The sequence below is a fragment of the Coprobacter fastidiosus genome (assembly GCF_030296935.1).
In the GTDB taxonomy this organism is placed as follows: Bacteria; Bacteroidota; Bacteroidia; order Bacteroidales; family Coprobacteraceae; genus Coprobacter; species Coprobacter fastidiosus.
The window spans coordinates 692,058-807,400 of the sequence record NZ_AP028032.1 but is presented as its reverse complement, the minus strand read 5'-3'; the positions used below and the strand labels follow the sequence as shown (position 1 = coordinate 807,400).

Annotated in this window: 92 protein-coding genes and 7 pseudogenes (2 of these 99 cut by a window edge); 55 read left to right on the top strand and 44 right to left on the bottom strand. The window is 35.9% G+C overall.

The window, feature by feature from the left end; translation table 11 throughout:
• Window positions 1–1,084: the 3' portion of a DUF6562 domain-containing protein gene (locus tag QUE35_RS03255; protein WP_022601105.1), read on the top strand. The gene continues 938 nt to the left of window position 1, outside the view; 1,084 of the gene's 2,022 nt are visible here — the last part of the coding sequence; the start codon falls outside the window, past its left edge; it ends in the stop codon at window positions 1,082–1,084.
• 340 nt (window positions 1,085–1,424) lie between these two features.
• Here the strand turns inward: QUE35_RS03255 and QUE35_RS03250 are convergent, their stop codons facing one another.
• Together QUE35_RS03250 and QUE35_RS03245 are read right to left on the bottom strand one after the other, a co-directional pair.
• On the bottom strand, window positions 1,425–2,723 hold the full coding sequence (locus QUE35_RS03250) for a glycoside hydrolase family 99 protein (protein ID WP_022601106.1): 1,299 nt from the start codon (window positions 2,721–2,723) through the stop codon (window positions 1,425–1,427).
• Window positions 2,724–2,919: 196 nt separating this feature from the next.
• Window positions 2,920–6,276: a glycoside hydrolase family 2 protein gene (locus tag QUE35_RS03245; protein WP_022601107.1), complete on the bottom strand. Its 3,357-nt coding sequence runs from the start codon at window positions 6,274–6,276 to the stop codon at window positions 2,920–2,922.
• A gap of 569 nt (window positions 6,277–6,845) precedes the next feature.
• On the opposite strand from QUE35_RS03245, the gene QUE35_RS03240 reads away from it, so the two are divergent.
• Together QUE35_RS03240 and QUE35_RS03235 are read left to right on the top strand one after the other, a co-directional pair.
• Window positions 6,846–10,481, top strand: a complete 3,636-nt coding sequence (locus tag QUE35_RS03240) for a glycoside hydrolase family 2 (RefSeq protein WP_022601109.1) — start codon at window positions 6,846–6,848, stop codon at window positions 10,479–10,481.
• A gap of 112 nt (window positions 10,482–10,593) precedes the next feature.
• On the top strand, window positions 10,594–11,820 hold the full coding sequence (locus tag QUE35_RS03235; protein WP_022601110.1) for a glycoside hydrolase family 99 protein: 1,227 nt from the start codon (window positions 10,594–10,596) through the stop codon (window positions 11,818–11,820).
• A gap of 166 nt (window positions 11,821–11,986) precedes the next feature.
• Here the strand turns inward: QUE35_RS03235 and QUE35_RS03230 are convergent, their stop codons facing one another.
• The 13 genes and pseudogenes from QUE35_RS03230 to QUE35_RS03170 all read right to left on the bottom strand — a co-directional run bounded on the left by QUE35_RS03230 (window position 11,987) and on the right by QUE35_RS03170 (window position 25,310).
• Window positions 11,987–14,500 carry a Kelch repeat-containing protein gene (locus tag QUE35_RS03230; RefSeq protein WP_022601111.1) on the bottom strand — a complete coding sequence of 838 codons (2,514 nt, stop codon included), beginning with the start codon at window positions 14,498–14,500 and terminating at the stop codon, window positions 11,987–11,989.
• Between the two features lie 531 nt (window positions 14,501–15,031).
• Window positions 15,032–16,165 (bottom strand): AAA family ATPase, encoded by a 1,134-nt coding sequence (locus QUE35_RS03225; protein ID WP_022601112.1) that lies wholly within the window; start codon window positions 16,163–16,165, stop codon window positions 15,032–15,034.
• 334 nt (window positions 16,166–16,499) lie between these two features.
• Window positions 16,500–17,165, bottom strand: coding sequence for a hypothetical protein (locus QUE35_RS03220; RefSeq protein WP_154659340.1), 666 nt, complete (start codon window positions 17,163–17,165; stop codon window positions 16,500–16,502).
• A pseudogene (locus tag QUE35_RS03215) lies at window positions 17,165–17,720 on the bottom strand (GIY-YIG nuclease family protein); the annotation flags it as partial. The pseudogene QUE35_RS03215 and the gene QUE35_RS03220, both read right to left, overlap by 1 nt.
• A gap of 66 nt (window positions 17,721–17,786) precedes the next feature.
• On the bottom strand, window positions 17,787–19,478 hold the full coding sequence (locus QUE35_RS03210) for an N-6 DNA methylase (protein ID WP_286262325.1): 1,692 nt from the start codon (window positions 19,476–19,478) through the stop codon (window positions 17,787–17,789).
• Between the two features lie 111 nt (window positions 19,479–19,589).
• On the bottom strand, window positions 19,590–20,294 hold the full coding sequence (locus QUE35_RS03205) for a type I restriction enzyme HsdR N-terminal domain-containing protein (RefSeq protein ID WP_286262321.1): 705 nt from the start codon (window positions 20,292–20,294) through the stop codon (window positions 19,590–19,592).
• Between the two features lies 1 nt (window position 20,295).
• Window positions 20,296–20,493, bottom strand: a complete 198-nt coding sequence (locus QUE35_RS03200; RefSeq protein WP_022601116.1) for a helix-turn-helix domain-containing protein — start codon at window positions 20,491–20,493, stop codon at window positions 20,296–20,298.
• Between the two features lie 94 nt (window positions 20,494–20,587).
• Window positions 20,588–20,992, bottom strand: a complete 405-nt coding sequence (locus QUE35_RS03195; RefSeq protein WP_031258563.1) for a hypothetical protein — start codon at window positions 20,990–20,992, stop codon at window positions 20,588–20,590.
• 35 nt (window positions 20,993–21,027) lie between these two features.
• Window positions 21,028–21,966 (bottom strand): annotated as a pseudogene (locus QUE35_RS03190) (relaxase/mobilization nuclease domain-containing protein).
• Window positions 21,956–22,264 carry a MobC family plasmid mobilization relaxosome protein gene (locus QUE35_RS03185; RefSeq protein ID WP_022601119.1) on the bottom strand — a complete coding sequence of 103 codons (309 nt, stop codon included), beginning with the start codon at window positions 22,262–22,264 and terminating at the stop codon, window positions 21,956–21,958. Before QUE35_RS03185 ends, QUE35_RS03190 begins: the two are co-directional and overlap by 11 nt.
• 139 nt (window positions 22,265–22,403) lie before the next feature.
• Window positions 22,404–23,479, bottom strand: a pseudogene (locus QUE35_RS03180) (DUF6371 domain-containing protein).
• Between the two features lie 83 nt (window positions 23,480–23,562).
• Entirely contained in the window at window positions 23,563–24,930 is a 1,368-nt protein-coding gene (locus tag QUE35_RS03175; RefSeq protein ID WP_022601121.1) for a DUF3987 domain-containing protein, read from the bottom strand.
• A gap of 11 nt (window positions 24,931–24,941) precedes the next feature.
• Window positions 24,942–25,310: a helix-turn-helix domain-containing protein gene (locus QUE35_RS03170; RefSeq protein ID WP_022601122.1), complete on the bottom strand. Its 369-nt coding sequence runs from the start codon at window positions 25,308–25,310 to the stop codon at window positions 24,942–24,944.
• Between the two features lie 288 nt (window positions 25,311–25,598).
• On the opposite strand from QUE35_RS03170, the gene QUE35_RS03165 reads away from it, so the two are divergent.
• Together QUE35_RS03165 and QUE35_RS03160 are read left to right on the top strand one after the other, a co-directional pair.
• The gene (locus tag QUE35_RS03165) at window positions 25,599–27,332 is read left to right on the top strand and encodes an McrB family protein (RefSeq protein WP_022601123.1); all 1,734 of its coding nucleotides are present in this window, start codon (window positions 25,599–25,601) and stop codon (window positions 27,330–27,332) included.
• A gap of 28 nt (window positions 27,333–27,360) precedes the next feature.
• Entirely contained in the window at window positions 27,361–28,698 is a 1,338-nt protein-coding gene (locus tag QUE35_RS03160; protein ID WP_022601124.1) for an McrC family protein, read from the top strand.
• Here QUE35_RS03160 and QUE35_RS03155 read toward each other — a convergent pair.
• Window positions 28,695–29,463: pseudogene (locus tag QUE35_RS03155) on the bottom strand (mobilization protein). The gene QUE35_RS03160 and the pseudogene QUE35_RS03155 overlap by 4 nt on opposite strands.
• Window positions 29,464–29,746: 283 nt before the next feature.
• Here QUE35_RS03155 and QUE35_RS03150 point away from each other — a divergent pair.
• The gene (locus tag QUE35_RS03150; RefSeq protein ID WP_022601125.1) at window positions 29,747–31,045 is read left to right on the top strand and encodes a phosphoribosyltransferase-like protein; all 1,299 of its coding nucleotides are present in this window, start codon (window positions 29,747–29,749) and stop codon (window positions 31,043–31,045) included.
• A gap of 140 nt (window positions 31,046–31,185) precedes the next feature.
• Window positions 31,186–32,229 (top strand): reverse transcriptase domain-containing protein, encoded by a 1,044-nt coding sequence (locus QUE35_RS03145; RefSeq protein WP_169721126.1) that lies wholly within the window; start codon window positions 31,186–31,188, stop codon window positions 32,227–32,229.
• Window positions 32,230–32,335: 106 nt separating this feature from the next.
• Here the strand turns inward: QUE35_RS03145 and QUE35_RS03140 are convergent, their stop codons facing one another.
• Both QUE35_RS03140 and QUE35_RS03135 read right to left on the bottom strand, forming a co-directional pair.
• Window positions 32,336–33,442 (bottom strand): site-specific integrase, encoded by a 1,107-nt coding sequence (locus QUE35_RS03140; protein WP_031258566.1) that lies wholly within the window; start codon window positions 33,440–33,442, stop codon window positions 32,336–32,338.
• 93 nt (window positions 33,443–33,535) lie between these two features.
• Window positions 33,536–34,441: a helix-turn-helix domain-containing protein gene (locus QUE35_RS03135; protein WP_022601128.1), complete on the bottom strand. Its 906-nt coding sequence runs from the start codon at window positions 34,439–34,441 to the stop codon at window positions 33,536–33,538.
• Between the two features lie 750 nt (window positions 34,442–35,191).
• On the opposite strand from QUE35_RS03135, the gene QUE35_RS03130 reads away from it, so the two are divergent.
• From QUE35_RS03130 to QUE35_RS03065, 15 genes and pseudogenes are all read left to right on the top strand, one after another.
• A complete protein-coding gene (locus QUE35_RS03130) occupies window positions 35,192–36,490 on the top strand; it encodes an AAA family ATPase (RefSeq protein WP_022601129.1) in 1,299 nt (432 codons plus the stop codon).
• Window positions 36,491–36,537: 47 nt separating this feature from the next.
• Window positions 36,538–36,957, top strand: coding sequence for a hypothetical protein (locus QUE35_RS03125; protein ID WP_022011571.1), 420 nt, complete (start codon window positions 36,538–36,540; stop codon window positions 36,955–36,957).
• Entirely contained in the window at window positions 36,950–37,897 is a 948-nt protein-coding gene (locus QUE35_RS03120; RefSeq protein WP_022601130.1) for a hypothetical protein, read from the top strand. Before QUE35_RS03125 ends, QUE35_RS03120 begins: the two co-directional genes overlap by 8 nt.
• 14 nt (window positions 37,898–37,911) lie before the next feature.
• Window positions 37,912–38,868, top strand: coding sequence for a hypothetical protein (locus QUE35_RS03115; protein WP_031258570.1), 957 nt, complete (start codon window positions 37,912–37,914; stop codon window positions 38,866–38,868).
• Window positions 38,869–38,872: 4 nt separating this feature from the next.
• Window positions 38,873–42,400, top strand: a complete 3,528-nt coding sequence (locus QUE35_RS03110) for a hypothetical protein (RefSeq protein WP_022601132.1) — start codon at window positions 38,873–38,875, stop codon at window positions 42,398–42,400.
• Between the two features lie 4 nt (window positions 42,401–42,404).
• Window positions 42,405–43,931: a hypothetical protein gene (locus QUE35_RS03105; RefSeq protein WP_022601133.1), complete on the top strand. Its 1,527-nt coding sequence runs from the start codon at window positions 42,405–42,407 to the stop codon at window positions 43,929–43,931.
• Between the two features lie 2 nt (window positions 43,932–43,933).
• Complete coding sequence (locus QUE35_RS03100; protein WP_022601135.1) at window positions 43,934–45,679, top strand: AAA family ATPase; 1,746 nt, start codon at window positions 43,934–43,936, stop codon at window positions 45,677–45,679.
• Window positions 45,669–47,360, top strand: coding sequence for a vWA domain-containing protein (locus QUE35_RS03095; RefSeq protein WP_286262283.1), 1,692 nt, complete (start codon window positions 45,669–45,671; stop codon window positions 47,358–47,360). Before QUE35_RS03100 ends, QUE35_RS03095 begins: the two co-directional genes overlap by 11 nt.
• A gap of 11 nt (window positions 47,361–47,371) precedes the next feature.
• A pseudogene (locus tag QUE35_RS03090) lies at window positions 47,372–47,840 on the top strand (macro domain-containing protein).
• A 127-nt stretch (window positions 47,841–47,967) separates the two neighbouring features.
• A complete protein-coding gene (locus QUE35_RS13675; protein WP_349290056.1) occupies window positions 47,968–48,087 on the top strand; it encodes an AlbA family DNA-binding domain-containing protein in 120 nt (39 codons plus the stop codon).
• Window positions 48,088–48,696: 609 nt separating this feature from the next.
• Window positions 48,697–48,909, top strand: coding sequence for a helix-turn-helix transcriptional regulator (locus QUE35_RS03085; protein ID WP_007844365.1), 213 nt, complete (start codon window positions 48,697–48,699; stop codon window positions 48,907–48,909).
• A gap of 10 nt (window positions 48,910–48,919) precedes the next feature.
• Window positions 48,920–50,456 (top strand): annotated as a pseudogene (locus QUE35_RS03080) (RNA-binding domain-containing protein).
• A gap of 1 nt (window position 50,457) precedes the next feature.
• Complete coding sequence (locus QUE35_RS03075) at window positions 50,458–51,852, top strand: hypothetical protein (RefSeq protein WP_032539552.1); 1,395 nt, start codon at window positions 50,458–50,460, stop codon at window positions 51,850–51,852.
• A 125-nt stretch (window positions 51,853–51,977) separates the two neighbouring features.
• Window positions 51,978–53,630, top strand: a complete 1,653-nt coding sequence (locus tag QUE35_RS03070; RefSeq protein ID WP_244925471.1) for a nuclease-related domain-containing DEAD/DEAH box helicase — start codon at window positions 51,978–51,980, stop codon at window positions 53,628–53,630.
• Window position 53,631: 1 nt separating this feature from the next.
• Window positions 53,632–54,255: a hypothetical protein gene (locus QUE35_RS03065; protein ID WP_022601144.1), complete on the top strand. Its 624-nt coding sequence runs from the start codon at window positions 53,632–53,634 to the stop codon at window positions 54,253–54,255.
• A gap of 56 nt (window positions 54,256–54,311) precedes the next feature.
• On the opposite strand, the gene QUE35_RS03060 is transcribed toward QUE35_RS03065, so the two are convergent.
• The 16 genes from QUE35_RS03060 to QUE35_RS02985 all read right to left on the bottom strand — a co-directional run bounded on the left by QUE35_RS03060 (window position 54,312) and on the right by QUE35_RS02985 (window position 70,022).
• Complete coding sequence (locus QUE35_RS03060) at window positions 54,312–54,584, bottom strand: hypothetical protein (protein WP_022601145.1); 273 nt, start codon at window positions 54,582–54,584, stop codon at window positions 54,312–54,314.
• Window positions 54,581–54,829 (bottom strand): hypothetical protein, encoded by a 249-nt coding sequence (locus tag QUE35_RS03055; RefSeq protein WP_022601146.1) that lies wholly within the window; start codon window positions 54,827–54,829, stop codon window positions 54,581–54,583. Before QUE35_RS03055 ends, QUE35_RS03060 begins: the two co-directional genes overlap by 4 nt.
• A gap of 320 nt (window positions 54,830–55,149) precedes the next feature.
• Complete coding sequence (locus QUE35_RS03050) at window positions 55,150–55,665, bottom strand: hypothetical protein (RefSeq protein ID WP_147404915.1); 516 nt, start codon at window positions 55,663–55,665, stop codon at window positions 55,150–55,152.
• A gap of 156 nt (window positions 55,666–55,821) precedes the next feature.
• Window positions 55,822–56,340: a hypothetical protein gene (locus QUE35_RS03045; protein ID WP_022601149.1), complete on the bottom strand. Its 519-nt coding sequence runs from the start codon at window positions 56,338–56,340 to the stop codon at window positions 55,822–55,824.
• 2 nt (window positions 56,341–56,342) lie between these two features.
• On the bottom strand, window positions 56,343–56,573 hold the full coding sequence (locus QUE35_RS03040) for a hypothetical protein (RefSeq protein WP_022601150.1): 231 nt from the start codon (window positions 56,571–56,573) through the stop codon (window positions 56,343–56,345).
• Window positions 56,570–56,836 carry a hypothetical protein gene (locus QUE35_RS03035; protein WP_022601151.1) on the bottom strand — a complete coding sequence of 89 codons (267 nt, stop codon included), beginning with the start codon at window positions 56,834–56,836 and terminating at the stop codon, window positions 56,570–56,572. Before QUE35_RS03035 ends, QUE35_RS03040 begins: the two co-directional genes overlap by 4 nt.
• Window positions 56,837–56,849: 13 nt before the next feature.
• Window positions 56,850–59,654: a hypothetical protein gene (locus QUE35_RS03030; protein WP_286262258.1), complete on the bottom strand. Its 2,805-nt coding sequence runs from the start codon at window positions 59,652–59,654 to the stop codon at window positions 56,850–56,852.
• Window positions 59,655–59,663: 9 nt separating this feature from the next.
• Window positions 59,664–59,975 (bottom strand): thioredoxin, encoded by a 312-nt coding sequence (gene trxA, locus QUE35_RS03025; protein ID WP_022601375.1) that lies wholly within the window; start codon window positions 59,973–59,975, stop codon window positions 59,664–59,666.
• A gap of 4 nt (window positions 59,976–59,979) precedes the next feature.
• Complete coding sequence (locus tag QUE35_RS03020; protein WP_022601377.1) at window positions 59,980–62,457, bottom strand: SGNH/GDSL hydrolase family protein; 2,478 nt, start codon at window positions 62,455–62,457, stop codon at window positions 59,980–59,982.
• A 49-nt stretch (window positions 62,458–62,506) separates the two neighbouring features.
• The gene (locus QUE35_RS03015) at window positions 62,507–62,770 is read right to left on the bottom strand and encodes a hypothetical protein (protein WP_286262251.1); all 264 of its coding nucleotides are present in this window, start codon (window positions 62,768–62,770) and stop codon (window positions 62,507–62,509) included.
• A gap of 66 nt (window positions 62,771–62,836) precedes the next feature.
• Window positions 62,837–64,342: a hypothetical protein gene (locus tag QUE35_RS03010; protein WP_022601380.1), complete on the bottom strand. Its 1,506-nt coding sequence runs from the start codon at window positions 64,340–64,342 to the stop codon at window positions 62,837–62,839.
• Between the two features lie 2 nt (window positions 64,343–64,344).
• Entirely contained in the window at window positions 64,345–65,160 is an 816-nt protein-coding gene (locus tag QUE35_RS03005) for a hypothetical protein (RefSeq protein ID WP_022601382.1), read from the bottom strand.
• Window positions 65,161–65,183: 23 nt separating this feature from the next.
• Entirely contained in the window at window positions 65,184–66,557 is a 1,374-nt protein-coding gene (locus tag QUE35_RS03000; protein WP_022601384.1) for a hypothetical protein, read from the bottom strand.
• 382 nt (window positions 66,558–66,939) lie between these two features.
• Complete coding sequence (locus tag QUE35_RS02995) at window positions 66,940–67,428, bottom strand: hypothetical protein (RefSeq protein ID WP_022601386.1); 489 nt, start codon at window positions 67,426–67,428, stop codon at window positions 66,940–66,942.
• 574 nt (window positions 67,429–68,002) lie between these two features.
• On the bottom strand, window positions 68,003–68,560 hold the full coding sequence (locus QUE35_RS02990) for a hypothetical protein (RefSeq protein ID WP_022601388.1): 558 nt from the start codon (window positions 68,558–68,560) through the stop codon (window positions 68,003–68,005).
• Window positions 68,561–68,873: 313 nt separating this feature from the next.
• A complete protein-coding gene (locus tag QUE35_RS02985) occupies window positions 68,874–70,022 on the bottom strand; it encodes a hypothetical protein (protein WP_022601390.1) in 1,149 nt (382 codons plus the stop codon).
• 486 nt (window positions 70,023–70,508) lie between these two features.
• On the opposite strand from QUE35_RS02985, the gene QUE35_RS02980 reads away from it, so the two are divergent.
• Window positions 70,509–71,210, top strand: coding sequence for a FimB/Mfa2 family fimbrial subunit (locus QUE35_RS02980; protein ID WP_147404923.1), 702 nt, complete (start codon window positions 70,509–70,511; stop codon window positions 71,208–71,210).
• 32 nt (window positions 71,211–71,242) lie between these two features.
• Window positions 71,243–71,791, top strand: coding sequence for a DUF6680 family protein (locus QUE35_RS02975; protein WP_022601394.1), 549 nt, complete (start codon window positions 71,243–71,245; stop codon window positions 71,789–71,791).
• Window positions 71,792–71,946: 155 nt separating this feature from the next.
• Here QUE35_RS02975 and QUE35_RS02970 read toward each other — a convergent pair whose 3' ends face one another.
• The 3 genes and pseudogenes from QUE35_RS02970 to QUE35_RS02960 form a co-directional block, all read right to left on the bottom strand.
• Window positions 71,947–72,588 (bottom strand): DNA adenine methylase, encoded by a 642-nt coding sequence (locus QUE35_RS02970; protein ID WP_022601396.1) that lies wholly within the window; start codon window positions 72,586–72,588, stop codon window positions 71,947–71,949.
• Between the two features lies 1 nt (window position 72,589).
• A pseudogene (locus tag QUE35_RS02965) lies at window positions 72,590–72,649 on the bottom strand (hypothetical protein); the annotation flags it as partial.
• 58 nt (window positions 72,650–72,707) lie between these two features.
• Complete coding sequence (locus tag QUE35_RS02960) at window positions 72,708–72,926, bottom strand: DUF3846 domain-containing protein (protein WP_147404922.1); 219 nt, start codon at window positions 72,924–72,926, stop codon at window positions 72,708–72,710.
• A gap of 773 nt (window positions 72,927–73,699) precedes the next feature.
• Between QUE35_RS02960 and QUE35_RS02955 the strand changes: the two genes are divergently transcribed.
• On the top strand, window positions 73,700–73,831 hold the full coding sequence (locus tag QUE35_RS02955; RefSeq protein WP_256998643.1) for a hypothetical protein: 132 nt from the start codon (window positions 73,700–73,702) through the stop codon (window positions 73,829–73,831).
• A gap of 116 nt (window positions 73,832–73,947) precedes the next feature.
• Here QUE35_RS02955 and QUE35_RS02950 read toward each other — a convergent pair whose 3' ends face one another.
• The 5 genes from QUE35_RS02950 to QUE35_RS02930 all read right to left on the bottom strand — a co-directional run bounded on the left by QUE35_RS02950 (window position 73,948) and on the right by QUE35_RS02930 (window position 80,607).
• Window positions 73,948–75,528: a DNA methyltransferase gene (locus tag QUE35_RS02950; protein WP_286262233.1), complete on the bottom strand. Its 1,581-nt coding sequence runs from the start codon at window positions 75,526–75,528 to the stop codon at window positions 73,948–73,950.
• A gap of 390 nt (window positions 75,529–75,918) precedes the next feature.
• Window positions 75,919–77,034 (bottom strand): site-specific integrase, encoded by a 1,116-nt coding sequence (locus QUE35_RS02945; RefSeq protein WP_007844387.1) that lies wholly within the window; start codon window positions 77,032–77,034, stop codon window positions 75,919–75,921.
• A 117-nt stretch (window positions 77,035–77,151) separates the two neighbouring features.
• Complete coding sequence (locus QUE35_RS02940; RefSeq protein WP_031258530.1) at window positions 77,152–78,027, bottom strand: helix-turn-helix domain-containing protein; 876 nt, start codon at window positions 78,025–78,027, stop codon at window positions 77,152–77,154.
• A 284-nt stretch (window positions 78,028–78,311) separates the two neighbouring features.
• Window positions 78,312–79,718: a tRNA uridine-5-carboxymethylaminomethyl(34) synthesis GTPase MnmE gene (mnmE, locus tag QUE35_RS02935; RefSeq protein ID WP_022601062.1), complete on the bottom strand. Its 1,407-nt coding sequence runs from the start codon at window positions 79,716–79,718 to the stop codon at window positions 78,312–78,314.
• 13 nt (window positions 79,719–79,731) lie between these two features.
• Entirely contained in the window at window positions 79,732–80,607 is an 876-nt protein-coding gene (locus QUE35_RS02930) for a DNA/RNA non-specific endonuclease (RefSeq protein ID WP_022601061.1), read from the bottom strand.
• Between the two features lie 420 nt (window positions 80,608–81,027).
• Here QUE35_RS02930 and QUE35_RS02925 point away from each other — a divergent pair, with 420 nt between their 5' ends.
• The 25 genes from QUE35_RS02925 (at window position 81,028) to QUE35_RS02805 (ending at window position 107,298) form a co-directional block, all read left to right on the top strand.
• Window positions 81,028–82,470: a lipopolysaccharide biosynthesis protein gene (locus tag QUE35_RS02925; protein WP_022390170.1), complete on the top strand. Its 1,443-nt coding sequence runs from the start codon at window positions 81,028–81,030 to the stop codon at window positions 82,468–82,470.
• A complete protein-coding gene (locus tag QUE35_RS02920; protein WP_022601060.1) occupies window positions 82,467–83,294 on the top strand; it encodes an acyltransferase in 828 nt (275 codons plus the stop codon). The genes QUE35_RS02925 and QUE35_RS02920 overlap by 4 nt, the downstream gene beginning before the upstream one ends.
• Window positions 83,295–83,305: 11 nt before the next feature.
• Complete coding sequence (locus QUE35_RS02915) at window positions 83,306–84,190, top strand: SP_1767 family glycosyltransferase (protein WP_022601059.1); 885 nt, start codon at window positions 83,306–83,308, stop codon at window positions 84,188–84,190.
• 6 nt (window positions 84,191–84,196) lie between these two features.
• Window positions 84,197–85,156 carry a glycosyltransferase family 2 protein gene (locus tag QUE35_RS02910; RefSeq protein WP_022601058.1) on the top strand — a complete coding sequence of 320 codons (960 nt, stop codon included), beginning with the start codon at window positions 84,197–84,199 and terminating at the stop codon, window positions 85,154–85,156.
• Window positions 85,153–86,331, top strand: a complete 1,179-nt coding sequence (locus QUE35_RS02905; protein WP_022601057.1) for a glycosyltransferase — start codon at window positions 85,153–85,155, stop codon at window positions 86,329–86,331. The genes QUE35_RS02910 and QUE35_RS02905 overlap by 4 nt, the downstream gene beginning before the upstream one ends.
• A 12-nt stretch (window positions 86,332–86,343) precedes the next feature.
• Window positions 86,344–87,129 (top strand): glycosyltransferase family 32 protein, encoded by a 786-nt coding sequence (locus QUE35_RS02900; RefSeq protein WP_022390165.1) that lies wholly within the window; start codon window positions 86,344–86,346, stop codon window positions 87,127–87,129.
• A 19-nt stretch (window positions 87,130–87,148) separates the two neighbouring features.
• On the top strand, window positions 87,149–88,411 hold the full coding sequence (locus QUE35_RS02895; RefSeq protein ID WP_022601056.1) for a glycosyltransferase family 4 protein: 1,263 nt from the start codon (window positions 87,149–87,151) through the stop codon (window positions 88,409–88,411).
• Window positions 88,408–88,908: an acyltransferase gene (locus QUE35_RS02890; protein ID WP_022601055.1), complete on the top strand. Its 501-nt coding sequence runs from the start codon at window positions 88,408–88,410 to the stop codon at window positions 88,906–88,908. Before QUE35_RS02895 ends, QUE35_RS02890 begins: the two co-directional genes overlap by 4 nt.
• A gap of 81 nt (window positions 88,909–88,989) precedes the next feature.
• Window positions 88,990–90,228, top strand: a complete 1,239-nt coding sequence (locus tag QUE35_RS02885) for an O-antigen ligase family protein (protein WP_022601054.1) — start codon at window positions 88,990–88,992, stop codon at window positions 90,226–90,228.
• Window positions 90,229–90,253: 25 nt separating this feature from the next.
• Window positions 90,254–91,360, top strand: coding sequence for a glycosyltransferase (locus QUE35_RS02880; RefSeq protein ID WP_022601053.1), 1,107 nt, complete (start codon window positions 90,254–90,256; stop codon window positions 91,358–91,360).
• A 13-nt stretch (window positions 91,361–91,373) separates the two neighbouring features.
• A complete protein-coding gene (locus QUE35_RS02875; RefSeq protein ID WP_147404861.1) occupies window positions 91,374–92,393 on the top strand; it encodes an acyltransferase family protein in 1,020 nt (339 codons plus the stop codon).
• 1 nt (window position 92,394) lies between these two features.
• Window positions 92,395–93,534, top strand: coding sequence for a glycosyltransferase (locus tag QUE35_RS02870; protein ID WP_022601051.1), 1,140 nt, complete (start codon window positions 92,395–92,397; stop codon window positions 93,532–93,534).
• Window positions 93,527–94,324, top strand: a complete 798-nt coding sequence (locus QUE35_RS02865) for a hypothetical protein (protein WP_147404860.1) — start codon at window positions 93,527–93,529, stop codon at window positions 94,322–94,324. The genes QUE35_RS02870 and QUE35_RS02865 overlap by 8 nt, the downstream gene beginning before the upstream one ends.
• A 3-nt stretch (window positions 94,325–94,327) precedes the next feature.
• Window positions 94,328–94,879, top strand: coding sequence for an LbetaH domain-containing protein (locus QUE35_RS02860; RefSeq protein ID WP_022601050.1), 552 nt, complete (start codon window positions 94,328–94,330; stop codon window positions 94,877–94,879).
• A 7-nt stretch (window positions 94,880–94,886) separates the two neighbouring features.
• A complete protein-coding gene (locus tag QUE35_RS02855; RefSeq protein ID WP_022601049.1) occupies window positions 94,887–95,954 on the top strand; it encodes an acyltransferase family protein in 1,068 nt (355 codons plus the stop codon).
• A complete protein-coding gene (locus QUE35_RS02850) occupies window positions 95,936–96,835 on the top strand; it encodes a glycosyltransferase family 2 protein (protein ID WP_022601048.1) in 900 nt (299 codons plus the stop codon). The genes QUE35_RS02855 and QUE35_RS02850 overlap by 19 nt, the downstream gene beginning before the upstream one ends.
• Before the next feature lie 4 nt (window positions 96,836–96,839).
• Window positions 96,840–97,922, top strand: coding sequence for an acyltransferase family protein (locus QUE35_RS02845; protein ID WP_022601047.1), 1,083 nt, complete (start codon window positions 96,840–96,842; stop codon window positions 97,920–97,922).
• A gap of 79 nt (window positions 97,923–98,001) precedes the next feature.
• Window positions 98,002–99,057 (top strand): acyltransferase, encoded by a 1,056-nt coding sequence (locus QUE35_RS02840; protein ID WP_022601046.1) that lies wholly within the window; start codon window positions 98,002–98,004, stop codon window positions 99,055–99,057.
• A gap of 18 nt (window positions 99,058–99,075) precedes the next feature.
• A complete protein-coding gene (locus QUE35_RS02835) occupies window positions 99,076–100,077 on the top strand; it encodes an acyltransferase (protein WP_022601045.1) in 1,002 nt (333 codons plus the stop codon).
• Between the two features lie 10 nt (window positions 100,078–100,087).
• Window positions 100,088–100,867 carry a glycosyltransferase family 2 protein gene (locus QUE35_RS02830; RefSeq protein WP_031258524.1) on the top strand — a complete coding sequence of 260 codons (780 nt, stop codon included), beginning with the start codon at window positions 100,088–100,090 and terminating at the stop codon, window positions 100,865–100,867.
• 697 nt (window positions 100,868–101,564) lie between these two features.
• A complete protein-coding gene (locus tag QUE35_RS02825) occupies window positions 101,565–102,677 on the top strand; it encodes an MraY family glycosyltransferase (RefSeq protein WP_022601043.1) in 1,113 nt (370 codons plus the stop codon).
• Between the two features lie 171 nt (window positions 102,678–102,848).
• A complete protein-coding gene (locus QUE35_RS02820; protein WP_022601042.1) occupies window positions 102,849–103,892 on the top strand; it encodes a mannose-1-phosphate guanylyltransferase in 1,044 nt (347 codons plus the stop codon).
• A gap of 8 nt (window positions 103,893–103,900) precedes the next feature.
• Window positions 103,901–105,037: an adenylyltransferase/cytidyltransferase family protein gene (locus QUE35_RS02815; RefSeq protein WP_022601040.1), complete on the top strand. Its 1,137-nt coding sequence runs from the start codon at window positions 103,901–103,903 to the stop codon at window positions 105,035–105,037.
• A 96-nt stretch (window positions 105,038–105,133) separates the two neighbouring features.
• Window positions 105,134–106,210 carry a GDP-mannose 4,6-dehydratase gene (gene gmd, locus QUE35_RS02810; RefSeq protein ID WP_009319452.1) on the top strand — a complete coding sequence of 359 codons (1,077 nt, stop codon included), beginning with the start codon at window positions 105,134–105,136 and terminating at the stop codon, window positions 106,208–106,210.
• Window positions 106,210–107,298: a GDP-L-fucose synthase family protein gene (locus QUE35_RS02805; RefSeq protein ID WP_022601039.1), complete on the top strand. Its 1,089-nt coding sequence runs from the start codon at window positions 106,210–106,212 to the stop codon at window positions 107,296–107,298. The genes gmd and QUE35_RS02805 overlap by 1 nt, the downstream gene beginning before the upstream one ends.
• 257 nt (window positions 107,299–107,555) lie before the next feature.
• Here QUE35_RS02805 and QUE35_RS02800 read toward each other — a convergent pair whose 3' ends face one another.
• Together QUE35_RS02800 and QUE35_RS02795 are read right to left on the bottom strand one after the other, a co-directional pair.
• Window positions 107,556–108,560, bottom strand: coding sequence for a T9SS type A sorting domain-containing protein (locus tag QUE35_RS02800; protein ID WP_022601037.1), 1,005 nt, complete (start codon window positions 108,558–108,560; stop codon window positions 107,556–107,558).
• Window positions 108,560–110,116 (bottom strand): chitobiase/beta-hexosaminidase C-terminal domain-containing protein, encoded by a 1,557-nt coding sequence (locus QUE35_RS02795; protein ID WP_022601036.1) that lies wholly within the window; start codon window positions 110,114–110,116, stop codon window positions 108,560–108,562. Before QUE35_RS02795 ends, QUE35_RS02800 begins: the two co-directional genes overlap by 1 nt.
• 650 nt (window positions 110,117–110,766) lie before the next feature.
• Here QUE35_RS02795 and QUE35_RS02790 point away from each other — a divergent pair.
• The 5 genes from QUE35_RS02790 to kdpB all read left to right on the top strand — a co-directional run.
• Window positions 110,767–111,327 carry a 30S ribosomal protein S16 gene (locus QUE35_RS02790; RefSeq protein WP_009319448.1) on the top strand — a complete coding sequence of 187 codons (561 nt, stop codon included), beginning with the start codon at window positions 110,767–110,769 and terminating at the stop codon, window positions 111,325–111,327.
• 321 nt (window positions 111,328–111,648) lie between these two features.
• Window positions 111,649–112,995 (top strand): sigma-54-dependent transcriptional regulator, encoded by a 1,347-nt coding sequence (locus tag QUE35_RS02785; RefSeq protein WP_022601035.1) that lies wholly within the window; start codon window positions 111,649–111,651, stop codon window positions 112,993–112,995.
• 291 nt (window positions 112,996–113,286) lie between these two features.
• Window positions 113,287–113,367: a K(+)-transporting ATPase subunit F gene (kdpF, locus tag QUE35_RS13670; RefSeq protein WP_081705664.1), complete on the top strand. Its 81-nt coding sequence runs from the start codon at window positions 113,287–113,289 to the stop codon at window positions 113,365–113,367.
• Between the two features lie 21 nt (window positions 113,368–113,388).
• Window positions 113,389–115,101: a potassium-transporting ATPase subunit KdpA gene (gene kdpA, locus QUE35_RS02780; RefSeq protein WP_009319446.1), complete on the top strand. Its 1,713-nt coding sequence runs from the start codon at window positions 113,389–113,391 to the stop codon at window positions 115,099–115,101.
• Between the two features lie 13 nt (window positions 115,102–115,114).
• Window positions 115,115–115,343: the 5' end (the start) of a potassium-transporting ATPase subunit KdpB gene (gene kdpB / locus QUE35_RS02775; protein ID WP_022389980.1), read on the top strand. It continues 1,808 nt past the right edge of the window; 229 of the gene's 2,037 nt are visible here — the first part of the coding sequence; its start codon is at window positions 115,115–115,117; the stop codon falls past the right edge of the window.

The window sequence follows — 115,343 nt, the reverse complement described above, 5'->3', positions numbered from 1 at the left end:
TTGGTTAACAACAGTAATGGGTAATATTTTAACTACGGACGCGCAGTTAACTATCTCTATTGATGAAAATTTTGAGAATGATTGGATTGATGCTGAAGAATGGTGGAATCCGGCTGTAATTGAACCGAAAGAACCTGTCTATGACGAGAGTACCCGAACTTATCATATCTATACGAGAGAAGAATTTGCCTGGCTACCGGATAATATCCTTGATATGATTACTAAAAAAGACGAGAGCGGTAAGTCCGTGAACGTTTCTATCCTATTGGAAAACGATATCGATATGAGCGGTGTTGAATGGAAACCTATTTATACTTCAGGAGAACCGACATACACAGTAGATGGTCAAGGGCATACTTTAAGGAATTTTTCTTTAAACGGAAAATTCGGAGCAGTGTATGAATATCAGATTTGGGGTATTACTCTCGGTAAATATAATGCGTATACGGGAGTTTGGGGTAAGTTTGAAGGTGTAATGAAGAATTTGACATTCGAGAACATTACTATTAATGGACTTGCCGATGATGAAGTGCATACGGATGTTGACGGAAATCCGATAGATCATAGTAAAGAATATGCTTATTTTGCCGGTTGTGTGGGATATACCGGAGCAAATTATAGTACCGTTGCTCAATTTGAAAATGTACATGCAAAGCATATACATATTAAAGCCTCTACGGGTTTGACTACCCAAAATGTCGGAGGTCTGATCGGGTGGATCGGTGTAGGCGGAGGAGCTACTTGGTTAGATAACTGTTCTGCCAAAGATATTTATTTAACTGGTTATCAGGCTGGAGGATTAGTTGGCCAAATTGTCGGTGGAAGGGGTGTCGCTATTAAAAATTGTCAGACGGAAAATATCCATATCCGTTTGAGAAGCCGTTCGGGAATATCAGGATTTATTGGACAATATAACGATGGTGCAGGATCGAAAATAGAAAATTGTGTTTATCCAGTACATGTTGAATATATCGATGATAAAAATGGAGTATTGACAGATTATGAGCCTGCAAATAATTATTATGGTTCATGTAGTAAAAATAAAGACAAACTTGTCATAACTGCCCCGATTACTTTACCATGATACAATTGTGGGGGTGTGCTGAACTAAGGTAAAGTTATAGATTGTAACTGATAAACATAAAAAGTCGTATCACTACTTGAAATGAAGTGCACCCCAAAAGTTTTGTGTCTAACTTTTGGGGTGCACTTCAAAAATAGAGTTGATACGGCTTTTTTATAGTCAATGGAAGGAATCAAGTTTTAAATTGAAAGTTTCTCTTAAATTGGGTTTTGGTACATTTTCATATTTATTTTCAGTTGATAAAGTTATAATAAAAAAGGACTGTCTAAACAATAATAGTTAAGACAGTCCTTTGACGTGTGTAGTTGTGTATTTTTGTGTGTGAATTGTATATCTTTTTTTAGTTTCGTTCCGGCATTTTTTTTGTCAGAGGTATTTCTTTTCGTAACATTTGAGTCGCTTTACCGGTAAGCCATAAATAATGATCCGAAGGTTTTCCGTCCATTCCGATAAATTGAGATATTTTAGTTACAGGAGGTGTATCGGTACATTTAAATATTGCAGTACCTTCGTCTATTTCATCGAACATCGCCACATAGATCATTTCACCTCCGGCTTTCATGGCATTATACATTTGATCCCAGAAAAATTTTCCTCCTTGGCGCGGTATCGAACCTGAAGGCTTTATATCATCGGGAAATTGAATCGTACTTAAATTGTGCCAACTAAATCCCGGAGTAACACAAGGTACATAATCTATTTTGTTCTTTTTACACCATTGGATATCGGCTTTGGTCTCGTCATGATAACGGTCCATATCGTTATGTAATAGTGGTGTGTAGCGTTGTACGGTCCAAGGTAATAATAAATCTGCTTTTTTGATTATCGTATGCAGATAAGGATCGTTGGTACAGTCAAAATTCAAGTCGCGCCAAGCTGTAGGAACTCCTAACATTACAGCACAGCCTCCATATACCGGATCATTTTGTAAGAAATCGATTAATTTTTCTATACCTATTTCATTAACCTTATATGGACGGTCTGTAAAGCCTAATCCCCATATGGCAACTACCGGTTTTTTGTTGTGGTGCAGATATGTTTTATTCCCGTTTTGGTTTGTAACATTTAGTTTATCGACCAGATATTTCCAGTCTTCGATAATAACCGAGCAATCTTCTTTTTTGTGCCTTAATCCTGACAAGTCGTACATAATAGCTATGGCTCGATCATATTTCGAAGCAGCGTCAAATGCATTTTTGAGAATGATATCGGGTAGTGATTGTTCACCTCTTCCCCGTGCATAATCAAAAAAGCGCTGCATAAATACTCCGTCTATGCCATATTCTTTCATCCATTTGAAATGGAGATCTGTCGTGCTGGCATCATAGGAACTGAAAATACGGGCTGTAGATCCATCGGCATTTTTAAATTCTGTGGGATAAGTTTTTGAATATTCCCGTACATCAGGCCAAATATCTATGTGGCAACTTCCGTCTTTAAAACCGTTTTTACCCGCCATGTGGCGGAATCCTCCGCTTTTTCCGTCCTCCGGAGTTCCGAACCAACCTTGATATCCCGCCATAATCATCCCTTTATAACTTGGATATTTGGTCTCTTTGGCATGTTTTGTTGCACCTTGCATGGTCGGGATCATAAGGTAAGAACACATTGCAAGAGTTAAAATTTTCAGCACTTTCATTTTTTATTTTTTGTCGTGTCGTTATTAAATTTTGTGCTTCAAAGGTATTTGGGAACACTTAATAAAAGGACATTAACTCTATTAACAGAAGTATAAAAAAGCGATTAAATTGATTTTTTCACTTGATTAATAATAAAAACCGCTCTTTTTATAATGAAAAAAAGCGGTTTTTATTATTTCTAAGAGAAATCTCTCTTTAAGGTTTTTCTAATACCGAATCCATTTCTTCGGCAAGATAATCCGGTTGATTACAGATTAAACGTCCGTTGAAGAACCAACCGCCTCCGCCTTGAATAGCTTTGATAAGGAAGTGATTCCAGCCTTGGTGCAAAGGCAACCCTTTTGATACGGCTTTACCACCTTCGATAGGGCCTTCGCGAAGATTACTGATGATCATTTTTCCGTTCAACCATACTTGTACGGCATCATCAGCAGCTACTTCGAGATCGACGACAGGCATGTTCGGTTCTATAAGCAGGTCATCTAATGGTCTCGGGCTGAATACCCAGAAACTCATGTATGTTTCGGCATTTTGAGTAGGTCCGTCCAGTTTTGCTTGTTTAAAATCTATCAGACCGCTTTGTGAATGGTATTTTTTCCAAGCTTTCCCATCGAGCATCGTATTTTCCTTAATACCATCGGCTTTCGATAAATCTACACGATTAACCTTTCCTGCCTCTTTTACAGAAGCGACAGGATAACTGCCACTCATTAGAACACGTACGATTTCTCCTGATTTCAATAACGGTTTACCTGAGTCGCTACCTGATCCTAATTCAATGCCCATATTGGTAAGAAGTGCCCGAACGGCTTTTTCTGCTTTAGCGCCACGGGGTGCAGCAGGAATAGTCGTAACGACCAAGTTTCCTTGTCCCATTTTCTTTTTGAGCATTACGACGCCTTCGGGTTTGCTTTCTTTTTCGGTACGTAAAATCATACCTGTCTTGGCATATTCCGGTTGTTTATTCCATTTCGTCCAGTCGGTATCGCATGCCTTGAGCAATGTCGTGCTGTTTTTTACTAAAGAACCACCTAATCCGACGGTCGTAAATTCTGCCGGATGTAATTCAGAGAAATAGAGATCGGCTTCGGTAAGACCAGAAGTAATATCGTCCGGAGTACCGAATACCAAAGACGTTGCTTTACGATCGGTTATTACTACCGGAGACGGTAATATTTTATTCAGTTCATTTACTTTTTTCGGATCAGCTCCCCAAACAACTACCGTACCGCCTTTAGCATATACTTTTTGCATAACAGATGTAGCATTTGCCGGAATATTTGCACCATCGATGATCAGCAGTTCGGGTACGGTTTCGGTATCCATTTTCTTTACAGGAATGCCGGTACGGAACAATTCACTACTTAATTTACCGTTTTCGGGTAATATTTTTATCGATTTTACTTTTTTCACGTTAGCGGCTTTTGCCGGAGTTACGTTTTTGACAACCCATTTGCATGGTTGCATAGGTTCGGCATTTGCTGCTTTTATTGCATCGAACATCGGCCAAGTTTTATATAGAGGCAGAGACGGGTCGTAACCCGGATTAACAGTTGTGCTGTATGGTCCGATACGTTCCGGTTGAACTCCGGGTTTCCCTTCTACGAAAGAAGTAAATGCTATACCGTCTTTTAATGTGGGAGCTTTTGTCTGGTCTTTTAATCCGAGAGGCAGAGGTTGTAGCCCGTACCAAATTAAATTAAATACGCTTCTATAGCTGGCGTTGTATTTACGTTGGTTTGCTAATGAGTTATAAGCATCTACGGCAACACTTTCCATACGTCCTTCAAATGAACGGTAAGCTCGACCTCCGTCTTTTGCTGCGTTAGAAACTTGTTCAGGAGTTCCGTAATATGCATTACAAGCTTCTCCGACACCCCAAGGTTTTCCACTTTCATAAGCTCTTTTCATAGCTCCTTCTCCACCGTAGTGAACCATGTAGAACGGAAGTAGTCCGCGACCATCGTCTTCCCCGTCAGCGGAAGCCCATGCACGTGAAGGATCATATTTGAAACAGATGTCAGACCAAATTTTGAAATGTTTTACCAAATTGTCTTCTAATCCCGGAGCATTACGCATGACACCACGAATAATAGGCATGATTTCGTTCGAAACACTCCATCCGAATACCGAAGGATGATTGCGGTCACGCAATACGAGTTGTTTCATGTGTTCTTCACTGCATTTCCAGAATTCTTCACTGCCTAGTTTTTGACCTCCGTCACTGGCCCACATCGCGCTTTCGTCCAATACTAATATACCCATTTCATCGGCAACATCGAGATAGAATGATGGGAACGGTTGTGCGTGCAGACGAACAGCGTTGCAATTAGCATCACGCAATGCGGTGTACCAGGCCCAAGGATAACGACGTGTCATTTGGGGAATGCCCATATAATGCCATGAATCTCCTTTTAAAACAAAAGGTTTACCGTTCAACCAGAATTTTCCGTCTTTCAGCTCGGTTTGTCTCCATCCGAAACGGGTGTATTTGCTGTCGTTTGTCTTTCCGTTTACCGAAGTTCTTACAACCAGGCCATACAAATTGGGAGATGAAGGCGACCATAATTTTAATTTATTGTCAACGGTCGTTTTCAGTGTCGTTTTTATCTCTTTTCCTGCAGGTATGGTTACTTTTTGAGTCGGCATTTGCAATGCTGCTTGACTTCCTAACTGAGAACTTGGATTTGCGGCTGTAAGAACAGTTTTCCCTGCTTTCGAAATCCATGGGTAGGCCGCTGCGCTGATATTTACTTCAACCGATTTATTTTCATCATTGCGAAGTGTCACTTCAACTTCTAATGTGTTTTTATTTACGATAGGTTGAATATATACATCTGCTACACGGGTTTGAGGCAGGGCTACGAGATAGACATCTTGCCAGATTCCGGCGATGTGTTGTCCCCAGAATGAACCGCCTTGATATGTTCTCCGTCCCAACGGACTTTTTCTGTCATCGAAAAGAGACGATTTTTGAATACCTACGTTAAGAGTATTTTCCTGTCCGAATTTGACGGCATCGGTAATATCTATGTCGAAAGGCATGAAAATATCAAAATTGTCGCCTACAGCTTTTCCGTTAACATATATATCTGTTTTCCCGGCAACAGCTTCGAAGTGGATTTGAATTCTTTTACCTTTCCAAGAAGCCGGAACGGTGAACTTCTTCTGTAACCATCCCATTTTTATCGATTCCCATTCTTTAGGGTAACTCGGATATGTGCGGTGGTCTCCACCTAATCCGTTTTTATCGGCAAAACTGTTGACATTCCAAGGTGACGGAATGCGAATCGGGGTTTTGCTGAATCTTACTTCATTTACTCCGGGTAAAGCTGGTGCAGGGGTTTCACCTTCTTTGAACCCAACCGGTAATTGTACAGGGGCAAAGGCCCATGTGCCGTTTAGGCAGATTTCTTCTCGATAAGGTTTTTCTACCGGTTTGACCCAATGCTCCGAAGGAGCGAACTCCATACTGCTCTTTATTGTCTGTCCTGTTATAGGAACAGCAGCAAACAACAAGCATAATGCAGTTAAAAAACTGTGTTGTTTCATAATGATTTATTTTTGTTAGTGTGTATTAAAAAAAATAATATTTCGATTTAATGTCCACAAAATAAGAAGGAGTGTATTAAGTAATCTCATTTTTCACGATTAAATTTGAACTAAAAAAATATTTATGTGCTTTTTAATTTCTATTTTTATGAATAAATATTTTTTTGGATACTGTCATTGCCTGTTTTATAATGAAGTTTTAGAGGAAGTTCAAATTTCCCGATAAGGAAATATTATTCGGTCTTTTTCTCATTTTTACGCTCAAGAAAGCTTGTTGTTCTCCTCATAAAAACATCCTCAGAAAGAACCCTCACCCCAGACCTAGGCAAAATCTCGACAGGGACTTAGATTCTTTATTTTATTGATTAATTTTTATCCTAATGTGATATTAAGAACGATTTAAGGCATTATTAATCCAAAATTTAAGATAGTGCATTTTTCTTTGTATCTTAGTTAATAATGCATGGAAAACCTCATTTGTTTTGATCATTCTTTAGGTTCATAGAACATGTATCGAATTATATTAGAAAACACTAAATATAAACATCTTCAAATAAATAATAACTAATATGCAAACACACTTAAGAACTCTAAGTTTGGGATTGGCTCTGAGTCTGGGACTCGGACAACTAAGTGCCCAAAATGGCGTTTTCAAAGAAAATTTCGCGACCGATGGGATGACTCTTAAAACTATCGGTAGAGGTGATTGCCATGTAAAAAATGGCGTTTTTAGCAGTCGGGAATCTTATGCTCTTTTCGGAAATCCCGAGTGGAAAAATTATTCGGTGACTTTTAAGGCGCGAGCTCCTAAAGGCAGTGAGCAGGTGCAGATATGGGCAGGTTTTCGAGCTCATAATCGTAATGACCGTTATATTGTCGGGTTAAAAGGCGGACTGCAAGATGATATTGTTCTTGCCCGTCAGGGATATATGGGTACTGATGAGTTTTTTGCCGTAAAACCTCTCGGATTTCACCCGATTCCAGGAGAATGGTATAAATTTAAGATCGATGTAGTCGGGGATCGTATAAGGGTTTATATCAATGATGAAAATACTCCCCGTATAGATGTGACTGATAAAAACTCAAATTTAGCTCCCAGTGGTCAGGTTTCTCTTGGTGGCGGTTGGTTGACTACCGAGTTTGATGATCTTGAAATTAAAGAGCTTCCCGAGAATTATTTTCAGGGAATAAAACGCCAGGAATATAAATATGCTATGTCTCCGGCTGAAAAGGAGGCTAAACGGCAAAGAGAAAGAAGCCAATATAAGGCAATTGAAGTGGGAACTCTAAATCCAGGGCGTACAGAAATCAGTCTTGACGGTCAATGGTTATTTATGCCTGAATATCAGTTGAGTGATCAGGATAAGGCCGTAAATCCGGCTGTGGAAGATAAAGATTGGCATTCGATGAGCGTTCCTAATTTCTGGAATCCCATTCGAATTTGGCTTCACGGAGAAACATTCGGCTCTGAACATTACCCGAAAGGTGTTTCAGATACCTATTTTCAACAAGAGACCGAACGTTGTGAAAATTATACTTTCGAATATGGAAAAGTAAAAGCAGCTTGGTATCGTCAATGGATAGAATTGCCCGAATCGATAGAAGGTAAACAAATTGAATTGCATTTTGATGCTGTGTCTAAGGTTGCAGATGTATTTATTAACGGGAAAGAAGCCGGTTCGCATATTGGTATGTTCGGTGATTTTTCGGTCGATGCCACTCCATATTTAAAGCCGGGTAAAAATCTTATTGTTGTTAAAGTAGTTCGTGATTTTATAAAAAATATAGCGGATGCAGATAAAATTGTGGATGTTGCCGTGACAGTTCCGGTAACTAATAAAATGTTGAAAGATATTGCTCATGGTTTCTATTGTATCGATAATGGAGGAATATGGCAACCTGTGCAAATGGTAATTACAGACCCTGTAAAAATAGAGGATGTATTTATCAAGCCTTCTCTTACCGGAGCTGATTATGAAATCACTTTGAAGAATTACGGTAAGAAAAAACAGTCATTTGATATTAACGGTAAAATTATCGATAAGTCGAACAATGTGCAGTTGAGCGATGTCCTTTTACAGAAAGGGGTAACATTAAATCCGGGAGAGGAAAAAATTGTTATGGCGAGTGTGAAAGGTTTACAACCTAAATTGTGGACACCACAGCACCCTAATCTGTATAATTTTAAGTTTTCTTTGAGTAATAAAAAAGGTGCGATCGACAGTAAAACTATCACTTCAGGATTCCGTACTTTCGAAAAGCGTGATGATGGTTTTCTGTATTTGAATGGCAAACGTTATTGGCTGAGAGGTGGAAACCACACTGTTTTTGCTTTGACGCCGAATGATCGTCGTATGGCTGATACTTTCTATCAAATAATGAAGAGCGGTAATATAGAAACTACCCGTACTCATACTACTCCTTATAATGAGTTATGGATTACTGCTGCCGATGAAAACGGTATAGGTATAAGTCATGAAGGAACTTGGCCTTGGCTGATGATTCAGTCTTCTATGCCAGACCAGAATTTGATCGATATGTGGGCAGACGAATATATCGGTATGTTGAAAAAATATCGTAATCATCCGTCTATTTTCTTCTGGACTATCAATAATGAGATGAAATTCTATGATAATGATCCGGATAAAGACCGTGCGATCAAAAAAATGCAGATTATCGAAAAAGTAGTAAAAAGAATGCGTGAAGTAGATCCTACTCGTCCTATTTGTTTCGATTCTAATTATAAACGTCCGGAAAAACGCTTTGGAAAGGATTTTTTCAAAACGTTTGATGATGGAGATATAGATGACGATCACTCATATATCAATTGGTATGATCATACTGTGTTTAAACAGTTTAATGGTGAATTCCAGAAAAATAAACGTGAAGGCCGTCCTTTGATCAGTCAGGAGATGTCTACCGGATATCCGAACAATGAGACCGGGCATCCGACAACATTCTATACGTATGTACATCAGAATCCTCAGGTATTGGTGGGAGATGATGCTTATCCTTATGGAGATCCGAATGCATTCCTTGAAGCACATCGTTTCATTACCGCCGAGTTGGCAGAAGCTCTTCGTCGTAGCAATCCGGAGGCATCAGGTATTTTACATTTTGCATTACTTACTTGGTTTAGAAATGTGTATGATGTAAATACCATCGATCCTTATCCTGCATATTATTCTATGCAAAATTCATTGAACCCTCTTTTGGTTTCGGCCGAATTATGGGGACGCCATTTATATGCCGGATCTACATTGCCTGTTCGTTTTTGTGTCGTGAATGATTTGGAAGATGGTAGTAGCGTACCGGCTTCTACTATTACATGGAGTCTTATAAGTGCAGGACAGGTGTTGGCAAAAGGTAATGTTGATGTTCCGGTTGTTGAACATTACGGACGTCAATGGATGACTGCCAATATCGATGTGCCTTCTAATTTACCTGAATCCCGTGTGGATGCTAAGTTGAAGCTTGAGTTGAAAGATAAAGGTGGAGTATTGTTGAGTCAAAATGATTATAATATTACTTTGGCAACCCAAGAGTGGAGTAATAACGGAGAACTGAAAGATAAGAAAATCGTTTTGGTAGATAATAACAATACTGCTAAAGTATTTGACCAATTGCAAATACCTTATACTAAGGTCGCTACTGTTGCAGAGGCAGTGAAAGCAAAAGCCGATCTTTATGTTTATGCCGGATTGGATGATAAGAACTGTTCTGCAGAAGAATTGTCAAATATGAGAAAATCAATTCAAGATGGTAAGAATGCTCTTTTCTTGAATTGTGAAAAAGCGATGTTGAAAATGTACCCGGAACATTTTACCGGATTTCTTGTTCCGACAGAAGGGGATATTGCAACGATGGAAGTTCCCGAATCTCCCGTATTCGATAATATAGAAAAAATGGATCTTCGTTATTTTAACAATAACAAGCGTGAGATTCCGACAGTTTGTAGTGCTTCGATGCAAACTGTACGGAGTGAGAAAGTCGTTCCTTTAGCAGCTCAAATGAAAATCCACGGTTATATTAACGGCGATATGCATAAACGTTCTGAATACGTATCGACGATTAAAGGATTCCCCTTGTTGATGATTCAAGATCAAGGTAAAGTCTTGGTTTCTACTATGCGTACCGATAAAGCTGCAACAGATCCTATTGCAGGAAAATTACTTTCAAATATGGTTAGTACCATGCTCAAGTAAGATATGATAACATACAATTAGTTAGAACTGTGTCACGACAATTTTTTAGGAAAGAATCGTGACATAGTTTTTTAAATAGTACACACACTTTTATATTTAATTTTATTGATAGATGAAGAAAACTTTTTGTGTTTTATTGGGGATACTTATTTTTTGTACTGCCGGAATTGAGGCCAAAAAGAAGTATTCTTCTTATAAAGGGTTGATAATGGCCGGCTATCAAGGTTGGTTTAACACTTCGGATGACGGTGCGAATCGAAAATGGAGACACTATCCCGGAAAACAGGGATTTAAACCCGGTTCTTGCAGCATAGATATGTGGCCTGATGTCAGTGAATATGAGAAAGTATATTCTACACCGTTCCGTTTTGCAGACGGAGGTGTGGCCTCGGTATTCAGTTCTTATGACGAATCTACGGTCGATACACATTTTCGTTGGATGAAAGAGTACGGTTTAGATGGGGTATTTATGCAACGATTTGTAGGAGAAGTGAAAAATCCTTCGGGGAAAAATCATTTTAATAAGGTTTTGGCTTCGGCTACAAAAGCTGCCGATAAATATGATCGTGCAATTTGTGTTATGTATGATCTTAGCGGAATGAAGGGAACGGACGCATCGTTTGTTTTGGATGATATAGATGAACTTACACGTTTATTTAATATCGGAAATCGGAAAAAGAATCCTTCTTATTTATTCCATAACGGTAGACCGCTTGTCGTGATTTGGGGAGTGGGATTTAATGATCGTCGCAGATATACTACTGAAGATGTCGAGTTGATTGTCGATGGACTTAAAAAACGGGGTTTTAGTGTGATGTTGGGAGTTCCTACTTATTGGAGAGAATTGAGGTCTGATACGGAGAATAATCCGAAACTTCATGAATTGATTCGTAAAAGCGATATTATAATGCCTTGGTTTGTCGGACGTTATAATGACCGGAGTTTTGAGAAGTTCAAGCATTTAGTTCCTGAAGATATTGCTTGGTGTAAAAGCAATAAGATAGATTATGCACCTTTGGTTTTTCCCGGATTTTCATGGAAGAATATGAAAGGCATGAACAGCCATTCTACACCGAGAAATAAAGGTCAGTTTTTATGGGATCAAATGTATAATGCCGTAAGTTCCGGAGCTGAAATGATTTATGTAGCTATGTTCGATGAAATGGATGAGGGCACGGCCATATTTAAATGTGCAACAAAAGTACCGATTGGAGAATCTGTTTTTGTCCCGATTGAAGAAGGCTTGTCGAGTGATCATTATTTGTGGTTGGTAGGGCAGGGGAAAAAGATGTTGAAAAATCCGAAAGGCTTTTCTTCGGAACTTCCTGTCAGAAAATGATGATATTATTACTTGAATATTTAGTTTAATAAAAAGAGTCGATTCAAAACTTTGATGAATCGACTCTTTTTATTTTTGTTTATTTACGGGAATAATTGACTATTCAGTGAAAGAAAACTTAAGAAATACTATTCCGAGCACTTTATTATAAAATTGGGATAGCTATTTACTCTTCTTTTGTTACATCATTGAAAGACAATCCGTATTTTTCACCTAAAAGGGTTTGATATTCTTTGCAGAAGTTATCATATATGCTTTTAGCTATACCCATTTTATCATTTCGGCAGAAGATAGAACACTTGATGCGTAAAGCTTCTTCATTGAAACTGTCATGTTGAAAAATGGAGTCTGCTATTTTTAATCGGAACTTGTCATTATTCTGGAATTCCTCTTTATGTAATAATAGATGTAACAAATCTATCGTTATATCTGAATAATGGCTTTTGAAACTGTCGAGGTAATCGCTTTCTGTATTAGGCAATAATGGTCCGTATAGAAGTAATTCAAGAACTTTGTTAAAAAATTCTTCATCATGTACTGTTGTTTTGGTTGCCTCGTCTATATAGTTTAAAGCAGTATGATAGTCGCAGAAAACATCGTCCCCTAAAACTATTTTCCAAAAATTATTATCATTGACGATTTGTATATTACCGACTTTTTCAAGCAATAGACGTAAACGACTGATAGAGACGTTACGGTTATTCCGGGCAGACTTTTCGTTTTTGTCTCCCCATAAAAGATCATCCAGTTTTTTGCTTGTAATGCCTCTGTTATCTTTTTCGGTATTGAGCAATATTAATAATAGAAGAGATTTTAAAATAGGAGTAAATGAAGAGGTTATATTTTCTCCTGTTTTACTTTTTACGTTGAATGACCCCAATAGACATATACATGCACGATCACGATTAAAATACGGTTTATCCGGGACGGTAAAGATCAAAGAGTCTGTTTCAGATTTGCTGGTAGAGAATTTATTATCCTTTTTCCGGTTTTTACCACGTTTCCGTATGAAATTACTCGTTCCTACCAATAATATTAATGCAGGAATCAAATACCAAAGGAAAGAAAAATCTTGCTTTTTTTTGTCTTGTTGCAAAATCTGAGAATATACCATTGGAGGATAAGATAATGAGTATATTTGTATTTGAGACGGTTGCCCGTTTTTATAATTCTTCGCATAAAGACAATATAAATGTTGTGAACGAGGGGCATGATATAATTGGGAGAATGAAAAGTCTGCACCCGAATCGAAATGTTGTATTTCCGATACAGGAATAATTCCCGGTTCATTTATAGAAATTTTCAGTAATACTCCGCCCATATTTCCGGTAATAATATAAAAACAAGACTCCTCTTTATTGTAAACCATATTGCTCCCCGGAAGGAATTTCTTGTCGAAGTTTGGCACTTCCCACAGCTTTTTTGTTTCGAAAGAATTCAGATCTATTGCATATAAATCGGAAAAATCGCGTGGAGACAACTCCTGATGCCCGGAAGGGCATCCTTTGCCACCGAATATATAAAGTGTATTATCTACGATTGCCGATGCAGGAGAATATCTTGGATATATCTCAGGTATGATCTTTTCTGTAAATTCTCCTGTTTGAGGATTGATTTTGAATAAGGTGTTTTTATACAGGAAAGAGCCGTATCCTCCAAATGTAATAATGGTAGAATCGGGTGCTATGCCCGATGTGTGATGCCAAAATCCGGTTTCTTTTTCATTCTTTGAAGTTTGAGTCCATGCCTTATCGGTGAAAGAAAATATTGATATGGTTTGATCATCTAAGTTGTAAGATTCCAAACGATTCGTCTTTGTATTGAAAATCATTTGATTTGTGCTTGCAGCTGCGGGATGTCCGGTGATACCCCTGATTGTGTCTTGATGATTTGTAAGAGGATTATAGATGAACATTTCCTGACCACCGGTTGTAATATAAAACAGTTCTTTTTCCGGGTCGAATGCATACTGAGGGTTTCTTTTAAATTGGTAGTTGTATATATTTTTCCATACTGCATGATCATCTGTGAGCCAATGAGGGTTTATGGCTTTTGCCGGACTATGATTGACAAGATCGTAACATACTCCTTTACCATGCTGACTTAATTCCCAATGGCGAAATAACTCTTTTCCGTTGTAAATATGAATGTTTTTTACATTTATAGGAGCGGCATCCGGAGTGTTATAATCCGGATGGTCGCAAGCACCGAAATAGATACGGGTGTTTTTTATCTGGTTGAAATCATAATCATACACTCTTTTTATTGAGTTATAAGATAATTCTATTTTGTTTTGTTTAGTCAGAAATGTAATACTGACAGGAATCCATTTATTTCGTATTATCGTATCACTGATAAAAAAACGTTTATCTTTTATCACGATAGCCGGCCGTTTTCTTTGGAGAGTATCTATAGAAAAAATAAGATCAATGTTTTCGTTATTGTTTGTTATGATACGCATGGCAAAACCGAATATAAGTTCGTCACGAATATTCATTTCGAATGAAATTTGTTGTTTGTCTTGTATCTCTATCGGATTTCCGTTGTCTAAAATCAAAGAAGTCCGTTTATTTCCGTCATGCAGATGACTGTTAAAAAATAATCCTGAGGTCAACTCTTCAGCTGATACTGATAATATTTGGATAGATATAAGGAAGAAAAGTCCAATTATTTTTTTCATGATGTTCTAAGTAGTGAGAACGTGACGTTATAAATCTTAGTATGCAAAGAAATAAAAAAAATAAGAATCTTGAAAATTACGTAATGAAAATTCACTTGGGTACACTGTTCTTTTATAAATAGATGAATGTTTGGAAATGAACCTTATTTTATAGAGAAAACAGTAAATTTACATACAACGATGCCGAACCACCGCTTTTAGTGTTTCTTTTCATCGTTATTCCTTTTTTTAGAGGCGAAGGTGTTTTATAGTTTCTTCGCCTCGATTTTTGCCGATGCAGTATGTGTACATTATTGATTATCAATAGTATAGCACTCTAAAAGGTACAACCTATAGGTTGGCAAGTATCTGAGAATGTGTAAGTTAGTGATTTTTAGCACTATTTTCGGCTTGTACCTCCATTTTGGAAAGTAAAAATCAGTATAATTTCTTGAATATCAAAATGTTAAGTACAAAAAAACTTGTGAAAAATGGTGTTTTTTGATGAGAAAAGGTACAAAAATGGCCCTGAAACAAGGGTGGACATTATGATTATTTTGCGAAGTACTCAGTCTTCAACCAATAGGCATAAATCGGGTCTTGGAACGAGATTTCACCAGCCTTATTGTCCAATATGTCATTTTTGATAAGGGCAGCCTTTGAGCGGGAGATTGAGGTCGTTGAAGAGATTTGATAGCGATGCATCACTTCAGTTGAACTAATAGCCTTTTCTCCGGCTATAAGGGCCTTGAGATAGTTCAGTTGCTGTGTGGTCAGTGTTTCGGTGATTATTACAAACAACAGACTTAATTGTTCCACCAATGCCGTGTGTGCCTCACGCACGATCTCAACGGTGCATACATCCTTTGTTCTGAGCCATGAAAGCTGTGCCAGCTGCTGTGCGTAATATGGATGGTTATCTACGAGCTTTGCAATCAAATGGCTTGCTTCATCGCTGATGTTCTTGCCGGTATCAGCAAAACGACTCTTGAAAAATTCCACGAGGCAAGGTGTCTCAATCTTATTGAGAAACATCAGATTGCCGAACTTGTAGAATGGCTTGGAGGAGTCGGTAAACACTTCCATCATCATGTGGCGCTTGCTGCCATAAAGACAATAGGCTACACTCTGGTGCAGCTGCCAATGTGAACGCAACTTTTTCTGGAAGTAGTCTGGGTCGGTAAATTCCGCGATATTTTGGAACTCATCTACGCAAATCACGATTTTCAGCCCTTTCTTCCTGGCAATCTTTTCAGCAAGATCGAGCACTTCATCGGGGTTGCGGTTTACCTCTTCCCAATCAAAGTCGATTGAAACCTCATTGGTGGGGTCTGTACCGATTGAAATCTTGGGAACAAGGTGCGAAAAGAAACTCTTCGCATTTTCGATTGCCTCCTCCCATTTTGTGGAAGTAGCGGCAATAACCTTTTGGGCAAGCAGCGAATAGAAATGTTCCTCACTACGCACATTGAAAAGGTCTATATGACAGATTCGGAGATTGCTATCCTGCGCCATTGCCAACTTCGCCGCCTTATTTACAAGCGAACTTTTACCCCAGCCGCGAGGAGAGATAATAATTGTATTGATTAACGATGTGAAGTACTGGACCAAGTAAGTTGTTTCTTTCTCACGGTCTGTAAAATTCTTCTCGGTAGCAATCTTTCCAAATATAAACGGAGTTTCCATAACGCTCTATTTTTTGATTTCCAACACAAATATAATACATAAAATGTAACTACAGAAACTGTCGCAACAAAAAGTGTATATACATTTATTGTAGTATTTTACTGATTAGTGTTGTCTTTGTATAAATATCAGGGCAAAGGTTGTACAATCATAATGAGTTTCGCTTTCTAGTAATAAACAATATATTGTTTATTATAGGTGAAATACGAATTCTACGAATAATATAATAGTGTTTAGTATTTCAACGCTCTATAATGTACGTCAAAGCTGATTGTCTCCGAAGATCTATTTCTGTAACAATAATATAATAAAGCAAAACAGCTATATTTGTTTACTATATGATATGTTGAGTTATGACAAAAAGTACAATAAGCTGCTTTATTTTTATAAATACTATTCTAAACCTAAAGAATCCCCAATTTAATGTCATAATACATTCTGGTCCCTGCCAGGGTAGCTCATAACATTCATTTTTGATATAATTCTTCATAAAAATTTGGCATATAGGGAACATTGGGCAAACAAGTTGATTTACGTTTGACATTCTTTTGTATAAAGATTGATTAGCTATTAATGCCCAAATCTCCAGATCGGGTTTTCCCTGTTCAACAGTATTGGGAATACTAAGATCCCCAAAATCATTCCATATTACAGGAGTGCCACAAACCTCAACTACTAATTGAAGTAATTCTGCGTTTATGTCATGTTTTGTCAACAACTTTAACAAAGGGATCATACCATTTGAAATCTTGCCCCGATCTAGTATTTCAGCAGGATATTCAAGCTTTCTATCTGAATTATTGCCAAAGAGAAATTTCTGAACAACACTCTTGTATGTCTCAGCTATTTCATCGCCTAAATCCTCTATAGAAATACAGGTTCCATTATTCGTAAGAACTTTTGACTCCTTTATAAAATGTTCAAAAATATCGATTATATTCTTATCCGGATTATTATTTGCATAAACCATATGGTCTATCAATGTTATTCCAGGATTCAATATCCTTTTGCATCGCATCCGCGTCCTTTCGTGTAAAACAAATGCTCTTCCTTGGGCTGTGCTATATCGAAAATATTGCACCCTATAAAAGAGGCAAGGAACTTGACATCCTCGAAAAATTCATCCATAGCATCTCGCTGATGTTCGGGCAAGTTGGTGTCTTGGGTATTTGCTTGTTTTCACTGAGAACAAATGTTTTCGCTTTTTTAGCCTCAGCAATGGCCTTATACTCCAATATTGCACGTCTGTTTTCGTCATGTCTTCATCTTTTGAAACGAAGATGAGGGCCTTGTGCCAAAACTCCTTTTTGTTGTCGTGATCTTTCACACGTTCTTTGAAGTTTTCTGTTTCGCCGATATAAGCTTTTGGCTTAGTCGCTTCATCTTCACCTATTAGGATGTAAAACGCAGGCTTCTGTAACTTTTCCTGTTTGTTCAAGTATGACAAGTTGGAACGAGGCACTACAAACATCTGGCATATTTTGTTGCTGATGAAGGAGTATTGCGTATCTTTCGGATCACTGTCAATGAGATATGTAGTTACTGTTTTACCCATATTTTATACAGAATCTATCATGAACAAGATTTTAACTATAAAAAATCTTGTTCATGATGATGTTTATTATAGATTACCAATTTTCGCTTTATTTTTGATTCCCATCAAATTTTCTGTTTTATTTAATAATTTATATGATTGCGCTATTAATTTAGCTTCTTGCTTATTTAGAATTATCTTTTTAACCTTATCTGATAATTCTTTTTTTAATTGTTCGTCAATAGGTATAGGAATTTTAACTTCCATTAATCTATTTCCTAAAGTTGAAATAGTTCCTTGTCTAAAAGATTTAGATTCAATTTGTTTTTGCACTACTTCCAAACCAAGAAGAGCTAATAATAAGTAAGGAGATATAATATCTTTTTTTAGAACTTTAATTCGTCTAAAATGACTTTGGATAACGATCTTAATATCTGCTTCAGTTATCATTGCAGTTCTTCCCATTAAATAAGTCCCATCATTTACAACCAAAATATCATCAATCTCAATGTTTTGTTTTTTTCTATATAATTCATAAATATCCTTAGAAAGACAATGAGTACAGTCTGTAGTTATTTCCCAATTTGAAACTTCTGATGTTCTAACAAAGGGGATTTCACCTGTTCCATAATTTTCACTACCAACTTCATTTCCTCTACTTACTTTGATTATTTTTTCTTTCTGTAACTCTTCAATGCTTTTGATTATATATTTTCCACTTTCTCTATATTCATCTAAATCATTCTCTATATCTGGATTATAATATTTTGGCAAAAGAATATTATTCTTTACTTCACTAAGTTTCATATTCCATCCTAAATGAGAATGTTTTTCGTTCTTATCTATTTTCTTTATATATTCAGGAATTATTGAAATCTCATCTTCATTAATTTCTCTACCTCTTTTATCATGCCCGCATGTTTTAGTGTAACTCATAAAAAATGTATAATCCTTTCTAGGTTTATCTGTTCGTCTCAAAAAAATTAAATGAGTTTTCGTTGGAGTATATGGCAAAAATGTACTCATTGGTAAATCTATTAAACCTAAAAGTTCTGCACGTTCTAGCATATGTTGAACTATATACCCATCAGTTGGATTACTAAGCATTCCATCTGGTAAAATTATAGCCAAACGTCCTCCTTCTCTTACAAAATCTAAACATCTGTCTATAAAAAGAACTTGTGGAGCCTCTTTTTCTTTTATCTTACTTTTTTCCCATAACTTGATTTTACTATTATATTTCCATTTGTAACCAAGAGGATATTGTGATAATTTTTTTTCTCCCTTTACCGGTATCTTAGCCCCAAATGGAGGATTTGCCAATAATATATCAAATGTCCCTAATTGAATATTTGATTGTGTTTTTGTTTGCCAATTCTGTGGAAACTCTAAACTATCTTCACAAAATATTCCACTCTTACCATCGCCCATTATTACCATGTAAGCTTTTACAACTTTTGAAAGGAATGTATCTTTTTCTATTCCTCTAAAATTGATATTAGCTTTAGCTATTTTTTCATTATTTATTTCATCTTGAGGCCAATTAAATTCTTTACCTTTTTTTTCTATTTTATCATGTAAATATTTTAATCCCTCTATAAGAAATCCTCCTGAGCCACAGGCAGGATCTATTATCTTATCTTCTGTATCAATATCAAGAATCCGAATAGCTGTTCTTACTACATTTTTAGGAGTAAAGTATTGGCCTTGACCACCTTTTAAAGCTCTGTGTATAAATACTTCAAATGCATCTCCAACTACATCTCTTTGGGCTGTCATTAATGAATAATTCTGAAGTTCACCGACAACGTATTTAAGAAATCTATCATCTAAATCTATAGATTCTTTAGTATCTAGAATGTCCTTATAAATAATTTTAGCCTCATTAAATCAATCTTTAATTCTCTGAGCTACTTCTTTTGCACTCTCATTTATACCAGCTCTAAATGAAACAATATCATCAGGTTTAGTAAATTTCTCATCATATAGCTTACACAAAATAATATTAATTATTTGACGAGCGAGCTCTTCATCTCTTGTTGTTCCTACAGCATTTCCTGCTAAATAATTTCTAATTGAAATAAATTTAGCCTTAAGATTGTGTGTAGATTTTAAGTCTGCACGCTTAAATAGTCCAATATCTTCTAATCTTTGAAGATATTGGGGTATATTAATTATAGATTCATCAAATAATATATGTCCTTCTGTTATGTATTTTCTTATATAATGTGTTGATTCTCCATTATACCAAACCCCCAATTCTGCTTCTGAAAATTTTAGATAATCCTTTAATTGTGATATACCATCTTCTCTTGTTTTTTTCTTACATTCTACTATAATATATTCTTCACCTCTCTTTTTTTTAGGGGTTTTAAATACCACAATATCAACAGGATATTTATATGAAGTATCAGACGGAGATGCTTTTACTCTAAACTGAGGATGAGTTTGTATATTATCTTTGGGATAATGATAGTCTTCAACCAATATTTTCGAATATACTTGTACAGCTTCTACTTCTTCAGGTGAAGCTTTTACTTGTAAGCCTGATATATAATCATGTATATAACCATTTTTTAAAATATCCTTTTCCATATTAATTTTTAATTAAATCTTTGACGTTTACATCTAAAATTTCTGCAATCTCAAATAATACTTCTAAACTTGGTTGCCGACGGTTGCAAACATAAGAATTGACAATACAAAAGCTCTTTCCGAGCTTTTCTGCTAACCATGTCTGTTTAATGCCTTTTTCTTCAAGCACCTCTTTTATTCGGTTCATAGGTTTGTCCATTGTTTAATCCTTTGTTATTTTACAAAGATATAAAACATAATTATATAAAAAGAGAAAAAGGAGAGAAAGACCTCTCCTTTTTTAAAAATCTACATTATACCTCCAACTCCTTCAACGGCAACCCATAATTATATTGTCGGAAGAATCCTTTGTGAATAAGTTTCAAACCAAGGGTCTGATAATACTTGTAGTCGTCATCTTCGGTGCAAAGGTATTTGTAATCATAGCGCGGGGCGTACTCCTTGAAGAATCTGGCAAGGTCTTTCAGGCTTTCTTGCTGGTTTCGTTTGAAGTTACTGCGCACAATGATAATACCCCAGTCAGGGATACTGCCAACACCACAACTGTATTCCCAGAAACGGATATATAAATCCATTTCGCCAACATGGACAGAAACACAAATACCGTTGGCGTTGTGCATAACGGAACAGCGGTTTCTGTAACCGAATCTCTCACACAAATAGAGATTGAAATTGTAAATAAAATCGGAATAGTTCATAATAATTTGAATTTTGATGGTTAATAAAAAATTGATTATAGACTAAAACCTCGCTTGCGTTTTGGTTTCTTTTTCTTCTTTTTAAGCCAGTTGGCCTGTATCGCTTCCTCCGTATCATAATCCGTAGGAGAGGGAGTGAACAATCCCAGACTGATGCTGGCATGATTCTTTTGCTGATAATCATGCCGAGGTTACTCGCGTATGGTTTCTGCCTGTGCCTGACGCTGGTTCATGGTAGCAGAAAGAGCGTTATATCTTAGCTCCTGGTCGATGTTCAGTAAACTGAACTGGCGATCAATCTTGGAGACGCTAAAAGTCATCTGGTTGCATGTGAACTTGACACCTTGCATCTCGCTAGTCGTGCGGCTTAGCTTCCATTGCGTATCAATTCCATATCTCCGTAAGGTCAGTCGCAGCTCACTCCAGCTTCGGGTGTTCGGAACTTCTCGTTTCGAGGCATGATAGATAAAATATTTTATCTTGTCGTGACGGCGCAACTGCATGAAATTGACATGCTCTTTTCCTTCGGCAAAATGCAAGCGGTAACGGGTTGTTAGCATATTGCAAACCTTTTCGTTCCGGTAACGGTCATTCTTGTCGCTGATGGTGCGACCGTCATTATCCACCCGGTTGTAAACGATATGGCAATGCGGATGGTCACGGTCGATATGTCGGGCGATGATGAACTGCGTGTTCTCAATTCCCATCAGTTTCATATAGTCGTGGGCGATTTTCAGCATCAGCCCATCATCGTCACGGATGTGATCCCTGTCCTCTGCTGAAAAGCTCAATGATATATGACCGACCTTGTTCTTGACCTTGTTATTCAATAAAGTCTGCAACTCAAATTGCTCGGCTATTTCTTCGGGTGAACCGTAGACACCAACCGCTTTCAGCAGGCGTGATTTATCTTCTCTCAGCACATAGTTTGCGCACCCGGAAAACGACGTGCCCTTGACAATTTTACCTATCATCTTTGAGCTGTTTTATGAGTTGTGAAATCTGTTGGGCGACGGTCCGGCACTCATCGGCCACACGATAAAAACCGTAAGCATTGGCTCGTTTGGCAAGCTGGTTCAAGTTCGTGCTTTCGCCAATCAGTTTTCGGATGATGTCAAGATTTTCTTTCGTAATCCGTTCGCGCACCGTACCGTGTTCGATGAGTGAACGCACTACCTCGCTTTGACTGCGTTTACTGCGTCGGCTGAGTGATCTGAGCCGGTCAAACTGTTCGTCTGTAAGACGGATTGTAACTGTATTTTTCTTGTCCATAATATTTGCTTTGGGGATTAATAATTGTGACCATCGGGAGCTGTCTCACCGTCTTTTGAGGTGAGCAAGTGGCCGAGAAATGTAATACACCGGCATAAACTTGCTCCAGTGAAAAAGAAGTGAATCAGACATCTGAAAGTCATCGTTTGAAAAGTACTTTCCGAGTACGTTGAACCGTTGCTGAAAGAGGTGCTTTCTCCACATTGACAAGTTGTAAATCGAAAGTTTCGACCAGCATTTTCAAGGTCGGATTCAACGTGATAAGACGATTAAGAATAGCCTCCTTTGTCTCTTCTCTCAGCAGAAAATCTGCGATGTCATAACCGGCATCCCGTTCTTCTTTTGTTGCGTTTCTTTCCATAAAATCGAAGAGAGAAACCTTTATTCCCAGGCTCCGGATCATCTCCATTTTGCTGCTCCAATAGTCGGTTGCACCCCGGTTGGGGAAGAGAAGGAGACGGCGGTTTCTCAATACGCTCATGGCATCCCGATTAAACGCTCCGTTCTTTCCGCCCGAAGCAATCCATAGATATTGCGGCAGATAGAAGCTGGATATCAAAGCGCTTTTTTCATTCTCCACAAGGACAACCGGACGCTGCTGGTCGGAGGACAAAAGATGTTCACCAAATAGGCATTGCCGGAGGTTGAAATTCTCTTTCTTCAAAAGGGAATGTACCCATGTGATATAGTTGTGCGGCTCTTTAATCCGTCTTCCGTTTTCAGGATTGTAGAGCATCACTTTTCCGGTGCGTACCCGTCCGGAAATATCCACCTGCCAGAAGACTGTAGCTCCCGGCCAATGCTTCGAGATTCCAACATGGTAGCGCAACATCAGTTCTTCGGTAGCCTCCTGCCCGAAATGGAAACTCAAGAACTGAAACAGCTTGTTCGTGTGATACAGCTTCAGGGACTGCCTCATGATTTCCGGCTCAATGAATGAAGGCTCAGGAGGCAGACTGATGCGAGGCTTTGACCTCGGCACAAGCTCTTCTCTCAATCGTTCCTTGGCAATCGGGTTTTCGTCAAAGTACATTTTGGGCGTATAATTGTAGCCACATTTTTGTTCATGGTTGCATCGCCCTACATAATCGGGAAAGCTGATTTGTTTTTTCCGTATCGATGTATTTTGGCGAAATAACTTTTGCGGTGGCAGTTCGGGCATGTATGCCGGGTGCTGACACCTTTGTATGGTTCTAATATGAATCTGTAGTTCATTTTTCTTTCTGTTTGGATGTTACTATGCACATTTTCGCAACTTCACAAACCCCTTGGTTGCGAAAATGTGCATAGTAACAGGTTTATTTACTGTATTCTCCATGATTCTCTTTTCTGAATAATGTTCCGATGTGGCGTTTTAGAAACATCTTGAAAGCATGCTCTTTCATTCCGTAACTTTCAGTGATACCGATACCTTCTGCCGTCGTAAATCTCTGAGGCAGGTTCAGGTAGATGTTGCGGTGCAATTCGCTCAACTGTTCCTGACTGACGGCAATCTGCACTTTTACGGCTGTAGTCCGAAAATACTCAGTCAGCAGGATGGCACGGTTCACACTTTCAAGGTCAATTGTATGCTTGTCGCACTCTTCGTAAGTCCATCGAGCAAGCTGGATAATCAGACAAAACCGGATAATGTAGATTCCCAGTTTGCAGTAAATACCTACCAAGGCATCATTGGTTTCCATATCACATTGGCGGGCATTTTCATGCTGCCAACCGTAAAGCCGTTGCTTGGCATCTTCATCAAATAGCAGGCATTGAGGCTGCAACTCATTATTCTCGTCATGCGGACAATCCTGTGCGATCAGCTTGTCGATAATCTGTTGCCACTGGATTTCCAGTTCTTCAGGAGTTTCCCGGTCGTTCCATCTGCTTTTCAAGACAGATTCGGGCATCATAAAAAAAATACGGTCAATAAAACTGTTACTCGAACGCTCGCCCTTGACCAATTCACCAAGAATCTTCTTTTGGATGGTACCGATAACGGAGATATAGGGACGTCTGATAAAAATGGAATTTTGCGTACTCTTGCGGTCGGAAATCGTAGGCTTGGCATTGAATACCGAAAGCCAGAATTGTTCTTCCGAACCGTCATTGTAGTGGTTGAAATTCTTGAACCAGGCCGATAGCTCGTCCGACCAAAGGTAGAGTCCTCTGGGATTCTGGGCATGTATCAGGCTCAATCCTTCGGGAGTGATATCCGAAACAAAAAAGCGTCTGCGCACGGGAGCCTGCGGAAACTCATCCAAACCGGTTTCCAAGCGTTCCTCCTTACTCATGGACATAGTGCGTTCATACTCGGCATACAACTTCTGATACTCCTGATTCTGACAATAGTCATGTTCAATGAACGGCTGGAAAGCAAAACTCAGTGGATGACTTTTATTAGCTCCAGGGCGACCAATCAATGCCATGTACAGAATGGGACTTTCCAGCCAGTTGCGTTTCACCTGCACCAAATGGGAGTTGCCAATCCCCACGGCAATGGCCGCAAGGATAGCCGCAGCAACATAATCCACGGGATAGCCCTGACAATCGTGCAAACTGCTGATGATACGCTGAATCCTGATAGGAAAGACTTCTGTCGGGAACTCACCGCCAGACATCTTGGCTCCGATGCGCACAGCCTCGCCGATGATACCTTCTGCTGTTAATTTGGAAGGTCCCATAGCCGTGCAGATCAAAAGTTATAGCCTCCCTTTGGTTTGCGTTTCGCTCCATGTACTATTTCCGCAGCCTGTTCCTGAAGCGACATTGCCCGCATCTGCTTGCGTCCGGACTCAATCCATTGCAGCAACTCATCTTCATAGAAGTAGAGTTTCTTACCTCGTTTGTAAGCCGGAATCAGTCCTTTACGCGCAAGCGTGTAAATGGTAGGCTTTGCCTTTCGTGTGATTTTGCAGGCTTCGTCAATTTCAATAAGACGATGCTTGTCGGAAGAGGTCTGCGGTTGCAGTGCCGCTACCATTTGCCGGATTTGTTCCATCTGTTCTGTGAGATAACCTACCGCCTGCGGCAGCTTATCAAAAGTGATTTGTTCGTTTGCCATACGTACTCGTTTTTAATTGTTCGCTGGCAAAGGAAATTGGTGTTTTAATGGTGGAAAACATCACCGGAATATAACTGTGAGATAACTTTTGGAGGTAACAGATAATGATAACTAGCTAATTAATGAATCCATTTTATATTGTAACTGATTGCTACTTTCTATTGTACAAATTATTGAGCATATTTTTATAAAATAAAGATGGATAGAAAATAAAATTAAAACTGATAAGCTTTACTGAGAAAATATTTTTTGCTAAATTCGATTATTATTTTTATCTGTAAGAAATATATGGAAGACTATTACTATCGGTATAAATGTTTGTTAGAATACTTTGTTACTCATTTAGAGTATGTCCAAACAAAATCTGAAAATATTGTTGGATATAAAAAGTATATAGAACCTATACTTAATAGCTTTATTGTAACTGGATTAGGTTATAATGACCAAGCTATACAGAACCAAATATCAAACTGGGCTAATTATGGAAAACATAAATTGTGCATTAATGTTACATGTAGCTTTGGATCATATATGACAAATCAATGCTATTTGAATTGGAATGGTACATGGCTAAATACGAGGCCAATTTGGAATAAGGCAAAGCAAATTATAACAGGATTGTATTTATCCAAACAAGAAAAAGCATCAGCAAAGTCAGAGATGTCTTTTTCATTGTCGGAATTAGGACTTTTTGACGACATGGCTCCTAATGAAAATCTAAAAAATTTTTTTGATACATTTGAGACTTTAATAGTTAACAAGGAGAAACATGAAGCTATGATTGAATATGCTAATTTACTTAAGAGTAACAAGAATCTGATTTTAACAGGTGCTCCTGGTACTGGGAAAACTTACTTGGCGAAGTTGATAGCAAAAGAATTTGGAGCAACCGAAGAGAATCATCAATGTAAAATGGTGCAATTCCACCCTTCATATGATTATACAGATTTTGTTGAAGGATTGCGGCCTATTCAAAAAGAAGGAGAATCTAATATCGGATTTGAATTAAAGCGTGGAGTATTTAAGGATTTTTGTGCTCAAGCGCTTGAAAATCTAATTGATAGCAAAAAAAGTCGTCAAGACATAAATGAGGATGTGATGTTTAAGAATGCCTATGATGATATGATAGACAAAATCCGAAACGAAGAAATTAAAGAGATTCCTCTAAAATCAAGCTCTATGAGTATGGAAATAGTGGATGTTTCAGATAATAATAATCTTATTCTAAAGGCGAAAGGTAACGATTCAAAAAAAACATATATAGTATCTTTTAATAGGCTAAGAAAATTATCATTAGTCTATAAAAATATTGAAGCACTAGATTCTATACACAATATTTACAAAGCTGTTACAGATGCCATAAAAGGATGTCATACATCAGCATATTGGGCTACATTATATTTCTTATATAAGAATTTTATACATCATAATGCAATAGAGGAAAAGCGTGTAGAACGTAAGAATTTTGTATTTATTATAGATGAAATAAATAGAGGCGAAATTTCAAAAATTTTTGGAGAATTATTCTTTTCGATAGATTCAGGATATAGAGGCGAAACTGGAAAAATTCAAACTCAGTATCAAAACCTTATAGAAGATGGTGATATGTATGAAGATGGATTTTATGTGCCAGAAAATGTATATATTATTGGAACAATGAATGATATTGACCGAAGTGTGGATTCTATGGACTTCGCAATGCGTCGACGTTTTGCATGGAAAGAAATAAAAGCGACGGATAGAATAGAAATGTTAGATGAATTAAGTGATTTAAAGAATGAAGCTATTGATAAAATGGTTAATCTCAATATGACCATAGAGAAAACAGAAGGACTAAATTCATCTTATCATATAGGTCCAGCATATTTCAGAAAGGTTATGTTATATAAAGATAATCCAGATACAATGTGGTCATATTTATGGGATTATCATATTAAAGGCGTACTCTATGAATACGTAAGAGGAACCGAAGATGTTGATATAAAGATGGCGGCATTCGAGAAAGCATATAACAACAAATAAAAACAATTTCAACTGCAAAGCAAATATAATGTCTAATGTATATAAAACTTACGATTATAGTCAAATTCCAATAACTCAACTTAGAGATAAAGATAGAGAGAACTTATCAAAGATAGCAAATTTTACTATACGAAATCTATGCGAAAACAATAATTCTAATTTATTGATATTCTCTCAACAACTAGATATCCATCATGATGGTATTGCTGATAGCTACATTTTTACAATGGATAACCAAAAGTTGCAAACAGGAGATTTGTTGGGCTTTATTGGAATAAATGATAGTCAAATTACTATTAGTACTAGATTTTCGAAAAATGACATTGAGGATTATTTTTTACATTATATGTTACAAAAAGTATTTCATATAAATTTGTTAGACCTTCAACATTCAATATCAAACGATAGAATATTTGACTTTTTGACATACATGTTTCCGTTCTATTTGAAAAGGGCTTTGAAGCAGGGATTATATAAGAAATATACTACTAAAAATTGTAATAATATCAATGTTAAAGGAACCATAAATATTTCAAATCATATAAAAAACAACACCCCATTTACTGGGAAGATTGCATATAGAATAAAGGAGTATAATTGTGATAATGACCTTACACAACTTATAAGGCACACAATCGAATATATAAGAGATTCATATATGTCTGCGATATTACAAACAGATGCAGATACTGTAGCTTATGTTTCTCAAATATGTAATGCTACACCATCGTATGACAAACGTGCGTTAAATAATATTCTAATAAAAAACAGAAATCCAATTTTTCATCCATATTATACAGAGTACAGAATATTACAAAAATTGTGTATCCAGATTTTATGTCACAAAAGGCTGAAATATGGGGTTGATAATAATCGGATATATGGCTTATTATTTAGTGGATCATGGCTTTGGGAGGAGTTTATACATAAAACAATATTGAAAGAATGCGGATTTAGTCATCCACAAAATAGAGCTAGAAAAGGTGGAATCTATTTATTCAATAAAAATGAAGCAGATATAAATTTTGTAGTTAGTAGATGCAAACGTTATCCTGATTATTTTAAAGAAAATTTCATATTAGATGCTAAATACAAACATTTAGATAATAATCGTATAGACAGAAATGATATGCATCAAATTATATCATATATGCATGTTGAAAAAGCTAATATTGGCGGTTTCATATATCCTAAATCCACAATGGATATAATGGTAACTAAATTAGGCGACTTACGTGGATTTGGTGGTGTGATATACAATATAGGTGTACCAATACCTCAAGAAAAAGAAACATATGCTATGTTTAGTTTAGAAATGACTAATATTCAGGAAGAATTAAAAAGAAAAATATTGGATCTTAGCTAAGATAAATTCCCATTTAATTTAATATGACATACAGACTCAGTATGTGACATCTTATGCTCAATAGTTGAGATTTCCAAATCACGGAGAGTATGGGCAAAGACATTCTTGATGAATGTGGCAGTATGAACACGCTTTCTGCCAAAAGCCTTGCCTATATTCCATCCAAAATACATAATATCAATGCTTTTAAGTTGTGAGTCAACCTTTACAGGAGATATCTTTTGTAAGGTATCGCCTGAGCTATATTCTACGATGTATGCATATAAACGGTTGAGATCTTCTTCACTCATATAGGCAACCATTGTTTGCTTAGTATAATTGAGCGCCTTTTCTAATTTGGTTTGAATAACATGATTCTTTTTTGCTATAGCGTTGGTTCGCATGACTTCATATTCTGAGGGTTCAGAGATTGTTTCTTCAGCGGTAGGAGCAGGGTCAATGACATTGGGGGCAGCCTGATTTGAATCTTCGATTGTAAGGGCTTCCGGAGCAGAAACGGTATCATTGTGATTTTTCATCGTTTGAAAAGCTGTGAAACGGAATAGAAAGGTTTCGATGTTGTGGTAACAGTAGTTGGTTGAAAGTTATCTGTAAACTGGCATAGATCGCCATCAAGACAATTACTGTTGCAAAAAATGCAACACTACTACTGAAATCGTCAACACCTTTGGATAAAACAAACTGACGAGCTAAAACGCCAACAACAAGAGTACCTACCAATACAAGGGAATAGAGTGTAATATGTTCTATACTTTTCTGATTCATAGTGATATTTGCTAATTGTTTGTGCGCAAATATATGTCATTTCATAGATACCATGTTATAAATCCAAGAAAGTGGCAGCATTTGTCCTCGATATGGTACTTATTTCTATGCCATCTATGCCACAATAGGATGTAATTTAGGTAGATTAATATATGTGGAAATATTCAAATTCGAGAAAAAGTAGTACTTTTACAAATGAAACAAGACTTCGTGAATATTTAAGGATTAAGTTGAAATCATTAAGCTGTTTTGAGATAGGTGTAACCATAAAGTTATCAAGTGAATGAGAATACCATCAGAGAATTTGCAGAAAAGAATAGTAGATACTATTAGGTACAGATTTTACGATAGGTTAGAATTGTATGATGTGTACCGATGGCTCGACAACTTTCAAGATGACGAACAGGAAATGGCTGTATCTGTATTGGAAAAGTTGGAGTATTATCGTGAAGAAGATCTGTTGGGAATGCTATTATCAAAACTTAATACTATCTTTAAAGATCTGTGGGGCGAGATTCAAAAACCATTTCGTGTTTTGTTTATGCCACTGGGTAAACCTGGGAAAAGTGGACATGTCATTATGTATTTGGTAAAAAATCTGTTCAGAAATCAAACGCCTAAGAACATAAAAGGAATAATGTATTATAATCATCCCAAGGATATAGACGTTCAATCTTTGATAGATGAAGATGTCATAATATTCCTTGATGACATAATTGGCTCTGGAGATTCATTTGCAACAGACTGTAAACTAACGTTTGAGAAAGAAAAGAACGGAAAGATACTGCAAATAAATAATGAATGGACAATAGGTAATATTGTAAAAGAAAATGCACCATATAAGATCGTCCTTTTGAGCTGTATCCTGATGGACAAAGGAAAGACTAGGTTAGAACGTGATTTCCCATACGTAAAACTGTATGGAGATGTCAGAGTTCATGCGTTTAGTAAAAATAAATCGCCTTTTGGAGGATATCTTAAGATGAAAAAAATCAGGGAGTTCTGTTATAAATATGGTCAACAGATATGTAGAAGACGAGAATTAGGCTATTCCAATTCACAAGCTTTGGTTTTGTTCGCCCATGCTGTTCCTAACAATACACTACCAATAATATGGGTTGATAAGTATGAAGACAATGGTGTAAAATATTGGCAGCCTTTGATTGCACGGAATCAGCTGAAAAAACAAAACATGGCTTTTATTCAAAGGATGGACAATAATAGATGGGTTTTTAAATTGTCTCAGTTCTTTGGAGTTGATTTGGATAATCCGGACTGGAAGGGTATTATCCAAGATAAAAATGTAAAATTAACATATCTGTTGAGATGCTTAGAGAAAAAAATGCCAGAAGTGGTTATAGCCAATGAGATGGGATTGACTAATGATGATATGGCTTCTATATTTGAGGAAGGAGAGAAAATTGGCATGTGGGATAAAGACCATAAAGTTACATACGAGGCCCAGAAAGCACTAGCTGAAGCATCTAAGATATTTAGAATTGAGAATAAGGAAAAAGGATTTTTCTATGTGGATGATAGAGACTATATGTATATACCAGAGACTTTCAGGGGGAAGTCATAGGATTTTAGCTTTAAGTAAAGATGTAATACTCTTTGCCTGTATGTCCCGGGGGCGTACAGAAATTAAAACACAATTACACTGATAGTGCTGAACAAGGCTTGTCCAGCACTGTCACTAAAGTGACAATTACGTAAATGACTATGACAGATACTTGGGAGTCTCTTTTTAAAGAATGTGCCGTAGAAAACAACCATACGGAAAATTATTTGAAGGAATGTTTTGAATATGCAGGGAGTTTGCACCAGCGAAATCTCCCTGTGATATTTGATTTTGTTCATCTTGCCATGTATTTTGAATGTTGCGCAGAAACCCTCAAAGGAATGGTTGCAAATGTTGAGAAACATTATACAGAATACAAAATCAGGAAAAAGTCTGGTGGTGATAGATTAATAGAAGCACCTGATTTTTTGCTGAAAAATATGCAGCGATGGATTTATATAAATATACTTTGTAAAGATTTATCAATAAACGATTGCGTTCATGGATTTATACCAGCATTTAAAAATAGGGACAAAGTACGCGGTATCTTGACAAATGCTGCACCTCATGCGGGGCATGACTGGCTGATTAATGTTGATTTGAAGAATTTTTTTCATACAGTAGAACTAGATAATGTGAATAATTATTTTCATTCTCTAGGATATGAAGATGAAGTGGTTAAAACATTAACTGCCTTATGTACATATAAGTCTCGACTACCACAAGGTGCGCCAACAAGTCCAATGTTATCAAATATCATAGCATCGAGAATGGATGAGATGATGTTAGAATATTGTAAAAAACGAGGAATAGTTTATACACGTTATGCTGATGATCTAACATTTTCGGCTGATTATGATGTTAAGATTCCAGCTCTTGAAGACATCTATAAAATCGTATATCTTAATGGATTTAAAGTAAATCGGATGAAAACAAAAGTACGTTATAAAGGATGTAAGCAAGAGGTTACAGGTTTGACTGTAACAAATGGAGTACATGTATCGCAAAAGTATAAAAAGGAAATATTACGTGAATTGCATTTTTGTAAGAAGTTTGGAGTATATGAACATTATCAACATTTGAAAACGACAAAGGGATTGTACAAAGACTGGTTAAGGGGAAAGATAATGTTTGTAAGACAGATTGACCCTGCATGCGGAAATAAGATGTTAGAACAGTTTAATGAACTTAATTGGTTGGTATAATTTTGACTTGGCAATCAATAATCGCTTCCATTAATATTATGATATAACAGGCCATATCCGATAGATTTTCCAGATATGATCTGTTACAGATAAAGAAACGACTCTATTATTTCAGCGAAATCTTATTCGCCGTCTCTCTCTTCTTGGAATTGACCAAATCAGCATAAATTTGAGTAGTGGTGACATTCTTATGCGTCAGCATTTTCGATACTGTGTAAATGTCTGTACCTAAAGAGATTTGGATGACCGCATACGAGTGCCTAAAACAGTGGAAGGTTATGTGCTTTCTGATTCCGGCTTCGGCAATCCATTGTTTCAGGGGATGATGGGTCATGGAGCGGGTTAAGCCTTTGAAGACTTTTCCGGTGCCCCATTCGCCACACAACTTCAGTGCCTCCTGACTGATGGGGAGGGTGGCCTCGGTTTCTGTCTTTTCGGTGCAGATACGGATGTAATAGCCTTGATCCGGGCCGACTTCAAAATCACGCCAGTCCAGCTTCAGAATATCACTGATACGGAGGCCTGTCATGCAAGCAAACAGGGAGGCTTGTTTCAAGACTGGAATCTTGCAGGGTGTAGCTGCCAGTTTCTTGACTTCATCAAGTGTCAGATACTCTTTCTTGACCTCTTTCCATTCGATTTTTTCCAGAAAGTCGTTCAAATTCTCACGCAACATTTTTTCTTTATAGGCTATTTTCAACGGAGCTCGGAAAGTAGAATAATAGCCGGCTGCAGAATTGCGTGAGATATAAGCATTGGGATGATTGATCTGTTTGCATTTGAGCAGGTAATCCCTGAACTTCTCGCACAGTTCTACGGTGACATCGCCAAAGGTACATTTACCGCCGACAAATTTCTCAAAGTGATTGTAAACACAATCCCATTTCTCATACTTTTCCCGTGCCTTTGTCCGGAAGTAGGCAAGGAAATCTACCTTTTGCTTGTTCTTGTCTAGAAACCCGAATTCTTCATTGATAAGCGACTGGACACGAATACAGCGAATGGCCTCTGCCTTGTTCAGCATATCCTGATTGAACATTCTTTGCTGCTCGTTCTTGGGCTTGGCATAGATGTAGATGCCGAGGAATTCCCGGCGACTCATCTTCATCGTGTAAGGATTGCGGATGGCCGGGTAATAATCCAGATAAAGAGATATGCGGTCGTTACGCAATGACTTTTGTCTCAGAGTTACGTTGGTGCATGTAAGTGTCATAGCTATATTGTTTTTTTGATTAATACTTGTTTTTGTTGCAAATAAAATAGGTGTTATGATGGTGATATTTATCACCAGAAAATAACTTTCGCCTCATTCTATCTTTGGAGGCTCAAAGAACTTGTCTAGCTCTGCTCGCAGGATCTTGGTATATTTACCGACCTTGATACGGGGGATATTATGGTATTTCACATAATGGTAGAGTTGATCCCGTGTCAGATTGAATCGCTCCATCACTTCGGCAATGGTGTAGTATTTGGGCTCTTCGGGAGCTATGAGACCTTTGGCAATGTCCACATGCTTCTTGGAGTAATACACCATGATGCCGACTTTCTTTTTGGGAATGGCATTCTCTGATACAAAAGAATAGATGGCCGTCAGTGTCATGCCAAACTTCTCTTGCATGTCTTGCGTGCTGTACCATTCCTTGATTTCAGGATCGGGAGCTTTCTTTGCAAAGTAGTCATTAATATGCTTTTTGCTCCAATAGGTTTTCCCAAAGTGAAAGGTTCGTGGGATATTATGTTCCTTTGCGATATGGAATATCCAGGAATCCTTTACGTCATACTTCTCCTTGACTTCGGTGGTGGTGTAGAAATCATTAATGGAAGGTTTGTCTCTGACCGGAATTTTAAATTCTATAGGCTTATTGAATAAGTCATCAATATCTTCCTTTTTCAATAGAAATTTATATCCAAGTCGGGAGGCTTTTAATTCACCTCTTTTCAGATAGCCATAAAGAGTATGTCGGATTACTCCAATGTATGTGGCAGCTTCTGTGATAGTAAGAATAGGCTTGTCTCTGATCTTTTCAATCGGCTTTTCCTTGATGACTTTTTCGACAACCTGGTTGTTAGCTCTAATGGAAGCTTCACGTTTCTTCTGTTTATACAGAAGGTTTGCACATCTGTGCGAACAACAGGTTGTGGTTGTTTTATGTGCAATGAATTCTTGCTTGCACCACGCACAGATTCGTCTGATTTCAATGTTGCTACTCATGTTATTTCTCCTTATTTCTCCAATATTTTGTATAACTCCGTAAAATCCCGTAAAATGGCGTAAAAGTTCTCTACGACCTTGCCAACGATAATCCTCGGATTTTCGTGGTGAGGTACACAGGAAGTACAAAAAATGGCGTAAAAAGGCTTAGCAACGATTATCAACGATACTTTAGCAACAAAAAGACACCCCGTAAAGAGCGCCATATCAATCGATTATAATCAATTTAACTCATTGATAATCATATAGTTATTTTCTCGATGCACATGTAGATGAAATTGATAATCAAAAACTTATGTTTTAAACGGTAGAAAAGTATTTTTGAGGCCATAATGGGTTGTTTTTGAAGCTGAATCTATTAATTCTATACTTCCTTCCGCCTTTTAATTAGAACCACGGAAAATTTAGTTTTTCCCAACTGAAGTTCACCAGTTTTCTATCTACTTACAAAGGTACAAATAATACGTGAGTTTTTCGCCAAGTATGTCAACTAAATGCAAGGGAGTTTCACGCTTATTGTTTTACTGAACAAAGGGGAAAAAATAGAATTAATTCTTTTCCCTCTATTTGACTTTACTTTAATGGACGTATATATTAGTACGTGGGTAAAGTAAAGTTGTCAAGCGAATAATTTGATTTTATCTAATTATAAACAGGATAAATGTAGCTATTTTACAAAAACAGGTAGTATAATATTCTATTTCTTATTTTATTTGATATATTTGCAATCAAAGAAGAAATAGATTGACTATGATAGCAGAATTTACAGTAGAAAACTTCTACTCAATAAGGTCGACTCAAAAAATAAGCTTTGAACCTTCATCAGACAGTTTTATGTTGGATGAATACACTTATGAAGTTAAGGATGGTGTAAGATTACTGAAAGTAGGAATAATATATGGGGCTAATGCGTCTGGTAAAAGCAATGTGCTGGAAGCTATAGATTTTTTCAAGATGCTGGTGTTAAGGGTGCCAAAAGGTCGTAATGATACTACTAGAGTTGTTCCTTTTTTATTAGACGAAACATCAAAGACTAAAACGACAAAGATGTCTATGTCTTTTTATGTGAACCAATTGAAGTATATCCTTAGCTTTGAGCTTGATAAAAAGCGTATATATTCCGAAACATTAACTGTATATGAATCCATACGCCCTACAAAACTTTATAGCCGTAGCTATGATCCTTATACAGATTCTTCAGTTATAGAATTTGGAATAAACCTGAAAATGGCAAAGAAAAATCAGGATACCATAGCAGGAAACACAATAAATAACTGCAGTGTGCTTGCTGCTTTTGGAAACTGCAATGTAGGGAAGACCAAGCTAAATGATGTCTATGACTATTTTGCAAAGCAAGTAAAAGATGTTCTTGCTCCTGGAATGCTTTTGTCGGGATATGTGAAACGTCATTTGGATAAGGACAAGGATGGAAATCTGAAGAAATTTATTTTGAACTTTTTAAAGGATTCGGATTTTAATATTGAAGATGTTACTCTTCATGAAGAAGAAGAACTTATAACGCCTGAACTAGAACAACTGATTCAGAAAGCTCCAATTGCTGATGATGCAAAATCAGAAATGTTGAAAAAAGGTAAAATAACAAATACGGAATTGACATTCACTCATAGGACAGGGAATGGTTTATATGAATTATCTGAAGAGTATGAATCAAACGGTACTATGAGATTTTTAGGAATGGCCATAATACTGAATTTCCTTCTGAAAAATAACCAGTTTGTACCCATAGATGAAGTTGAAACAAGCATTCATTATGAATTGCTATCCTATTTTATAAAAGTATTCTTGGCTAATAGCAATCAGACTTCACAAATGCTATTGACTACTCACGACATTAACCTATTAAATGAGGAGTTTATACGACGTGATACAATATGGTTTACGGATAAAGATGAACAGGGAGAAACAAATGTGGTTCGTCTTTCAGCTTTAGGGCTACATAAGAATCTCTCGCCTTATAATGCATATAAACAAGGTAAATTAGTGAAACTGCCATTCTTGGGTAGCCAGTATTTTAATTTAAATGATTGATGCAAAGGAACAAACGGTAACAAAAAGTTTATAGATAGAACATTAAAATGATTAATTTACAATTATCCAATTGGAAGAGCATACTACAGGATATTTATTGTCCTGTAATAGGCTCTATATGGGTTGCTCCTAATGGTATTTGGGATAATCATTTTGCTCACAACAAGGACAAAGATGATTTTCATCCGTCTGTTGTTGGAAGAGTATTTGATGAAAACAAAAAATGCTGGATAATTCCAGGAACGTCCAAAGACTATAATAAGGGCACAAATGTCTTTAGGGTAAAGATCAATCCAAATGATCCCGATTGTCCTTACTCTTACTTCTTGATAAAACTTAGAATGACATATAATTCTAAGGATTTAACTAATTTGCAACGAGGTTGGAATGGAATAGACTCCTTAAGTGACAGCCAAATAGAAGAACTCAAATTACAAATCAAATTTAGCCTAGGAATCAATGTTTAAGGAAGAATATCTATTAGAGTTGCTCTCTGGAAAACTAACATCCAGAGGCTACGCAAACATACTTGGTACGATTACTTCGATGGTGAGGAAATACCAGTGGAAGAAAAGTATCATAGTATCGGATCATAATGACAATGATTGGCAAAGTGATGATATTAAGGAATTGAGTCACCAGTTCTTTGAGTGGATTATATCCAAAAATAAGATTAAGTATTTGTCAAAAGTGCCATTTGAATATTTGTCTTATTATTTTACACAAATGTTCATTTCTTTTGTTTCAAACAGAATTAAGGAAGAACAACAAAAGGTCGGTCTGAGTTTTCAAAAGTGTCAGGAACTTGTTCAAGAAATATGCCAAGAAGACTATGATGAAGAAACTCACGAACATAGTGCTTATGTTAAAAGTTCAATGTCCGATGGTAATAATTGGATAGATAAGTTAGATGATGTCGTTAAGTATCTTGCTCATTATCCAATAAATGAAGATACTAAACATTTTAAGCCAATTGTTAAACTGGCAATAGAAGATATTCTTTTGTCGGCTGATGGTTATGTATCGGTTTCTTCTTTGGCTAAAGCTGTCTTTGAATTATTAGATCAGTCAGTCTTCAAGACAAATATGTCAGAAAATCAAATTGTTTATAATCAACTTGACGATGAGCAAACCAAAGCAATAAAGACAATAATCGAAGACGTAGGTCAAGTAGATTCACGTATATTCTTAGAGTACATATTTCAGAATACAGGTGGTATATCATTATCATCCATCGCTGATAAGTATAACCTTCCGAAAAGCTCTGTCCATCGCAAGATAGAAGATTTTAAGAAAAAAATTTTCTCTACTTATGTGCCTAATAATGAAGAGGAAGGTATTTCTTTCTTGCAAAATATTGCTTTAGCTTTGGACAAAATATCAGAAACGGGAGTATTACCATTATGACAAACGTAGAATATATGAACATCATAAATGATTTCCTCAAGAACCCGATAATTCCTGAGGTGAAAGAAGACATTATAGTATCAGATAAAGAATTGGCCAGCATTAACGACTTATTCGCTTCGAATGATGTGCCTGTCAATTATTTGCATCTACGTCCTAAAATCAAAGAGAATCAGATATGGACAATTAAAAGAAGTTATATGGATTACGAAGGAATACTCCAGTCGGCTGCTGCTCCTATTATGGTTTTATTGGTTTCTCAAGAAGAAATGATAGGAGAAGATGGAATGTTTGTTAGAGTATGTCCTATATCTCCATTTGTTGAAATGGCTTCTGAGAATGATCAAATTTGTGAAGAGGAATCAATAACAGGTTTTCCTTTCTTTATAGAGAGATGGAATGAGCAGCCAATTCTTACTGAAATTCTGGATAAATACGTAGGTGATTATTATTTGGATAGCTCTTCCAAAGACTGTAAGTTGACAAATGATCAAGAAGAATTCAGAGAAATAGAAATATCAAATGCTCGATTCTTAAACCATTCTGTGATTGCGTTTATGAATAATCTTGAAAGGTCTGAGAATTTTTCATTCTCTGTAGATGTTAACTATGAGGATTATTCTAAGACAAAACACATGCCTCAAATGAATGTCCTTAAGCCAAGATTGATTCCTCTTAATGGACATGAAGAATATGCGATGGCTGCCAGAACCAATAATATTATTTCTGAGAATGATTGCATTGAGTTCAATTATGAGCATATGCCTTTCTCTATTGAGGTCAGGAAAAAGAAAGCAGAGTTCATTTTAACTATTATTCCAAAAGTAGAAGTAGTACTGCGGAATCTAGAAAACAAACAAATAGAAGGTACCTCAAATTCTGAGAGAATAGTATATGGAGGTTTGCGAAAAGGTTTATACCAAATAGAATCTCCACTTCTGAATAAAACGATAACAATTAGATTAAAGTAATAATATGGCAGGAACTTACATCCCACTCATAAAAAGAACTAAATGGGTTGATCTTAGTAACGAACATAAAAAACTAAGAGAAACTGTAGAGTCTGATCTAAAAGAAGGCTGTAACAAAGGCAATATCCAACCAATAATGTTACAGGGGGCTTTTGGTATTGGTAAATCAACAACATTATACTATCTATTCCATTACGGTTGGGAAGTGCTAAAAACGCCTACCTTCTACATGCCTTTGGCTAAGATTGTTGATGCTGTAAAGAAGGAAGCAGAGTCATTGGAATCTGGTAAGGTTCAAAATAACCAACTTAGCAGAATTATCAATAGTATCATTAAAGAGCAGATCGACAAATTGAGAAACTCTAATTGGAATGATATAAACGATATTGATTTCCCTGATTTTAAATCTGGTGATGATTCTGAGAATCCAAGCTTAAACCAGTATTTGGAAGATTTCATTCCTGTCACATTGGATTCAAATGATACCAAAGAATCAGAAATTAGCAAACTTGTTTTTTCCGAAGAAGTTATCCGCCAAGCATTAGAAAGCACTACACCTCCTATACTCCTTGTGGATGAATTTGAGTCAAAATTCTATGAACTCAAACGTTATGTTGAATCATCTGGGGGTGGTATCCTTCGTGAATTGTTTGATCAAGTTGTTCAGACAAAACCTTTCTTATTAGTTATTGGCAATGGACCAGCTTCTGGCTATGAAGTAGCAAAAGAAAAGGGAACAGATGGAAATAATGATAGCGAAACAGCTGCTAATAGAAGACTGAAGACAATTCAGATTCCATTTCCAACGGTAGCCTTACTTAAACGTAAGTTTATGAAGGAGTGCGCTAATGGATATGTGAATTTTATATGGTGGATGTCTCGTTGTCGTCCAGGTCATATACAGAAATTGTGGGATGCCATTGATTATAGTATTTATAAGGAATATGATGCAACAGAATTCCTTGTAAAGGACATTTTCAATGAGCCAATAGATGAAAGTGGTGAAGAAGTAAAATACCTAAAGGTTTCTTATTTCAATCAAATGAATAGTTACATTCGTCCGATTGTTGGTAGACTTTTACTAGATTTTGAACCACAATCCATTAAGATTGAGGATTCATACAGAGAGGCAATGAAGGATAGTGCAGAAGATTTCTTCTGTACAGATGAGTTAGTATCTGTAGTAAAAGAACTCAATCCTGCAATTAGTGATGATTTTTCTGCATATCTTGAAAAGTGTAAAGAACAAGGGAAATACACAAGCGTTGATTATATAAGAAACGTTGGTAAGTATTTTAGCTATATTCTCTCTGCTTGTTCTAATTCTGACGGTAAAATTGCTTTTTCAACTGCATGCAGAAATAACAAAGAGAAAGCACTTGCTACAACTTTCTTGATTCCATTACTAGAGTTAACATACGACTTTATTAGTCAGTATGAGGATAATGAGGACCAAGTAACACGAGAGACAAAAGATTTTATCTTAGATTCTATTAAATTTATTGAATCTTCTGTCGAAGAGGAAACAATTGATGATAACTTTGAGAATCTTAATAGTATTTTTGAAACTTGCAAAATTAAATCAGGAAATGAGATTTATATGCAGTATTCATTACGTGCCATTAGGGAAATCATTGAACAGCCTATTGGCTCTCCGAAGTTGAAATATAAGGATATGAGTTTGGATAAAAAACTTGAATCCTCAAATTTCAGACAGAGTGTCCTTTTGACTTCTCGTAGTAGTGACAATACAATTATCTTTGTACCTATTTTAGAGGATGAACCTTTAAAAAAGTATATCCTCAGGCTTAAAGACTATATCAAATCACAAAAGAATGACTTGCATACCAATGCAAGTAAAACTATTAGAATAGTATATCTCCAAGAACATGAATATATAAGCCAACTGAAAGAAGAAGTATGTAAGGATGGTTCAGGTAACCTTCTGCCAATCTGTAAAATGAAAAAGTTGGTTTTTGAGGATTACAATCACTATCAGTTCAATTTTGGGGGACAAATAGCAGATTTTATTGACTCTGTGGCAAAAATTGTCATAGTAGCTGGATCTTGCAATGATATTGTTTTGATTGACGACAATCGTACATACGACTTCCATACAGCCATTGACGTTATTAAAAATAGAGAATGGACAAAGCAAAAGGAGGCTATTAGAACAATTGAACACTATTCCAGACTTGTATTGGAAGGGGATAGTTGTGTTATTAACACAATTTCTCTTGCGCAGAAAAAAGACCATGAGTCAGCAATGGAAAACCTAATCTGCGAAAAGAGGGATTATGAAGACAATATTCTTTGGGATTTTACCAGTCTTGAATCTGCAGATATAACTGATACAAAAAGTAAGTATCTTGCAATGTACTATATATTGGAGAATGCAAAGAAGCCTACATCAAGTTATCAATCATTATTAAAGATCCTTCAAGAAGTAGGAAACTTTAGAAATGCTTTGTATCTGCCCCCAATTGAAGATAGGATTAACGAATCCTTATTCTTTGATCAAATATTAAATATTTTATCAAGAGAAACTGCCAGTAAATTGATGAGTTCTTATGATAATGAAGACTACATCATTAAACATCTGTGTTCTTTCACAGCTATGATGAATAATGAGAGATCTGTAAGTAAGTTGGACGAACTGCTGACTTTTATGAAGGATTCTCTAAATGACCATTGGATAGCTTCATATAATAATGATATGTCTTATGGATTTAGCAAGGGGCGTACATTGATAAAATTGCTATATCTTAAAGCGTATATCGAAAAGATTGATTTCTCTTTGTTGCGTAGTCAGTTGAATACAAGAATTGAAGAAAAGCAAACAGAGCTTGTTTCAACAATATCGAATTCAACTCAACACATAGCAGCTATAACAGATTTGTTGTATTCTAAGAATTATGCGAAAGCGAATCCAGAGAAAATGCCTTTCCAAGGATATGTATCTGAATTACAATTGGTATCTAGATTACTGTCAAACTGTAAGAGAATCGTATTAGAAGACAAGGATGGTGTATCAATATTTGCAATAATTTCATCAATCGTATGGAGAATCTCAAATATAGTTTCACAAGCCAAAGTTGTTGAACATCAAATTAATGGTATTTTGATATCCTTAAAGAATAAGAAGGAACTTATCGAAAAAGAATATCAGTTACCTATCAATACAATATATCAGGATTCATTGACATCAAAACTTATTAACCTTTCTGATCTTAAGCCTAATGGTCAGCCACAAAGATATGATGGTGATTGGTGTTGGACACAGTATGCTAGATATTTGACGCCAAGATCAGAAGTTCAAAATGTCATTGATGCAAAATTGCATCCTGCAAAAGAAACTTCAATTGACGAGTCTGATATTCATAAGTTCAAGGCCTTTCTTCAAACAAGTTTGACTAATTCTACATATAAAGTTCGAATGGACGAAACCTTAAAGTTCTGTAAAGATTGTCAGGCAGAAGCATTGAGTTATACCAAGGTTTATGAATATATCAAAGATTTATTAAAAGAGTAACCATATGAATATTGATAAAATTACAAAGCAATACAATAAGGCTCTTGAGATAAAAAAGGGTGATAAATATGCCGAAACTCTTAAATTAGAGCTTAGCAAGCAAGAGTGGCAAGATGAGCTTAACGCAATTGAGGAAAGGATTTCAAACATCCTTACCAAAAAAGATTTTGAAAAATGCACAAAGCAACTTGAACAGTTATTTGATTCTTTGTATGAAAAAATGACAGCTCCAGGGTTAGATGCATTTGTGTCATGGGTTGAGGAACATACAAAGAATAACGAAAATAATATTGCTAAATTGCGAGATTTCCTAAAAGGTAATTATGAAACATATTCTTCTAGAATTGATTCAATATTAAGTACACTTGAAAACATTTCTTTTGATGATGACAAGTGTATATTTGATAAAATCATCTCTGAATTTAATAAAAAGTTGAAATCAGATGTCTCAGCATTTGTTAATAAGCCAGATGAATTTGAGAATAATATTGATGGATTCTTGACAGATTTAGAGGATGAATTTGTTGGTTTAGCAGACATTTCTGAATTGGCTTATACAAAGGTAGAAGATCTATATACGGAAGAACAAAAGAATGATGAGACAATATCATTCTATTCCGAAATAATTAAGCAGTCTATAAAAAATGGACAGAATCTTACAGCACTTAATGAGTCCGAAAATAAGTCAAAACTATACTTGCGAGTAAGAAACAGAATCGCGTCTATTAAGAAAGTAATAACCATACTTTCTGATACTGGCATCTCAAGTAATTCGGATGATACACTTAAGCAACTTTTCAAGAAGTTCGATGACACCATGTTGGCAACAAAAGGAGATGTAGCTGAATGCTTGAATAATTTTATTGAGAATACTTGGAATGATATTGAAGCCAAGTACATTGACATAAAAGAATTCTATGCAGAAGATGAATTGTCGTTTAATAAAACTTGGGATGGATTCGAAAAAGAAGGTGAGATAGATCTGCTCATAAAGAATTACAAGACAGTAAGAAACGCTAATGTACTACCACAGATACTTACTGTGAAATTTGAGGAAATCGTTCCAAAACTAAACAAATGTCATAATGAAATTGCAAAGCTCCATAGTTCAGAAATAAAGATTTTTGACGAAGTAAAAGACTGCTTTGATGAATTCTTGGCAAACTATAACAAGACCAAAAAAGCTATGTTGGAAAAGATTGCAAAAACTCATCCAGAATTACAAAATGATATTGACTCAATATATGATTCTGAAAATGGAACTCTGGCAACAATTGTGAATGGTTTAGGACCACTCTCTGATTTTATGAATTCTATTTCTGATGAAACTTTAGATACAATGCTTGAGGATAAGAATAAAACTCAGCAGATATTTGAAGACATCATGAAAAAATCTGGATTGGAAACAGAGATAAACTGGCTTCAACAAAAAGAGTCTTTAGAGTTAACGCCATCTGATTTAGATCATGACTATCTCCGAAAACTATTGGAGAGTGGACTTATTAAATTATCATATACAAAAGAATACTAATAATGACAAATATTGATATAATTCAGGCATTGGATAACATACGAATAAACAATTTGTATGTGCACAATTCAGAACTTGAAGGTGCAAAGTTCTCGAACGAGAAGTTGAAAGATCGAAAAGTGTATTTGGTAGAAACGCTTGCTGTAATCAATGCACTTGTTGAGCGTGGTACAATGATGTTGTATGGAGGACATGGCGGAGGAAAAACCACCTTGTCTAAGTATTTAGGTCAGTTGTTTTGCCATCTTACCAAGGAAAAGATTGAAGATTGTATATTGAGAGGACATCCACAATTGACAGAAGAAAAAATCCTTGGTAGTTTAGATTTTACTCAAATGACAGGAAACAAACCACTTGATAATGGTAAGTTGTCAGTGGTCTGGAACGAATTTGTCACATCAAGATGGAAAATCATTGATGAGATAAATCGTTTATCTCCATACGCACAAAATATTCTATTGTCATTGCTCGCAGAAGGGTCAGTAAAATATCATGATCAGAGTATGATTGTTCCTGCTTTCACCCTGTTTGCAACCTTGAACCCAAAGGACAATGCGAACACAGAATTGTCTTTGCCATTCAAGGATAGATTTGCTCTTGCACTTCCGATAACCATGCCTGATTATGACAGTTTCAGTACTATTGGAAAACGAGATAAATCATCTTATAATGATCGTATTGAGGAATATCTTCAGGATGTTAATCTAGAAGAACTTCAAGAAATTGTTAAGAATATTCCATATACAGAAGAAGCCGAATTGTTTATCAACTACATAATTGCTTCATATCGCCTATGTGAAAGAGCCTCTAAAGAGTCTAATGATAACTTGTCTGTTGACAAGAGTCTTTGTGAGAATTGTCATATGTGTGCACCAGAAAAAGTGTGCTCAAAAATCAAGTTACCACTAAGCGTCAGAGTAAAAGAAGACCTGTACAGATATGGAAAAGCTCTTGCATGGTTCCTTGGAGACAGAGAAGTCAATGTAAATCATATTGAGGTTTTAGCCCCATATATGATTTGGCATAGAGCTGTTCTGAGCAAAAAGTATGTGTCAACTTTAACTGAACATTGGAAAAATACAAATTCAGGGAAGCAAACATCCATTTTTATAACAAATATTGATTTAGATGGAACTCGAAATATCATACAAATGATCAAAAATGAGTTTGATGGTATTAAAGATCTTCTTATGGGTTTTGAAAGAGTTAAGACAGGAACACTTTCAGTTCCAGAATTCAATGAGTATCTTAAAGAAATAAGAGACTCGTCATATAATTCTCTTGTAATATCTGCAGAGATTGTTCCAGTCTTAAATGAAAAATATGCTCCAGTTTATGATAAGATTGTGTCCTATAACAACCAGATAGATAACTCAAAAGGTGACATTTCGAAGCTTAAGGCTATAAAATCAGAATTAGCATTTAGATATGATATTCCCAATCGACAGTACATTTCAGAGCGAGTTAACCGTTCTATCAAAAAGATAGAAATAAAGGAATATACATTTAAGCTCGAAAAAGATTCAATAATATCGAATCCTCAACTGTCATCTCTTATTCAAGCGGTTATTCCTGGTACCGATCTTGCAAATGGTGACATACAAAAAGTAAAACCATTTAAGTTGTTGGATATTACACGAGATGCATGCGACTTGTCAGTTAAGAGATTGAAAAAATATATCTTTACCTACCAAGGGGACGAAGATTCTGAATTATTCAAATACTTACAAGCAAACAATGTCAATTGATATTGAAACATATAGATTGAAAGCCCAAGAAGCAATTGAGTATGTATTCGTCAAGGAGTATCACAATTCCTTGGGGATTCCTATGCCTATTGTCAAAATGCTTTTGCCGGATGATGCTAATTATTCAACTGGGCAATACTATATTACTATAGATAAGACTTGGCAGATTCATCTTAATTTCGGAAAACTTCCTATAAGTTATCATGAGTTTCAGAATGAAGTAAAAGTACTTACAAGACATGAAATAGAGCACTATATGTGTTGCCCATTTGATGTAATTACTCATTTTAGAATGCTAAAAAGAATTAGAGATGTTTATTATAAGCATTTCTCTCATCTTGGTATAAATATCAAGTATGCGTGTGGAGCAATTTCAAATCAAGCAGCTGATATTATTGTTGATACAAAAAACTATTATAGACATAGTAAAGAAACTTTAAAGAGTGAAATCGATTGGATAAAAATAGGTGCAAATATCAGTGCTTGTCCAAGGCATTGCAAATTAATGTTTCTAACAAAAGAGGCAATTTGGAAAGAAGATCTTGGTATAAATGAAACTGATCCTGAATTTTTAAAAATTGTCCATCAATTAGCTGATTCATTCACGAAAAACGGCATAGAAGATAAATCGTCATTTTTAGATAAAGTTGAAGAATATGCAGAAATATTCTTTAAACTATATGTTGAAGACCAAAAGAATCCCCAGCAGAGTAGTCAACAAGGATCTCAGCAACAGAGCGGTCAGCAGGGACCTCAGCAACAGAGCGGTCAATGGGGTGTTGGTAGACCTAAAGATGGCGATGAACACGGAAATGCTTTTGTTTTTGCGGATCCTGATAAAGTCAAAGAAGCAATAGAAGTACTCGCAGAAGAAACCTCTGTAGAAGAGTTCATCGACCTATTAGCAATTGCTGGTATTATAGGTATGTCTGATAAGCAGAAGGGAGTTCTTTGGTTTAATGTTCAAAGTGCTAATATCATACCAATTGTTGAATTTTCGAATACAGGAAACAAGTCTTCATATACATATCCCTCTGTATGGAGAATTGGTGACCCAATAGAGGAGCTGGATTTAATGTTAACATATATGACATCTCCACGACTTATTCCTGGAATGACTACAAAAAAGTGGGAATATGTATCTAATGATGATAATGGTACTGAAAGCAAACAAATGGATTTGTTGTTGGTCGTTGATACATCCGGTAGTATGGGGTCTGCGATGAAGGAATCTGCTAATATGCATCAGGCTGTTCTTGCATCATATGGTATTTTATCATACTTTGAATCAACAAAAAGCAAGGTTGCATTTATAGGATTTAGTGATAAAATTGATGCATACGTTGATTGGAGTGATAAATATGATGACGTAAGGGAGCGTCTATTAACAAATGGTCACGGTGGAACTAAGTTTCCAATTTCAAGAATTAAATCAACGTTAGACGTAAGATTTAGAGATCTAGTTACCGTGTTGATTACAGATGGTGACTTAGGCAATATCAATGAATCTGTAAGCTATTTCCGTGATTATTTGAATGATGATAATAAGTTATATATATTTTTACTTGGTGGTTCAAAATCTCTACATAGCTATGAACCATTAAAGAATATTGGCGCTAAAATTTATAATGCAAATAATGCAAACGAATTTTGCGGTATGGTTCTAACCGATATGGAATAAGAGGTAAGTATATGAAACAGATAGAACTCGTCGTTGGTGGCATAACCAAGCTGGCAGTTGATGCAATCGTTAATGCAGCTAACCGCTCGTTGTTAGATGGTGGAGGAGTGGATGGTGCTATTCATCGTGCTGCAGGTCGCGAACTCTTGAAGGAGTGCATGACTCTTGCGGTTGCGAGACTGGTCAGAGTAAGATAACAGGGGCATATAACTTGCCTTGCAAGTATGTAATCCATACCGTCGGACCTGTTTTTATGGTAATGGTGACGAGTCTCAGTTGCTGGTTTCATGTGCACTTGACATTGCTAAGGAAAAGAGCATTAAGAGTATCGCTTTCCCTTGTATTAGTACTGGTGTGTATGGCTATCCAAAGGCAGAGGCTGCTTAGATTGCGTTGAAGGCAATCCATGAGAGTGACTTTGATGGTAAAGTAATCATCTGTTGTTTCTGTGAGTCAGATGCTACATATTATAAAATATAAAGGGGAATCGTTATGTTCGATAGAACTCTAAACATTTAAATAAATAGTAGGTCAATACGTTATATATAAAATAGAAGTACTAGACATTCACCAACTGATAGGCGGGGTAACAAAATATGATAAGAAGGTGGCTCTGGAGGTGAAGAAACCGAAAAGTTGGTGCAAGAGTGTGAGCACCTTTGCCAATGGTATTGGTGGCAGACTCATTTGGGGTATTGCTAATGATAAAACTATCGGTCGGTCTTGATGACGTAAAAGATGATGCGGAGAAGATCAGCGAAGCTATCAAGTCTCACATTGATCCAATACCTGATTCAACCTCTCGTTCGCAAAGGCTGAAGACAAGGAGTTCGTTGTACTCACAGTGATGCCTGGTGCTCAGATATCTTATTATAACATAGATGATGGACCGATGTAGGCATTTGTTCGTGTTGGTAACTAGAGTGTAGTAGCTAGTATCTTGAAGCACAAAGAACTGGTGCTGAAGGGTAGTAACATGTCGTATGAGCCTTGTGTATTGTTGGAAGTTCGTGGATATGGTATTTACCGTGCTTCGTGCCACATACTTTAAGCGCACTAAACGTTTGTTTGAGAATAGCGACTATGAATCATTCGGCATTATCAACGAGAAGTGTGAACTGATTAATACTGGTGCTCTGCTCGCAGACTATCCTCCTGTTCGCCACTCACATTTGTTCTGTACTCGCTGGAATGAACTTGACAAGGCTAATGGTATGGTGGTTAATTTTTGAATAGAATTATCATTGAAAGGTATTTTACCAAAATAAATTGAACAATATTAGCTTTTCACATTGAATTTTGATATATTTGCATTAAACTACAAATTATTTCAATTATGAAGCAATTGAATAGGATTAAAATAGTCCTTGTTGAAAAGAATAAAACGGCTAAATGGCTCTCTGAGCAAGTTGGTAGGAATGTGACATCTGTTTCTCGTTGGTGTACTAATGCTTCACAACCAGATTTGGAAACATTATTTCGCATAGCGGAACTTTTGGATGTTGATGTAAGAGAATTGCTTCATGTAGAAAAGGATAAATCTAAATAAGTATATCAAGATGGCTATTCCGGTAAACATAGAAGACTTGCTTCATAAGCGTAAAATAGAATCCACCCGTATTGAGTTTAAAACAGGATGGAATCCAGATAAAATTTATCGCACCATCTGTGCTTTCGCTAATGATTTTGATAACATTGGCGGAGGATACATCATCGTAGGTGTTCAAGAAGAAGAAAACACAGGTATCGCAAAACGGCCAGTGACAGGTGTTCCTATAGAGGAACTTGATAAGATACAACGTGATATGGTTGGGTTCAATCATAAGATTGAGCCATTCTATTTGCCACGAATCGACATGCAGGAGATTGACGGGAATTATTTGGGTGCCAGCTGGAGTGAACCGTCCTTATAATGTACGTGAACGAGTTACAGCAAGTAATCAGTCGCCATGTAAGTGGTATGTTCGTAGTGGAACCAATACTATTGAGGCGAGAGGTGAAGTCTTGGATGAATTGCGTGAGATGGCGAATCGTACTCCATTTGATGAAAGGGGTAATGAGAGTATAGAGATAACAGATATTTCAAGGGCCTTGGTTCTGGATTACTTGCAAACAGTCAACAGTCGTTTGGTTGCTGATTTCGAAAAGCTGTCCCTGTTCGAGTTGTTGTCGCAAATGGACCTGCTGGTAGGGCCCGTTGAACGTCAACTAGTCAAGAATGTGGCCGCTATGATGTTCTGTAAGAATCCTGCCAAATTTTTCCCGACAACACAAGTAGATATTGTTATCTTTCCCGAGGGCTGCATTAAGAATCCCAATAACATGATTGAGGTTCCAAAGATTGTTGGCCCTGTTCCCGATATGATAAAACAGGCATTGGACTATATCAAAACGAATGTTATCAAGAAACGTATCATTAAGCAGAAAGACAAGGCTGAATCTATAATCTTCTTCAACTATCCTTATCAAGCAATTGAAGAGGCAGTCGTTAATGCTTTGTATCATAGAGATTATCAAGAACGAGAACCGGTTGAGATTACGATTGAGCCAGAAAAGATTTCCATTCTTAGTTATGCCGGTCCGGACCGTTCCATCAGCATTGATGCTATCCAAAAGGCTGAACGTCTGAAGTCACGCCGCTACCGTAATCGTCGTTTGGGCGATTATCTCAAAGAACTTCAGTTGTCCGAAGGTAGAGGAACCGGTATCCCAACCATACAAGACGAATTAAGAAGAAATGGCTCTGCTCCTGCTGTGATTGAGACAAATGAAGAGAGAAGTTATTTCTTGATTGAGATTCCTTGTAGAGAAGGTTTTGGTGATAGAGTCTTGATTGGGGATGATTTTATTTCCTCAGATGATGATAAGATAAATGATAAGATAAAAAGTGTCCTGTTAAAGATTTCAGAACTAGGAATAGCTAAAAGAAAAGACTTGCATGATGCAATAAAAATATCAATGCCTACTATTGATAGAATCCTTAAGCAACTTATTTCAGAAGATCTTAATTTGATTGAGTATCAAGGTTCGCGTAAAACAGGCGGTTATGTATTGACAGAGAAAGGCAAAGCCTTTATAAAATCAATGAATGAATAATATGTCAAAAAAACAAGAAATAATAGGACTAATTGATGCGGATCTACTTGATAATGGAACGCGTCACCCAAATCTTGTATTACTAAAATTGGCAGGATTTTTCCATGATAATGGAATTCCATTTGAATTAATTCTTGATCCTCAGGCAAATACTTTACATTATACAAGAATATATTTGTCTTGTGTCTTTACGTTTACCAAATTACCAGAACTATATATACGATCAAAAGGAACACCGGAAGAAAAGAAGTTTAAATGTGGAGGAACTGGATTTTATGCCAATGAAGTAAGTGTAATGGAATATCGTAGAAAACGTGAACAAGATATGAACCAATTAGAACATGATGAATTCCTAAATACTCTTAGAAACTTTCATGGAGGTAAAGAGTATGGGATTAGCATGTCTCGTCAGATGCCTTACTATCATTTATATGATCAATTTATTAATCAACAAGTTAAGAAAGGTTTTAAACGAGAAAAATTTAAAGATTATCAAAAATATTCAATAGGTTTTTTAACCCGTGGTTGTGTAAGACATTGTCCATTCTGTGTTAATAAACTAGAGAATTGTATATTACCATATTCTAAATTACAATGGTTCTTGGATGATGAGAAAGATAAAAACGGAAAACTTGTTCGGCCATATATCTATTTATGGGATGACAATTTTCTTGCTTCTGACCCATCTATTTGGAGACCACTACTGAAGCAACTTATAGAGACTAAACGCCCATTTCAATTCCGGCAAGGTCTTGATGAACGCATGTTAGCAGAAAGTCCTTATGGCGAAGAAATGGCAGAAATGTTATCACGGTCGCGTTATCATGGTGATTTTATTTTTGCTTTTGATAATTGGAAAGATCATGAGATAATTGAAAAATCACTTAAAATCTGGAAACGTTACAATCCAAAGAAAGGTACAAAGTTCTATTTGTTTTGTGGTTTTAAACAGTCTCCAACAAAAGTAGATATATTTTATAAAGACATTTGGGAATTATTTCAAAGAATTAAAATACTCATGCAATATGGATGTGTTGGATATGTGATGAGGCATGAAGACTATCATAATGCCCCAGTATCAAATTTTTATGTCCAAATTGCCAGATGGTGTAACCAGCAGCAGTTTTACAAAAAAATGTCTTTTTGGCAATTTTGTTATAGAAATCAATCTTATTGGGAAGAAAAGACATTAAAAATAACTACACGGCCAAAGCTAAAAACATTCGATGAATTTGAACAAGATATAAGAGATGGATATTACGATAGAGTCAAAATGTGTTTATCATTAAAGTCTCTAATAAAAGTTCTAGAAATGTTTCCTAATCATAGGGCAGAATTGATAGACATGTTTAACTATTCAATGTCCGAACTTGTAGACGAAAATCTTTGGAAGTAATCAAATTATAAATAACTCACAACAATATAGCAATCATTATTAAATCTCATAAAGATACTCTTCTAATTGACTCTACTATTGGTATTAATTACAATAGTGGTAATGTACTTCAGGGAGAAAAAGATATGTATGAACGTATTGTACGAGATTGTGAAGCAAGTCCTTTGACATGGTATATGTGGTATGATAAAACTTTCAACATACCATATGGAGGTCAAAATGAAATACAGATTGATTTTCTCCTTATATGCCAAGAAGGTGCAATTATTGTTGAAGTTAAAGGTGGTATAATTGAGTTGATAAGGGGGTTCTTTTATTATAGCTATAAAGGGGTCTTAAGGGAAATGAGTAGAACACCATTTAAGCAAGCTCATGATTATAAATGGGCATTGTTAAATAATGGGATATTAAATAAGGATCAAATATTTGTTGATTATGTATGTGCTTTCCCTCATAGTACTCTTGACATATCACGTGACTCTTCTCAAATCAACCTTTCTCATAAACTTTGGAATAAGTTAGATCAAGATAGTGATAATTCTTTTGCAGACTTCTGTTTAAGTGTAATTCGTAAAAATAAACGCTCTAAACGTATAATATCAAAGACAGAATTACAGTCTATTGTAAACTCACTTGCTCCATCAATTGAAGATCGTTATAAATATTCACTAACTTCGCTTCGCGAAGTTTTGGATTGGTTACAGATTGACAATCTAAGTATTCTAGAAGGTTTGAGAAAAAATCCTAGAATATTAATTGAGGGTGGACCAGGAACAGGAAAAACCACTATGGCTAAAGCATTTATTAAAAGACATAGTGGTCTTAAGGGGTTATATCTATGTTGGACAGGACTGCTAGCAAGTAAGGTTCGGCTTGATTTAGATAAAGAACGATTAAATTCATGTACTGTCAAAACATTCAATAATTATATCAAGGAAATAACAAATATAGAACTTAATATTAAAAGTGATAATAGCCAATATGATGTTTACAAACTTTTAAGCAAAGAACTCAGTAAAATTACTAAGGTAGATTATGACTATATTATTATTGATGAAGCACAAGATGTCATTGATAAAGGTGTTGATATTGTGCTCAATGAACTATTAAGTTCACAACACAATGGTCTTAAACAAGGACGATATCTAGTATTTTATGATCTTGAACAAGGATATAATAATGTTAGTCGAAATTTGAATGAAAATATTAATAAAATAGCAAAATACGCAGCATGCTTCATACTTGATGAGAACAAACGTGTTCCTACAAATAAACTTATTGTAGAATATGCCAATAAAGTATTGTCAGTTGAACATTGCCAGGAAGCTTTTGAGTTATATTTAGATTCTCTTAAAGGAAATGATATAGCAGGACTTACAATATCTTTCCATGATAATGTAAGAGAAGTAAAGAAAACTATTAAAGAACACACCAAACATCTATTTCAATATTGCGGAGAAATTTCTTCTACAACATTGCTGATACATTCTGATTTTAAATATAAAGAAAATGAAGATGATGATTCAGTATATGATATAATAGCAGAAATGGAGTCATTTCTTGAAGTTTTATCTGAAAAAACTATAGAAAGGAAGTCTAAGGAATTGTTAGCCTTTACAACGATACTTAAATATAAGGGTTTAGAGGATAACAATATAATACTTGTCATCCCAGCTTCAAAGATCAAGAGTTCATGGGATAATTTTCTATTCGAAATTTATGTCGGTATGACACGGGCAATCATGAATTTGGACATTATTATTCTTAAATCTAATTAATATGTTACACGACAACTTTATAAAAACAGCAAAACAGGAAAGCCATGAATTCAAGGCTCTTTTGAATATACTATCTTCTCTTAATTTACATACTAAAGAAGGTAGAAAGTTGTTGTGTGTTCTGAATAATATTATTGATTATTACATTAATAGAGAAGTGGAATATAGTGATGATGTCAAAATGCCTATAGTATATTTCCCATTATGTGAAGATTGGGCTCAGATGTTATGTGAGGAATTTGTTGCATTAAAGATGTCGTTACTTTGGGGTAAAAGCACTCGTACAAATATACTTTCCTCATATAAGTCAAAGCCATTTATATATTTGCCAGAAAAAGTTAATAAAAAGGAGCGTGAAGCATGTTCTAAACATTTTAGATTTAAACGGGATGTTGCAAAATACTTAACAGATGACATTTTAGATATGCCTTCCAACGCAAATGAGAAATGTTTCTTTTATAGTCGTACTTTATCTGATGAATATAATCTCTCATTAAAGACTAAAGGACATTATCATTTTATTCAAGATGTAGTTGGAGATTCTTTTTCAACAGAAAAATCTCTAATCATTTTAAATGGAGATGAGGATGAAGTATATAAAAAAATAGGGGATTTATATACTTAGTTGCACTTAACAAGGAAAAAAGACGGTCAGAGGGAAAAACTTAACCGCCTTTCGTTTCATATATTCTCTTTCATCCAGTCAATCATTCTATCATTGATTCCGTATGTAGCCCACGCAGAGTCTGTAATGTTGATTACGACAATTTTTCCTTTGCCCTCAATTACATCAGACAATTCATCACGAACCCTTTTAGAAGAGCGTGACGTTCTGATTATCCATACACGGGCGAACAGTTTCGCCCACTTAGGAAAGTCTTTCAAGCGAGAACTTATCTTGGGATATGATTCTGTAGAATCGTCTAAAGTATATGTGACTATAAACGTGTTCATTCTTTCGATGCTTTAAAATAGTAACCGACAATAAATCCAAGAGGCCCAGATAATATGCCTGAAACAGTAACAAGCATATCCTTGTACTCATCTACTTTAAAACAGCTAAAAAGCCCTATTCCAAATACCACAGCAATAACACCAAAGAATGCACATACATATATCATTGCAATCCGGCTTCTGGTATTTTCTTTCGGATCGGAACTGCCTTTTGAATCTACCTCCTGTTTGTCGTTCTCTGCCATATACTCACAAATTTATTTGCAAATATACAAAGATTTTTCAACCTCAAATTATCTTTATTGAAATAACTATTTTCATTCCCGAATTGTTTTAATTTGTATATAGAACAGAACCATTATAAAGGACTCTGAATAATTAGGTGTAGGAAATTTATTCTTCATCCAATATAATGGTTCTAACTAAAATTATGAACGTGCCAAACTATATGGTATATAGAAAAGCCTTTTAAAATAGACGCAACCGAATTGTAGCACTGCTATTGCTCGTAGGCTTATCAATTTTCAGTTGCGTCTCTGTTTTCAATTAGAAAACAACGGGTATATCATTCTTCATCTTCTTCACACTGGCTTCCTTGAAATGCCATAGCTTCAAATAATGAAATTTTTTCTTCATCAGTAGCAAGTCTTGCCTTATCCCAAAGATGTACACTGTACAAAGTCTCAGAATAGTACACAGTTCCCGACTGGAATATTACGTAGCATGAAGCAGATGTACTACTCTTGTATTCTTCGAGTATAAATATGATTTTATCAACCTTAATTATATCTCCTTGTTTAAATCGTTCCCTTTGTGGAATTTGTAATACTAAATCAAGAGGGGCATAATTATTTCCCGCCCCATGATTATATTTCATATCCCAATCTCCATTAGTGGAATAACACCTAATCGTTTCATCTTTTCCAACTAATGCAACAATAGGATAATCACCTTTTTTATTGAACTTGATTATTTCAACATCTTGACCGTCACGAGTAGTTATTTTTCCCGAAATTTCACCAGCACTAATTTTTTTCGCCAACTCGATATTAAAATCAACTTTAATTAATTGTGTACTCATAACTTTTTGTTTTAGGATTTGATTAAAAATAACATTTAAGTTTAATTTTTCCAAATCACCTAATAAAGACCAACCGAACAAAAAGGTACTCGGAAATAATAAAAACGTGAAACAATTAATTCACTCGTAGTCCGGTCGGTCTTTAATTCAAATAACCTAATCGAAGGCATTACCTCCATCAATTTCACTAATATTTATTTTGCCCAAAATTGACTTATATTGCCAATAGGTAGAATTGGCGGCTTTATAAAATATAGTAAGAGTGTCATCCCCTTCAATAGTAATAGCAACTCCAGTAGAATCTTTAAAATAAGTGTAAGTTCCTGCTCCCACTGCAAGAATAGTAGCCGATTTATCTTCCGGTATATTCGGATTGTATTCTGTACTTTCCGCAAAACCCGCAACTCCGCCGTTAATTGCGTTTATGTAATTCGTAAGGTCATTGGCTGTTGTGTCCGTGTAGTCAAAGGATTTTAGGACTTGGTCTTTCAATTCCTCATATTGAGCTTCAGAAAGTTCTTCCAAAGAATTTTGGCTATTCAATATTTGTTGAATCTTTGCCCAAACTTTATTTACCCCCTCATCTCCAGTGATAAGAGAAGCAAACATATTATTAAGTTTACCCCTAACAGATAAACCGCTTTCGTTAGGATTTATATTTTTAAGTTCTATCATAGCTAAATCAGTTTAATAATTATCCATATAATAAACAATTGAATAATCTGTCCGGCAATACCTCCTATCAGTGTTGCCCATAAATCGAGCCGGTCGAATTTCCCACCCCATGCCTTGTCTCCATATTCCTTGCCGATCGCCAAGCCTATGGAAAACAGTAACGTGCCTATCAACGCCCCGAAAAATCCATATAAGATATGACGCGGACGGTTACTTTCTCTCAACCATTTCATCGAAGACCTCCTTCCTGATTCGGTGTCCATTCCAGACTATCCAACAGTTCCGTCAGATATTTTCCTTGATAGACGGGATAGGTATTTCTCTCTGTAAGTTCTTTTGATAGGGGCATTATTTCCTTATTTCTCTCCGATACCAGCGTATCGTATGTTTCTACGTGTATGATCGCTTCTGTTGCGTCCACGTTCTTTCTTCTCGTTTCCCAATCCGGGTCTATCTCTTTGAGTTCTGACACCGGGATTACATAATATCTGTTCATCGTGTTTTTGTTTTTATAGTTCGTAAATTCCTTGTTTGATATATTTAAGTACTATTTCCTGTTCTTCTTTAGTAAGATTGCGGGGATAGATTATCAGATAGCGGTAATCTAATCTTCCTAATTCCACTTGTGATTCGCCTTGTAAAAAACCAGCTAAATTGTAGTAAGTTTTGTTTGCCGGTGATAATAGTTGGTCTAACATATTATTATTGTTATATGTCAGCCTATAGGTATTCAATAGGTTGACATCCGGATTCCCGGTTAAAGCTAACGGATAATATGCTATGAAATCACCTGTATTTGCCGGTGATAATCTTGATAATGCCGTAGATACGCTATCTTTCGTTCGTAAATAACTGAAATATTTAATACCTATTTCATTGACTTTGCCGGACAAAAAGAAACTTGTTTCTGCTGTTATTGCCGGATTGAACGATTCAAGCGGTAACCTCCCGGTATCGTCTACTCCGTCAAGGTGTAATGCACCTTGAAAGAATCCGGACTCCGCACTATGGGCAATATTGAAAAGCGGTATATCGTTTCCATTACCTGAATAGTCTTTAAATGTATTATCTCCCGTTGTTTGTTTTCCGGCTATATATATGGCCAATGGATCAGCGGGCAACGTTAGTTTTTCTCCTACTGCTATTCGGGCGGTCATATACGGATGTACGGTTTCCTGATTGGTAGTTACCGTAACTTCTCCGGAAAAGGTTTTCGGGGATTCAAAGTCTAATTCGGTTTCTATCGGGCTGTATAGGGGATAATGTATCTCGTAATTTTCACCTAAATAGCTTATCGCTTTTTCTACTGTGTCATATTCTAAAGGCACATTGAAATAGATGTAGTGTACATTTTCTCTTGCATATTGACTCCAGCAACTGTTTAAGGGTTGTTTATCCATTGCAGAACCGGTGGCCGTTATGAATATATTGCTTAGGGTCTGACCGGTTGCACAAAAGTTTTCCGGAGCGGATGTCTTAAACTGAAAACGGAATAATTGCTTATCTGTATATGTAGCATCTTTAAACAGAGTTCCCATTTCCGGAATATTATCCAATACTCCTATCCGCTGTATCACTTTCCATTTTCCGATACTATTATCAAATACAAGTTCGTCATATACTGTTCCGACAGAACTCAATTTAATATCTCCAAAATTTATCTGCTGTGTTTCCGTGCCGTTACTAATTGTAATTATCAACGGGGTATCTCCTACTGAATTTATCGGTATCGGATTCTCCGGTGTCGGTGTACCGTCTTGGATTGATTTGCCGTAAACGGTGAGTTCTTTAAATATTCCGGGTAAAGAGTTATAAATAATGAAGCCATTTTCTCCGCTGGCCGTAGTTTCTTCAGCCTTGCCGTTTATATCTTCTCCGTTGTACTGACACGAGACTTTATAGTTATGCTGTATCTCCTCTTCGGTTAATATCCTGTCATATAATAAAACATCATGCACCCTCTGTTTTAAACAATAAATAGCGGCATTTAAAATTGTACTGATATTAAAGTTCTTATTGAATTCCTCTGTGTACTTTATTTTTGATATGACGATAGTATTTATTTCTGTCGAACCGTTTATATTGAAACCTGTCGTCTTTACATCTGTTCCGTTTAAATAAACTTGTTCGTAATCAGCATTAGCATTAATTTGATTGTTTAGAATTACAAAATATTTTTCAACAACTATTCCTCCGTTATATATGTTTGCTGTTTCTGGATTCATCGAATTATCAGAGAATACAAACATCTGGGTCTTGACTCCGCTTTTAAAGTTCTTGTCGGTCGGTAACATACTGAAATCGTCTACCCCGTCATATTGGATATATCCGTCTCCGTATCCCGATTCAGGGGTATATGCGAAGTTTTTGTTCTCAAGGTCGTTCCCGTTGCCGGATAGATCCGGAAGAATGTTTTTATTCTCATCCGTGTTGCTTCGTCCTCGACCGGTATAGTAACCGATCAGACCCTCCCGGATGTAGTCCAATGCTTTCGATACTTTACATCGGGCTATCATACGAGGCTTGACGTCGGCTGCATTGCTGGCGAAATAGGTCTGTTCGTCATAGGTCGTTATTGCCGGTAAATCAAGAGAATATTCTGCCGGAGTAAATAATACATAATAATAGATAGTACTTTCATCCTCGATCATTTTCTTAAGATCATCTTCGGTGGGATAATCATTTACATCATATACAAGGTAAAAACCGTATCGCAGACTGTTTGTCCATACTCCATATACTTTATTCCACTTATTGGATGTGGAATCTCCTGTATAATAGAATTTATTGCTGTAAAAGACAGATATGTCAGGGGTTACTTGTGTTCCTTTTACCGATCCTCTTATAAGGACTTCTCTTAAATCTCCGTTACTATTAAGTGTTGAGATTGAAGTGACGGTGAATCCTGTACTCACACCTATCCGCTGTATCAGTTTCCATTCTTTTCCGTTATACACTACTTCATCGTATATGCCGTTTACTGATCGAAGGATACCGTCATGTCCCGCCTTTTTCATTGCTTCTTTGATGTTCAACAACTGGTAATCGCTTCCTGCTTTATCCGGCATGACTGACAAAAACAGCCCACTGTCTCCTACCGATCGCATAGGTACGGGATTCTCCGGAGTCGGTGTGCCGATCTGTTCCGTAAGCCCATGTATCGATAGGGACATCAGTTTATCGTCTCCCGGTTTCGTGTTCCAGATCGGAAAAGCTTTTCCGGAGGCAAAAGCAATCTTAGAAATTTTGCTTATATTAATATCATAAATATTGCCTAATCTACCTAAACGTCCTAATCTACCTAAACTTATCATAGCCGTTATTTATAAATTATTTATCTTTTCTCTTATAGTAGAGGTTACAAAAGAACCTATACACTTATCTATCATTTTCCCATTTCTGAAAAATAATAAAGTAGGGATGCTGAGAATATTATATTTTTCGCACAACTCCACCTCATCCTCTATATTATATTTTCCAATCAAAACTTTCTCTGAATATTCTTCTGATAACTTATCCAAGATTGGCGCAATAACAGAACACGGCTTACACCAAGTTGCATAAACGTCAATAATTACCAACTTGTCGGATTTTAATATCTCCTTATAATTTTCATCTGTAATTTGCGATAGCATAATTTTACATTTTTAATCCTTCAATAATTCTTTGAGCTATTTTTTCAAAACCTAAATTACCCGGATGAGAAGCAACACCTGCACTTACTGTTATTGTTTCATATCCTTGCCAACTTACAGTTTTACTACTTGAACTATCTTGATAACTATTTACCGTTATCTCGCTTATATATTGTTTGCCTTCAACAGTAAAAGTAATTTTCAGTTGTGTAGCAGAAATTATTTCTAAAGTGTCATAAACAAGGTTTTGACTCTTTACTGAATCATGCGTTATCACTGTCCCTATTTCACTTTGATTGGCTTTGGTATTCAGATCATTTATCTCAATATATATGCCTCCGTATGATTTTAAAGCATTTTGAATAGTTGTTCTAACTTCACTATTTACATACCAACCATAAACCCATGCGACACGAGCTTTTGGAGCAATTTGCCGTATATTATGAACAAGTGTTTCACAACTACTCTTAAATGTCGTTCTTTTCAATTCCGTGTTTACATTATCGCCCAGTTGAACAACGACTAAATCGGCATCTGCATCAAGTTCAAGCTCTAAAATATCTTCTATCCACGCATTACTTGTTGTGATACTTTCTGCATCTTCAAAGCCCGTTCCTGAAAGTTGTTTTGAAGTATAATTCCCCGTCCCGAAAGCCAATATATGCTCTTTTATGATGTCGTAATAATCCTTTGTTTTATCGGTTGCATCCATTCCAAAATCTCCATTACCCAACAATAAAGAGTTACCGATAAATAACGCTTTTTCCGGATATAACGGGGTTGTTGTCACTACTCCGTTGTTCCCAACCAATACTACATATTTAGTTCCATTCGGGGAAGTCAGAATAATATCCGAACTGCTTTCCAAAGACGTTACTTTCCCCTCCAAAACTGCTATCTCTTTTTGTAAATCGGAGATTGTTTCCGTAAGATTTTCTGTTTGCCCGATTGGATATTGGGCGCAAATGAAATTCTTGACATTAACTGTACTTTCGTATGTACTAACAGCTACTATCAAATAAAAATTAGTTTGATTATTATATACGGAATGATAAGCTGGATCAAATTCAAAACTGTTTTTACCGACTTGTAACTGTTGAGCTTGTAATTGTTTGTCTCCATTCGCCCCAAACAGATATACTGTTACTACACCGCTTGAAATCGATTGTATTTCTATATCTATTATGCAATGGTAGTTTGGGTTTGGAATAAAAGTTGTTGTTCTTATACCTCCTGAGCCATTTTGTTGCATATTCTTAAATGTAAATCCATTTTTACCATGATACTCTGTAATGACTCCATTATTCCACGAATTTATATTAGCGTTGTCAACATTTTTTATATATCCCGCTTTTACGTTATCCGTTGTTATTTCTACATTTTCCAAAATGGAAATAAATCCGAAATGATCTTTCAGTACATCGTCATTAAGTCTTAGGGGTTTCATTGCTTCTTGTTTCCCATGTTTCCATAGTGTCCAATCAACAACGATAGATAAATTACCTGTTAACCCATTTTTATCTTTTACTGCTTGATTCAAAACATAGGATAAATTGTCACCTTTTAAACTTACACTTATAGAATTGAAATCTTCCAAATAATTTCCGTCTGCATCTGTTTCATAAAGTATTACCATTTTTATGTCTGTATGAACAGAGATTGGTGCCCAATAGTGTGGATCATTTTCTGCACCCAATATATCTCCGGTTAGTTTTATGTCTATTATGAAATCAGATATATCTTTCGCATAATAGCAAGTTTTAGATATATCCCAGTTCAATATAGAAGTTTTATACAATCTTTGAAGAGCAAAAGCTACAGTCGCCGCATTTTGTGACATCGCAGAATTAGGATTAGAACCAATATTTTGCGTTAATTGGAAATTAAAGCTACTTTGAAATTTCCAACCTTTCACATTTCCTTCATAACTATAAAAACCATTTTCCGAAGGCATTGTTGTGTTAGAAACAGTTACGACATCTCCAATTTTCAAATACTTTCCGTCTGTTCCTATGGGATTGTCAATATCTGAATTCATATCTGCGATACTTGCATAAGTTTTGCGGATATTATAGCCATAATATAACGTTGCTTGTTCAACCTGACTAATAATATTGGTGCTAAATGTTTGAGCACTCCAATATTGAGTATTCCACATCAATATTACAAAAACTCCCTCCTCATCTTTCGTTGTTACGGAAATAGGTTGCCCATCTTGACCTATGAAATTCAAGAATACCGCTGTCTGATTTTGTGCAACTCCTGCTATGTAGCATACTCTTGAATTATTCGGTTGAACTGGAGTGGTTATTTCTTCTGCTACACCAATTAGGGTGCTTGTAGCAATAAGTTCTAAGCTCCGTATGTAATCTAACATATTGAGAGCATAGTCCTGATGGTTTTCGGGTTGAATTTCCGTTCCATTAGGTCTGCCCATAAGAGTTGAGATAATTTTCTGTTTAGTATCTTCGTAACCAGCCATAATCAGATTTGTTTATTGTAAGATTTTTTTTAGGGGGATAATTCCTCATTTAGTACATGATATTCACTGAACCGGAAACGAGTTCTATATGACAATCTATGAAAAAATATTCTGTTTCACCTTCTGATAAGAGAATGCCATCTCCAACAGTATTTTCAAGTTTGATGACGGAATTTCCTTCAATTGACTTAACTCTTACAAATTGATTTGGCTCTATTTCTTTAATTACTCCAGCTTCAGAAACATTTAATCCGATACTTAATTTTGAAATTTGTACGGTATGACTAAAATCGTCAACATAAAGATTTTTCATATTGTTTCATATTTAATTAGTTAAACAATCTATTTTTATAATAATTGAATTTTATATCAAACCTATCTAAATATTATTTTTATATAGAATAAGATTTGCTGTTATATTACCGATTCCCATAAATTCCACTTCTCCATGTAGAGTAAGGGTAAGATTTCTATTTGAAAAAATTATTGTCGAATACACGGTCGAATATGTGTTTAATTCAGATTCAAATGCAATGGGTTTTGTTTCTCCATTAATCACACCAATGGTTTCTTTCAAAAGAATTTTGTTACATATTACAGTAGATGACGAAAATTCTGATGATGTCTTTTTCAAGGTAGCATTAATCACAAGTTCTATAATATCCCCTTTATCCATAAGAGCAAAATCATTATTATCAATATAACATGATAATTCTGTATTAGATTCAAGGGAAAGGTTGATAACGGGATATACATTCTTGACTTTGTCTGACAAATATGCTAACTTAGCTATGGCAGCTGTTATGGTATCATCTTTCGTTATAGGTTCTGGTTTATTATCCGGTATGATGAAATCTTCACTACTAACCAAAATATTATCTCCAGTAGAGTATAATTCAGCATATTTCGCAAGTTTTTGAATAGCACTCTCTACAGTGTCATTATTATTTACCGGACTTTTTTCTTTAGCAGGTAAAAATCCTTTTGTTAGTTTAATACCAGTCGCATACTTGAATTTTGAAATGTATCTTTGGAACTTCGATAATATTGTTAACAAGCTATCACCTTTTGCTGCATCGGTCGGCTCTCCTCCTGTTTCAAGAGCAGGAGACTTTTTGGCATAGATAGCCGTATCAGATGTTGCATTTTTAATTGCCTCGTTTGCGTTGCTGATAATCTCTTGATTTGCCTTTCCTACGTTCTGAATAGAAGTATTCAACAATTGTAAATCTTTGTCGTAGGCATCTTTTGAAACTACTCCACCTTTTTTATCTAAAACGTTTTTAAGGGCATCACCGAAATTGAAGAAGAAGCCTCCATTCCATGTTATAGAGTTACCAGTAACGGTTGAAAGAAAAGAAGACAGTTTGTATTTTGCTAAACTCCAAATGTTGTTTCTTTTTACTTTACCAAAGATGTAATCATCTTGAGTAAAGTCGGGAACCATTTCTTTGAACTGGAATACCAGCTTTTTGTTTACCGTATCGAATACACCCGTAACGTCATCAACCAAAAGATTGGAAGAAGTTACGTGATATTGAATATTGGTACCCAAATCGTCAATCAGAATATTGCCCAATTCATCATCATACTGCACTTTGGTCGTTGTAATAGCAAGAGCCAAAGCATTCCCTTTATCCTTGATTTGGAAATACTGACCGATAGACAGACCGACATTCTTTGCGATGTTTACCAACTCGGAATAAGTAATCAATGAGATAACGTTCTGGTCAAGAACTACCCACTGACTCAATCCTGGGTCATATATCTTATGCCGCATCTGACTCGGAGTATTATCATACCAAATTAAAACGGTATTTGAAGGAGGATTATTACCAATATGTACTCCTGCTACCTGACCTATGTTCTTTGTACTTCCAGCCATGACTATTTATTCTTTTTCAATGATTGTTCTGCAACCGCATCATGCCAATTACCATCTTCATCATAATAAGCACGAGTGGTTATCCATAAAATTGCGTCTGCTGTGCGCTGACCGAAGAGAACGTGCATGCCATATTGTTTAGCAAGCTCCGTGGTTCTCGTCTTAATTGATTGCAAATCCCGATTAGAGAAAGAAGCAGGAATATTTACCAAAAGCGGTACATCCTCCGAATGATTTTTATCCCATACGATATTAGCATTCTTGTAAATCAGAATACCTCCGCCACGGTGTACTCCGTCTTTTAGATCTGCCTGAATATCTCCGAACTCTTCTTTCAAAGTATCGGCAATATGCTTTACTGCCTTATCTCGTGCCCGACTGCCATTCGTAATATCTTCGGGTGATAAGACTATGCTTTTTGATTTACGAGCAGCGGACAATGCCTGTAACGTGGCTTTCTCTCCTGTTCGCAATTCATTCTTCTTATCTAAGAGAATGGAACGCATTTGCAAAAGAGCCTCATCATTGGGACGGTAAATCATCTGCTTCTGAATACTTTGCAAATAAAGGTCAACTTGTGTTTCCGTAGTATTCTCCAAACGCTTCTTGAAATCTTCTACCTCTGGAGAAAGTAGGTCTGTACCGCCACCGTTAGCGCTGAACTCTTGGCTTTGTACAGCTTTCTCTATATCCGTTTCCAATAAAGGTGTTGTTACATAGCAAATACCTTTATTGATTTGCTGTTCCCTCGCTTTGCGTGCAGCCTCAATTTTGTCGGCAGTATGCAAATCATCTTGAAAAATATTTTCGTCTTTCATATCTTGAATATTTATTGTTTCTGTTATATACCCACTTCCTTTGCTAATGCTTTCTTTACGCTTGGTTTCAAGTTCGTACCATTTACAAAGAAACTGGGGTCATCGCTCTTGACCTTCTTGCCATTAGCTTCTAATGTATAGCTACCGTCAGTATTCTTTGTTACGATTACTTTCGTACCGTTAATGTCATGGGTGATAGAATTTGAAGATTTAGATGTCGATGGCTTATTGTCTTTCTTTGCCTGAACATCTTTGTAAGCCTCATACAAGACCTTGCTAAATACTTGATTGCTGTGAGGAACAACACTCAATTTGTCATTATATACCGCAATGCTTTCTGAAGTAGCTCTAACTTTATACTTCCTACCATTAACCTCAACGTCAACATAATGCGTTTTTTTACTTTTCCTTGCGGTTTCAAGCAAAGCCTGAGCCATTTCAGCAACTCCTACAGTTTTGATATTAGGAGCTTTCTTTGTATCATCTTTCAACCAACCTTTTTCTTTAGCAATCTTGTCGGTTAAGAATTTGGAATTTATCGTTCCAACTCTATGTCCGTCATAGGAAACATCCCAATTACCCTTCGGAGTTTTTATCACGCTTACTTTGTTTTCATCGGTATATTTACTGCTAACTACTTTAAGAGCGTCCATGAACTTTTGTACCGTGTTATCGGTTTTAGAAGCAGTTGACTTATTCGTTCCTGTACGTTTAGAAGGACTTGCTACACGCCAATCTCCTTTACCTCCGTTAGCAGAAGAACGCCAAACCCATTTACCGTTGGGGTGCATATCTCCGTCAGCGTGTTTAGCTTTCTCAAACTCGTCAATTTCAGCTTTACTCAAACTTGCTTCCCATGCTTCTCTTTCAAAAGGATTGATTTCATCATCAAATGCTTTATCGGTTTCCTCTTTGTACATAATTTGCTCTGGTTCATCTTCATCATTTTCCAACTCTTCTTTGAACCGTAACGCTATTTTGATAGCTTCGGATAAGTCCGTAGCTTCTTGTTCGTCTCCTTCATTGTTTTCATCAATAGGGAATTTGCTAACCAGATAACCATTGTCCGTTTTGCTGATGATAATATCTCCGTTATCCAAATTGGTGATATAGGAGTTATCCGCATCTTCAACTCCGATATAGTCCTTTTGGTCTTGGTCATTGAATTTACGCAAACCTAACATACGCATTTTGTACATATCGGATTTGCCTGCATACGCATCGCCATCTTTGGATTTGTTCGTAGTTTCATCCTCAGGTTCCTCGTCAACCGTGTAATCAACTCCGTCATCTTCTGCTCTCGCTTTCTGAATAGTAAAGTTTTCATATCCAAAGGCTTTTGCCATTTGCTCAACCTGACGTTTCCTATTGTTCTGAATGTCTTCTAACCAACTCATATAATTTGTCTTTTATCGTTATTTTTTCGTCTTTGAAAAAATAGCTTCGCTACCTTGAAGCTATTGGAACATGGCTACGTTTATAAAGATATACGGCTTCTTGGCAGACAATAATTCTTATTATAATGTCATATCCTTTATAGCTGCGAAACAGGAATATCAATAACTCTTTGTTAATAATGCGCAATTTGTAGAAGTATTTGATTGGAATTTGCTATATGTATAGATAGTAAAGGGATTAAAGACATGGACTATACTATTTATAAATATGCAACCTCACATAGATATATTCGTAAAAAAAAGCCACTACGAGCTGACTGCCCAAGATTAGCAAGTAGTGGCTTCATATGAACGCATTTTCATTTAGTTATACCTGTAAATGTTATTTCATCTTTTGATCACTATCAGCCATAGCTAATTTTTCGTACTCTTCATCAGTCCATTCTTCCTTACGTTCTACAAGATTATCTATGACGCTACCAAGTTCCTCGCAATAAACTTCGTCACGAACTGATACAACCTTCTTCTTGTCGGGAGAAAGTAGCGTTATGACATAACAATCCCGACCTTCATCTAAGCTGATATACACCCAACCTTTGTGCAGTACGCCACTTACTCTTAATGCAAGAGTGGCTCTATTCTCGTATATCGTGGCTATGCGTTTAGATACTCCCCATGACATCTGAACACTCATTGTTACACCGCACCTTATCTGACGGTTAATTTCATTAGCAACTCTCATTAAAAATTCTTGTTCCATAATGGCTCTATAATTTACGTTTTCTTCATTAAAGAACTTTGGGAAATTACATTTGAATGGTAGATAAGAAAAAGGGCAAGAAATAAATCCTGCCCATTCTATTCTTCCCAATTATAGGGAAAACGAAAGTTACATGAAATCAATAATAAACACGATGAATGATAGCGTGGTAACCGCTATCAATACAAATTAGTCCTACTGGTTTTTCATCATACTTTCGTTCATTCTTGTTCCGTCTCATAGCAAAATGAATTAAAGTTGATTATTGGTTTTGTAGCTTTCCTATAATTTCTCGTTTTTAATGGTTTAACATACCAATTTGATTTACGATTGCATATTCATTCTGGGGAGAGCGAATTGTATCATATAAAGATACGAAGGACTTATGGGGAATTAAAAATGGGAGCTATCCGTGAGGACGTTCCCATTTCTTATATACCCAAATGAACTACTAAATAATCGAATGATTGCTAATAATGTCTAAAACTCTAAATTGGGGTGCTACTTCTTTAATTTGATAGATCTTTCGGAGTTCTCTTTTTTTTTCTACTGTATGATTGTAGAAAAATACGGCAAATAATACAAGCGGTATAAGCACGATACTCCATAATACCTTAACGAGTGTATCACTTTCTCCTTTTTCACGCTCTAAATGCTTGGAACATGCTAATACAATCAATCCTATTCAAGCAGGTACAGTATCTACAGCTTTTTTAGTTGTTTTGAGAGTTTCCAGCATATCCAAAATAAATTTGGGACATGGAAAAGCTATTTCAATCATGGTTTGTAATAGTGTTAGGAACATGGTTGCTATATTTTTTAGCAAGTTCAACATATTATTCTTTTTCTGTTTATTTTCTAAAGCTGTATACGCTGGATTAGGAGTTGATGGAGGAGTAGATATTACCGATGGTATCAAAACGGAAGATATTGCATCTGCTGTCATCTCTGCAATCATTTTAAGTCCCACAACAATAGAATTGAAATTCATCTTAATGATGTATATTGCCGTTTCAAACTTATTTTTCATAATATTGTCATAGTATTCCTGCAATTGAATATTAAGTTTTTCACGAGCTTCTTCTTCTAATGCTTCCAATTGTTCTTTGTGATTTATTTGGATATAATTGTCTCGTACCGAAATATAATTCAGTCCCGGAATTTCACTACTGTTATTAGTTTCATCTTTTACTAAATCATCTACTGCTTTTTTTAATTCTTCTACGGTTGCTGTTTCTGCCATAATTTTATATTTTAAATAGTGTTTAATTTGAGTTTCCTAAGATAATATATATAGAAATACTTGTCAGAATGTACCGTCATGTAAATGCTAACGGCTTTTATGAATGGATAACTCTGTATAAGTTATAAAGAATCTACTAATGATTGTAACCGTTCCTCTGCTTCTTAATTTTGTCAGATTAAATGTACTTATTTATTACCTCCTTTTTTTTCGTAACATTTTCTTTCGGAATAGTATAATTTTTATTTCTGAAAATTTCATTAACAATCTTAGGCATCCAATCAGATAATCTCTTTATATCTGAATATGGATCTTAGAATGATATTTTATATTCCAATGGTGTATATCCAGTTTCCCAAAAGCCTCTTTTCAGATACAATATCTTGAAATAGTGTGACAAATCTATCTCATCAGAAATATTGGAACGTAATTTGCGACTATAAACATAAAATTTGAGTTCTACTTTATTTTTGTTAAGTTCATCAAGGGAGGGACAATTATAAATAGCCGTTTCTAAATCATATCGCAATATTTCAGGTTCACGACAAGTCCAATTTTGTAATTTTGAGTTTAAATCTTCTATAAATCTCCATTGTCCCGTCTTCTTATCTTTTACAACTGTCAAATCTAAATATCCTTTGTGTTGGTATCGTTGCTCGTTGAATTTAATATTTATGTAACAATTTACCGCTACAGTATCATTTCCTATTTTTACGTAGCCGGGCGTGTAAATACCACTTCCTACATTTTCATCGCAAATGTATTGATAAATAAATTTCTGCATATCTGAATAATGTAATGTATCCGACAAATTGGTTAATGATAGTTTTCCTTCTTTGTCAATAATACAATCATAACTATAATCTATATACTCATCTCGGTTATTAGTTATAGAAGAAGTTGCCATAGCAGAAATATCAATCTCCACATTTGGCTGTATTAACAGACTTTCCTTATCGAATATATAATTAGATTCGATCCGTTTTAATAAGATGCGTTCCCGTTCTGCATTCTTTCTTACTTCCTGTTCTTGGGCAATCCTATACTGTTTTTCTCTCTCTTTCTGATATATAGCTTCTGCAATGTCCGTTTCTTTAATCGTGAAACCTGCATCTTTCAAAGCAAAGTATGCCATTTCTACTCCGTAATTATAATACAGAGTAACAATGAAATTCTCTGCACAATCTAAATGCTTATCCAAGGTTTCAAGCAAACGGTGGGCAAGGTCTGTCCGATTGCGGACTTGCTGGGGATTAGCTATTGCAAAGAGTGATAACGCTCGTTGGTTATGGCGACAGTAATAACCGATTTTTCTTGCCATAGTAGTTGTAACAGGTGATTTCTTAATTACAGTGGCTACTTCACTTTTTACGGCTTTAGGTACATTCTTTTGCGCTGTAATAGTTCCAGAGGATGATGAAATCAGGAACGTGGCTGTTAATAACAATAGTTTCTTTTTCATAATGGCGAATTTTTAACGAGTAAACTCTGTAGCAGCCAATAAGAGAAAAAAATTAGCAACGTTTTAAGAGTTAAAGAAAGTGGGCTGCCCCTGTGCTACTCGTTAGGTATCGCCAAACACCTGTATATACACACAGATAGGCAGCCCACTATATATGAGCCGTCCTCTGTGCCCTATGTATATACCTCTTGATAATTTGGCGATTTCAACGAGTATAAGGCACTTCCTTACTATTTTTTAAAAGTTTGTCCCAAAAAGACTTTGCAAAAATAACAATAATTCTGTATATTCGTGATTATCTGTATGAGGATCCAAAACATATGAAATATGAAAAAACTGATTTATTTTTTCGTACTTACTTTTTTATTTGTATCATGCTGCAAAGATGACGACCCAATAAATGAAAAATCTTCTATTGAAATCTCTGATAGTAAAACAGATGAAGGTGAGAGTAATAATCCCGAAGATAAAACGGAAGTTCAAAGGGTGACTATTACAGCCACGGTTGGTGATAAATTTACTTTGCCTGTCGGAACACGTTGCGAAGCCGAATTTTATGATGCGGAAGGGAAGAAACTTGATTGTAAAAAGATGATAGCTTCTGCATCGGAACGTTCCTTTAATATCGGTGCCGAATTAGACAAGAGCAAACAATATACATGCTTGCTATGGTTTGATAACGGATATTACGGTTACGATATAAGCGAAGGACTGAAAAGCATTAAGATGAGCACTAAACCAGCTCTTGCTTTCTATGGCAAATTAGAGTTCAATTCCGAAACTACTACGCATAGTATCGAAATGAAGCCAGCCGTGGCGCAAGTCGTTTTGAAGTTGAACAACGTGGTTCAAACTGGCTCAGGTCTCTTCTCGGTTTCAGAAGCCACTCCAATAAATTATGTCTTTGATGTTAATGCTGGAACTGCTATTAGTACGGATGAAATCTATATTCCTAAAACGGTCTTTCTTCTAAACAATTCAGGGAAAGTGGCGGAGTTTTATACTTTCACTCCTGATGGTGGTATAACCGTAAATCTGCAAGTAAACTACAATGACAAGTCTAAAACCACGGAGAATGTCACGCTTCAAAAAGGACGTGTTACTACGTTGGAAGGTGATTCGGAAGCGTTGGATTTCAGTACCAGTATAACCAATATGCCCGAAACTGACGTGCATACTGAAATGTAATTATTGGTCAAACAAAAAAAATAGATTAAACTATGAGTAATATGGAATTTATTCAGTTGTTGATAGGTATTGGGCAAATTTTAGCCGTAGCCGTTATTCCTATCATTATTTGGTTTGGAGGCATTAAATATCAAAACCGAAAAGCTAAAAGAGACGCACAATTGAACTTGTTTCTCACATTGATGGCTAATAGAAAATCTAACCCTATAACTAAGGAATGGGTTGATGCTCTAAATACCATCGATGTCGTTTTTCAAGATAATCATAAGGTTAGACACGCTTGGAGAGAATATCTTGATAGTCTGAATGAAAAATCCCCGCATTTCCAGAGTAACAATGCTTTTCTTCTTGATTTGCTTTCTGAGATGGCAATGGTTCTTGGGTACAAAAATCTGAAGCAGACCGAAATTGACCGTTTTTATTCTCCGAAGTATTTTGGTTCACAAATGAGTCGTCAGGAAATACTATTTCAGGAGAATTTGCGCGTACTAATGCACTCAAAGAATTGTTCCGAAGGTTTCTCTGAGGAAGAATATCAGACACATTATAACGAGTTGATTGAAAGAGATGGGAATGTTTAAATTTACGTGTTACCATTTTTCTTTTATAAAACGTTGTTATAAGTTAAATGCAAAGATGTAAATCTAAGTTATTTAACTATCCTCGAAAATCTAACAAATCATTACGAAATAGAGAAGGTGGAAACTCATGACAGAGAACTCCACCTTTCGTTTCTTTATATGGTAAATAGTCTTTCTGTCTTAAAACTCCTCTGCTCTGAATATCTATCCAAAGAGTTGTCAACTTTCATGCTCCAAATGCAATCAAAATCGTCAGGCATCCAGTACTCCGATATATAAACCCTGTGTCCTTCGGACTTCTTATCAAAACACCACCGATAGAATTTATCATAATCAAAATCATTTTGATACTTTGTCGTTCCACAATACGGAATGTCACAATATATGATAGACTTCTTTGGTATTTTCAATTTATCGTATGAACAACAGTGAAATTCTACTCCACGCAATGAATCAACTTGATTCAGAATATTCTTTATGCTTTCAAATACATAATTTCTGCCATGAGAAACGCCTGAATATCCGTTGAAAAATTTACCATTGTAAGATGCCATAAAACCAATCCAACCTAAATCGGATTGGCTGAACTTATCCTCTTCTGAATATTTGTATGCGTTATAAGCATTTTTATATAGTTCTTTTTCAATAGGAAAATATTGCGGCTCATCATCTAACAGACTACGAAACATAGCTATGAGATAAGGGTTGATGTCAGCCGTCAGCCGCCAGCCGCCAGCCGTTGACATTGGAAAGTGAGTTACACCCTCCGCAAAACGGTTCAACATAACATTGCCCATCCTTTCTACCTTCTAAAATAAAAGGAGCTATGTACTTCCATAGTCTCCTTTTGCTACCCATATATTTCATTTTACTTTCTCCGATTTACAAATCAATACATCGCCTACGATAAACACCCTCATAAACTTGTTTCTGATAAATAGCCGTTGCTTGCTCGTTCAAAAGGAAGATTTTCAAGTTTTCCCTCTTTAATTATTATCATTATCTCGGTATCGTTTATTTCGATAATCTGAATTAAACCACCTACGATTGTTTGTAACTCTTTTAACTGAAAGTCTCGTCCATTCTTCGGCTCTATGTCTAACACTTCACCGTTTGCTTTATAAATCTTCTCCATAGTGTTTATTCTAAATCTTGTTTTATCACTACCTTTGTAAAAGGAAACTGGGAAGTGTAATTTCATAGAAGCTGTTTCACAACTTAATTTATAAACGTGACTTCATATGAAAACTACAAAAGAAACGCTCATAAAAGTTACTCGTGAGTATTGCACTACTCTTAATTGCTGGGTGAAAGTGAAGCACTACGTGTGCTGTTAAAAATGATTGTTCGTTCTCACTCCAGTTTCCTTATCCTCTATAAACTTTGCTATAAATCTTGTTAATTTCAGACAGCAAAAAAGCTCAAACGTGCTATTACATAAGAAAAGTTCAGAGAAGTGTATATTTTCATAACTATCGTTTCCGCAAACCCATTTTAAGCGTATAAGTTTATGAAACGTGAATACATCGAAGTTCTTGTTAGGACTTATAAAGCCACGGATAAATTAGGCTTAGTTTGTTGGGTAGCAGAATATCAGAAAGTACCCATTTAAGTTGTAACGTTCCTTCGCTTCTCTGAACTTTCCTTTTTACCCTATAAACTTTGTATCTAAGTAATGGAATTATACTATCAGTCTTTTTGATACAATAACAGACAAAATGGCAGATAAAGTAACATGGCATACAGATTGTTAAAATGACCATTAGTGCCATCGGCATCCGTTGTGCTTAAAATCCATTTCTCGGATATAACGGCAGTTTCAACCAATCTTCCTGATGATTAAGATGGTGGAGTTCCTCTCCGTTACAAAGGGCGATAAATATTGTTGAACAATAAAAATCATTGATTATGGGCATAAAACCAGGACCAAAGAGAATTGCTGTTTCTACGGGAAAACCTGACCGTCGTCAAAGAGACAACAAACAAACTCCAGGCAATACCCCATCTTTGAAACCGCATATTCACAAGAGGGGAGATTAATGAAATGTTCACATTCAAACCTTGTTGCAGCAAGGTGTTATGAGTCTTATCAAAGCTACCGTCAGGTTGGCACTATGACGGCGGCTTTTCTTTATAACGTTGCAAATATAACGCATTTATACCTTTTTTTCAAATTGGTTCTTTGCTAAGTTTGTCGGCTTCGGAGCATTTGAAACGGATTCTCTTTGATAATACAAGTTACCCATTAGATCTGGTACTACCTTTGAGATATTTTTCTTTGCAATTTCAACATAATTCTTGTCTAACTCGGTAATAACATAATGCCTACCTAAGAGCTTAGCTGCGATAGCGGATGTTCCGGCACCTCCAAAAGGGTCAAAGATCACATCTCCTTCATTTGTAAACAACTCTATTATTCTTTTCATCAATTTTATAGGAAGCTGACAAGGATGATTATCCCGGTCTTTTTTATGTTTTATCCTATATACATCTTGCCAAATATCTGAAAGCAGTTCTTTTTCATCATCTCCACTATCTTTTCTTTCCTTTACACATTTTGCTCTCAAGCAATAATCTCGACTGTCTATATATTGAAGTTTGTCTATATTGACAGTGGGTATACCGCCTTCTTTAACAAAGTATAATAATGAGTAATGAGCAGGCAATAATTTGCCTGCTGGAGTTGACAATGCGTCCCAAACAATCCAATTTTTGAAAAGTAGTCTCTTATTCAAAAAAGTGAAATGATGAATTGCCCATTTCGGGATATTTAAGACCAGTAAAGAACCTCCGGGCTTAAGATTATCGCACATTCCTCCAAGCCATTCATTACACCAATTGATGTATTTTTGATCTTCTTTATCATCTTTATATGTAGAGTAATTTTTGGCCAAATTATATGGTGGATCGGCAAAAGCTAAATCAAAGCTACCCTGCGGATATTTTTCTTTCAATTTTTTAAGATATGCTATACAGTCGGAGTGTACGACAGTATCCAAATGATCTATCTGCTTTTGCGGTTCAAAAATAGAGATGTTTTCTTCTTGTTTGGGTAAGTTTAATGATTCAGCGGTCTGTTCTACCGCCAGGACTTCATTTCCTTCTGATAAAAGTAATAATATTCTATCTATTACCGGTTTTGGTAATTTGTTTGCGTCTTTAACAGGAAATTCAATAAAATGCCATACGTCGGAGATTGCTGTACCCAAAGGATTGAGCAAATGCTTTTTCCCTCCCCAATCTTTTGTGTTCTGACCGCAATGAATGCAATTTTTATATGGTATTCTTACAAATTTGGTATTTAAATTGAACGGAGTAACACTTTTTTTGCTCTTTGATTTAAGATACATTAAAAGACCGATATGGGATGTCGGAATACTGTTTTCAGTAGCACTAGCGCCAAACTCACAAGCAATCCAATATTTAAAAAGATAGTGGTAATCGACTTTCTCTTGATTATTAAGTTTGTCTAAGTATTCGCCAAAATATGCCAGATAGTTAGTCAAACCATACACGAACAATAATCCGCCGTCTTTTAATAAATTCTTTGCTATATCGATGGTCTTTATAGTCTGATTAACAAATTCTAATATTTGTGCTTCATTTGACGTTTTACCTATATCATTGACTTCGAATGAAGTATTTAGAATAATTGCATCATACGAATCAGTTAGATTTTTGAGTTGAGTATCTGAAATTACTGTTAAGTTTGCTTTTGCAAAGTCTGACGCCTTCATAATTGTATTTGTTTATCTGCAGTTTAATTATTACTTTGGGGTATTTATGTAGATTTTCTATAAACGTCTGCACATCCTATATTCAGAGGTGCGGATATTTTATCTCTTCCTTATTCTTTTCGTATTTATATCTGCTAATATTTATCATTTCCGATTTTTTAAGTTTCTCCGTTTCTTTCCCCTATAAACTCTGCTCATTCCTACAAAGAAAAAGAACTCCGCAAAAGAGCCACGCAAGCTATCTTTTCAGAGTTCTTCGTATAAGATATGACAGAAACACATAAAAGCCTAAAAATTCTTAATACCCAACTGAAAATGAGACGTTTTTGTTACCACGGGATTTAGGGTATTGTCGTATATAGTTACCTTATTTATATAGGATACAGACTGCTATTCTTTCCTTTTTAGGGTAATCTTATTGCTCGCTTCACGCTTGTTGCTGTCCACTACTTTCATGTACCTTTGGGTCGTGGTTATGCTCTTGTGAGCCATCATACTTTGTATGGTACGGATGTCGGTTCCAGCCGCCCCTTGCAGGGTTGCGAATGTTCTACGATACGAATGGAATGTTATATTCTTGGTGATTCCGGCAGAACGAATCCATTCCTTCATGGGAACCTGGGTCCAGCACCTTTTCAGACCTTTGAATACCAAACCCTTCTTCTCAGGTGAGTATTCTATCAGCTTCAGGGCTTCATCACTAATGGGGATGATGTCTTCCGTCTTTGTCTTCTGTGTGATGGTGTGTACACATTTTCCTCCTGCTGCAAAATCAACAATTTCCTCCCAGCAGAGAGTAAGTATGTCACTGAGTCTCAAACTGGTCAGGCACGAAAAGAGGGAAGCGGTTTTTAGAACTGGTATCTTGCATGGTGTTTCAGCCAGACAGTACAAATCCTCTACACTCAGATAGTCCTTTACCACATCTTCCGGTTCAATCTTTTCCAGAAAATCATTTATGTTTGACTTGATCAGCCGATTGCGGTAGAGAATCTTCAGGAATCCTCTGAATGTGGACCAGTAGCCGGACGCTGAGTTTTGTGTAATATATCCATCCCGTTTTAGCTGTCTGGCATTGAGCAGATATTCACGAAACTTGTTGCACAGCTCCACATCAATTTCTTCGAAAGTACATTTGCCATGTACGAAGTTATAGAAGTGCTGATAAACGAATTCCCATTTCTGGTCGTGCTTGGGAAGTTGCTTACGGTAGTATTCTAGAAAATCTGCCTTATATTTCCTCTTGTCGAAGAAATCATAGCGTTCGTTTACGATAGATTCAAAGCGACGGCATCGGATGGCTTCTGCTTTCTCTGACATGGTTGCATTGAAGTCACGTTCCCGCTGATTCTTCGGATTTGCATAGATATAAATGTTCAAACCTTCGTGACGGATAGTTTTCATTGTTTCCTGGTCACGGTAGCCCGGATAATAGTCCAAATAGAAGGAAAGCATACCATTTTTTAACGGGCGGGTTCTCAAAGTTACAGTTTTACATTCTGACATAGTTACAAATGTTATTAGTTGACTTAATTTTTGCGGTGAAGATGCACAATGACTTTATGCAGACCGCATTCAGCATAAAATCATTTTCCAGTCTGTATATCTGTCTGTACAGATTCATTATCTGGCGCCCATAATGTGGTCAAATTCCACTTTCAGGAATCTCACAAAGCGCCCTTTCTTCTCCCGTTTTATTTCGTGGAATTGCAGAATGCCGTAAACTGAATCCCGTGTGAGACTATACTTCTTCATGGCTTCCTGCACGGTATAATATTCTGAAGAATCATCTTCGGTTGTCTTCTTGGACAGATCGAAGTGAAGTTTTGAGTAGAATATCTGGCCGTGCTCTTTCTTTGAAGGGATGTTGTTGCGGTAAACATGTGAACGGATGGCTACACGTGTCATCCCATAGTTTTTCTCGATTTCTTCCGGAGTGTACCATTCTGTCAAGGCGTCATCCGTCTTATATTTGGCAAATGCCGCATCTATGTGCTTTTTACTGTAATAATTGAACTGGCGGATTCTGACCTTGGGAACATTGTTTTGCCGGGTATAGGTCCACACCCATTTGGCGTTGACTTTGTACTTTTCCGCAATCTGTTCAGCTGTATAATACTCGGTAACGTCAAATTCATCTTTTGGTCTGAGAACTTCATAAGGTTTTGTTTTCAGCATCAGTTCGATGTCGGTTCTTCTGATGAGCGACATTCTTGAACTTAACCTTGATGCACGAAGTTTGTCCTCCTTTACCAGTTTATAGACATACTGGCGAGAAACGCCCATTAGTCTGGCTGCTTGAGAAAAGGTAAAGTATTCCTGGCTCTCCAGTTTGTTCTTTACTTCCATCATTTCCTGAAATTCGCGCATTTCCATTCTACGTTCCTTCATCCGGTGTTTATAACCTCTTTTGGAACATTGCGGACTACAATAATTGGTAGTGGTCTTTTTTGCCATGAAAGGCTTGCCGCACCACTGGCAGATTCTTTTTACTTCCATTTTTGTTATTCTCCATATTTTAGTGAAACATGAGCTTTTTACAACTCGGATTATTTCCCTTTTTGTCTACTCACGTAAACCATTGTCAACACACGTCAACAAATGCGTCAGTGTGACATCGGGCAAAAGCCCTTAATTGTTCCGCGGTAGAAATACGGTAGAAAAATATGGTGAACAACAGTATCCAACTGTTTATAGCTGGATTTTTGGCAAATAAAAAAGCCGCTGAAAATCAGCGACTTCATTATAGTTGGTTCTAATTCGTTGCAGTTGATTACAATATCCTACTTGCCGATACAAAATTTACTAAAAATATTTCCAAGTATTTCATCGGTAGAAATTTGTCCGGTTATTTCTCCAAGATAATGCATGCACTCTCGTATGTCTTGAGCCAAGAAATCTCCGGAAATACCCGAATGTAGTCCATCTAATACACGAGATATAGCTTCTTGAGCATGAAGTAAAGCTTCATAATGGCGGGCATTGGTAACTATTACATCATCTGTTCCCGTTTCCGGTAATGAAGCTGCTGTTACTAATTGGTTTTCTAAATAGTCTATTCCTTGATTTGTTTTGGCTGAAATGAATAGGATTGAATGTTTAAGAGGAATTAAAGATTCCACTAATTCTCTTTTTTCTTCACACTCTTGTCCGGTTAGTTTATCCGTTTTATTTAGCAAAACAAATAAAGTTTTTCCTTCACAATGCTGTATAATGCGCCCGGCAGAGCGTATAATATTTTCATTCATTCCGGTAGCATCAATCATCCACAATATTATAACAGCCTGATCAAGTTTTCTAAAAGTACGCTCTATTCCCATACTTTCTATTTTGTCCTGGGTATCCCTTATACCCGCCGTATCAATAAAGCGGAATGTGATACCCTGTAAAACAGTTGTGTCTTCAATGACATCCCGAGTCGTTCCATGTATGTCCGACACTAATGCCCGGTCTTCATGCAACAAACAATTAAGCAGGGTAGATTTTCCGGCATTCGTTTCTCCGATGATAGCTGTAGGTATTCCGTTCTTTATGGCATTACCTACCTTAAATGAGTCTGCTAATTTACAGATTACCATTTTTATGTGTAATGCAAGATCTATCAGTTTTGAGCGGTCGGCAAATTCGACTTCCTCCTCACTGAAATCAAGCTCCAATTCTATTAATGAAGCAAAATCGAGTAATTGAGTGCGAAGTTTTGCCAATTCATTACTAAAGCCTCCCCGCATCTGATTCAATGCCAGGCGATGTGCAGATGCTGACGTTGAAGCGATGAGGTCTGCTACCGCTTCGGCCTGAGAAAGATCCATTTTTCCGTTGACAAATGCCCGTTGTGTAAACTCTCCTGGAAGCGCAGAACGACATCCGTTTCGAATCAATAATGCAATAATTTGTTGTTGAATATAGAGTGAGCCATGGCAAGATATTTCGATCGTATCTTCTCCAGTAAAAGAATGCGGAGCAACAAATCGAGCTACCATAACCTCATCTATAATCATGCCTTTTTCATCTATAATGTTACCGTAACTCAGTGTATAAGGCTTTTGATCTGTCAACAGGCGCTCCTTTCTTACGGGCTTATATACACGTTCAGTTATCAAAACCGCATCTTTCCCGCTTATACGGATTACTGCGATTCCGCCTATTCCGGGTGCAGTCGATATTGCACATATAGTATCATTCGTTATCATAAGTTATCTTATTTTATAATTCCCAATCGAAGATATTGTTTTGCGATTCCAAACGGTTCTCAAGTTCATCAGGAAGTTCCGAAAAAAAATCCATTCCGGTAAGCGCTTCCACACTATCTATCGATACGACATATGCAGACAATGGCGCGTCTTCTTTTTCATTTTTAAATACAAATCCGATTCCTCTCGGAGTAGTTACATAAGGAGATACGATAACTTTAAAAAAGGCATGAGGTATTTTTACTTCATTTCGTCCGATCGTTGTATCCCGTTTATCGACCAATGGTCCGCACACTATTGCTATAGCACTGTCTTTTTTCACCCATTTTCGGATACTCTCCTCCAAGTCTTTCCATGCCCCTCGATTTAGTCCGGGATTTTGCGGACACATATTCGAGAAATAAAAAGATTCCTTCATTGCTGTTTCACTCCATGTCATGTCTGCAGCGGGAGCCATGTGTCCTCGATCAAAACCACTTCTACGATAGTCGGCATTTGTCGCGCTGACACCGTTTACATAGGGGTCTACTACAAATTTATCTGTTCTTGATACCGTTCCCCGTAATTCATCACGAGTCAATTCATAAGCTACCCAATTAGGCAGACGCCAATTTTTATTGTACGATACAGTATAACCTTCATGCTTAATAATTTGTTCTGCCCGATCTTCTAACGGAAGCGGCAGTTCCAAATTTTTATACCTAATATCCGGTTTCCGGTTCGCTTCACCTAATCGCTCAATTTTAGTAGAAAAAGTTGATAATGCAGACTTTATTTCTAAGCGGAAATAATAAGCAAACAGGAGTAAAATCGTAATCCAGAAAAATATCCAGAGAAACCTGACCGACCAGTTTATAGATTTTTTCTTTTTCCGTTTTTTTTTAGCCATTCAAAAAATCCATATTTAAAAATTATCAGGTACAAATGTACAAAAATTTGTCTTAGAGCCTGTCTGAGTTCTCCGATAAAGAAATTATCAAACCTGACCTGAGTAAAATTAAACAGGATTTAAGTCTGCTTTCATAGAAAAAATTATCATATTGTAGGGAGTGCAACTGATTGATAGATAGAATGTCTGTACAATATTTTCAGGATATCTACAAATAATTTTTGAAAAAGAGTGATTATTATTGATTTACCAAAAAATATCTCGAATATCGGTTTTTTAGAAAAATTTGAATACCTTTGTATTTGAATATTAGATGTGTAATTTAGATAGGGGTGTGTATTGTTGTAAGGCCGGTAATTATTAGAAATTAAGGAAAGGTCTTTTATATTTGTTTGTTTCCCCTATTTTTATGTAGATTATATGGCAGCTTCTTTACAGAGAAAGGCCTTTTGGGGAATGGTTTGGAATTTTGCAGAGAGTTTTTCTTTGCAGATTATACAGTTTATTATAGGCATTTTTATGGCCCGTATCCTTCAGCCTTCAGATTATGGGATGGTTGGTATGTTGTCGATCTTTTTGACAATATCCAATATGCTGATTACTTCGGGTTTCTATAGAGCGTTGATACAGAAAAAAGATCGTACGGCAATCGATTATTCTACTGTGTTTTATTTTAATATTGTGGTGGGGATAATTTTATATCTGGTATTATTTTTTTCTTCTCCTTATATTGCTCTGTTTTATAATGTTCCTATTTTAGAAGATCTTACCAAAGTTATAGCAATTCCTCTCATTTTAAATTCGTTATCCCAAGTCCAAAATGCTAAGTTCGCTATTGAAATGAATTTTAAGATGTTGTCCAAAATATCCATTATAACTGCTATTATTACCGGTATTTCTAGCTTGTATATGGCATATTCGGGATTTGGCGTTTGGTCGATAGCCTATTCTTCTGTTATTGGAGAATCTTCTCGATGCATTCTATTGTGGTTTTTTGCAAATTGGACTCCGTTATGGAAATTTTCTTGGAAATCGTTTAGAGAAATGTTTTCATTTGGTTCTAAAATGTTTGCATCCGGTTTGTTAGAGTCTATTTATAATAACTTATATACTTTGATAATTGGTAAGAAATTTGCGACTACAGAATTGGGATATTATACAAGGGCGAATGGGTATGCCCAGTTACCTGTTGCTACATTCAATAATGCGTTATCTAAAGTTACTTTTCCGATGTTTTGTGAAGTACAGAAGGACGATGAAAGGATGATTTTATTATACCATAAATTATTACGCTTTACGGCATTTATTATATTCCCTATAATGATGCTGTTCATAGTATTAGCTCGGCCATTGATATTATTTATGATAACAGACAAATGGGAATCATGTGTGATATTATTACAAATACTTTGTCTTTCTTATGTCTGGCATCCTGTTCAAATTGTAAATATAAACCTGTTACAAGCTAAAGGACGGGCCGATGTCACTTTAAAGATTGATATTTTAAAAAAAGGTATAGGAGTGTTAGTTTTATGTCTTACTATTCCTTTAGGGGTTGTTGCGATGTGTATCGGGCTGATAGTCGTTTCTTTGATAAGTACTTTAATAAATATTTATTTTACCAAGAGAATAATGCATATTGAAATATTATCACAAGTAAAAGATTTATGTCCTCCATTGCTTTATTCTCTTTTTATGATGATTATAACATATTTTGCAACATCATTGATCCCTCAAAATGGGCTGAGGATATTTGTGGGAGGAGTAGTCGGCATTGTCACTTATTTTTTTGTCGCATATTTATTTAGGTCAAAAGAGCTTCAATATCTGTTTGAGTTTATAAATAAAAAGAAATCGATATGAAATCACCGATAAACAGGATGTTGAGATTTATATCAAGTATTATTGCAAATATAAAGTTGGGTATAAATATTTATAAAACTATTTATATCAATTTCCGATTTTTGCCGTTTAAGCAAGCCTGCAAATTACCTATTTGGGTTTATGGGAAAATGAAATTTGGTTATAAATCAGGGTCGATAATCATTGATGCTCCGGTTAATCGAAAAATGATAGTGATCGGTATAAATAGAGATCGTTTTATGGCACCGCAAGGAACTTTCTTTATAGATGTTGCCGGAAAAATAATTTTCAAAGGATCTGTAATTATGGGGAGAGGGTGCACTCTCGCTAGTCAGCAGAATGCAGTTTTGATTTTAGGTAAGGCTGTGAGAATATCGAGCTTTGTTAAAATAAGGACTTATAAAAGAATTGAGATAGGCAATTTTACTGCGGTAACTTCTGAATGTCAGATTTTTGATACCAATTTTCATTATATGCGTAATATAAAAACCGGAAAAGTAGACCCTATATCAAAAGATGTTTTTATCGGGGAATGTTGTTGGATAGGGAATCGGACGAATATTATGAAGGGAACTGTTTTGCCGGATAATACGATTGTTTCGTCTAATAGTTTATTGAATAAAGATTATACCTCTACCGTACCGTCATATTCTATTATTGGCGGTATGCCGGCACGTTTGTTAAAGACCGATATGGCTCGAGTCTATCATTGGGAAATATATGCCGAATTGGAATCGCATTTTTCGGCTTCGGAAGATTCTTATTTTACATATACCGGAGTAGAAGATGAAACTCCTTATATTGAAAAATCTATGTTTATTTAATATGGGATAATATGAGAAAGCTTATACGAAGTCTGTATGTGTTTTTTTTGGAAGGAATAAAAATGTGCCGAAGTTTTATTCTGCTTCGTTTTTCTGTCCCGAAGGTAAAAAACTCTTTGGATACGATAGATTATATATTACAAAATAAATGTTCTGTCAGTCGGTTTGGTGATGGAGAATTTCTTATAATGCAAGGTTGGCATATCGGTTTCCAAAAAGAAGATATAGCATTGTCTCTGCGGCTTAAAGAGATTATCCGTTCCGAGTTTCCGGGGCATATTGTTTGTCTGCCTAATGTGTTCAATAGTTTAAATATTTATACCGATAAAGCCCGTATTTTTTGGAAAAGACATTTATTACATAATTACGTTATATGGCATAAATATATAAATACACGGAAGTTGTATTATGATACTCAAATCTCACGCTTTTATATCGATCGTAAAGATAAAACCCAATCGTATTTGATTATTGATAAATTAAAGCAGATATGGAATTTTCGTGATGTCATATTGGTCGAAGGCGAAAAAAGTAGAATGGGTTATGGTAATGATCTGTTCAGCAATGTAAGCAGTCTTAAGAGAATTTTATGTCCGTCAGAGAATGCTTTTTCCGCATATTCTCAAATTTTGGAAGAAGTGTCAAAAGTCGATAAATCCCGATTAATATTAATTGCATTAGGCCCTACTGCAACAGTATTGGCGTATGATCTTAGTAAACAAGGTTATCAAGCCATTGATATAGGGCACTTGGATGTAGAGTATGAATGGTTTTTGCAATCGGCTTCAGATAAATGCATTATAAAAAATAAGTATGTTAATGAAGTAGATAATCGGGAAATTTCAGATTTATCAGATCCGGAATACCAAGATCAGGTTATCTCTGTCATAAAATAATTTAATATGCCGGCAGTTTCTATAATAATTCCGATATATAACGTTGAAAAATACTTAGATAAGTGTTTGAGCTCGTGTGTAAACCAGACATTCGGTGATATTGAGATTATTTGTATAAATGATGGATCTTCAGATAACAGCCAATCGCTTATTGATAAATATGCCTTAATTGATAGTAGGGTAAAATCTATATCAAAAGTAAATGAGGGTGTAGTTATTGCGAGAAATGAAGGTGTTCGCAGAGCAAAAGGTTCATATATATTTTTTTTAGATGCAGATGATTACTTATCGGAAAATGCAATTGAAATCTTATATGGAGAAATAGTTAAATATGATGCAGACTTTGTGAGAGGTGAATACGACGAAGTAGATGAAGACGGATATATATTGGAACGGAATAATACAACTTTGCGTTTTTTGAATAGAAAAGACTTTGTCGATTATCTTTCATCAGGGCTGGGCGCCATGTGGAATTATTTGATAAGAAAAGATAAATATGTAAATATTCATGTAGATCCGAATACAAGGATTGGCGAGGATTTATTGACTTTGCTTTATTTATCTTTTAATATTGAACGGGGAGTTTTTGTTAACCATAAAACTTATTTTTACAGACAGAGATCTGGGTCGGTAATGAGACCGGAGGGTGGATATGAGCAAGTTGAGACAAAGTTTCGTTACTATGTTGATTTATGTACTGCATTAGACCGGTTTGGAGATGAAAATTGTAATAGGCTTCCAAAAGATGAGCAAATATTGTTATCAAAACTGATTTGTGATGAGATTACTGTAAATTTATTCCCAGAGAGTTTCTTAGTAAAACAGAATATTTCATCTATTGCCCCATTATATAAAAAGCACTTTTTGTACAATTGGAAAGTTCAAAAAATAGTCTTTAGGCGTTCATGGAAATGTTGGGTTTCTATGTTTATGTATTGGATAAAAATAGGAGGGATATTTTCATGAATATATTATTTTACTTTGATCGGCAAATAAATCCTGAACGAGGAGGAACTGAGCGTGTAACTTATAATTTGGCACATTATTTTCAGGGAAAAGGCAATCGGGTTATGTATCTGGCAAAACATAAAGTGGAGGAGGCGGATGCTTCTATTAAAACATTCTTTTTACCCGATAACGGATCTGTTGTTTCTGATGAAAATATTTCTTGGTTAGAAAATTTTCTGCGTGAAGAAAAAATAGATTTTTTGATAAATCAAGGGGCTAATGGCGATGATATATATTTATTATCTCATAAAGCGTTAAATACTAAGACAAAAATTATTTCGGTATTGCATTTTTCGGTTTATCAAGGACTGAATTTTTTCTCTGCAATGCAACCTCTGTTTTTACATCGTACTCCGGTTGCTTTATTAAGCGATTTTGTAAGGTATATAAAAATGCCGTACAATAAATATAAAGCATATAAACAGAAGAAAATCCGATACCGTTATTTACAAGATAATATGGATGCAATTGTTCTTTTAGCACCGCAGTATGTCGATGATATGGTTAAGATAGGATGCTTGAAAGACAGACGCAATTTGTATGTAATCCCGAATCCGAATTCTTTTGAGTTAAAAGACTCTGTTAATTGGTCCGAAAAAAAGGATGAAATTCTGTTTGTCGGTCGATTGAGTTATTCAGAAAAACGTGTAGATCGTCTTTTGAAAGTATGGAAAAAAATTTACAAAAATTTTCCTACTTGGAGTTTGAATATTGTCGGTGATGGTGACGACCGGAAAAGATTAGAACAAATTGCTGTTAAATATAAGTTGGAGAGGGTGTTTTTTCGAGGATATCAGTCTCCCGAAATTTATTATCGACAGGCAAAAATGATATGTTTGACATCCAATCATGAAGGATATCCGATGGTACTTATCGAAGGAATGCAATATGGTTGTGTACCTATTGTTTTTGATAGTTTTGGTGGAGCATCCGATTTGATATCGAATGATAAAAATGGTTTTTTGGTAAAAGCTTTTGATATATCGGCTTATGCTACAACTATCTCCAATTTTATAAAAAATGTGAATATACAAGAGTCTATGTCTATGAATGCCGTTTCTTCTTCGAGGAAATATGATATAGAAGATATTTCATTTTTGTGGCAAGATCTGTTAACGAAGATAAAGAATTAGCTTTTTAGTAGAATGGAACAAAGAAATAAAATACCTAAAATTATTCATTTTTGTTGGTTGAGTGGAGAAGAAATGCCTGCAAAATTGAAAGAGTGTATTCAGACATGGAAACGGATTATGCCGGACTATGAATTGAGATGTTGGGATATGAATAGCTTCGATATACATTCGGTTCGTTTTGTAGAACAAGCGTGTTCGATGAAAAAATGGGCGTTTGCAGCAGACTATATTCGGCTTTATGCTCTTTACACGTGTGGAGGAATATATTTGGATTCGGATGTTTTAGTTTTTCGCCGTTTCGATACATTTTTACATAATTCGGGTTTTGCTTCTGTTGAATCTTATTTATATCAAGCAAAACCGGGAGAAAAATATGATTTTTGGATAGATGCTGCTATGATTGCTTCAGAAAAAGGCAATCCTTTTATAAAAGATTGTTTAGATTATTATCAGGATAGAGATTTTATAAAAGAAGACGGTTCTTTTGACGAATCGATAGTTTGTCATATTATCGCGGATATTGCAGAAAATAAATATGGATTTAAAAGAGGGGTATACCAGAGTTCTCCTATTGAGTTGAAGGATGGAGTTTTTTCGATATATCCTCCTTATGTTTTTTCTCATTTAAGGGGAGATATACGAAGATCTACTTATGCAATTCATTTGTTTAATGGAAGCTGGCGGGATAAAAAAGGACAGAAATCATTGTCTTTAATAGAAAGAATACATAGACTATTCGTAAAAATATTTAATGAAAAAATATGGGGTATTTTATATTTTAAGATTAGGAAAGTTTGATATTTAATATTATGGGATTATGGAATCACTTGATCGATCAAATATAAAGAAAATTCTTTTAACTACTACAGGTCTGTCATCTGTCGGTCAGGGGGGTGGTATTTCTTCTTATGTTCATGATTTGGCAACCAATTTTGTAAATAAGGGATATAAGGTGACAGTGTATCTTGTCCGTCAGTCTGAACCTGTTTTTCCTACTGCAAGTGTATATGACTATTCTTTTTTTCAAATTCCAAATAAAAGATGCGATGAATCTGTTTTAGTTTCAGAGATTTATAAATCGATTCTTGCGTTAAATCCTGATGTTATAATTAATAATGACGTGTCTTATATTGCTGGTTTATGGTCGGTTTTGGATACGAAAATTATTCGCATATCCGTAATGCATGGTTTCAAAGAAGGGTTTACTTGGTCTAATTTTGGCATTCAGGGAAAAATGGCAATATATAATTGGAAATATATCGATTATATTGTTTGCCAAAATGAGGCTATGGTTGCAGATGCTTCAAAAAAATATCATATACCGGAACAAAAATTTTGTTGTATACATCAAACTGTGAATTTTGTACCAGTCCAAAAACTTAAGAAGAGCAGTTTTTCTATTTTGTTTGCAGGAGGAGCTTCTTACTCAAAAGGGGCAGATATTGCTTATAATGTAGCTAAGGAATTAAAAAATACGAGTTTGAATTTTGAGTTTCATTGGTGTTTGCCGGCAGGTAAATATAAAAAATATTTTGAAAGTGACCGGCGTTTTGTTTTTCATGGGGCGTTATCTCGAGAGTCTTTTTTACAAACATTGGGGAATTCAGACTGTATTTTGATTCCGACACGAATGGATACCGGTCCGCTTCTTTTGGTAGAGGCATTAGCACAAGGGGTGATTCCTTTGTGTAATGACGTAAAATCTGCGATACCTGATTTAATAAAATCAGGGAAAAATGGATTTATTGTTAAAAAAAATCGGGTTCGAGAGTATTTACGAATAATCGAAGATTTGTCAAAAAAAAATATCGTGTCTATATCTGATTTAGCAAAAGAAAGCTATCAAAAAACTTTAACGCCAGAATGCCAAGTCTTATCGTTCGAACAACTTTTTAGAAAAAATACAAGTTTGATGCAACGTTCTTTTTCTTCTCAAAATGTAGTTCATTTTCATTTGTATAATACAGCCTTATATCATAAAGTTTCGTATGTAAGGATTCTGAACAAAGTGATTAACGCTTTTGAAATAGTAATGACAGACAGATTATATAAAAACTGTTTTAAATATTTACTGAAATGAAGCCGGTTATAAATTATATTAATAGTCTCTTATTTCCTTTATTGCCTGAGACGTCATGTTTCGCTTTGAAACGAGGACTATTGCGTCTTGCCGGTGCAAAAATCGGGAAAAATGTCCGTATTTGTTCTTCTGTACATATAATGGGGTGCGGAGAATTGGTAATCGGAGACGATGTGTGGATCGGTCATGAGGTTTTTATATCGACGACTTCCCGAATAGAAATCGGTAGTTATGTAGATATTGCTCCAATGGTTTATTTAGGCACCGGAACGCATCGTATCGATGCCGATGGCTTGCATTCGGCAGGAGAGGGTATATCCAGAAATATAAAAATTGAAGATGGGGCATGGTTATGTGTTCGTTCTACCTTATTGCCGGGAGTCGTTATCGGTAAAAATTCTGTTGTTGCAGCCGGAGCAGTTGTTACAAAAGATGTTTTTCCCTATTGTTGTGTAGCAGGTATTCCTGCGAATGTAATAAAGATTTATGATAAATAAATTTTTATGCTACATAATGAAGAAAGTATGTTATAAACTAAACTGAATTATTGGATAAGCGTAAATAAATATTTTCCAATTATGAAATTTTTTGCATGGGCTATAGCTATTTTGAGCGTTAATCAGATAATATGGCAAACACCTAATCTCCCTCAGATGGTTTATTATGCTATATTTTTGCTTATAGCCATTGTAATGGTATTTTACCATCCGAATATAAAAATTAATGTTTGCATGCTATTTTTTATAATAGCTATAGTCTGTTCGATTTTTGTGAATTATATTCCGGACTATTTTATGCCTTGGGATAGATTCTTTTCATTCCTTATGGTAATATTATGTGTCAGTCCGTTTTTATATAATTCCGAATTGATGATTTTCCGTAAGGAGATTTTCGATAAAGTGAATATTTTATTTGTTATTGTTGTGATAATTTCCTTTTTAGGTTATTTGGCGGGAATTTATTCTACGGCTGATTTTTCAGGTTTTAGAGGATGTACAAGCCAATCGATGCTCTTGAGCCCGATAGCGGCTTTGACTTCTTTATTTTGTTTGCATAAGGCATTTTGTCCCGAAATTTCCAAAAAAGAAAAATATTTATTTTTAGGAATGATGGTCATAGCTTTCTTAATGTGTTTATTGGCTGGTTCGAGAGCGTCTTTATCTGGAGGAATAGTTGGAATATTGTATTATCTTAAAGTCAGATATCGTAGAAATATGAAACTGTTTCTTAAAGTTCTTTTCTCAATGCTTATCGTTATTTCTGTTTCATATCCTCTATGGGAATCTTATTTAGTCACGGTAGCCGGTAAAATAGAACGTTCGAGAGAGGTTGGCAGCATGACTACGACGAGAGATGTCCTTTGGCAAGTCCGTATGATGGAATTTAAGAAATCGCCGGTATGTGGTATTGGATTTAATTATGTAGATGAAACTATATTGCCGTCTGTATATAAGATAGCGGCTAAGAATGGGGTGATAGAACCCGGTTCGGGGTGGCTATTTTTACTGTCGTCATTAGGTATGATGGGAACAATACCTTTTTTGTTGTTGTTTGGGAAACCTTTATTTCGAATTTATAAAAAAGCAGAATCGTATTCGGATGAGATATTGATAGGGGCATGTTTATCCTTTTTTGCGATACATTTGATTGCAGAAGGGTATATAACATCATCCGGATCTTTTTTATTTTTTTATTTGTGGTTGTTGATATCGTTAGCACAAATACCTGTTCGCAAACAATTTTTTATAAAAAAAACTGCAAATCGAGAGCAGAAACAACGAACTTGTTCGATTGATTTTGCCGAGATGTCGCGTTGATTCTAATGAAATTAAAATAGAAATTATGCAGTTCGTTTTTTGGCAAAATATAATAAGTATACATCAATCTACATTTCTTTCGACATTGTCGAATAGGCATTCGATTTTATTAGTCGTTGAACAACGGTTGGATCAGGAAAGAAAAGGGGATGGGTGGAGTATTCCCGATATGGGAAAAACTAAAATTATCGTTGCTCCTGATGATAAGACGATAGATAACTTGATCTTGGAAAATAAAGATGCGGTTCACGTATTTTCGGGAATAAATGCTTTCCCGATGGTATATAAAGCTTTTAAAAAAGTCGTTGCGTTAGACTTGAAGATATTGGTATATGTCGAACCGTATGTATGGTTCGGGATAAAAGGCTTTTTTAGAAGGTTAAAGTATATGGCTTTGAATTTATGTTATGGTAAAAATATTGACGGTTTGTTGGTTACCGGACAAACCGGACGTCGATGTTTCTTAAAAGCCGGATTTGAGAAAAGCAAAATTTTTGATTGGGGATATTTTACCGCTCAAAGGGCTTTTAATGAAGGTGCAATATCGAATGAAAACAGACAAAAACCTGCAATTTTGTATGTCGGAAGAATAGATTGCAATAAAAATATACTGTCTTTAGTAGATATTTGTTTAAAACATGTCGGAAAATATGCCTGTTTAGATATTATCGGAGCTGGTCCGTTAACTGATTTGCTGATAAAAAAAATAGATAGGGCAGAAGATATAAAGTATTTAGGGAGTAAGACAAATAATGAGGTGCTGGATTTGATGTGCCGTTATGATATATTGGTTTTACCGAGTTTGTATGATGGTTGGGGTGCGGTAGTTAATGAAGCTTTACAAAATGGGATGAGGGTGATTGCTTCTGAAAATTGTGGAGCATCGGTCCTCCTTGATGGTAAGGACAGAGGAGAAGCTTTTTCTTTTGTTAATAAAGAAAAATCGTTGGAGAAGATATTATTAAAATGGCTTGAAAAGGGAACGGTTTCTTTAGCTGACCGTCAGAACATCGCAGAGTGGACACGTTATTCGATATCGGGAGATTCGGTAGCTGCATATTTTGAAAAAATTTGTTCTTGCATATCAGGTGATTGTACACATAATGAGGTCATAGCACCGTGGTTGAGTTAAAATAATATAGATTGTGAAAGTATCGGAGTATCAGAGTTGGAAATTTAAAGTATTATCATTTTTTGCGATGATCTTGGTATTGTATGCTCACGCATATATACCGGATGCCGCACAATATAAAGTCTTTTATATTTTTGAGAAAAGCATTGCTTTCTGTTGGGGACGACTGTTTTTTCCATTGTTTTTTTTCATATCGGGTTATTTGTTTTATGTAAAATTATCCGATCCGGATTGGAGCGTTTGGAAACAAAAGTATCGAAGTCGTGTAAAATCTTTATTGATCCCATATATCATTTGGAATATTCTTTGTCTGTTACAAATGTTCATATTAAAATATATCCCCGTTGCCGGAAAATATATGAATAGTGATTATACTCAATTGATACATGGCGGCTTATGGGAATGGATTTATACACTATTTATTGTTCCGGGCGGTTTTCACCTTTGGTTTATACGGGATTTGATTCTGATTGTCGTTGTTTCTCCATTCTTGTATTTCTGTATCAGAAAAATGATATTTATCTATTTCCCGTTAATAATATTCTTTTCGTTCTATAATTCATGGTTTCAGTCTTTAACCATGTTCAGTATAGGAGCAGCATGTGCAATTTACAATATATCTTTAGAAGTTAAGCTTAAACATAAATGGGGGCTTGTCTTGTTGGGAACGGCTTCTTTGCTTTTGATGTTATATTGTTCTATGATCTTTATTCCCAGTACGAAAGAATTATATTTAGTCGCGATCCTCTTTCTGTTTGTATGGTTCTTATATGACTATTTATACCGTAAAGGCTGGCGTTTTGATTTTATAAAAAGATGGATTCCATATACGTTTTTCATTTATTTATTCCATATTCCGGCTCTTAGTATCGTTAAGAAAGTTATGCTATTGGTCGGCAGAGGAGAAGAGTGGAGCTATTGGATAACATTTCTGGTATCTCCGTTTATAATGGCTGCTGTCGCTATATGGATAGGAGGGCTATTAAAAAAATATTTACCAAAGTTATATTCCGTTTTGACAGGAGGACGATAAAATGAAAATATTACATACGATATCGGGATTGAATATCAGCAGTGGTGGGCCTACGTCTTGTACTTATAATCTTATTAAAGGTCTTCGGGATGAGGGAATAGAAGCAGATATTCTTACATTGATGCCTCGGGACGATTCGGATAAGATCATTGCAGATGATTCATTTATCAAGGCTTTGCCGAATGATGCCCGCACACCATTGGTTTATTCGTCCAATTTCAGACGTTATTTGAGTTCTCATATCGGATACGATTTATATCATGCGAACGGATTATGGACATGTCCGACGCATTTTACGGCAGAAATAGCAAAAAAACAGAATAAACCCTGTGTGATAGCTCCTCATGGAATGCTGTATCCGCAGGCTTTGCAAGTTTCTGCATGGAAAAAGAAAATCGTATCGACAGTATTTCAGCGTAAAGATCTGGAAACGGCATCATGCTTGCAGGCTACTTGTATGGCAGAGTTGGAACATATTCGGGCATTCGGGCTAAATAACCCTGTTGCGGTTATTCCCAATGGTTTGGTAATAGATGATTCGTTAGAAATACGTAAAACTTCGAATTCGGTCCGTCGTTTCGCTTTCGTCGGACGGTTAAACCGAATCAAGAATGTAGATCTCCTATTGTCTGCATGGAGCAAATTAGGAGACAAGACACGTAATTGCGAATTGTTGATTATCGGTGATGGAGATACTGCTTATAAAAAAGAATTGGAAGAGTTTGCAACTGCAAATAAACTGAATAATGTTCGCTTCTTAGGATTTATTATGGGGAAAGATTTGCAGAAACTGGTTCATTCTATCGATTTCCAGATATTACCGAGCAAATCCGAAAATTTTGGAATGGTAGTTCCTGAAGCCCTAATTCAAGGGATTCCGGTAATAGCCTCTAAAGGTACACCGTGGAGTGACTTGGAAACATTCGATTGCGGCTGGTGGGTTGATAATGATATTGATACGTTAATTAGTACCTTGTTGATCGCGATTAATTTGTCTGAGCAAGATCGTTTAGGAATGGGAGAACGAGGTAGGACATTAGTATTGAGACATTATTCTATAAAATCGGTCTCATTGAGAATGAAGCAATTGTATGAATGGTTAGTGTATAAAAATATTAAACCCGAATATGTATATGAATAAATTACCGCTATTGATGACCGCATCTGTCAGTACGAGAGGAATGGTAGGAGCTTGTTTTACAGATGAGGAACGAGAAAAGATGTATCGAGAGAGTTTAATGATATATGAAAAAATGTTAATAGGGGGGGGTGAAACGTATAAAATAGTATTTGTCGATAATTCGGGCTGGGATTTATCTTCTATAAAGTCGTCAGTAAAGGAAAATCCTTCTATTGAGTTTTTATCATTAGATTCTGAGGATTTTGATGTAACGAAGGGCAAAGGGTATAATGAGCTTCTACTTATAAATAAAGCGGTCGAAAAGTCTGTGTTCATAAGGGAGGCGGGAGGTTTCTTTAAAGTAACGGGTAGATATCCGATATATAATATTAAATATTTTATCGATTATGCAAGTAAATTTATATTGGAGTACAAAGGTCATTTATATATAGATATTAAAGACCATAACCTGTATGATAGACTCGGTTTGGGATGGTGTGGTCATTCTGCAGATGTAAGGATGTTTGCTGCAAGCCTCTCTTTTTACAATGAGTTTATCGGGAATAGATATACAGAATTGAATGATTATAAAGGTTTATTGTTGGAAGGACTGATGTATGATGTTGTAAAACCTATGATTCACAGGAGCGATGTTATTTGTCGTTTCAAGAAAGAACCTCATTTCGGAGGTTTGGAAGGCAGTAATGTAGCCGCTCTTTCTTTTTCGAAAAATCAAGATTCCTTAAAAGGAAAATTAAAACGTTTTTTAGGAAATGTCATACGATTGTTTTTCCCTCGTTTTTGGTTTTAAATAATGGAACAACAAATAGATTTATCTAAATATAGGAATGTCCTGACACGAAAACATCAGATGATCAGGATGCTTTGGTCTGTTGTCTGGACGATTTTTGCCCGGCCGTTGCCACGTAGTATAGGAAGTGGCTGGAAACGTTTTTTGTTGCGGTTGTTCGGTGCGAAATTAGCTTCGACGGCAATTGTATACTCTTCTGCTAAAATCTATTACCCTGCAAATTTGATAATGGATGAATATAGTTGTCTTGCTTCCGGAGTGGATTGTTATAATGTAGCTCTTGTTAAAATCGGGGCTAATACGACAGTGTCCCAGGGTGCATATCTTTGTACGGCAAGTCATGATATATCGGATTCTTTAAATCCTCTGGTGACAGCACCTATTATTGTCAAAGATCAAGCATGGATTGCTACTGATGCATTTGTCGGTATGGGAGTGACGGTTGGACAGGGAGCTGTAATCGGTGCTCGGGCTTGTGTGTTTAAAGATGTAGAACCGTGGACAGTAGTCGGTGGAAATCCTGCCAAGTTTATAAAAAAAAGAGTGATAAGTTGATGTAATTATGCAAGAAAGTGTAGATGATCGAAAATTTTGGAACATTATGAAAGGCATCGGCATTATTTGTGTTGTTGTCGGACATTCAGGTTCTTGGTTGACCCCTTATGTGTATATGTTTCACATGGTCTTATTTGTTTTTATTTCAGGTTATCTATTCAATGAGCGTTATGTAGGAGATTTTAAATCTTTTCTTAAGAAGAGAGGAAAATCTCTATATTGGCCGACGGTGAAATATAGGATTGCCTATGCATTGTTACATAATGTTTTTATATTATTGTATATTTATTCACCAGTTAATGGCATTTTTTCATATTCATTTCGAGAAACTTGTGTTGCTATTTTAAAAAGTTTTACGCTGTTATCAAATCTTCCTATAGCAGGAGCTCTTTGGTTTGTTCCGTTTCTTTTAATTTCTCTGATATTCTTTTGCTTAGTACGTAAGTTCGCTATTTGTCTGAATCCTGATAAAATAGAATTTATAACATCTGTTCTTTTAATCGGTGTTTTTGTTTTGGCATGGTTACTTTATTGTAAGGGTATAACTTATAGTTGGGGATTAAGTAGTTTTTTTGTTCAACCGGTATTGTATGGTGGATTTCTAATAAAGAAAAAGAATGTTCATGTGAAATGTAATCTTATTTTATTCATAATTTCAATTGTTATTCTTTTTGAAGCTTATCAGATTTCCGGAAGGTTTGTGGATTTGGCTTCCAGCACTATTGTAAATCCTTTTTTCTTCATATTTGTTTCTACTGTAGGGATATACGTATCATGGTATTTATCACATCTAATAATGAATAATGATTATTTGGCATCAGCGGTTGCATTTGTCGGAACATATTCATTGCATATAATGGCGTTGCATTTTTTAGCTTTCAGAGGAGTTTCGTATATATATGTTTGGATTCATGAATTGCCTTTAACAAAGATATCATCTGCAATTTATTTAGATAAAAATTGGTGGTTGGTTTATTCATTTGTCGGAATTATAATGCCTGTTATACTTATGAGAACATATAAATATATTGCAAAAACTATAAAATCTCAAATAAAATGCTTGATATATCGGTAATCATATTGACTTTAAATGAAGAGCTTCATATCCGTCGTTGCATAGAAAATGTAAGATCGATAGCGAAACAGATATTTGTTGTGGATTGTTTTTCTACAGATCGGACAGTCGATATTGCAAAAGAATTGGGGGCAGAAGTGCATCAGCATGAGTGGCCTGGAAATCAGGCTGCACAATTCAATTGGGCTTTAGAGAATTTGCCGATAGCAACCGAATGGGTATTGCGGTTGGACGCTGATGAGTATTTGACTTCCGGATTGATAACTGAGATGGATGAACAATTACCGAAATTGTCCGGTGATATAACGGCTGTGGTTTTCCCTTTAGGACGAGCCTTTATGGGGCGTGTTCTGAAACATGGAATTGTAAATAGTGTGAAAATGATACGCCTTTTCAGATATGGGAAAGCTTGTTATGAACAGCGTTTAATGGATGAGCATATTGTTGTGAAATCGGGTCGGACAGTTACTTTTAAAAATCAGTTTATAGATGATAGTCTTCTTTCCATAAAGCAATTTGTAGACAAACACAATCACTATTCTTCTCGAGAAGCGGCTCTGTTACTTGATGCGGAATATCACCTGTTCGATTTGGATACAGATGATGCGTCATATTGCGAAGATGTACAGAAAAAACGTGCACAGAAAATGAAATATGCAAAGATGCCTCTATTCTGGCGTTCGTTTGCTTATTTCTGTTACCGTTACATAGTTAAACTCGGTTTTTTAGATGGTAAAGAAGGATTTCTTTGGGATTTTTTACAAGGCTGGTGGTATCGCACTCTTGTCGATGCAAAAATACTCGAAATAAAAAAGACCTGTGGACAGGATGCGAAAAAGATAAGAAAATATTTGATAGATAATTATCAGATAAAATTTTGAAAACATGGGGGAAAACAAGGTTCATTATTATTGGTTGGACTTAGTCCGTTTTACTGCGGCATTTTTGGTTTTGATTTGCCATTTCAGAGGTGCGTTTTTTGTTGAATATACATTGCTGCCTGCAGAGCAGAAGAATCCTTTGATTTTTGCATTTTATTCATTAACAAGGTTAGGAAACGAAGCTGTTCTTATCTTCTTTGTTATGAGTGGATTCTTAGTAGGCGGAAAGGCGATAGAGAGGCTGCAACAAGGTGTCTTTGATATTAAAGGATATGCTATTGACAGAATTGTTCGTATCATGTTGCCTCTAATATCGGCATTATTGTTATTTATTCCGGTTTCTATTGTTCAAGGTTTTTGTATTGATTGGAAAGCTTGGTTAGGTAATCTTTTTTCTTTACAAGGCATTTGCACTTATTCTATAATAGAACCGCTTTGGTCGCTTTCCTATGAAGTTTGGTTTTATATATTAATGGGTATAATATCTTTGTTTTTTGTACGTCAAAAGATGGTATTTTATAAAATTTTTGCTATTCCGCTCTTATTAATATGTTTCCTTGTTTTTACAAAATTGTCTCCACATTATTTATTTATGTGGTTTATGGGAGCATTAGCATATCTTATCATTCCGAAAAAAGTTGATAAGATATTTTTGTGGGGAGGTTTTATTGTGATGATATGTTTTATCATATTACTTCAATTAACAAGCGGATCAAGATTGAATGAGGGAACAGCTATATCACAATATTTGCCTAATCGACAAGCTCTTGAGTTATTGTTCGCTTTTTTCTTCAGTTTGTTCCTTCAACAGCTTGTAATTATTAAACCGACTAAAAAATGGACTTTAAAGCTTAATGAGATAGGAACAAAATTGGCGGCTTTTTCTTATACTCTTTATTTGACACATGTATTGGTATTGCGTATGTTGGAATATTATAATGTTCCTAAAAGTGAAAGTGTCGATTTTATTTCTATTTCTTGGTATATAGGAGAGTTGAGTATAGCTTTATTGGTTGCCTATGTAGTGTATTGGTGTTTTGAGAAACGGACGGCAGAAGTGAAAAGTTGGGTTAAATCTAAATTATAATATAGTAATTAACTTATAAAGTATTGAATTTGTAAGATCGATGTTTTTAGCAATATTAATATAAATAAAGAGTGAATTAATGAAAGATATTCAAAAGACGAAAAGATTGCCCGGATTGGATATAGTGAGATCTTTAGCTATTTTATTTGTTGTTGCACAGCATTTTAATTTGAATACAGAGTTCCGCCAGACTGTTTTTGATGGAACAAATCTTTTTTTTCAAGGAATGTGTGCATCAATATTTTTTGTTGCAGTGCCGTTATTCCTTTTGTTGACGGGATATTTAAATATCAATAAACAATTATCATTCGGGTACTATAAAGGAATTGTACGTGTCTTAGAAGCATATTTGATATATTCATTGTTGACGATTGCGTATAGATATTTTGTTAATGGAGAACATTTGAGTGTTTTATTATGGATACGCCAGATTTTAAATTATGAAGTGATTCCTTATGGTTGGTACATTGAAATGTACATTTGCCTGTTTCTTTTGATTCCGTTTTTGAACCTTATATACAAATGTTTGGATACACAAAGAAAAAAACAAATATTGATTGTTACTTTTTTAGCTCTGACAGCGATTCCAATTTCTCTTAATTGGTCGGCAACTCAATTATTCCCAGCTTATTTCACTTCATTATATCCGGTATCATTTTATTTTATAGGAGCTTATATTCATGAATATAAGCCAAAGTTTAGAAAACTTTGGCTATGTGTTATACTTATAATTTTATGTACCGTAGATCCTGTTTTTAATTCGATTGTACATTTAAGAGAAGGTTTTGTCTCGTTGTTTATGATACGGAACGGTCTTTTTAATACGATAACTGCAGTTATTGTTTTTCTGTTGTTTTACGATGTCGATTTCAAGTCGAAAATGATAACGAAAATATCACTTTTGTCGTTGGATATGTATCTGTGTTCATGGATATTCGATAACTTATATTATACTTATTTTAAGGCTCATTATTTTGAAAGCCAACAACAGTTTTTCGCATTTTTTCCGATTATCGTACCGTTGGTGTTTTTTTCGTCTTTCGGAGTAGCATGGTTGCGGGAAAAAGTAAATTGGGGAATAAAAAAAATTACAAGTTTTTGGGATATTGGTAAACAGCTGACAATAGAAAAATAAATTACCTATATTAGAAAAATGATAAGAGAAAAGCGGTTGGCCGGATTGGATATAGTGAGATCTTTGGCTATTTTATTTGTTGTTGCACATCATTTCGATTTGCATACTGAATTTTTGATAACACCTTTTATAGGTGTTAATATGTTTATACAGGGAGCATTTGCATCTTTATTTTTGGTAGCTGTTCCTTTATTTCTGTTATTGACGGGATTTTTAAATACAAATAAAAAATTGACATTAACCTATTATAAAGGCATTATCCGAGTATTATCGGCTTATTTGGTATATTCTATTGTTACGATTTTATATAGAATAATTATCAATGGAGAACATTTAAGTGTTTTTTTATGGCTGCGTCAAATATTCAATTATACGGCCATTCCTTATGGATGGTATATCGAAATGTATATAGGATTATTTATTTTAATCCCGTTTTTGAATATAATTTATAATAACTTGCAGGAAAAGAAAAACAAACAAATTCTTATATTGACTTTTTTAGTATTAACAGCTTTACCTCCGTTCTTTAATCAGGCAGGATATAAATTTGTACCAGATGATTTTGTTGCGTTATATCCGGTAACTTTTTATTTTATAGGTGCTTATATTCATGAATATAAGTTTAAGTTTTCCAAACTTAAACTATCGCTTATTTTATTGTTTTTGTGTATGTTAGATCCAATAATAAATTTAATGATGGGAAATACTTATAGATTTGTTCTTGGTGGTCGCGATTCCCTCTTTTATACAGCCATTGCAGTTATTGTTTTTCTGTTGTTTTACGATGTTGATTTCAAGTCGAAAATGATAACGAAAATATCACTTTTGTCGTTGGATATGTATCTGTGTTCATGGATATTCGATAACTTATATTATACCTATTTTAAGGCTCATTATTTTGAAAGTCAACAACAGTTTTTCGCATTTTTCCCGATTATCATACCGTTGGTGTTTTTTTCGTCTTTCGGAGTAGCATGGTTGCGGGAAAAAGTAAATTGGGGAATAAAAAAAATTTTGTAATATGAAATCTATGAAAGTTTCTATTATAACATGCACATACAACAGTGCGGCAACAGTAGCCGATACGATACGTTCGGTCAATCGGCAGACCTATGATAATATCGAACACATTATCGTTGACGGGCTTTCTAAAGACGATACCATAGCCATTGTAAAAGCCAACGCCGGAGACAGACAACGAATTATAGAGGGAAAAGATAAGGGAATATACGATGCTTTCAACAAAGGAATATTGGCTGCTACCGGAGATATAGTGGGAGTACTCAATTCCGACGATTTCTTTACCGATGATTATGTCGTAGAGATGGTGGTGAAAGCGTTTTTATTACGTCCTGGAATCGATGCCGTGTATGGGGACATTCATTTTGTAAACCCGGATAATCTTTCGAAACCTGTGAGATATTATTCTTCGCGGATCTTTCGTCGGGGATTGATGCGTTTGGGATTTATGCCGGCACACCCGTCTTTCTATGTTCGCAAAGTTTGTTACGATAAATTGGGAATTTATAAGATCGATTATAAAATCGCTGCAGATTTTGAGCTTTTGTTACGATTCATTTTTTTGAACCATATCCGCATTCATTATCTTCCTATCGATTTTGTAACGATGCGTACGGGAGGGGCAAGTACCGAATCGATGGGAAGTCGCAAATTGATTATGAAAGAGCAGTTAAGAGCTTGCCGTGAAAATAATATATATACTAATATATTTATATTAAGTCTGCGCTATTGGTACAAAATTGCAGAACTGTTGATCTCTAAATTGTTTTTCAGATTATCCGGCAAATAGTTTGATCTATAAATATTGTAAGAGCCTGTTTAAATTTTGCTCGGGTCAGGTTTTGGGAATTTCTTCCGAGCATGTCTTTCTGTTTTTACGAGGATGATAGCGGGCTATCATCTGACGAGTGAAAACGGGGAAAAAGACCGGAAGAAAACGCAAAAATGACCTGATCGTATTTTTTTATTGGAAAATTTAAACAGGCTCTAAGTATCTTGTCGATTTGGGGATAGTATTCGTAATCGGATAATATCTTACTGACATTCATAAATTGCACATATTTAGAAGTCGTTTAAATTTTATTCGGGTTAGTTTTAGCTTTATAAAAGCAATAGAACATTCGTAAAAGAAATTTTCAGAGTTGATCCGGACAAAATTTAAAACAGTCCATAAGAATATTTTAAAAAAATATTTTTTTAAGATTTGTGAAATACAAATTAAATATTTTCTTATATTTGCCGACGGTGTGAGGTGATATATGATTTTGGAGCATTTTTTTGAGTTTATTCTATGTTTTTATAGGAGATTAAGGAGAACACAGGTACTTAGGAAAAACATGAGGATGTATTTTTTTCCTGAGTTCATAATGTGAAAAGATAATTTCTTGAGAAGCACGCTCAAAACTATTATCTGTGAAAATTGTTTACCAAAAAATAGGGATAAACTCTTAATATTATTAATAGGTGTGTGAAAAAAATTTGATAGTATGTTACAACTTTTTTCATTGTTGGCTTTGGTGTTGTCTGCCTATCTTTCATTTTTGGTAATACCGAGACTTGTGTTCGTTTCGGTAAAGAGAAGATTATTTGATGTGCCGAATAGCCGGAGTTCACATACGAGGGCAGTTCCCCGTTTAGGTGGAATAATATTTTTACCTTGTATGATGTTTTCGTATGCTTTTGTATTAGGGCTTCGTGAGCTGAATGGAGTCGGTGTCGCAACGGAGTTGAGGGAGTCGTTATTGCTCGAAATGCTGTTTTTGATATGTGGTCTGACAACTATCTACGGTATCGGTGTTTTGGATGACCTTCGAGGTGTTTCTTTTCGTAAAAAATTTGTGGCGCAGATTCTTGCTGCGATCTTTTTTCTTTTCGGAGATATTCATATAGACAATTTACACGGAATATTCGGGATATATGAGTTACCTGTGGCGGTATCTTATGTGTTGACGATATTTATAACGGTTTTAATTATAAATGCGATCAATTTGATCGACGGTATCGATGGTTTAGCGTCCGGATTGAGTAGTGTAGCTCTTGCGGTATATGGATTTTGGTTTCTTTCTGCGGGATTGTATGCCTATGCTATGTTGGCATTTTCACTATTAGGATCGGTTATGATATTTTTCTTGTATAACGTTTTTGGCAAAAGGATGAAGTTATTTATGGGAGATACCGGATCTCTGATTTTAGGTTACTGTCTTGCATTTCTTGCCATACGATTCTGTCAGCTTAACGCTACACCCGAATTCGGAGTAGTAGGTGCTCCGATTGTTGCGTTTTCGACACTGTTTATTCCTATTTTCGATGTTTTCAGAGTGTTTATTGTCCGGATAAAACATGGTAAATCACCTTTTCTTCCGGATAAAAATCATATTCATCATAAATTATTGGCATTAGGAATGTCCCATCGGCAGGCGATGTTAACGCTGGTAATAGCATCCTCTATGTTTATAATTCTCAATTGGTTTTTAGTTAAGATTCTCGGGGAAACTGTAATGTTTCTGTTCGATATATTTTTAGGATTGTGCTTGGTATATGGCTTGCAGCGTTTTATAGTCGATAAAGAACGTAAATTAGTAAAGCGTGAAGTCCGGTAAGAAAATTTTTAAGAATTTACGGGGATGATAGTTGGGCTATTTGACGAGAGAAAACGGGAAAGCAAACCGGAAGAAAACATAAAAATGATCTGATAATATTTTTTGTTGAAAAATTTAGACAGGCTCTTAAACTTTTATTTATATCTTTGAATATTTTGAGATAAGTGTATAATGCAAAATAATCATGTGGTAATAATGGCCGGAGGAGTAGGCAGTCGTTTCTGGCCGATGAGTACACCCGAACATCCCAAGCAGTTTATCGATGTGTTAGGATGCGGGCGCACATTGTTACAGCTTACTGTTGACCGTTTCAGCGGGCTTGTTCCCATGTCCAATTTTTGGGTAGTTACCTCTGCCCGATATAAATCGTTAGTAGAAGAACAACTTCCGGATATTCCTCGTTCCAATATATTGTTAGAACCATGTATGCGCAATACCGCACCCTGTATTGCTTATGCCGGTTGGAAAATTAAACGACGTTATCCCGATGCTAATATAGTAGTAACATCTTCGGACCATGTGGTAACCGATGTTGAAGAATTTCGTAGAGTTATTGTAAAATCGCTTGATTTTACATCAAAATCGGAATCTATACTTACATTAGGAATGAAGCCTACCCGTCCCGAAACCGGATATGGATATATTGCGGCAGAAATAGAGGACGGTAGCGAGATAAAACCTGTAAAGGCATTTAAGGAAAAACCGACTCTTTCTGTTGCAAAAGAATATTTATCGGCCGGTAATTATTTTTGGAATGCCGGAATTTTTATATGGAATGCACATACACTTGAACAAGCCTTTCGGACCTATTGCCCGGCTATGGCTTCTGTTTTCGATCTGTTGACACCTTGTTTTTACAGAGATGATGAGCAAGAAAGGGTTGATGAACTTTTCCCGACTTGTGAAAGTATCTCTATCGATTATGCCGTCATGGAAAAAGCGTCCGGAATTTATGTCTTCCCGGCATCATTCGGTTGGTCAGACTTGGGCACATGGGGATCTCTTCATACCCGTTTGCCCCATGATAATCATCATAATGCATGTGTCGGAGAAAATGTGAAGTTGATAGAGTCTCAAAATTGTATAGTGCATGTCCCTAAGAATAAGAGGGTTGTTATTCAAGGATTAGACGGATATATTGTCGCGGAAAAAAACGGGACGCTTCTGATTTGTAAACTTCAAGATGAACAGAGAATTAAAGAATTCTCAAAATAATTTCCGGTATGGGAAATAAAAAGGTTTTTGTATCAGGCTGTTATGATATGCTGCATAGCGGACACGTCGCTTTCTTTGAAGAAGCTGCCCGGTATGGCGATTTGTATGTAGGCATAGGTTCGGATAAGACGATATTTGAATTGAAAGCCCGAAAAACGGTCAATACCGATGCTGAGCGTCTTTATATGGTAAAGGCTCTTCGTGTAGTTAAAGATGCGTGGATCAATAGCGGAAGCGGACTACTGGATTTTGAAAAGGAATTGAGAGAACTCAAACCCGATATATTTTTTGTAAATACCGACGGCAATACCCCTTTGAAAGCGCAACTTTGTAAAGAATTGGGTATCGAATATATTGTGAGTAAAAGAATTCCTCATGGAACTTTGCCTGTACGTTCGACAACGATGTTGCGAAAAGAATGCCGCATTCCCTACCGGATCGATTTGGCCGGAGGATGGCTCGATCAGCCTTATGTCAGTAAATATTATCCGGGTCCGGTATTGACCATTTGTATAGAACCGGATTATGAATTTAATGATCGTAGCGGGATGTCCACAAGTTCGCGTAAAAAGGCGATAGAGTTATGGCAGACCGATATACCCGAAGGAGATAAGGAAAAATTAGCCAAAACGCTGTTTTGCTATGAAAATCCGCCCGGAACTCCTTATGTAAGCGGTTCTCAAGATGCTTTGGGAATTGTTATGCCGGGATTGAATAAATATGAATATAACGGAGACTATTGGCCGGAGTCGATAGAAAGCAATCTTGATTCGGATATTTTGGAATGGCTTGAAAAATATATTTGGTTAGTACCTCTATATCCGAGAGGTCAGTCTTATAATGTTCTTGCCGATACGCATATCGATGCGGTTTCGGCAAAAGCGTTGAGTGATGCTGCCCGTTGTTGTTGGGATGCAATCCTTAATAAAGACTTGCAAAATTTCGGTGTGCAAGTAAAGGCCAGTTTCGATGCCCAAATAGCAATGTTCCCCAATATGGTGAATGATGATATCTTGGCTCAGATAGAAGAATATCGGGATTCTGTATTAGGTTGGAAATTAAGTGGTGCAGGCGGTGGAGGATATTTGACCTTTATCAGCGAAAAACCTGTGGAACATGCTTTGCAGATTCGTATTCGCAGATAAAAAATTTTGCTTTTGATGTGTATAGATTTCTTATATTTGCAACGAAAGTTCGAGTATGGAAATTTGAGGGATTAATAATTAATTTTTAGCTTAGAAATGAATACTAAAGTCGCTTTGATTACGGGAATTACCGGGCAGGACGGTTCGTTCCTTGCTGAGTTTTTATTGCAAAAAGGATATGAAGTTCATGGCATCTTGCGTAGATCTTCGTCATTCAATACCGGACGCATAGAACATCTTTATTTTGATGAATGGGTGCGCGATATGAAACAGCAAAGAACCATTAATTTGCATTATGGAGATTTGACCGATTCAAGTTCTTTAATTCGCATTATACAAGAAGTGCAACCTGATGAAATTTATAATCTGGCAGCACAAAGTCACGTAAAAGTAAGTTTCGATGTCCCCGAATATACGGCCGATGCCGATGCGATCGGTACGCTTCGTATGTTAGAAGCCGTTCGTATTCTTCATCTCGAAAAAAAAACCAAAATATATCAGGCGTCCACTTCGGAGTTATTCGGATTGGTTCAAGAAGTCCCGCAGAAAGAAACAACACCGTTCTATCCCCGTTCTCCGTACGGTGTAGCGAAACAATACGGGTTTTGGATTACCAAGAATTATAGAGAAAGTTATGGTATGTTTGCCGTGAACGGTATTTTATTCAATCACGAAAGCGAACGTCGTGGAGAGACTTTCGTTACCCGTAAAATATCCTTGGCAGTAGCCCGTATCAAACAAGGAGTACAAGACAAACTTTATATGGGAAATCTCGATGCTCGTCGGGATTGGGGATATGCCAAAGATTATGTACAGTGTATGTGGATGATTCTTCAACATGAAACACCCGAAGACTTTGTGATAGCGACAGGAGAGATGCATACTGTCCGTGAATTTTGTACGCTTGCTTTTGCTGAAGTCGGCATTAAGATTCGTTGGGAAGGGACAGGAGTCGAAGAAAAGGGAATAGATGAGGAGACCGGACGGATATTGGTCGAGGTCGATCCCAAATATTTTCGTCCTGCAGAAGTCGAGCAGTTGTTAGGCGATCCTACTAAGGCCAAAACTTTATTGGGATGGAATCCTACTCAGACACCATTTCCCGAATTAGTGAAGATTATGGTAAAACATGATATGGAAAAAGTTGCCCGGATGATCAAAAATAAACATTGATGGAAAAGAATGCCAAAATATTTGTAGCCGGTCACCGTGGATTGGTGGGATCTGCTATATTGAAAAATTTGCAAGAAAAAGGATATAAAAATTTTGTACTCCGTACCCATAAAGAATTGGACCTTTGCAACCAACTTGCCGTAACCCGTTTTTTTGATGAAGAAAAACCCGAGTATGTTTTCCTTTCAGCGGCTTTTGTCGGTGGCATTATCGCAAATAGTCTGTACCGAGCAGATTTTATTTATCGTAATTTGCAAATACAGAATAATGTAATTTATAATTCGTATCGTACCGGAGTAAAAAAACTGCTTTTTTTGGGAAGTACTTGTATCTATCCTCGGGATGCCCGACAGCCTATGGATGAGAACGTATTGCTTACTTCTCCACTGGAATATACGAATGAGCCTTATGCAATAGCCAAGATTGCCGGATTAAAGATGTGCGAAAGTTTCAATCTTCAGTACGGTACTAATTATATTGCGGTCATGCCTACGAATTTATACGGGCCTAATGACAATTTCGATTTAGAACGCTCCCATGTTCTTCCTGCTTTGATTCGTAAAATTTGTTTGGGACGTTATCTCGAGACCGGAAATTGGTCGGCTATACGTTCCGATCTCAATAAACGTCCGGTAGAGTCGGTCAATGGAGAATCTTCAGAAAAGGATATCCTTGCCATATTGAATAAATATGGAGTGCGTAAGACAGAAAAAGGTAATGTTCAGGTCGAAATATGGGGAACAGGAAGCCCGATGCGTGAATTCTTGTGGAGTGAAGAAATGGCGGATGCCTGTGTTTTCGTAATGGAAAATATCGACTTTGAGGATCTTAAGCCTAAAAATACGAAAGAAATCCGAAATTGCCATATCAACATCGGTACCGGAAAAGAAATCAGTATTGGAGATGTTGCCCGTTTGATAAAAAAAACTGCAGGATTTGAAGGCGATTTGTATTTCAATGCCGATAAGCCGGACGGGACGATGAAGAAACTGACCGATGTTTCGAAATTAAATGCATTAGGATGGCATCATAAAATCGATATTGAAGAAGGTGTACAAAAAATGATCGACTGGTATAATAATAATTAGAAAAGAGCCTAATTAGATTTTTCGATAAGAAAATATTATCAAGATATTTTTGTGTTTTCTTCCGGTTTGCCTTCCCGTTTTCACTTATCAGATAGTTCGCTATCTTCCCGGAAAAATATATGAATACACCCCAATCCTTTCTCGGAAGAAAAGGTTGGGGTGTTTATTGTAGTAAATTTTCTAATGGTAGATTTTATCGATTGTCGTAATATTTTCTTTTCCTGATAGAAAATTTAGACGACTATCTCTTGAAGTATTTAAAAAAGCACTTTTCCTTTTTCTTTTCCTGCTGTAACGAAATATAACCCTTTATTAAGAATCGGAATACGGTTGATTCCGGTATTCCCTTTGACCGAGAAAAGAAGTTTTCCGTTTATTCCATATATGTTTATCTGTTCTTCTTTGGGTAAAGTTATGAAGATATTTTGAGAATCTTTCCTGATTTTCAGTCTATTGTTTATTGATTCTTTTGATATCCCCGATGAGGAGGAAGATATGATACTTTCCCATGTAGTACCAACTCGTATCCCATCGACAATAATATCCTGCCCGGTATGGCTTGCACGGAACATCAGTCCGGCAGGGTATATATCTCCTTTAGAAGCATTATCGGATAACGGCCCTAATAAAGGTTGCTCTGGTTCTTGATCCTGTATGCGATCTAAAAGATATAAAGAAACTTTATCATTGTTATCTCCCGGTACTATTTCATATTTGATTACGAGGAGATAAGTTTCTCCGATTACAACAGGTTTATCGGTCGTGTAGACCGCTTTTTGATTATCATAAAAAGATAAGCCGATATTTAACCTTGAATCGAAATCAGAATTCTTCTCACCGTATATTCGTCCGTTAAAGGCAAATTTGGTATCTGTCCCGCCAGCCCAACTCGGCATATTTCCGTCCCATAAAGTGAAAAAATACTGGCTTTTAAGATTGCTGTTGAACTGAACGAGAAAAGACACATAGACACACCCTTCCGATATTTGCGGGAATGTATGCCGGGCGGCATTTTTATTTTCCTCTTCTATCTGTAGTCCGTTTCCGATACCTGATCCGGCATATCCTTCGAATGTCAGTCCCGGACAAACTTTCAGATATGGATTATCGTTTTCGAACAACCAGCCATGTTTACCTATTTCATCACCTATAGGATATTCAAAATTTTCTGTCCATACAGGGGTTTGAGCGATGATACTGAAACTGAAAATGAAAAAAGCGTGGAAAAGCCACGCTTTTTTCGAAAATATAAATTGACTCATTATTTGACAACTTTAACTACTTTAGAACCTACTTTTACAAGCGTGATATCATAAACTGCATCAAGAACATTTATTCCGGAAACAGCGACTTTTTCGGCAACCTTTTGACCGGTAATGTTGAATAGTTCGATTTTTTCACCGCCAATGGCATTGACATAAATTTTACCATTCGAGCTGTAAATAGTTATATTGTCATCTGTTGTAGCGGCTTTTACTCCGTCAAGTGTAGATTCTGTGATACTTATCGGATATATTTGAGGTGTTCCTTGGTAAACCGATACGAATCCGATAATATCCCATTTCTTCGATGCTTCGAAAGTTCCGTCAATAACTCTGAAACTGTTACGGATAGTCATTTCTTTATCACCGCTTACTACTACTCCATTAGTAGTTTTGCCGGTTTCGAATGTTGCATCTTCCTTAAATACAGCTTCTGACAATTTAATATATTTATATACGTCAGCGGTTGTAATTTCTGAAATGTTCATTGTTACAGGTTCAGCCGGTGTTCCGCTTACAGCATCAGGTGCATATAGAGGGAGCATTTGAGTTATATCTTGATAAACTCCATATTCTCCGATTAATCCGGTTATTACATCGCCTTCTTTATATTCACCGACAGCGTCTCCATAAACTAATAAACTGCCACTTTCATCTTGTATATAAAGGTTTATGCCGTTTTGATAAACTACAGTTACAGGACCGGTAATTTTGTAAACAGCGTCCCCTTCAGTTGCTGTGGACATGAATTCTGCGATGTTAGCTACTTCAGTAGCGATTGGGAAAGTTAAAACCACTTCTTTTACACTACTTGCTTTTAAACCGTCGGCTATCGCGATTGCTTTGATGGTCGTAGTAGTAGAAACTTTGAACGGTGTAGTGTAAGGAGTTGATTCTGCAGTCGGTACATCACCGTTTGTCGTATAATAGATTTTTGCATCGGCAGTTTCACATGTCATAGAAACTTCTTGTTCGGTGTAATATGTACCGCTAAGAGGAGTGATGCTTGGTACAGCAGTAGTATTTTCTTCTATCACTTCTAATTTAAACAATTGCAGGTCTTGTTGATTAGAAGTACTTTTATAACATGCAAATCTTTTGGCCGAAGCATTATATTGCAAAAATCTTTCGTTAGGTTCAATGTTGTTGAATTTAAATTTTCCTCCATTAATAGTAACGTTGTATTTTGCTGTATTGGCGATAGCGTCAATTAATTTGGCTGAATTCTCTGAACCATTAGAACTGATGTATTGTCCGTTTGCTGAAAGAGAGAAAGTCCCGTCATTATCTTTTGTGATTGTCCAAATAACAGATGCATCAGGGTTGGTAATTTTATCTCCCTCTATACTTACAGCTTCGATTTCCATATAAGGGTTTTTTGTTGTTGACTGGGTAGTAGACATAGCATTAGAAGATGTCCCACCGACAACAACATAAGATCCAGTGGTAAGTTCATCCATTGAAGTAATTTGCACATAATTGTCTGCGAAAGATTTACTTCCGAAGAGAGTGAGTGCTGTTACTAATAGAGATTTAAAAAAAGTAGTTTTTTTCATAATCGTTTTATTTTGGTTAGTAAATAAAAATACTTTTAAATTTTAATTTGGGTTTAAATAAAAAAGGGGAAGAGAAACAAAAGGAACAGGTATTTTGATTTTTTTCATCCTATCCAAACAATCGTTCGTTTTTATCATCCCTTTAAAATCTAAAACACATTCTTCAATTGTTCAGAACAATTATCTATGCATGAATAAGATAAAGTTCTGTATTTACCATATACAACTTTTATTTAGACTGTCCAATTAAACGAAGGTTTATTTGGACAAGAGACTATTTCCCGTAGTCTGTTCATTTATTTTACAAAGATAGCATATATTTTTATCTTTTTTACTACAATTTCATTGCAATTTTATGTCATTTTTGTATTCCTGTATGATGATGAACTTTAAATTTTGTTTGGGATTTTAGAGCCTTTCTGAGTAAAATTGATCATAAGTTTTTTAGAAAGTCTAATAAAAATTTGGAAGGCTTAGAGTCGGTCGTACATTTGTACGACCGACTCTTATATAATAAAGGTATATTTGTTTTCAGAATAGGTAAATTTTATGGATTAAGGAAGTTTCTTAAAGTAAATATTTTGTATATTGAAACATTTAACGTACCTTTGCGCCGCTAATGCAAGTAATAACAATTTAAAAAATTTCAAATGGCAACTAAAATTAGATTACAGAGACACGGTCGTAAAGGTTATCCGTTCTATCACATTGTAATCGCCGATAGCAGGGCACCACGTGATGGTAAGTTTATTGAAAGGATAGGTTCTTATAATCCGAACACTAATCCTGCTACAATAAATTTGGATTTCGAAAGAGCTTTGTATTGGCTTCAAACCGGTGCTCAACCCACCGATACAACTCGTAATATCTTGTCTGCACAAGGCGTGTTGATGAAAAAACACTTGTTAGGCGGTGTCAAAAAAGGTGCATTCTCTTTAGAAGAAGCTGAAACCCGTTTCCAAGCCTGGTTGAAAAACAAACAAAATGCTGTTGAAGCTATAAAGGCTAAGCTTGCCGATGCTAAACAGGCTGATGCAAAGAAACGCCTTGAAGCAGAAAAAGAAGTTAATAAGGCTATTGCTGAGGTTGTCGCTAAGAAAAAAGCTGAAAAGGCTGCTGCTGAGGCAGAGGCTGCTGCGGCTGCGACAGAAGAAGCTCCGGTCGAAGAGACTCCTGCTGCTGAAGCTGCTCCTGCAGAAAGTGCTGAATAATATTTACAGCATATACAGAAAAACGCTCCGAAAACGGAGCGTTTTTTTTGTGGCTTGTTTAAACAGGAAGAATTGTCGGGTTTTTCTAATAAAAGTGATTATTTGGGAGTAAGATAAATAAAATATATATTTGCCGATAAGAGCTTGTCTAAATTTTGCTCGGGTCAGATTTGAGGGTCTCTTTCGAGGATGTTTTTTTATTTTTACATGAAGTGATGGCTATCTGACGAATGAAAACGAGAGAACAAGCAGAGAAAAGACTTGATAAAATTTGCTTTATCGTAAAACTTAAATAGGCTATAAGATAATTTTATAAAAAAGATGGGTAAGATATTGATTGTCGATGATGAAGACCAGATACGGAAGCTATTGGCAAGAATGCTCGAATTAGAAGGTTATGAAATTTATCAGGCTGCCGACTGCAAAACAGCTTTATCCGAAATGAAAAGAGCTGTCCCGGACGTCGTGTTGTGTGATGTTTTTCTTCCTGATGGGAATGGCGTAGACTTTGTTGTCCGTCTGAAAAAAGAGTTTCCTATGTCGGAGGTGATATTGTTGACGGCACATGGTAATATTTCTGATGGTGTACAGGCGATTAAAAACGGTGCATTCGATTATATAACCAAAGGGGATGATAATAACCGGATTATACCTTTATTGAGTCAAGCTTCGGAAAAAGCCGCTAAAAATAAGTCGGTAAATAAAGAAGACCGAATGGATGAGAGACAATATTCGTTTGACTCTATTATCGGAAGTTCCCGTTTGCTTTCAGATGCGGTATCTTTGGCCAAGAGAGTAAGTATGACCGATGTTCCGGTATTGTTGACCGGAGAGACCGGAACGGGAAAAGAAGTGTTTGCTCAAGCAATACATAAAAATAGCTTGAGAAATAAGAAGTCTTTTGTTGCAGTCAATTGTTCCGCTTTTAGTAAAGAATTATTGGAAAGTGAAATGTTCGGGTATAAAGCTGGAGCTTTTACCGGGGCATTAAAGGATAAAAAAGGTTTATTTGAAGAGGCTGATAATGGTACTATCTTTTTAGATGAGATCGGAGAGATGGCATATGATCTTCAGGCAAAATTACTTCGTATTTTAGAATCAGGAGAATATATAAAGATTGGGGAAACGAAGCCGACGAAAGTAAACGTCCGGGTCATCGCTGCAACCAACAGGGATTTGGTACAAGAAATCGAAAACGGAAGTTTTAGGGAAGATCTCTTTTACAGGCTGTCGGTTTTTCGGATACAGTTACCTGCATTAAGAGAACATCCCGAAGATATTCCTTTATTGGCAGATAGTTTTATACGATCATTCGCTGAGAAACTACGTATGTCGATTCCGAAGATCGACTCTTCTTTTTATGAGGTGTTGTGTCGGTACACATGGAATGGAAATGTACGGGAATTAAGGAATGTAATAGAACGTAGTATGATTGTTTGTAATGGGGAGATTCTGACATCGACAGACCTTCCTATTGATATTCAACAGATAAGTGAAAACAAGAGTATCGGAAGTAGTTCATGTTCTGATTTTGAGTTGGCGTCAATAGAAAAGCTACATATTATTCGTGTTCTCGAATATACTAAAGGAAATAAAACCGAAGCGGCTCGATTACTTAAAATCGGGTTGACTACCCTTTATCGCAAGATAGAAGAGTACGGGTTATAGAGTGAAATTATATTTTTCAAAACGGGGTGCAGCCTTTTCATTTTGAAAAGGCTGCACCCCGTTTATTATAATAGCCTAATTATATAAAGTGTTCATTTTTAGTATAGTAGTATTTTGCTTCCCATTTTGGCACATCATTCGCTATAAAGCTGGCATGTTTAATTAAAAAGAATGACAATATGAATGAAGTGCTATCATTTATTATTATGTGTTTAAGTGGAGCTGCATGTTTTTGGCTCTTTTTAAAGTGTATAGATTGGTTTGAGAAAATCTGAAAAGAAAGGAGTTTTTATGTACACAATTTTATTTATTATTAGTTTGGTTTTGTTTGGGTATTTGATGTATGTGCTTGTCAATCCCGAAAAGTTTTAAAATTCGTAACAGTTAATAGAAATGAATACGGAAATATTAGGATCTGTTTTGCAAATTGTGATTTTGCTGGTATTTAGTTATCCGCTGGGGAAACATATTGCAAAAGTATATAAAGGAGAAAAAAGTCGTTGGGATTTCTTTACTCCTGTAGAAAATTTTATTTATAAGCTGGTAGGGGTTGATCCGAAAGAAGAAATGAACTGGAAACAATTCCTGAAAGCATTATTGGTTTTAAATTTAGTTTGGTTTTTCTGGGGAATGATATTGTTGTGTACCCAGCAGTGGCTGCCGTTAAATCCGGACGGGAATGCTAACCAGACGGCTGATCAGGCATTCAATACATGTATCAGTTTCATGGTAAATTGTAATCTTCAGCATTATAGCGGAGAGAGCGGTTTGACTTATTTCACACAATTGTTTGTCATTATGCTTTTCCAATTTATAACTGCGGCAACCGGTATGGCGGCAATGGCAGGAATAATGAAAGCGATGGCAGCAAAAACGACAAAAACAATCGGGAACTTCTGGTATTTCTTGGTACGTAGTTGTACACGTATTTTATTACCTCTTTCCTTACTTGTCGGTTTTGTTTTGATTCTTGAAGGAACACCGATGGGATTTGACGGAAAAATGGAGGTAAATACATTAGAAGGCGGAACACAAATGGTTTCGCAAGGACCTGCCGCAGCAATTGTTCCTATTAAGCAATTGGGTACTAATGGAGGTGGATATTTCGGAGTGAATTCCTCTCATCCGTTGGAAAATCCGACATTCTTGACCAATATTTTCGAATGTTGTTCGATATTGATTATTCCGATGGCTATGATATGGGCTTTAGGATTTTATCTGAAACGGAAAAAGTTCGGAGCAAGTATTTTTGCCGTAATGTTCTTTGCTTATATTGTCGGGGTAGGTATTAATACCTATTACGAAATGAATGGGAATCCTGCAATCGATAACATGGGAATAGCCCAGGAAAATGGTGCTATGGAAGGTAAGGAAGTTCGTTTGGGTGCTGCCGGAACAGCATTCTGGAGCGTTACCACAACTGTAACATCGAATGGTTCGGTAAACGGTATGCATGACAGTACGATGCCGTTGAGCGGATTGATCGAGATGTTGAATATGCAGATCAACACTTGGTTCGGTGGAGTCGGCGTCGGTTTTATGAACTATTATGTATTTATTATCATTGCAGTCTTCATCAGTGGTCTTATGGTAGGGCGTACTCCTGAATTTTTAGGAAAGAAAGTCGAAGCCAAAGAAATGAAAATCGCAACGATCGTGGCTTTACTTCATCCGTTCGTTATTCTGGTAGGAACAGCTTTAGCATCTTATTTATATGTTCATAATCCGGCTTTTGTAGAATCGGAAGGAGGTTGGTTGAATAACCCGTCTTTCCATGGGTTGAGTGAAATGTTGTATGAATATACTTCTTGTGCAGCCAATAACGGTTCAGGATTCGAAGGATTAGGAGATAACACGATGTTCTGGAACTATACCTGTGGTATCGTATTGATTCTTTCTCGTTTTATTCCGATAGTCGGACAGGTTGCAATTGCCGGATTGCTTGCTGAAAAGAAATATATTCCGGAAAGTGCCGGAACGTTAAAAACCGATACTGCAACATTCGGCGCTATGACATTTGCCGTTATCTTTATCGTTGCAGCACTGTCTTTCTTCCCGGTTCACGCATTAAGTACTATTGCCGAACATTTAAGTTTATATATTTAATTAAGAGTCTGAGATGAAAAAGAATATTTCAACTTCGCTCTTTCAGAAAGAGCAGGTTTTAGCAAGTATAAAACAATCGTTCGTAAAACTCGATCCGCGCATGATGATTAAAAATCCGATCATGTTCACTGTCGAAGTCGTTACGCTATTAATGTTGCCTATAACGTTCTATTCGTTAGTTGATCCTACTCAGGGTTCATTTGGGTATAACATGACTTTATTTATAATCTTGTTTGTGACTT

Bases quoted from the DNA above. Each gene is read 5' to 3' on its own strand.
- QUE35_RS03250 (WP_022601106.1), bottom strand. From the start codon at position 2,723: ATGAAAGTGCTGAAAATTTTAACTCTTGCAATGTGTTCTTACCTTATG.
- QUE35_RS03245 (WP_022601107.1), bottom strand. From the start codon at position 6,276: ATGAAACAACACAGTTTTTTAACTGCATTATGCTTGTTGTTTGCTGCT.
- QUE35_RS03240 (WP_022601109.1), top strand. From the start codon at position 6,846: ATGCAAACACACTTAAGAACTCTAAGTTTGGGATTGGCTCTGAGTCTG.
- QUE35_RS03235 (WP_022601110.1), top strand. From the start codon at position 10,594: ATGAAGAAAACTTTTTGTGTTTTATTGGGGATACTTATTTTTTGTACT.
- QUE35_RS03230 (WP_022601111.1), bottom strand. From the start codon at position 14,500: ATGAAAAAAATAATTGGACTTTTCTTCCTTATATCTATCCAAATATTA.
- QUE35_RS03225 (WP_022601112.1), bottom strand. From the start codon at position 16,165: ATGGAAACTCCGTTTATATTTGGAAAGATTGCTACCGAGAAGAATTTT.
- QUE35_RS03210 (WP_286262325.1), bottom strand. From the start codon at position 19,478: ATGACAGCCCAAAGAGATGTAGTTGGAGATGCATTTGAAGTATTTATA.
- QUE35_RS03205 (WP_286262321.1), bottom strand. From the start codon at position 20,294: ATGGAAAAGGATATTTTAAAAAATGGTTATATACATGATTATATATCA.
- QUE35_RS03200 (WP_022601116.1), bottom strand. From the start codon at position 20,493: ATGGACAAACCTATGAACCGAATAAAAGAGGTGCTTGAAGAAAAAGGC.
- QUE35_RS03195 (WP_031258563.1), bottom strand. From the start codon at position 20,992: ATGAACTATTCCGATTTTATTTACAATTTCAATCTCTATTTGTGTGAG.
- QUE35_RS03185 (WP_022601119.1), bottom strand. From the start codon at position 22,264: ATGGACAAGAAAAATACAGTTACAATCCGTCTTACAGACGAACAGTTT.
- QUE35_RS03175 (WP_022601121.1), bottom strand. From the start codon at position 24,930: ATGGGACCTTCCAAATTAACAGCAGAAGGTATCATCGGCGAGGCTGTG.
- QUE35_RS03170 (WP_022601122.1), bottom strand. From the start codon at position 25,310: ATGGCAAACGAACAAATCACTTTTGATAAGCTGCCGCAGGCGGTAGGT.
- QUE35_RS03165 (WP_022601123.1), top strand. From the start codon at position 25,599: ATGGAAGACTATTACTATCGGTATAAATGTTTGTTAGAATACTTTGTT.
- QUE35_RS03160 (WP_022601124.1), top strand. From the start codon at position 27,361: ATGTCTAATGTATATAAAACTTACGATTATAGTCAAATTCCAATAACT.
- QUE35_RS03150 (WP_022601125.1), top strand. From the start codon at position 29,747: ATGAGAATACCATCAGAGAATTTGCAGAAAAGAATAGTAGATACTATT.
- QUE35_RS03145 (WP_169721126.1), top strand. From the start codon at position 31,186: ATGACAGATACTTGGGAGTCTCTTTTTAAAGAATGTGCCGTAGAAAAC.
- QUE35_RS03140 (WP_031258566.1), bottom strand. From the start codon at position 33,442: ATGACACTTACATGCACCAACGTAACTCTGAGACAAAAGTCATTGCGT.
- QUE35_RS03135 (WP_022601128.1), bottom strand. From the start codon at position 34,441: ATGAGTAGCAACATTGAAATCAGACGAATCTGTGCGTGGTGCAAGCAA.
- QUE35_RS03130 (WP_022601129.1), top strand. From the start codon at position 35,192: ATGATAGCAGAATTTACAGTAGAAAACTTCTACTCAATAAGGTCGACT.
- QUE35_RS03125 (WP_022011571.1), top strand. From the start codon at position 36,538: ATGATTAATTTACAATTATCCAATTGGAAGAGCATACTACAGGATATT.
- QUE35_RS03120 (WP_022601130.1), top strand. From the start codon at position 36,950: ATGTTTAAGGAAGAATATCTATTAGAGTTGCTCTCTGGAAAACTAACA.
- QUE35_RS03115 (WP_031258570.1), top strand. From the start codon at position 37,912: ATGAACATCATAAATGATTTCCTCAAGAACCCGATAATTCCTGAGGTG.
- QUE35_RS03110 (WP_022601132.1), top strand. From the start codon at position 38,873: ATGGCAGGAACTTACATCCCACTCATAAAAAGAACTAAATGGGTTGAT.
- QUE35_RS03105 (WP_022601133.1), top strand. From the start codon at position 42,405: ATGAATATTGATAAAATTACAAAGCAATACAATAAGGCTCTTGAGATA.
- QUE35_RS03100 (WP_022601135.1), top strand. From the start codon at position 43,934: ATGACAAATATTGATATAATTCAGGCATTGGATAACATACGAATAAAC.
- QUE35_RS03095 (WP_286262283.1), top strand. From the start codon at position 45,669: ATGTCAATTGATATTGAAACATATAGATTGAAAGCCCAAGAAGCAATT.
- QUE35_RS03085 (WP_007844365.1), top strand. From the start codon at position 48,697: ATGAAGCAATTGAATAGGATTAAAATAGTCCTTGTTGAAAAGAATAAA.
- QUE35_RS03075 (WP_032539552.1), top strand. From the start codon at position 50,458: ATGTCAAAAAAACAAGAAATAATAGGACTAATTGATGCGGATCTACTT.
- QUE35_RS03070 (WP_244925471.1), top strand. From the start codon at position 51,978: ATGTATGAACGTATTGTACGAGATTGTGAAGCAAGTCCTTTGACATGG.
- QUE35_RS03065 (WP_022601144.1), top strand. From the start codon at position 53,632: ATGTTACACGACAACTTTATAAAAACAGCAAAACAGGAAAGCCATGAA.
- QUE35_RS03060 (WP_022601145.1), bottom strand. From the start codon at position 54,584: ATGAACACGTTTATAGTCACATATACTTTAGACGATTCTACAGAATCA.
- QUE35_RS03055 (WP_022601146.1), bottom strand. From the start codon at position 54,829: ATGGCAGAGAACGACAAACAGGAGGTAGATTCAAAAGGCAGTTCCGAT.
- QUE35_RS03050 (WP_147404915.1), bottom strand. From the start codon at position 55,665: ATGAGTACACAATTAATTAAAGTTGATTTTAATATCGAGTTGGCGAAA.
- QUE35_RS03045 (WP_022601149.1), bottom strand. From the start codon at position 56,340: ATGATAGAACTTAAAAATATAAATCCTAACGAAAGCGGTTTATCTGTT.
- QUE35_RS03040 (WP_022601150.1), bottom strand. From the start codon at position 56,573: ATGAAATGGTTGAGAGAAAGTAACCGTCCGCGTCATATCTTATATGGA.
- QUE35_RS03035 (WP_022601151.1), bottom strand. From the start codon at position 56,836: ATGAACAGATATTATGTAATCCCGGTGTCAGAACTCAAAGAGATAGAC.
- QUE35_RS03030 (WP_286262258.1), bottom strand. From the start codon at position 59,654: ATGATAAGTTTAGGTAGATTAGGACGTTTAGGTAGATTAGGCAATATT.
- trxA (WP_022601375.1), bottom strand. From the start codon at position 59,975: ATGCTATCGCAAATTACAGATGAAAATTATAAGGAGATATTAAAATCC.
- QUE35_RS03020 (WP_022601377.1), bottom strand. From the start codon at position 62,457: ATGGCTGGTTACGAAGATACTAAACAGAAAATTATCTCAACTCTTATG.
- QUE35_RS03015 (WP_286262251.1), bottom strand. From the start codon at position 62,770: ATGAAAAATCTTTATGTTGACGATTTTAGTCATACCGTACAAATTTCA.
- QUE35_RS03010 (WP_022601380.1), bottom strand. From the start codon at position 64,342: ATGGCTGGAAGTACAAAGAACATAGGTCAGGTAGCAGGAGTACATATT.
- QUE35_RS03005 (WP_022601382.1), bottom strand. From the start codon at position 65,160: ATGAAAGACGAAAATATTTTTCAAGATGATTTGCATACTGCCGACAAA.
- QUE35_RS03000 (WP_022601384.1), bottom strand. From the start codon at position 66,557: ATGAGTTGGTTAGAAGACATTCAGAACAATAGGAAACGTCAGGTTGAG.
- QUE35_RS02990 (WP_022601388.1), bottom strand. From the start codon at position 68,560: ATGGCAGAAACAGCAACCGTAGAAGAATTAAAAAAAGCAGTAGATGAT.
- QUE35_RS02985 (WP_022601390.1), bottom strand. From the start codon at position 70,022: ATGAAAAAGAAACTATTGTTATTAACAGCCACGTTCCTGATTTCATCA.
- QUE35_RS02975 (WP_022601394.1), top strand. From the start codon at position 71,243: ATGAGTAATATGGAATTTATTCAGTTGTTGATAGGTATTGGGCAAATT.
- QUE35_RS02970 (WP_022601396.1), bottom strand. From the start codon at position 72,588: ATGGGCAATGTTATGTTGAACCGTTTTGCGGAGGGTGTAACTCACTTT.
- QUE35_RS02960 (WP_147404922.1), bottom strand. From the start codon at position 72,926: ATGGAGAAGATTTATAAAGCAAACGGTGAAGTGTTAGACATAGAGCCG.
- QUE35_RS02955 (WP_256998643.1), top strand. From the start codon at position 73,700: ATGGGCATAAAACCAGGACCAAAGAGAATTGCTGTTTCTACGGGAAAA.
- QUE35_RS02950 (WP_286262233.1), bottom strand. From the start codon at position 75,528: ATGAAGGCGTCAGACTTTGCAAAAGCAAACTTAACAGTAATTTCAGAT.
- QUE35_RS02945 (WP_007844387.1), bottom strand. From the start codon at position 77,034: ATGTCAGAATGTAAAACTGTAACTTTGAGAACCCGCCCGTTAAAAAAT.
- QUE35_RS02940 (WP_031258530.1), bottom strand. From the start codon at position 78,027: ATGGAAGTAAAAAGAATCTGCCAGTGGTGCGGCAAGCCTTTCATGGCA.
- mnmE (WP_022601062.1), bottom strand. From the start codon at position 79,718: ATGATAACGAATGATACTATATGTGCAATATCGACTGCACCCGGAATA.
- QUE35_RS02930 (WP_022601061.1), bottom strand. From the start codon at position 80,607: ATGGCTAAAAAAAAACGGAAAAAGAAAAAATCTATAAACTGGTCGGTC.
- QUE35_RS02925 (WP_022390170.1), top strand. From the start codon at position 81,028: ATGGCAGCTTCTTTACAGAGAAAGGCCTTTTGGGGAATGGTTTGGAAT.
- QUE35_RS02920 (WP_022601060.1), top strand. From the start codon at position 82,467: ATGAAATCACCGATAAACAGGATGTTGAGATTTATATCAAGTATTATT.
- QUE35_RS02915 (WP_022601059.1), top strand. From the start codon at position 83,306: ATGAGAAAGCTTATACGAAGTCTGTATGTGTTTTTTTTGGAAGGAATA.
- QUE35_RS02910 (WP_022601058.1), top strand. From the start codon at position 84,197: ATGCCGGCAGTTTCTATAATAATTCCGATATATAACGTTGAAAAATAC.
- QUE35_RS02905 (WP_022601057.1), top strand. From the start codon at position 85,153: ATGAATATATTATTTTACTTTGATCGGCAAATAAATCCTGAACGAGGA.
- QUE35_RS02900 (WP_022390165.1), top strand. From the start codon at position 86,344: ATGGAACAAAGAAATAAAATACCTAAAATTATTCATTTTTGTTGGTTG.
- QUE35_RS02895 (WP_022601056.1), top strand. From the start codon at position 87,149: ATGGAATCACTTGATCGATCAAATATAAAGAAAATTCTTTTAACTACT.
- QUE35_RS02890 (WP_022601055.1), top strand. From the start codon at position 88,408: ATGAAGCCGGTTATAAATTATATTAATAGTCTCTTATTTCCTTTATTG.
- QUE35_RS02885 (WP_022601054.1), top strand. From the start codon at position 88,990: ATGAAATTTTTTGCATGGGCTATAGCTATTTTGAGCGTTAATCAGATA.
- QUE35_RS02880 (WP_022601053.1), top strand. From the start codon at position 90,254: ATGCAGTTCGTTTTTTGGCAAAATATAATAAGTATACATCAATCTACA.
- QUE35_RS02870 (WP_022601051.1), top strand. From the start codon at position 92,395: ATGAAAATATTACATACGATATCGGGATTGAATATCAGCAGTGGTGGG.
- QUE35_RS02865 (WP_147404860.1), top strand. From the start codon at position 93,527: ATGAATAAATTACCGCTATTGATGACCGCATCTGTCAGTACGAGAGGA.
- QUE35_RS02860 (WP_022601050.1), top strand. From the start codon at position 94,328: ATGGAACAACAAATAGATTTATCTAAATATAGGAATGTCCTGACACGA.
- QUE35_RS02855 (WP_022601049.1), top strand. From the start codon at position 94,887: ATGCAAGAAAGTGTAGATGATCGAAAATTTTGGAACATTATGAAAGGC.
- QUE35_RS02850 (WP_022601048.1), top strand. From the start codon at position 95,936: ATGCTTGATATATCGGTAATCATATTGACTTTAAATGAAGAGCTTCAT.
- QUE35_RS02845 (WP_022601047.1), top strand. From the start codon at position 96,840: ATGGGGGAAAACAAGGTTCATTATTATTGGTTGGACTTAGTCCGTTTT.
- QUE35_RS02840 (WP_022601046.1), top strand. From the start codon at position 98,002: ATGAAAGATATTCAAAAGACGAAAAGATTGCCCGGATTGGATATAGTG.
- QUE35_RS02835 (WP_022601045.1), top strand. From the start codon at position 99,076: ATGATAAGAGAAAAGCGGTTGGCCGGATTGGATATAGTGAGATCTTTG.
- QUE35_RS02830 (WP_031258524.1), top strand. From the start codon at position 100,088: ATGAAAGTTTCTATTATAACATGCACATACAACAGTGCGGCAACAGTA.
- QUE35_RS02825 (WP_022601043.1), top strand. From the start codon at position 101,565: ATGTTACAACTTTTTTCATTGTTGGCTTTGGTGTTGTCTGCCTATCTT.
- QUE35_RS02820 (WP_022601042.1), top strand. From the start codon at position 102,849: ATGCAAAATAATCATGTGGTAATAATGGCCGGAGGAGTAGGCAGTCGT.
- QUE35_RS02815 (WP_022601040.1), top strand. From the start codon at position 103,901: ATGGGAAATAAAAAGGTTTTTGTATCAGGCTGTTATGATATGCTGCAT.
- gmd (WP_009319452.1), top strand. From the start codon at position 105,134: ATGAATACTAAAGTCGCTTTGATTACGGGAATTACCGGGCAGGACGGT.
- QUE35_RS02805 (WP_022601039.1), top strand. From the start codon at position 106,210: ATGGAAAAGAATGCCAAAATATTTGTAGCCGGTCACCGTGGATTGGTG.
- QUE35_RS02800 (WP_022601037.1), bottom strand. From the start codon at position 108,560: ATGAGTCAATTTATATTTTCGAAAAAAGCGTGGCTTTTCCACGCTTTT.
- QUE35_RS02795 (WP_022601036.1), bottom strand. From the start codon at position 110,116: ATGAAAAAAACTACTTTTTTTAAATCTCTATTAGTAACAGCACTCACT.
- QUE35_RS02790 (WP_009319448.1), top strand. From the start codon at position 110,767: ATGGCAACTAAAATTAGATTACAGAGACACGGTCGTAAAGGTTATCCG.
- QUE35_RS02785 (WP_022601035.1), top strand. From the start codon at position 111,649: ATGGGTAAGATATTGATTGTCGATGATGAAGACCAGATACGGAAGCTA.
- kdpF (WP_081705664.1), top strand. From the start codon at position 113,287: ATGTACACAATTTTATTTATTATTAGTTTGGTTTTGTTTGGGTATTTG.
- kdpA (WP_009319446.1), top strand. From the start codon at position 113,389: ATGAATACGGAAATATTAGGATCTGTTTTGCAAATTGTGATTTTGCTG.